108 protein-coding genes and 3 pseudogenes (1 of these 111 only partly in view) are annotated in these 111701 nt (G+C 70.6%); 63 read left to right on the forward strand and 48 right to left on the reverse strand.

Features of this window, described 5'->3' with window-relative positions; genetic code table 11:
• Positions 1 to 39: 39 nt before the first annotated feature.
• From ACZ7L5_RS27355 to polX, 4 genes are all read left to right on the forward strand, one after another.
• On the forward strand, positions 40 to 816 hold the full coding sequence (locus tag ACZ7L5_RS27355; RefSeq protein ID WP_471520186.1) for a class I SAM-dependent methyltransferase: 777 nt from the start codon (positions 40 to 42) through the stop codon (positions 814 to 816).
• Between the two features lie 188 nt (positions 817 to 1004).
• Positions 1005 to 2132 (forward strand): GNAT family N-acetyltransferase, encoded by a 1128-nt coding sequence (locus ACZ7L5_RS27360; RefSeq protein ID WP_471519573.1) that lies wholly within the window; start codon positions 1005 to 1007, stop codon positions 2130 to 2132.
• Between the two features lie 154 nt (positions 2133 to 2286).
• A complete protein-coding gene (locus tag ACZ7L5_RS27365; RefSeq protein ID WP_363031982.1) occupies positions 2287 to 3531 on the forward strand; it encodes a DegT/DnrJ/EryC1/StrS family aminotransferase in 1245 nt (414 codons plus the stop codon).
• 107 nt (positions 3532 to 3638) lie between these two features.
• Complete coding sequence (gene polX, locus ACZ7L5_RS27370; protein ID WP_471519575.1) at positions 3639 to 5375, forward strand: DNA polymerase/3'-5' exonuclease PolX; 1737 nt, start codon at positions 3639 to 3641, stop codon at positions 5373 to 5375.
• 15 nt (positions 5376 to 5390) lie between these two features.
• Here the strand turns inward: polX and ACZ7L5_RS27375 are convergent, their stop codons facing one another.
• Complete coding sequence (locus ACZ7L5_RS27375) at positions 5391 to 6572, reverse strand: flavin-dependent monooxygenase (RefSeq protein ID WP_471519576.1); 1182 nt, start codon at positions 6570 to 6572, stop codon at positions 5391 to 5393.
• A gap of 293 nt (positions 6573 to 6865) precedes the next feature.
• On the opposite strand from ACZ7L5_RS27375, the gene ACZ7L5_RS27380 reads away from it, so the two are divergent.
• From ACZ7L5_RS27380 to ACZ7L5_RS27415, 8 genes are all read left to right on the forward strand, one after another.
• Positions 6866 to 7981 (forward strand): Gfo/Idh/MocA family protein, encoded by a 1116-nt coding sequence (locus ACZ7L5_RS27380; protein ID WP_471519578.1) that lies wholly within the window; start codon positions 6866 to 6868, stop codon positions 7979 to 7981.
• Complete coding sequence (locus ACZ7L5_RS27385) at positions 7978 to 8916, forward strand: DUF6807 domain-containing protein (RefSeq protein WP_471519580.1); 939 nt, start codon at positions 7978 to 7980, stop codon at positions 8914 to 8916. Before ACZ7L5_RS27380 ends, ACZ7L5_RS27385 begins: the two co-directional genes overlap by 4 nt.
• Positions 8910 to 9662, forward strand: a complete 753-nt coding sequence (locus ACZ7L5_RS27390) for a cupin domain-containing protein (protein ID WP_471519582.1) — start codon at positions 8910 to 8912, stop codon at positions 9660 to 9662. Before ACZ7L5_RS27385 ends, ACZ7L5_RS27390 begins: the two co-directional genes overlap by 7 nt.
• Positions 9663 to 9753: 91 nt before the next feature.
• Complete coding sequence (locus ACZ7L5_RS27395) at positions 9754 to 11037, forward strand: ABC transporter substrate-binding protein (RefSeq protein WP_471519583.1); 1284 nt, start codon at positions 9754 to 9756, stop codon at positions 11035 to 11037.
• On the forward strand, positions 11034 to 11978 hold the full coding sequence (locus tag ACZ7L5_RS27400) for a carbohydrate ABC transporter permease (protein ID WP_471519584.1): 945 nt from the start codon (positions 11034 to 11036) through the stop codon (positions 11976 to 11978). The genes ACZ7L5_RS27395 and ACZ7L5_RS27400 overlap by 4 nt, the downstream gene beginning before the upstream one ends.
• A complete protein-coding gene (locus ACZ7L5_RS27405; RefSeq protein WP_471519586.1) occupies positions 11975 to 12841 on the forward strand; it encodes a carbohydrate ABC transporter permease in 867 nt (288 codons plus the stop codon). Before ACZ7L5_RS27400 ends, ACZ7L5_RS27405 begins: the two co-directional genes overlap by 4 nt.
• A gap of 5 nt (positions 12842 to 12846) precedes the next feature.
• The gene (locus tag ACZ7L5_RS27410) at positions 12847 to 13503 is read left to right on the forward strand and encodes a hypothetical protein (RefSeq protein WP_471519587.1); all 657 of its coding nucleotides are present in this window, start codon (positions 12847 to 12849) and stop codon (positions 13501 to 13503) included.
• Between the two features lie 129 nt (positions 13504 to 13632).
• The gene (locus ACZ7L5_RS27415) at positions 13633 to 14085 is read left to right on the forward strand and encodes a phospholipase (RefSeq protein ID WP_471519589.1); all 453 of its coding nucleotides are present in this window, start codon (positions 13633 to 13635) and stop codon (positions 14083 to 14085) included.
• A gap of 70 nt (positions 14086 to 14155) precedes the next feature.
• On the opposite strand, the gene ACZ7L5_RS27420 is transcribed toward ACZ7L5_RS27415, so the two are convergent.
• Positions 14156 to 16411: a heavy metal translocating P-type ATPase gene (locus tag ACZ7L5_RS27420; RefSeq protein ID WP_471519590.1), complete on the reverse strand. Its 2256-nt coding sequence runs from the start codon at positions 16409 to 16411 to the stop codon at positions 14156 to 14158.
• A gap of 67 nt (positions 16412 to 16478) precedes the next feature.
• Positions 16479 to 16694 (reverse strand): heavy-metal-associated domain-containing protein, encoded by a 216-nt coding sequence (locus tag ACZ7L5_RS27425; RefSeq protein ID WP_471519591.1) that lies wholly within the window; start codon positions 16692 to 16694, stop codon positions 16479 to 16481.
• Between the two features lie 194 nt (positions 16695 to 16888).
• On the opposite strand from ACZ7L5_RS27425, the gene ACZ7L5_RS27430 reads away from it, so the two are divergent.
• Positions 16889 to 17851 (forward strand): hypothetical protein, encoded by a 963-nt coding sequence (locus ACZ7L5_RS27430; RefSeq protein ID WP_471519593.1) that lies wholly within the window; start codon positions 16889 to 16891, stop codon positions 17849 to 17851.
• 75 nt (positions 17852 to 17926) lie between these two features.
• Here ACZ7L5_RS27430 and ACZ7L5_RS27435 read toward each other — a convergent pair whose 3' ends face one another.
• From ACZ7L5_RS27435 to ACZ7L5_RS27450, 4 genes are all read right to left on the reverse strand, one after another.
• Positions 17927 to 18148 carry an iron chelate uptake ABC transporter family permease subunit gene (locus ACZ7L5_RS27435; RefSeq protein WP_471519594.1) on the reverse strand — a complete coding sequence of 74 codons (222 nt, stop codon included), beginning with the start codon at positions 18146 to 18148 and terminating at the stop codon, positions 17927 to 17929.
• Positions 18145 to 18639, reverse strand: coding sequence for an iron chelate uptake ABC transporter family permease subunit (locus ACZ7L5_RS27440; RefSeq protein WP_471519595.1), 495 nt, complete (start codon positions 18637 to 18639; stop codon positions 18145 to 18147). Before ACZ7L5_RS27440 ends, ACZ7L5_RS27435 begins: the two co-directional genes overlap by 4 nt.
• 32 nt (positions 18640 to 18671) lie before the next feature.
• Positions 18672 to 20507: a glycoside hydrolase family 15 protein gene (locus tag ACZ7L5_RS27445; RefSeq protein ID WP_471519597.1), complete on the reverse strand. Its 1836-nt coding sequence runs from the start codon at positions 20505 to 20507 to the stop codon at positions 18672 to 18674.
• A 95-nt stretch (positions 20508 to 20602) separates the two neighbouring features.
• Positions 20603 to 21382: a DeoR/GlpR family DNA-binding transcription regulator gene (locus ACZ7L5_RS27450; protein ID WP_328883485.1), complete on the reverse strand. Its 780-nt coding sequence runs from the start codon at positions 21380 to 21382 to the stop codon at positions 20603 to 20605.
• Between the two features lie 144 nt (positions 21383 to 21526).
• Between ACZ7L5_RS27450 and ACZ7L5_RS27455 the strand changes: the two genes are divergently transcribed.
• Positions 21527 to 22408 carry an SIS domain-containing protein gene (locus ACZ7L5_RS27455; protein ID WP_471519598.1) on the forward strand — a complete coding sequence of 294 codons (882 nt, stop codon included), beginning with the start codon at positions 21527 to 21529 and terminating at the stop codon, positions 22406 to 22408.
• Positions 22409 to 22486: 78 nt separating this feature from the next.
• Positions 22487 to 23341, forward strand: a complete 855-nt coding sequence (locus ACZ7L5_RS27460; protein WP_471519599.1) for a class II fructose-bisphosphate aldolase — start codon at positions 22487 to 22489, stop codon at positions 23339 to 23341.
• Positions 23342 to 23443: 102 nt separating this feature from the next.
• On the opposite strand, the gene ACZ7L5_RS27465 is transcribed toward ACZ7L5_RS27460, so the two are convergent.
• Positions 23444 to 24577 carry a methyltransferase gene (locus ACZ7L5_RS27465; protein ID WP_471520188.1) on the reverse strand — a complete coding sequence of 378 codons (1134 nt, stop codon included), beginning with the start codon at positions 24575 to 24577 and terminating at the stop codon, positions 23444 to 23446.
• 90 nt (positions 24578 to 24667) lie between these two features.
• Here ACZ7L5_RS27465 and ACZ7L5_RS27470 point away from each other — a divergent pair, with 90 nt between their 5' ends.
• Both ACZ7L5_RS27470 and ACZ7L5_RS27475 read left to right on the forward strand, forming a co-directional pair.
• Positions 24668 to 25324, forward strand: a complete 657-nt coding sequence (locus tag ACZ7L5_RS27470) for an alpha-ketoglutarate-dependent dioxygenase AlkB family protein (RefSeq protein ID WP_471519601.1) — start codon at positions 24668 to 24670, stop codon at positions 25322 to 25324.
• A 37-nt stretch (positions 25325 to 25361) separates the two neighbouring features.
• Positions 25362 to 26600, forward strand: a complete 1239-nt coding sequence (locus ACZ7L5_RS27475) for an ROK family protein (protein WP_471519602.1) — start codon at positions 25362 to 25364, stop codon at positions 26598 to 26600.
• 50 nt (positions 26601 to 26650) lie between these two features.
• Here ACZ7L5_RS27475 and ACZ7L5_RS27480 read toward each other — a convergent pair whose 3' ends face one another.
• Positions 26651 to 27031: a YybH family protein gene (locus ACZ7L5_RS27480; RefSeq protein WP_471519604.1), complete on the reverse strand. Its 381-nt coding sequence runs from the start codon at positions 27029 to 27031 to the stop codon at positions 26651 to 26653.
• A 120-nt stretch (positions 27032 to 27151) separates the two neighbouring features.
• Here ACZ7L5_RS27480 and ACZ7L5_RS27485 point away from each other — a divergent pair, with 120 nt between their 5' ends.
• Positions 27152 to 27601 (forward strand): RpiB/LacA/LacB family sugar-phosphate isomerase, encoded by a 450-nt coding sequence (locus ACZ7L5_RS27485; RefSeq protein ID WP_328883492.1) that lies wholly within the window; start codon positions 27152 to 27154, stop codon positions 27599 to 27601.
• On the opposite strand, the gene ACZ7L5_RS27490 is transcribed toward ACZ7L5_RS27485, so the two are convergent.
• The 3 genes from ACZ7L5_RS27490 to ACZ7L5_RS27500 are packed head-to-tail and all read right to left on the reverse strand — an operon-like array spanning position 27588 to position 29232.
• Entirely contained in the window at positions 27588 to 28022 is a 435-nt protein-coding gene (locus ACZ7L5_RS27490; protein WP_471519605.1) for a tautomerase family protein, read from the reverse strand. The genes ACZ7L5_RS27485 and ACZ7L5_RS27490 overlap by 14 nt on opposite strands.
• A 46-nt stretch (positions 28023 to 28068) precedes the next feature.
• Positions 28069 to 28641, reverse strand: a complete 573-nt coding sequence (locus ACZ7L5_RS27495; RefSeq protein ID WP_471519607.1) for a DUF4865 family protein — start codon at positions 28639 to 28641, stop codon at positions 28069 to 28071.
• 33 nt (positions 28642 to 28674) lie between these two features.
• Positions 28675 to 29232, reverse strand: a complete 558-nt coding sequence (locus tag ACZ7L5_RS27500; protein ID WP_471519609.1) for a TetR/AcrR family transcriptional regulator — start codon at positions 29230 to 29232, stop codon at positions 28675 to 28677.
• 187 nt (positions 29233 to 29419) lie between these two features.
• On the opposite strand from ACZ7L5_RS27500, the gene ACZ7L5_RS27505 reads away from it, so the two are divergent.
• From ACZ7L5_RS27505 to ACZ7L5_RS27515, 3 genes are read left to right on the forward strand one after another with little or no spacing between them, the layout of a single operon-like run.
• Positions 29420 to 29701 (forward strand): SHOCT domain-containing protein, encoded by a 282-nt coding sequence (locus ACZ7L5_RS27505; protein ID WP_391405085.1) that lies wholly within the window; start codon positions 29420 to 29422, stop codon positions 29699 to 29701.
• Positions 29698 to 30456, forward strand: coding sequence for an ABC transporter ATP-binding protein (locus tag ACZ7L5_RS27510; protein ID WP_471519611.1), 759 nt, complete (start codon positions 29698 to 29700; stop codon positions 30454 to 30456). The genes ACZ7L5_RS27505 and ACZ7L5_RS27510 overlap by 4 nt, the downstream gene beginning before the upstream one ends.
• Positions 30453 to 33014 carry an ABC transporter permease gene (locus ACZ7L5_RS27515; protein ID WP_471519613.1) on the forward strand — a complete coding sequence of 854 codons (2562 nt, stop codon included), beginning with the start codon at positions 30453 to 30455 and terminating at the stop codon, positions 33012 to 33014. The genes ACZ7L5_RS27510 and ACZ7L5_RS27515 overlap by 4 nt, the downstream gene beginning before the upstream one ends.
• A gap of 40 nt (positions 33015 to 33054) precedes the next feature.
• On the opposite strand, the gene ACZ7L5_RS27520 is transcribed toward ACZ7L5_RS27515, so the two are convergent.
• Complete coding sequence (locus ACZ7L5_RS27520; RefSeq protein ID WP_471519615.1) at positions 33055 to 33597, reverse strand: ATP-binding protein; 543 nt, start codon at positions 33595 to 33597, stop codon at positions 33055 to 33057.
• Positions 33598 to 33781: 184 nt separating this feature from the next.
• Positions 33782 to 34105, reverse strand: coding sequence for a hypothetical protein (locus tag ACZ7L5_RS27525; RefSeq protein WP_328883499.1), 324 nt, complete (start codon positions 34103 to 34105; stop codon positions 33782 to 33784).
• A 320-nt stretch (positions 34106 to 34425) separates the two neighbouring features.
• Between ACZ7L5_RS27525 and cds1 the strand changes: the two genes are divergently transcribed.
• Positions 34426 to 35565, forward strand: coding sequence for an L-cysteine desulfhydrase Cds1 (cds1, locus tag ACZ7L5_RS27530; RefSeq protein ID WP_471519617.1), 1140 nt, complete (start codon positions 34426 to 34428; stop codon positions 35563 to 35565).
• A 9-nt stretch (positions 35566 to 35574) separates the two neighbouring features.
• On the opposite strand, the gene ACZ7L5_RS27535 is transcribed toward cds1, so the two are convergent.
• Positions 35575 to 36045, reverse strand: coding sequence for an SRPBCC family protein (locus ACZ7L5_RS27535; RefSeq protein ID WP_467478001.1), 471 nt, complete (start codon positions 36043 to 36045; stop codon positions 35575 to 35577).
• An 89-nt stretch (positions 36046 to 36134) separates the two neighbouring features.
• Positions 36135 to 36962: a DeoR/GlpR family DNA-binding transcription regulator gene (locus ACZ7L5_RS27540; RefSeq protein WP_328883502.1), complete on the reverse strand. Its 828-nt coding sequence runs from the start codon at positions 36960 to 36962 to the stop codon at positions 36135 to 36137.
• A gap of 292 nt (positions 36963 to 37254) precedes the next feature.
• On the opposite strand from ACZ7L5_RS27540, the gene ACZ7L5_RS27545 reads away from it, so the two are divergent.
• A complete protein-coding gene (locus ACZ7L5_RS27545; protein WP_471519619.1) occupies positions 37255 to 39549 on the forward strand; it encodes a hypothetical protein in 2295 nt (764 codons plus the stop codon).
• A gap of 27 nt (positions 39550 to 39576) precedes the next feature.
• On the opposite strand, the gene ACZ7L5_RS27550 is transcribed toward ACZ7L5_RS27545, so the two are convergent.
• The 4 genes from ACZ7L5_RS27550 to ACZ7L5_RS27565 form a co-directional block, all read right to left on the reverse strand.
• Positions 39577 to 42015, reverse strand: a complete 2439-nt coding sequence (locus tag ACZ7L5_RS27550) for a right-handed parallel beta-helix repeat-containing protein (protein WP_471519621.1) — start codon at positions 42013 to 42015, stop codon at positions 39577 to 39579.
• Between the two features lie 109 nt (positions 42016 to 42124).
• Entirely contained in the window at positions 42125 to 42730 is a 606-nt protein-coding gene (locus tag ACZ7L5_RS27555) for an Rv1733c family protein (protein ID WP_471519622.1), read from the reverse strand.
• Positions 42731 to 42908: 178 nt separating this feature from the next.
• Positions 42909 to 43736, reverse strand: coding sequence for an MOSC domain-containing protein (locus tag ACZ7L5_RS27560; RefSeq protein WP_471519624.1), 828 nt, complete (start codon positions 43734 to 43736; stop codon positions 42909 to 42911).
• A 44-nt stretch (positions 43737 to 43780) separates the two neighbouring features.
• Entirely contained in the window at positions 43781 to 44212 is a 432-nt protein-coding gene (locus tag ACZ7L5_RS27565; RefSeq protein WP_471519626.1) for a DUF6643 family protein, read from the reverse strand.
• A gap of 307 nt (positions 44213 to 44519) precedes the next feature.
• On the opposite strand from ACZ7L5_RS27565, the gene ACZ7L5_RS27570 reads away from it, so the two are divergent.
• Entirely contained in the window at positions 44520 to 45812 is a 1293-nt protein-coding gene (locus tag ACZ7L5_RS27570) for a TerD family protein (RefSeq protein ID WP_471519627.1), read from the forward strand.
• 14 nt (positions 45813 to 45826) lie between these two features.
• Here the strand turns inward: ACZ7L5_RS27570 and ACZ7L5_RS27575 are convergent, their stop codons facing one another.
• Entirely contained in the window at positions 45827 to 47020 is a 1194-nt protein-coding gene (locus tag ACZ7L5_RS27575; protein WP_471519629.1) for a glycosyltransferase, read from the reverse strand.
• Between the two features lie 39 nt (positions 47021 to 47059).
• Between ACZ7L5_RS27575 and ACZ7L5_RS27580 the strand changes: the two genes are divergently transcribed.
• Both ACZ7L5_RS27580 and ACZ7L5_RS27585 read left to right on the forward strand, forming a co-directional pair.
• Entirely contained in the window at positions 47060 to 47845 is a 786-nt protein-coding gene (locus ACZ7L5_RS27580) for a glutamate racemase (protein ID WP_471519631.1), read from the forward strand.
• Between the two features lie 105 nt (positions 47846 to 47950).
• Positions 47951 to 48493 (forward strand): hypothetical protein, encoded by a 543-nt coding sequence (locus ACZ7L5_RS27585; protein WP_471519633.1) that lies wholly within the window; start codon positions 47951 to 47953, stop codon positions 48491 to 48493.
• 66 nt (positions 48494 to 48559) lie between these two features.
• Here ACZ7L5_RS27585 and ACZ7L5_RS27590 read toward each other — a convergent pair whose 3' ends face one another.
• Complete coding sequence (locus ACZ7L5_RS27590) at positions 48560 to 49627, reverse strand: O-antigen ligase family protein (RefSeq protein ID WP_471519635.1); 1068 nt, start codon at positions 49625 to 49627, stop codon at positions 48560 to 48562.
• 320 nt (positions 49628 to 49947) lie between these two features.
• On the opposite strand from ACZ7L5_RS27590, the gene lnt reads away from it, so the two are divergent.
• The 4 genes from lnt to ACZ7L5_RS27610 all read left to right on the forward strand — a co-directional run bounded on the left by lnt (position 49948) and on the right by ACZ7L5_RS27610 (position 55139).
• Positions 49948 to 51561 (forward strand): apolipoprotein N-acyltransferase, encoded by a 1614-nt coding sequence (gene lnt, locus ACZ7L5_RS27595; protein WP_471519637.1) that lies wholly within the window; start codon positions 49948 to 49950, stop codon positions 51559 to 51561.
• Between the two features lie 67 nt (positions 51562 to 51628).
• Positions 51629 to 52108, forward strand: coding sequence for an NUDIX hydrolase (locus ACZ7L5_RS27600; protein WP_471519639.1), 480 nt, complete (start codon positions 51629 to 51631; stop codon positions 52106 to 52108).
• 54 nt (positions 52109 to 52162) lie between these two features.
• The gene (locus tag ACZ7L5_RS27605; RefSeq protein ID WP_471519641.1) at positions 52163 to 52972 is read left to right on the forward strand and encodes a 3-hydroxybutyrate dehydrogenase; all 810 of its coding nucleotides are present in this window, start codon (positions 52163 to 52165) and stop codon (positions 52970 to 52972) included.
• A gap of 199 nt (positions 52973 to 53171) precedes the next feature.
• Positions 53172 to 55139, forward strand: a complete 1968-nt coding sequence (locus ACZ7L5_RS27610; protein WP_471519643.1) for a helix-turn-helix domain-containing protein — start codon at positions 53172 to 53174, stop codon at positions 55137 to 55139.
• Positions 55140 to 55194: 55 nt separating this feature from the next.
• Here ACZ7L5_RS27610 and ACZ7L5_RS27615 read toward each other — a convergent pair whose 3' ends face one another.
• The 4 genes from ACZ7L5_RS27615 to ACZ7L5_RS27630 all read right to left on the reverse strand — a co-directional run bounded on the left by ACZ7L5_RS27615 (position 55195) and on the right by ACZ7L5_RS27630 (position 58907).
• Positions 55195 to 56580, reverse strand: coding sequence for an MFS transporter (locus ACZ7L5_RS27615; protein ID WP_471519645.1), 1386 nt, complete (start codon positions 56578 to 56580; stop codon positions 55195 to 55197).
• A complete protein-coding gene (locus tag ACZ7L5_RS27620; protein ID WP_471519647.1) occupies positions 56529 to 56981 on the reverse strand; it encodes an acyl carrier protein in 453 nt (150 codons plus the stop codon). Before ACZ7L5_RS27620 ends, ACZ7L5_RS27615 begins: the two co-directional genes overlap by 52 nt.
• A gap of 218 nt (positions 56982 to 57199) precedes the next feature.
• Complete coding sequence (locus ACZ7L5_RS27625; protein ID WP_471519649.1) at positions 57200 to 58021, reverse strand: SCO6745 family protein; 822 nt, start codon at positions 58019 to 58021, stop codon at positions 57200 to 57202.
• Positions 58022 to 58067: 46 nt separating this feature from the next.
• Positions 58068 to 58907: an alpha/beta fold hydrolase gene (locus ACZ7L5_RS27630; protein WP_471519651.1), complete on the reverse strand. Its 840-nt coding sequence runs from the start codon at positions 58905 to 58907 to the stop codon at positions 58068 to 58070.
• A gap of 307 nt (positions 58908 to 59214) precedes the next feature.
• On the opposite strand from ACZ7L5_RS27630, the gene ACZ7L5_RS27635 reads away from it, so the two are divergent.
• The 9 genes from ACZ7L5_RS27635 to ACZ7L5_RS27675 all read left to right on the forward strand — a co-directional run bounded on the left by ACZ7L5_RS27635 (position 59215) and on the right by ACZ7L5_RS27675 (position 68358).
• Positions 59215 to 60414 (forward strand): acetyl-CoA C-acyltransferase, encoded by a 1200-nt coding sequence (locus tag ACZ7L5_RS27635; protein WP_471519653.1) that lies wholly within the window; start codon positions 59215 to 59217, stop codon positions 60412 to 60414.
• Positions 60415 to 60424: 10 nt separating this feature from the next.
• Positions 60425 to 61054 carry an HAD family hydrolase gene (locus ACZ7L5_RS27640; RefSeq protein WP_471519654.1) on the forward strand — a complete coding sequence of 210 codons (630 nt, stop codon included), beginning with the start codon at positions 60425 to 60427 and terminating at the stop codon, positions 61052 to 61054.
• Positions 61055 to 61191: 137 nt separating this feature from the next.
• Entirely contained in the window at positions 61192 to 62712 is a 1521-nt protein-coding gene (locus tag ACZ7L5_RS27645; protein ID WP_471519656.1) for a class I adenylate-forming enzyme family protein, read from the forward strand.
• Positions 62713 to 62761: 49 nt separating this feature from the next.
• On the forward strand, positions 62762 to 63484 hold the full coding sequence (locus ACZ7L5_RS27650; RefSeq protein WP_471520190.1) for a TetR/AcrR family transcriptional regulator: 723 nt from the start codon (positions 62762 to 62764) through the stop codon (positions 63482 to 63484).
• 249 nt (positions 63485 to 63733) lie between these two features.
• Positions 63734 to 64525, forward strand: a complete 792-nt coding sequence (locus ACZ7L5_RS27655; protein ID WP_471519658.1) for an SDR family oxidoreductase — start codon at positions 63734 to 63736, stop codon at positions 64523 to 64525.
• Positions 64522 to 65334 (forward strand): enoyl-CoA hydratase-related protein, encoded by an 813-nt coding sequence (locus ACZ7L5_RS27660; RefSeq protein ID WP_471519660.1) that lies wholly within the window; start codon positions 64522 to 64524, stop codon positions 65332 to 65334. Before ACZ7L5_RS27655 ends, ACZ7L5_RS27660 begins: the two co-directional genes overlap by 4 nt.
• Positions 65321 to 66547 carry an acyl-CoA dehydrogenase family protein gene (locus tag ACZ7L5_RS27665; protein WP_471519662.1) on the forward strand — a complete coding sequence of 409 codons (1227 nt, stop codon included), beginning with the start codon at positions 65321 to 65323 and terminating at the stop codon, positions 66545 to 66547. Before ACZ7L5_RS27660 ends, ACZ7L5_RS27665 begins: the two co-directional genes overlap by 14 nt.
• A gap of 1 nt (position 66548) precedes the next feature.
• Positions 66549 to 67331, forward strand: coding sequence for an SDR family oxidoreductase (locus tag ACZ7L5_RS27670; protein ID WP_471519664.1), 783 nt, complete (start codon positions 66549 to 66551; stop codon positions 67329 to 67331).
• Positions 67324 to 68358: a phosphotransferase family protein gene (locus ACZ7L5_RS27675; RefSeq protein ID WP_471519666.1), complete on the forward strand. Its 1035-nt coding sequence runs from the start codon at positions 67324 to 67326 to the stop codon at positions 68356 to 68358. The genes ACZ7L5_RS27670 and ACZ7L5_RS27675 overlap by 8 nt, the downstream gene beginning before the upstream one ends.
• A 178-nt stretch (positions 68359 to 68536) precedes the next feature.
• Here the strand turns inward: ACZ7L5_RS27675 and ACZ7L5_RS27680 are convergent, their stop codons facing one another.
• Positions 68537 to 69202 carry a TetR/AcrR family transcriptional regulator gene (locus ACZ7L5_RS27680; RefSeq protein WP_471519667.1) on the reverse strand — a complete coding sequence of 222 codons (666 nt, stop codon included), beginning with the start codon at positions 69200 to 69202 and terminating at the stop codon, positions 68537 to 68539.
• Positions 69199 to 70494, reverse strand: a complete 1296-nt coding sequence (locus tag ACZ7L5_RS27685; RefSeq protein ID WP_471519669.1) for a PucR family transcriptional regulator — start codon at positions 70492 to 70494, stop codon at positions 69199 to 69201. Before ACZ7L5_RS27685 ends, ACZ7L5_RS27680 begins: the two co-directional genes overlap by 4 nt.
• 189 nt (positions 70495 to 70683) lie before the next feature.
• On the opposite strand from ACZ7L5_RS27685, the gene ACZ7L5_RS27690 reads away from it, so the two are divergent.
• The 6 genes from ACZ7L5_RS27690 (at position 70684) to ACZ7L5_RS27715 (ending at position 76823) form a co-directional block, all read left to right on the forward strand.
• A complete protein-coding gene (locus tag ACZ7L5_RS27690; protein WP_467477970.1) occupies positions 70684 to 71442 on the forward strand; it encodes an ABC transporter ATP-binding protein in 759 nt (252 codons plus the stop codon).
• Complete coding sequence (locus ACZ7L5_RS27695; RefSeq protein WP_471519671.1) at positions 71439 to 72248, forward strand: ABC transporter ATP-binding protein; 810 nt, start codon at positions 71439 to 71441, stop codon at positions 72246 to 72248. Before ACZ7L5_RS27690 ends, ACZ7L5_RS27695 begins: the two co-directional genes overlap by 4 nt.
• On the forward strand, positions 72245 to 73135 hold the full coding sequence (locus tag ACZ7L5_RS27700; protein ID WP_328883535.1) for a branched-chain amino acid ABC transporter permease: 891 nt from the start codon (positions 72245 to 72247) through the stop codon (positions 73133 to 73135). The genes ACZ7L5_RS27695 and ACZ7L5_RS27700 overlap by 4 nt, the downstream gene beginning before the upstream one ends.
• Entirely contained in the window at positions 73132 to 74244 is a 1113-nt protein-coding gene (locus ACZ7L5_RS27705) for a branched-chain amino acid ABC transporter permease (RefSeq protein WP_471519673.1), read from the forward strand. Before ACZ7L5_RS27700 ends, ACZ7L5_RS27705 begins: the two co-directional genes overlap by 4 nt.
• 5 nt (positions 74245 to 74249) lie before the next feature.
• Positions 74250 to 75527, forward strand: coding sequence for an ABC transporter substrate-binding protein (locus tag ACZ7L5_RS27710; RefSeq protein WP_471519675.1), 1278 nt, complete (start codon positions 74250 to 74252; stop codon positions 75525 to 75527).
• A 183-nt stretch (positions 75528 to 75710) separates the two neighbouring features.
• Positions 75711 to 76823 carry a catalase family protein gene (locus ACZ7L5_RS27715; protein WP_471519677.1) on the forward strand — a complete coding sequence of 371 codons (1113 nt, stop codon included), beginning with the start codon at positions 75711 to 75713 and terminating at the stop codon, positions 76821 to 76823.
• Positions 76824 to 76899: 76 nt separating this feature from the next.
• Here the strand turns inward: ACZ7L5_RS27715 and ACZ7L5_RS27720 are convergent, their stop codons facing one another.
• A complete protein-coding gene (locus ACZ7L5_RS27720; RefSeq protein ID WP_471519679.1) occupies positions 76900 to 77232 on the reverse strand; it encodes a putative quinol monooxygenase in 333 nt (110 codons plus the stop codon).
• A gap of 222 nt (positions 77233 to 77454) precedes the next feature.
• On the opposite strand from ACZ7L5_RS27720, the pseudogene ACZ7L5_RS27725 reads away from it, so the two are divergent.
• A pseudogene (locus tag ACZ7L5_RS27725) lies at positions 77455 to 77847 on the forward strand (glycine betaine ABC transporter substrate-binding protein); the annotation flags it as partial.
• 70 nt (positions 77848 to 77917) lie between these two features.
• On the opposite strand, the gene ACZ7L5_RS27730 reads toward ACZ7L5_RS27725, so the two are convergent.
• Complete coding sequence (locus ACZ7L5_RS27730; protein WP_471519681.1) at positions 77918 to 79267, reverse strand: FAD-dependent oxidoreductase; 1350 nt, start codon at positions 79265 to 79267, stop codon at positions 77918 to 77920.
• Between the two features lie 48 nt (positions 79268 to 79315).
• Entirely contained in the window at positions 79316 to 80413 is a 1098-nt protein-coding gene (locus tag ACZ7L5_RS27735) for a LacI family DNA-binding transcriptional regulator (protein WP_471519683.1), read from the reverse strand.
• A gap of 367 nt (positions 80414 to 80780) precedes the next feature.
• On the opposite strand from ACZ7L5_RS27735, the gene ACZ7L5_RS27740 reads away from it, so the two are divergent.
• From ACZ7L5_RS27740 to ACZ7L5_RS27775, 8 genes and pseudogenes are all read left to right on the forward strand, one after another.
• Complete coding sequence (locus ACZ7L5_RS27740) at positions 80781 to 81668, forward strand: SDR family oxidoreductase (RefSeq protein ID WP_471519685.1); 888 nt, start codon at positions 80781 to 80783, stop codon at positions 81666 to 81668.
• A gap of 35 nt (positions 81669 to 81703) precedes the next feature.
• Complete coding sequence (locus ACZ7L5_RS27745; protein WP_471519687.1) at positions 81704 to 81958, forward strand: hypervirulence associated TUDOR domain-containing protein; 255 nt, start codon at positions 81704 to 81706, stop codon at positions 81956 to 81958.
• A gap of 178 nt (positions 81959 to 82136) precedes the next feature.
• Positions 82137 to 82286, forward strand: a complete 150-nt coding sequence (locus ACZ7L5_RS27750; protein WP_471520214.1) for a hypothetical protein — start codon at positions 82137 to 82139, stop codon at positions 82284 to 82286.
• A gap of 229 nt (positions 82287 to 82515) precedes the next feature.
• Entirely contained in the window at positions 82516 to 82989 is a 474-nt protein-coding gene (locus ACZ7L5_RS27755) for a hypothetical protein (protein ID WP_471519689.1), read from the forward strand.
• 645 nt (positions 82990 to 83634) lie between these two features.
• A pseudogene (locus ACZ7L5_RS27760) lies at positions 83635 to 83916 on the forward strand (glucoamylase family protein); the annotation flags it as partial.
• A 44-nt stretch (positions 83917 to 83960) separates the two neighbouring features.
• The gene (locus ACZ7L5_RS27765; protein WP_471519691.1) at positions 83961 to 84395 is read left to right on the forward strand and encodes a VOC family protein; all 435 of its coding nucleotides are present in this window, start codon (positions 83961 to 83963) and stop codon (positions 84393 to 84395) included.
• 110 nt (positions 84396 to 84505) lie between these two features.
• The gene (locus tag ACZ7L5_RS27770; RefSeq protein WP_471519693.1) at positions 84506 to 85996 is read left to right on the forward strand and encodes an MFS transporter; all 1491 of its coding nucleotides are present in this window, start codon (positions 84506 to 84508) and stop codon (positions 85994 to 85996) included.
• Positions 85993 to 86577 (forward strand): TetR/AcrR family transcriptional regulator, encoded by a 585-nt coding sequence (locus tag ACZ7L5_RS27775; RefSeq protein WP_471519695.1) that lies wholly within the window; start codon positions 85993 to 85995, stop codon positions 86575 to 86577. Before ACZ7L5_RS27770 ends, ACZ7L5_RS27775 begins: the two co-directional genes overlap by 4 nt.
• Before the next feature lie 12 nt (positions 86578 to 86589).
• On the opposite strand, the gene ACZ7L5_RS27780 is transcribed toward ACZ7L5_RS27775, so the two are convergent.
• Positions 86590 to 87354, reverse strand: coding sequence for a dienelactone hydrolase family protein (locus ACZ7L5_RS27780; protein WP_471519697.1), 765 nt, complete (start codon positions 87352 to 87354; stop codon positions 86590 to 86592).
• 239 nt (positions 87355 to 87593) lie between these two features.
• On the opposite strand from ACZ7L5_RS27780, the gene ACZ7L5_RS27785 reads away from it, so the two are divergent.
• The gene (locus ACZ7L5_RS27785; protein ID WP_471519699.1) at positions 87594 to 88712 is read left to right on the forward strand and encodes an AI-2E family transporter; all 1119 of its coding nucleotides are present in this window, start codon (positions 87594 to 87596) and stop codon (positions 88710 to 88712) included.
• A 100-nt stretch (positions 88713 to 88812) separates the two neighbouring features.
• Here the strand turns inward: ACZ7L5_RS27785 and ACZ7L5_RS27790 are convergent, their stop codons facing one another.
• Together ACZ7L5_RS27790 and ACZ7L5_RS27795 are read right to left on the reverse strand one after the other, a co-directional pair.
• The gene (locus tag ACZ7L5_RS27790) at positions 88813 to 89475 is read right to left on the reverse strand and encodes a pyridoxamine 5'-phosphate oxidase family protein (protein ID WP_471519701.1); all 663 of its coding nucleotides are present in this window, start codon (positions 89473 to 89475) and stop codon (positions 88813 to 88815) included.
• 404 nt (positions 89476 to 89879) lie between these two features.
• Positions 89880 to 90878, reverse strand: coding sequence for an RNA polymerase subunit sigma-70 (locus ACZ7L5_RS27795; RefSeq protein ID WP_471519703.1), 999 nt, complete (start codon positions 90876 to 90878; stop codon positions 89880 to 89882).
• Positions 90879 to 91072: 194 nt separating this feature from the next.
• On the opposite strand from ACZ7L5_RS27795, the gene ACZ7L5_RS27800 reads away from it, so the two are divergent.
• On the forward strand, positions 91073 to 91564 hold the full coding sequence (locus ACZ7L5_RS27800; RefSeq protein WP_471519705.1) for a DUF2975 domain-containing protein: 492 nt from the start codon (positions 91073 to 91075) through the stop codon (positions 91562 to 91564).
• Positions 91564 to 91785 (forward strand): helix-turn-helix domain-containing protein, encoded by a 222-nt coding sequence (locus ACZ7L5_RS27805; protein ID WP_328883559.1) that lies wholly within the window; start codon positions 91564 to 91566, stop codon positions 91783 to 91785. Before ACZ7L5_RS27800 ends, ACZ7L5_RS27805 begins: the two co-directional genes overlap by 1 nt.
• A gap of 58 nt (positions 91786 to 91843) precedes the next feature.
• On the opposite strand, the pseudogene ACZ7L5_RS27810 reads toward ACZ7L5_RS27805, so the two are convergent.
• A pseudogene (locus ACZ7L5_RS27810) lies at positions 91844 to 92653 on the reverse strand (helix-turn-helix transcriptional regulator); the annotation flags it as partial.
• 121 nt (positions 92654 to 92774) lie between these two features.
• Between ACZ7L5_RS27810 and ACZ7L5_RS27815 the strand changes: the two are divergent.
• Positions 92775 to 93461, forward strand: a complete 687-nt coding sequence (locus tag ACZ7L5_RS27815; protein ID WP_471519707.1) for a flavodoxin — start codon at positions 92775 to 92777, stop codon at positions 93459 to 93461.
• A gap of 52 nt (positions 93462 to 93513) precedes the next feature.
• Here ACZ7L5_RS27815 and ACZ7L5_RS27820 read toward each other — a convergent pair whose 3' ends face one another.
• The 4 genes from ACZ7L5_RS27820 to ACZ7L5_RS27835 all read right to left on the reverse strand — a co-directional run bounded on the left by ACZ7L5_RS27820 (position 93514) and on the right by ACZ7L5_RS27835 (position 97687).
• On the reverse strand, positions 93514 to 94287 hold the full coding sequence (locus ACZ7L5_RS27820; protein ID WP_471519709.1) for a DUF6338 family protein: 774 nt from the start codon (positions 94285 to 94287) through the stop codon (positions 93514 to 93516).
• Positions 94277 to 94498 (reverse strand): hypothetical protein, encoded by a 222-nt coding sequence (locus ACZ7L5_RS27825; RefSeq protein WP_471519711.1) that lies wholly within the window; start codon positions 94496 to 94498, stop codon positions 94277 to 94279. Before ACZ7L5_RS27825 ends, ACZ7L5_RS27820 begins: the two co-directional genes overlap by 11 nt.
• Positions 94499 to 94596: 98 nt before the next feature.
• A complete protein-coding gene (locus ACZ7L5_RS27830) occupies positions 94597 to 97092 on the reverse strand; it encodes a CHAT domain-containing protein (protein WP_471519713.1) in 2496 nt (831 codons plus the stop codon).
• A 220-nt stretch (positions 97093 to 97312) separates the two neighbouring features.
• Complete coding sequence (locus tag ACZ7L5_RS27835) at positions 97313 to 97687, reverse strand: hypothetical protein (RefSeq protein ID WP_365067499.1); 375 nt, start codon at positions 97685 to 97687, stop codon at positions 97313 to 97315.
• Between the two features lie 157 nt (positions 97688 to 97844).
• On the opposite strand from ACZ7L5_RS27835, the gene ACZ7L5_RS27840 reads away from it, so the two are divergent.
• The 3 genes from ACZ7L5_RS27840 (at position 97845) to infA (ending at position 100323) form a co-directional block, all read left to right on the forward strand.
• Entirely contained in the window at positions 97845 to 99119 is a 1275-nt protein-coding gene (locus tag ACZ7L5_RS27840; RefSeq protein ID WP_471519715.1) for an NlpC/P60 family protein, read from the forward strand.
• Positions 99120 to 99310: 191 nt separating this feature from the next.
• Positions 99311 to 100102, forward strand: coding sequence for a GNAT family N-acetyltransferase (locus ACZ7L5_RS27845; protein WP_471519717.1), 792 nt, complete (start codon positions 99311 to 99313; stop codon positions 100100 to 100102).
• Positions 100099 to 100323 carry a translation initiation factor IF-1 gene (gene infA / locus ACZ7L5_RS27850; protein ID WP_269637243.1) on the forward strand — a complete coding sequence of 75 codons (225 nt, stop codon included), beginning with the start codon at positions 100099 to 100101 and terminating at the stop codon, positions 100321 to 100323. The genes ACZ7L5_RS27845 and infA overlap by 4 nt, the downstream gene beginning before the upstream one ends.
• Before the next feature lie 142 nt (positions 100324 to 100465).
• Here infA and ACZ7L5_RS27855 read toward each other — a convergent pair whose 3' ends face one another.
• From ACZ7L5_RS27855 to ACZ7L5_RS27870, 4 genes are all read right to left on the reverse strand, one after another.
• Positions 100466 to 100708 (reverse strand): hypothetical protein, encoded by a 243-nt coding sequence (locus ACZ7L5_RS27855; protein WP_471519719.1) that lies wholly within the window; start codon positions 100706 to 100708, stop codon positions 100466 to 100468.
• 93 nt (positions 100709 to 100801) lie between these two features.
• Positions 100802 to 101923: a PP2C family protein-serine/threonine phosphatase gene (locus ACZ7L5_RS27860; protein WP_471520192.1), complete on the reverse strand. Its 1122-nt coding sequence runs from the start codon at positions 101921 to 101923 to the stop codon at positions 100802 to 100804.
• Positions 101924 to 102087: 164 nt separating this feature from the next.
• A complete protein-coding gene (locus ACZ7L5_RS27865) occupies positions 102088 to 102936 on the reverse strand; it encodes an ABC transporter permease (RefSeq protein ID WP_471519721.1) in 849 nt (282 codons plus the stop codon).
• Between the two features lie 50 nt (positions 102937 to 102986).
• Positions 102987 to 104012: an ABC transporter substrate-binding protein gene (locus tag ACZ7L5_RS27870; RefSeq protein WP_471519723.1), complete on the reverse strand. Its 1026-nt coding sequence runs from the start codon at positions 104010 to 104012 to the stop codon at positions 102987 to 102989.
• A gap of 220 nt (positions 104013 to 104232) precedes the next feature.
• Here ACZ7L5_RS27870 and ACZ7L5_RS27875 point away from each other — a divergent pair, with 220 nt between their 5' ends.
• A complete protein-coding gene (locus tag ACZ7L5_RS27875; protein ID WP_328883574.1) occupies positions 104233 to 105018 on the forward strand; it encodes an ABC transporter ATP-binding protein in 786 nt (261 codons plus the stop codon).
• The gene (locus ACZ7L5_RS27880; RefSeq protein WP_471519725.1) at positions 105015 to 105959 is read left to right on the forward strand and encodes an LLM class F420-dependent oxidoreductase; all 945 of its coding nucleotides are present in this window, start codon (positions 105015 to 105017) and stop codon (positions 105957 to 105959) included. Before ACZ7L5_RS27875 ends, ACZ7L5_RS27880 begins: the two co-directional genes overlap by 4 nt.
• A gap of 77 nt (positions 105960 to 106036) precedes the next feature.
• On the opposite strand, the gene ACZ7L5_RS27885 is transcribed toward ACZ7L5_RS27880, so the two are convergent.
• The 5 genes from ACZ7L5_RS27885 to ACZ7L5_RS27905 form a co-directional block, all read right to left on the reverse strand.
• Positions 106037 to 107458, reverse strand: coding sequence for a cellulose binding domain-containing protein (locus ACZ7L5_RS27885; protein WP_471519727.1), 1422 nt, complete (start codon positions 107456 to 107458; stop codon positions 106037 to 106039).
• Positions 107459 to 107505: 47 nt separating this feature from the next.
• Positions 107506 to 109062, reverse strand: coding sequence for a beta-N-acetylhexosaminidase (locus ACZ7L5_RS27890; RefSeq protein WP_471519729.1), 1557 nt, complete (start codon positions 109060 to 109062; stop codon positions 107506 to 107508).
• Positions 109063 to 109104: 42 nt separating this feature from the next.
• Positions 109105 to 109914 carry a carbohydrate ABC transporter permease gene (locus ACZ7L5_RS27895; RefSeq protein WP_471519731.1) on the reverse strand — a complete coding sequence of 270 codons (810 nt, stop codon included), beginning with the start codon at positions 109912 to 109914 and terminating at the stop codon, positions 109105 to 109107.
• A 68-nt stretch (positions 109915 to 109982) separates the two neighbouring features.
• Positions 109983 to 110969, reverse strand: coding sequence for a carbohydrate ABC transporter permease (locus ACZ7L5_RS27900; protein WP_471519733.1), 987 nt, complete (start codon positions 110967 to 110969; stop codon positions 109983 to 109985).
• Between the two features lie 105 nt (positions 110970 to 111074).
• Positions 111075 to 111701, reverse strand: the end of a protein-coding gene (locus ACZ7L5_RS27905) for an extracellular solute-binding protein (protein WP_471519735.1). It continues 642 nt past the right edge of the window; the window shows 627 of its 1269 coding nt (coding positions 643-1269); its start codon lies beyond the right edge, outside the window; the stop codon is at positions 111075 to 111077.

Genomic DNA, 111701 nt, shown 5'->3' on the forward strand with positions numbered 1-111701 from the left:
CGGTGCGGACGGGTGCGGAACGGCGAGGTGCACGACGGGATGGGGCTGAGCCTGGCGACGGCGGAGCGGTGGGTGGAGCGCTGGGAGCGCCAGCAGCAGCGGTACGCCGTCGACCGCGAGGAGCGTTTCACGGTGATCGCCGATGTCGTGGAGCAGGCCGTGACGGGCCGCTCGGACCGGCCGCTGGTCGTCGACCTCGGCTGCGGTCCCGGGTCCTTGGCGGCCCGGCTGGCCCGGCGGCTGCCGGACGCGGACATCGTCGGCGTGGACATGGACCCGCTGCTGCTGGAACTGGCCCGCACCCATCACGCGGACGCGGCCCGCTATGTCGACGCCATGATCGGCGAGGAGGGCTGGACGCACGCCCTGCGCCTCGACCGCCCGCTGGACGCCGCCGTGTCGACCACGGCCCTGCACTACCTCGGCCCGGACGACCTGCACCGCACCTACCGGCAGCTCGCGGCGCTGCTGCGGCCCGGCGGGGTCCTCGTCAACGGCGACCACTTCCCGCACGACGACACCGCGCTCGCCGGACTCGCGGGGTGCGTCGGACACCGCCACGCCGAGCGGGGGGACGCCCTGGCGCACGAGGACTGGGACGCCTGGTGGACGTCAGTCGCCGACGATCCCGAGCTGGCCGACCTCCTCGCCGAACGCCGACGCCGATGCCGACGGTGGCAATCGGCCACCGGAAGCGACAGCGCGGCGCACCTGTCCGTGGCCGCGCACGAACGGCTGCTGCGGCAGGCGGGGTTCGGCCATGTCGGGGCGGTCTGGCAATACGGCGACAGTCACGTCGTCGTCGCGATCCGCTGACCCGGGCCGGCCGACGCTCCCCGGTTACCAAGCACAGCTAAAGGATTCATCAGGCATCTTGACAGCGTGCGTACTGTTTCGCGACGTTTGAGCCTCGCCGCACCGACGTCGGCAGGGTTCGACTTGGGGGGAATGTGGCGAGGCGCCAATAGGCGCTTCTTTGGGGGATTCTGGGGGGAGAGGTCGCCATGCGGTCCACTAGCGCCATCACGATTCACAGACCCGAGGAACTGAACGAATCGCTGCGCCGGGCGTGGCACCGGGCGATGGACGAGTCGCCCGACTACGCCAACCCGTTCCTGGCACCGGAGTTCGCGATCGGGGTCGGCAGATCCCGCGGTGGGGCGCGGGTGGCGGTGCTGCACGAGGACGGGGAGGCCGTCGGCTTCCTGCCCTTCGAGCGCAACGCCTACGGCGTCGGCAAAGCCATCGGCCTGGGCCTCTCCGACTGCCAGGCCTTGGTGCACCGGCCGGGCGTCACCTGGGACACCCGGGAACTTTTGCGGGCCTGCAATCTGTCCGTCTTCGAGTTCGACCACCTCGTCGAGGAGCAGAAGCCCTTCGGCCCCTATGTGACGGGGACGTTCTCCTCTCCCGTGCTCGACCTCAAGCCCGGCGAGGGCAGCTACACCGACTGGCTGCGCGGCGCCTACCCGGGGCTCGCCAAGACGACGCTGAAGAAGGAGCGGCGCCTGGGGCGGAACGTGGGCGAGGTCCGGTTCGTGTACGACGAGCGCGACCCGCGCGTGCTGCGCACCCTCATGCGGTGGAAGTCCGCCCAGTACCGCAGAACGGGGCGGATGGACCGCTTCTCCAAGCCGTGGATAGTCGACTTGGTCGACCACCTCTTCCAGGTCCGCGAGGAGCACTTCACCGGAATCCTGTCCGTCGTGTACGCCGGGGACCGACCGGTCGCGGCGCACTTCGGGCCGAGGTCGCGCACGGTGTTCGCGGCCTGGTTCACCGCCTACGACCCCGAGTTCGGCTACTACTCGCCGGGACTGATGATGCATCTGCGGATGGCCGACGCCGCGGGCCGGGACGGTGTGACGGTCATGGACATGGGGCGCGGCGAGAAGGAGTACAAGGACTGGCTCAAGTCCCGTGAGCTGCGGGTGGCCGAAGGGTTCGCGGTGCGCCCGCACCCGGTGGCGGCGGCACACCGGATGTGGCGCAGACCGGTGCGCGGCCTGAGGAACACGGTCCTGGCCCACCCCGGGCTGCGCGAGCCCGCCGACCGGTTGCTGAAGACCGTCGGCACGCTGCGCACCTCGGTCCTGAGCCACTCGGGGGGAGCGGGAGCCCGCGCCCGCTGAGCGGCGCCCCGACCCTCGTCCTTCGCCGCCTCGGCGTCGCAGCCCTGGCCCTCGCTGCCTCGGAACCCCTGCACGGGGCCCTCACGATGCCCGCGAGCGCACCCCGCCCGTCTCGGGCGGCCCTTCGTCGGACCCTTCCACGGAAGAGGTGACCATGCCGTACGGATCGCGGCTCGCCGCGATGATGACACGGCGCATCGGACGCGAATGCGTCTACACGCCCTCGGCCCGACTCGCCCTCTACCTGGCGCTGCGGCGCTGGTGCCGGCCCGGCGGGCGGGTGTTGATGTCCCCGGTGAACGACGACGTGATCCTCTTCGTCGTCCTCGCCGCCGGACTGCGCCCCGTGCAAGCCCCCGTGTCCCAGTGGGACGGCAACATCGACCCGGCCGCCGTACCGGAGACCACGTGGCGCAACGTGGACGCCGTTCTGACCACCAACCTGTACGGCATGCCGGACCGGGTCGTCGAACTGCGCCGCCGCTGCGACGAGTTGGGGATCCCTCTGATCGAGGACGCGGCGCACGCCATCGGCACGCATGTGGACGGGCAGCCGATCGGCACCTTCGGGCAGGCGGCGGCGTTCAGCCTGTCCAAGCATGTGGCGGGGATGGCCGGCGGTTTCCTCGCCGTCGAGGACGTACGCACCCGAAGGGAACTGGAGCTGCTGCGCGACGACCTGCTGACCCCGCGCCGCCTCCGCCACGACCTGACCACCACCCTGCGCCCACTGGCACGGTCCGCCGTGCGCTCGCTCCATCTGGTGCGCCCGGTCTGGCGCACGATGCAGCGCCTGGGGCTGCTCGAACGCGACGACTTCCGCATGGCCCTGCACGCACCCCGCCTCGCCGGCAGCGCCCGCCATGCGCCGAGCCTCGCCGCGTACGAGCCCTGGGTCCGGGTCGACCTGCACGGCTTCCGATCCCGCCACGGGGCGCTGGTCCGGGGGCAGTTGGAGCTGAGGATGGCGCTGCTGGACGGTGACCTCGCCCGGCGCCGGGCCGGTGTCTCGCTGCTGGCGGGCACCACCTGGGCCACCCCGGCCCTGCGCGAGCGGACGGCACACGACGGCTCTCCGGGACTGTTCCGGGTGCCGCTCCTGGTCCACGACCGCAACGCCCTCGTGACCCGCCTGGTGGACCACGGCGTGGTCGCCGGCTACGTCTACGACCCGCCGCTCGACGACTACGCGGGCGCCGAGTTCGTCGAACCGTCCCCCGACCCCTCGGCCGCGCGCTGGTTCGCGGCCCACACCCTGCCGGCCGACCCCCTCCTGGCCCGCAGGATCTCCGACGCCCTGACGAAGGAGCTGGCGACCCCGGCTCACCCTCCGATCCCGGCCCGGACACCCGAACCCGACACCACCACGACGACTCCACCCACACCCCTGGGCCAGTAGAGAGGCCAGTGGAGAGGCCAGGAGCGGGGTCGGCACAGAGGCAGGGGGAGAACGGGCGGCTCGTCCGGCAGCGCGCCGCCCGGCCCCACCTTGCCTACCCTGGACGTGTGGCTCGGTCGAACGACGAGGTCGCCGCACTGTTCCAGGAGTACGCGGATCTGATCTCCATCACCGGAGGAGACGCGTTCAGGGCACGTGTCTACGAGAAGGCCGCCCGGGCGATCGGGGGCCACCACGCCGACGTGTCCACGCTCGACGTCAAGGCCCTCAAGGAGATCCCCAACGTCGGCAAGTCGATCGCCGAGAAGGTCGTCGAGTACTTCTCCACCGGCAGCGTCTCGGCCGTCGAGGAACTACGGGCGAAGATCCCCGCCGGGGTCCGGCAGCTGACCGCCATCCCCATGCTCGGCCCGAAGAAGGCACTGGTCATCTACCAGGAGCTGGGCATTTCCACGACCGAGGAGCTCGCCGACGCCATCCACGAGGAGCGGCTGCGCGACCTGAAGGGCTTCGGGCCGAAGACCGAGGAGAACATCCTCCACGGCATCGCCCTGCTCCAGTCCGCCGGAGACCGCGTCCTGATCGACGCCGCCATGAGCCTCGCCGAGGACATCGTCGCCGAGATGTCCCAGGTGACCGGCTGCAAACGCTGCTCCTACGCCGGCTCGCTGCGCCGCGTCCGCGAGACGATCGGCGACATCGACATCCTCGTCGCGGCGGGGAAGGCGGAGCCGATCATGCGGGCCTTCACCGAGCTGCCGTACGTCTCGGAGGTGATCGCGCACGGCGCGAAGAAGACGTCGATCCGCACGGACAGGGGCCTCCAGGTCGACCTGCGTGTCGTACCGCCGGACTCCTGGGGCGCGGCGATGCAGTACTTCACCGGGTCGAAGGCCCACAACATCCGCACCCGGGAGATCGCCGTCCGCCAGAAGCTCAAGCTCTCCGAGTACGGGCTCTTCGACACCGAGACCGGCGAGAAGATCGTCTCCGAGACCGAGGAGGACGTGTACGCCCGGCTCGGCCTGCCCTGGATCCCGCCCACCCTGCGTGAGGACCGGGGCGAGATCGAGGCCGGACTGCGCGGCGAGCTGCCCGACCTGATCCAGGAGAAGGACATCCGGGGCGACCTGCACACCCACACCGACCTCACCGACGGGCTCGCCCCGCTGGAGGAGATGGTCGCCGCGGCCGCCGAGCGCGGCTACGCCTACTACGCGGTGACCGACCACGGCCCGGACATGGCCATGCAGCGGATGACCGACGAACGGATCCTGGCCCAGCGCGAACGCGTCCGCGAGCTCGACGGGGAGTATGGCAAGCGGGGCAAACGGTCCGGCATGCGGGTGCTGCACGGCGCCGAGCTGAACATCGGCCCCGACGGCGACGTGGACTGGCCGGAGGAGTTCCTCGCCGGCTTCGACCTGTGCGTGGCCTCGGTGCACTCGCACTTCAACCAGGGGCGCGAGGCGCTGACCCGGCGGATCGTGCGGGCCTGCGAGAACCCGCACGTCCACATCATCGGCCACCCCACCACCCGACTCATCGGCAAGCGCCCCGGCATCGACGTGGACCTCGATGCCGTGTTCGCCGCGTGCGCACGCACCGGCACGGCCATGGAGATCAACTCCCATCCCGACCGGCTGGACCTGCGCGACGAGGACATCCTGCGGGCCAGGCGGCACGGCGTGAAGTTCGCCGTCGACAGCGACGCCCACGCCGTCCCGCATCTGGCCAACCTGCGCTACGGCGTGGGCACGGCCCAGCGCGGCTGGCTCACCGAGGACGACGTGATCAACACCTGGCCGCTGACCCGGCTGCGGCGCTTCCTGAACAAGGGGTGACCCCGCCCCAGGGGCTCACAGAAAGGGCGTGCCCGGGTCGACTCCGGACAGGACCCGGCCGTAGATCTCCAGATTGGTCGCGGGATTCACGAACGCGTGAAGACTCAGTGCGTGCACATCGCGCACCGCCCGCTGGAGCGGCACGTCCCGGTGCAGTGACGACGCCCCGGCCGCGGACCCGAGCAGATCGACAGCCTCCTTGCACAGCCGCGCCACATAGCCGCTCTGCGCCCGGATCCGGGCCCGTTCCTCGGGCGGGTACGGCTCGCCCGACTCGGCCCGCGACTCGATCAGGGCCACGAAGTCGGCGGTCAGCAGCTCGGCGCAGGAGATCTTCATGGCCGCCTCGGCCGCCTGGAGATGGGTGACCGTGGCCTCGTTCTGGCGCTGGTGGAGCGTGTAGGTGATGCCCCGCCGCCGGCTGCGCTCGGTGAACTCCGCCAGGGCGGACCGGGCCAGGCCGAGCGCGTTGGGCGCCGTCCACACGCAGAACAGCAGCAGGACGGGCATCCGGTAGAACGGGTCGTCGGCGTTGGTCTTCGACCCGATCTCGCCCGCCAGCAGCGGCCCGACCGGCAGGACCCGATGGGCCGGTACGAAGACGTCCCGCGCCACGACGCTGTCGCTGCCGGTTCCGGCCAGCCCCGACACGTACCAGTCGTCGAGAACCTCCAGCTCGGCCATCGGTACGGCCGTCCACAGCAGCTCCGGCGGTCCCTCGCCCGACTCGGACTCGACGCGGACCGTCAGCAGGTGCCAGTCGGCGTCGTGGCAGCCGGTGGCGAAGCCCGAGGTGCCGTTGACCAGGTAGCCGCCGTCCGAGCGGACCGCCGTCGCGTCCGGCACGAGGGTGCCGCCGACCTTCGCGTCCGGGTTGGTGAAGATCTCGTCCTGCGCCTCGTCGGGGAAGAGTGCCGCGATGTAGGAGCAGCCGGCCTGGATCACCGTCTTGAACGCCGTCGAGCCGCACGCCGAGGCGATCTCGGCCACCGCGTCGACCTGGGTGCCCAGCCGGCTCTGGTGGCCGCCGTACCGCCGGGGGACGTTCATCCGGTGGATGCCGGCGTCCGTCAGTGCCGCCGCGACCTCGGGGGTGACCCGCCGCTCCTGCTCGGCGCGCAGCGCGTGTTCGCGGACGAGTGGGCGCAGGGCGCGGACGCGGTTGACCAAATCGGTATCGGTGCCGGCTGCTGCCATCGGTGACCTCCCGAGCACGACGAGCCATCACCGTGACGCGGATGGCCGGCACTGTCAACGGGCCCTGTGGAAAGGGGAGTTGAAGCGCGCCGAAGCCCTGGCGGCCCTGTGATCTTCGTTCGTTTGAGCGGCGGTCGACAAGGGGAGCGTGCGGGAGGCGGACGGAGCCGGACGGGTCGGGCTTTGCTCATCTCGCCGCAGAGGGGTTGTCCTTACATTCCGTCCCTGCCTAGGGTCGCCCTCGAAGTGCAAGCGCTTTCTGAGCGGGCTGTCCGCCGTCCGAGGAGAACTGCATGTCCCCAAGCCCCGCCCGCCGCCGCGTCGCGGTGATCGGCACCGGCGCCATCGTCAGCGGCAGCCATCTCCCCGCGCTGAGATCCCACCCCGACCGGGTGGAGCTGGTCGCCGCCGTCGACGTGGACCAGGCCCGGCTGAACGCCTTCCGGGAGCTCGCGGGCGAGGACGTCACCGGGTACACCTCGACCGGCGAGATGCTGGACGCCGTACGCCCCGACCTGGTCCTGATCGGCACGCCGCCGTCGCTGCACCGGGAGCAGACGGTCGCCGCGCTCAAGGCGGGCGCCTGGGTGCTGTGCGAGAAGCCGCTGTGTCTGTCGCTCGCCGAGTACGACGACATCGCGGCGGCCGAGGAGGCGTCGGGAGCGTATGCGTCCGTGGTCTTCCAGCACCGCTACGGCTCCGGCGCCGTGCACGCCCGTGAGCTGATCGCGAGCGGTGAGCTGGGCAACCCGCTGGTCGCGCACTGCCAGACGACCTGGCACCGGGACGCCGCGTACTACGCGGTGCCGTGGCGCGGGCGCTGGGCCACCGAGGGCGGCGGGCCGACGATGGGTCACGGCATCCACCAGTTCGACCTGCTGCTGCACCTGCTCGGTCCGTGGGCGGAGATGCGGGCCATGGCCGCGCGCCTGGTGCACGACACCGAGAGCGAGGACGTCTCGACGGCCCTCGTGCGCTTCGAGAACGGCGCCCTGGCCACCGTCGTCAACAGCGTGCTGTCCCCGCACGAGGTGAGCCGCATCCGCGTCGACTGCGCCGACGGCACGGTCGAGCTCACTCACCTGTACGGCCACCGCAACGAGGACTGGGTCTACACCCCGGCCCCGCACGTCCCCGCCCAGCGCGCCACCGCCTGGCGCACCCCCGCGGCGGACCTGCCCAGCTCCCACACGGCACAGCTCGGCGCCCTCCTCGACGCCTACGACAACGGTGTCCGGCCGCCCGGCAGCGGCCCCGACGCCCGGGCCACCCTCGACTTCGCCGCGGCCCTCTACAAGGCCGCGTTCACGGGAAACCCGGTGCACGCGGGCGAGATCCGGCCCGGCGATCCCTTCTACCCGGCCATGCACGGTGACCACCCCCACTGGGCCCCCAAGGAGCGCGCATGAGCATCCGCGTCACCCACGCACACGGCGACCACATCGCCGTCACGGCCGCGAACGGCACCGAGATCCTGCGGTACGTCTACCGCCCCGATCCGGAGGCGTTCGAGTCCCGCAAGCCCTACGCCCACCCCGTGCGCACCCTGGCCGGGCACACCGTGACCGGCTACCGGCCGAGCGACCACCGCTGGCACAAGGGCCTGCAGATGACGGCGAGCCATCTGTCGGGGCAGAACTTCTGGGGCGGCAACTGCTACGTCCACGGTGAGGGCTATCTGCCGCTGCCCGAGCGGGTCGGCTCCATGCGGCACGACGGGTTCACCGAGTTCACCATCGAGGACGACCGGCTCGCCTTCAGCGAGGAGCTCACCTGGGTCGAGAACGGCGGCGAGGAGTGGGCGCGCGAGGTGCGCGGGCTGACCGTCCACTCGGTGGACGAGGAGTCCGGCGCCTGGACCCTGGACTGGTCGATCCGGCTCACCAACGTCCGTGCCGAGCCCCTGGCGTTCGGCTCGCCCACCACCGCCGGCCGTGAGATGGCCGGCTACACCGGACTCCAGTGGCGCGGCCCCCGGGACTTCACCGGCGGCACAGCCTTCGGCCCCGACCTCGACGGGGGAGCGGGCGCGGACGCGGGCAAGCTGATGGGCACACAGGGCCCGTGGCTCGCGTTCACCACCGAGCACGACGACATCGACGGGCACTCCACGCTCGTCTTCGCGCACGCCCCCGAGAACCTCGACGCGCAGGCCGCGATCCACGAGTCCCACTGGTTCGTGCGCTCCGAGCCGATCCCGACGGTGGCGTTCTCCTGGGCGTTCTTCGAGGAGTTCGAACTGCCGCCGGGGGAGTCCTTCGCCTACCGCTACCGGGTGGTCGTCGCCGACGGAGCCTGGGACCGGGAGCAGGTGGGCTCTCACCTGGAGGGGTTGCCGTGGTGAAGCCGAACCTGCCGCATCCGCTGCCCGGCGCCGTCGGGCTGTCCCACCTCAGCGCCTATGACTGGGAGGCCGCCGACGGTGTCTGCGGCGGCAGCCCTCATCTGCACCTGGTGTGCACGGAGGCGTACGTCGTCACCGGCGGCCGAGGGGCCGTGCAGACGCTGAGCCCGGACGGCTACCGGGACATCCCCCTGGAGCCCGGCTCGGTCACCTGGTTCACGCCGGGGACCGTGCACCGTATGGTCCAGGGCGGCGACCTGCGCATCACGGTGCTGATGCAGAACAGCGGGCTGCCCGAGGCCGGGGACGCGGTGTTCACCTTCCCGCCCGAGGTGCTCGCCGACCCGGAGAAGTACGCCGCCGCGGCGGCCCTTCCGCCCGGCACGGGACCAAAGACGGCGGCTGCCGCGCGTCGCCGCCGGGACCTCGCCGTCGAGGGGTACCTCGCGCTGCGCGAGGCGCTCGTCGCCGGTGACAACGGCCCGTACGCCGAGTTCCAGCGCACCGCCGCCCGGCTCGTGCGCGCCAAGGTGCCGAACTGGCGGGAGCTGTGGCGGGCCGGCGCCCTGGCCACGGCCGAGCGCACCGGCGCCCAGCTCGAAGCGCTGGAGGCGGGCGAGCCGACGTATCTCGCCGACGCGACCGCGTACGAGACCGCGCCCACCAGACTCGGCGGCTTCGGCATGTGCGGGCGCCGCGACGAGTACAACCTGCCCGGGACGACGCTGCCTTACGGCGGCGAGTAGCAGCCGGCGCAACTCAGGCCGGCGGGGAGCAGGCCAAGGGGGGCCGAGGGGGGCCAACAGAAAGCCCGAGGAAAGGAGAGGTGACCTCGGCATGCCCGGACACAGGACAAAGGGGTTCTGCGCGTCGGCCGCCGCACTCGTGCTCTGCGCGATGCCGGTCGGCTGCGGCGGATCCGGAGAGTCGGTCGGCGGCGGCAAGGTGGTGCTGCGCTACACGTGGTGGGGCAACCCCGACCGCGCGGAACGCACCGAGCAGGCCGTCGCCCTGTTCGAGAAACAGCACCCGAACGTCCAGGTGCAGACGTCGTTCTCGGCCTACGACGCCTACAAGCAGAAGCTCGCCACCCAGGCGGCGGGCGGCGACGCCCCGGATGTGATGCAGCTCGACTACCGGCAGATCGACCAGTACGCCTCGGGTGACGTCCTGCTCGACCTCGCTCAGCAGGAGGCCGTACTGCGCACCGGTGAGATCGACGCGGGCCTGCTCGCGACCGGGCGGCTGGACGGCACGCAGTACGCGATCCCGCAGGGCCGCGGCACCGAGACCGTCGCCTATGACGTCAAGGCCTGGAAGGAGTCCGGCGTTCCGCTCCCGGGCGGGAGCTGGACCTGGGGCGAGTGGGCCGACGCCATGCGGGCCCTGACGGAGAAGACCGGCAAACCCGGCGCCACCGACCCCGGGCAGAGCGAGGACTGCTTCGAAGTCTGGCTGCGCGGCCAGGGCAAGTCCCTCTACACCAAGGACGGCGGGCTCGGCTTCACGGCCGGGGACCTGACCCGCTGGTGGACCTTCACCGACGGGCTCCGCCGCGAGGGCGTCGTCTCGCCCGCCGAGCAGACCACCCAGCTCGACGGCTCCGTGGAGAACACCCCGCTGGGGCGCGGCGAGGCCACCTCCGACTCCAACTGGGACGCACCGGCGAGCGGTTTCCTCGCCCTCATACCGAGCGGCGTCGCTCTCGCGCCGATGCCGTCCGGAGAGGACGGCACCCCCGGCCAGTACTTCAAGCCGTCGATGTTCCTCGGGGTCGGCGCCAACACCGCCCATCCGAAGGAGGCGGCGCAGCTCGTCGACTTCCTCATCAACGACGGGAAGGCGGCACAGATCCTCGGTGCCACCCGCGGCATCCCCGTCAACGAGTCCATTCGCAAGGCGATCGAGCCGCAGCTCAAGGACTTCGACCGGACGATCGCCGACTACCAGGCGTTGCTGGAGGGCTCTCTCAAGGACCCCCCGCAGGCCCCGCCCGCGGGCGACAACGCCCTGCAGACCACCTTCCAGCGCGACTACGACCAGGTGTCGTACGAGCGCATGTCGCCGAGCGAGGCGGCCGAGAACTACGTCACCGAGGCGAAGGCGGAGCTGAGGTCATGACCACCACCGACATCTTCGCGCCCGCCGCCGGGAAAGCGCGGGCCACCCCGGTCCCGAAGCGCCGGCCCAGGCGCGAACCACAGGGCCCCGCCTGGGTGTTCCTCTCGCCATGGGTGCTCGGCGCGATCGTCCTGACGCTGCTGCCGATGGCCGTGTCGCTGTACCTGTCCTTCACCGACTACGACCTGTTCAACCCGCCGCGCTGGGTGGGCCTGCGCAACTACGTCCAGATGTTCACCGAGGACCCGCGCTACTGGCGTTCAGTGGTGACCACTCTGACGTACGTCGTCATCGCCGTGCCCCTGCAACTCGCCCTCGCGCTGGGCGTGGCGCTCGCCCTGAAGTCCATGAAACGCGGCAAGGGCTTCTACCGGTCCGCGTTCTACGCCCCGTCACTGCTCGGCGCGTCGATGTCGATCGCCCTCGTCTGGCGCGCGATCTTCAACGACGGCGGCACCGTGGACAACCTGCTCGGCACCGGCGGCTGGGTCAACAAGCCGGGTTGGGCGTTGCTGGCCGTGGCGCTGCTGACGGTGTGGCAGTTCGGGGCGCCGATGGTCATCTTTCTCGCGGGACTCCAGCAGATCCCGGGCGAGCTGTACGAGGCGGCGGCCGTGGACGGCGCCGGGAAGTGGCGGCAGTTCCTGTCCGTCACGGTGCCCATGCTGTCCCCGGTCCTGTTCTTCAACCTCGTGCTGCAGACCATCCAGGCCTTCCAGGTCTTCACGCCCGCGTTCGCGATCGGCGCCGGCAAGGGCGGCCCCGCCGACTCGACCCTCGTCTACACCCTGTACCTCTACGACCGCGGCTTCGTCGCCTCCCACATGGGCTACGCCTCCGCCATGGCCTGGGTGCTGCTGACCGTCATCGGCGCCGTCACCGCGGTGCTGTTCCGCACCTCGCGCTCCTGGGTCTTCTACGCCTCCGAGGGGGACCGATGACCACCACCACAACGCCGGGCGTCCGCAAGCCCGTTGCCTGGGGGCGCATCGCCCTGCACGTCGGCTGCCTGGCCGCGCTGCTGGTCATGCTGTACCCGTTGGCGTGGTTGCTGGCCACCTCGCTCAAGCCCGCCGAGGAGGTCATAGCCAGCCTCAACCTGCTGCCCAGCCACCTGGAGTGGTCCAACTACAAGTCCGCTCTGGACGGCGTGAACGACGTCTCCATCTGGCGGCTGCTGAGCAACTCGCTGCTGATCGCGGGCGGCGCGGTCCTCGGCAACGTGATCAGCTGCTCGCTCGCCGCCTACGCCTTCGCGCGGCTGCGCTTCCGCTTCCGGGGCCCGCTGTTCGCGTTCATGATCGCGACGATCATGCTGCCGCATCACGCGGTGCTGATCCCGCAGTACATCATCTTCAACCAGCTCGGCCTGGTGAACACCTACTGGCCCCTGATCCTGCCGAAGTTCCTCGCCACCGAGGCGTTCTTCGTCTTCCTCATCGTGCAGTTCATGCGCGGACTGCCGCGCGAGCTGGAGGAGGCGGCCCGTATCGACGGCTGCGGCCCGTTCCGCAGCTTCTTCAAGATCGTGCTGCCGCTCACCCGCCCCGCGCTGATCACCACCGCGATCTTCACCTTCATCTGGACGTGGAACGACTTCTTCACCCAGCTCATCTATCTCTTCGACCCCGACAAGTTCACGCTCACGCTCGCCCTGCGGTCGTTCGTGGACGCCTCCAGCACCTCGGCGTTCGGCCCGATGTTCGCGCTGTCCGTCATCGCGCTGCTGCCGATCGTGCTGTTCTTCCTCGCCTTCCAGCGCCTCCTGGTGGAGGGCATGGCCAGCTCCGGACTCAAGGGGTGAGCGGCATGAGTGGACCGAGTGGACCGACTGGGACGCCGCCGCGGGAGGCGGGCGAGGTGTTCGGCCCGCGCATGACCCTGTTCGCCGACGTGCTGAGCGTCGGCCTCGCCACAGCCGTGGCCGGTCTGCCGCTGCTGACGGCGCCCGCGGCGCTGTCGACGGCGTGCGCGGTGCTGCGCGGCGCCCGTGAGGAGCGGCCTGCCACCGCAGGACGGTACTTCGCGCTGCTACGGCGGCGGCTGCGGGCCGGCGACCTTGCGGCGGGCGCCCTGGTGCTCGCGGGAACGCTGCTGCTCGCCGGTGACCTGGCGCTGGCGGGGGCGGGGCTGCCGGGTGCGCCGCTGTTCGTCGTGCCGGCCGGCGCGATCGGTGCGTGCGCCCTCGTGACCGGCCTCAGGGCCTGCGCCCGCCGCGAGTCGCTCACCGACTGGCGTGCGGCCGTGCGCGGGGCGGCCCGGGACTCCGTACAGGACGTGGGTGGCAGCGGCCTGGTGCTGCTCGCGGTGGCGACCGCGGTGCTGTGCGCCTGGATGATGGTGCCGCTCGCGTTCCTGGCCCCGGGGCCGCTCGCCCTGGCGGTCACCGCCGTGGACGTACGGAGGGAGGAGGGTAGGCGCGGGCAGACCGAGGCACGCCGCGCGGAGCGCGAATTCATCCCCTGATCTCCTCGCATGTCCCAGAGTTAACGGGTCATTAGGTCGCTTGCGGTGTAAAAGGACTGTTGGGGTGTCAATCATCTTGTCATGAACCTGTGACCCGACGGGCGGGTCGCAGCCTCATGGAGGTGTGGAATGCACCGCACACTCGCCACAGGTCTCGCAGCCTCAGCCCTCTCCCTCATGGCCGTCGTCGCCACCGCCACGGCCGCGGAAGCCGCCCCCGCCGACAAGCCCCAGGTCCTGGCCAACTGGACCCAGACCAGCGCGTCGAGCTACAACTCCTGGGCCGCCGCCCGCTCCAACCAGTCCGCCTGGTCCGCGTACGGCTTCGACTGGTCCACGGACTACTGCTCCTCCTCGCCGGACAATCCGTTCGGCTTCCCCTTCTCCACGTCCTGCGCCCGGCACGACTTCGGCTACCGCAACTACAAGGCGCTGGGCACGTTCAGCGCCAACAAGGCGCGTGTCGACAGCGCCTTCTACGAGGACCTCAAGCGCGTGTGCGCCGGCTACAGCGGTGCGTCGAAGACCGCCTGCAACAGCACGGCCTGGACCTACTACCAGGCCGTGAAGGCCTTCGGCTGACGAGCCGCTGAGTGACCGCACGGAAAAGGAAGGGGGCGCCGCTTGAGCGGCGCCCCCTTTGCATGACGATTCAGCTCGTGGCCCGGAACGAGCGCAGGCGCAGCGAGTTGCCGACCACGAAGACCGACGAGAAGGCCATGGCCGCTCCGGCGATCATCGGGTTGAGCAGGCCGGCCGCGGCGAGCGGCAGGGCGGCGACGTTGTAGGCGAAGGCCCAGAACAGGTTCGACCGGATGGTGCCGAGCGTCCGGCGGGAGAGCCGGATGGCGTCGGCGGCGGCGCGCAGGTCGCCCCGCACCAGGGTCAGGTCGCCCGCCTCGATCGCGGCGTCCGTACCGGTGCCCATCGCCAGACCCAGGTCGGCCTGGGCGAGCGCGGCCGCGTCGTTGACGCCGTCGCCGACCATCGCGACCGAACGGCCCTCGCCCTGAAGCCGCTTGACGACGTCGGCCTTGTCCTGCGGCAGCACCTCGGCGATGACGTCCTCAGGAGCGATCCCGACCTCGCGGGCCACGGCGTGCGCGACGGCACGGTTGTCGCCCGTCAGCAGAATCGGGGTGAGCCCGAGGCCGCGCAGTCGCCGGATCGCCTCCGCGCTGGTCTCCTTCACCGCGTCGGCGACCTCCAGGACCGCCCGCGCCTCACCGTCCCAGGCGACCGCGATGGCGGTACGGCCGCCCGCCTCGGCCTCGGACTTGGCCCGCCGCAGCTCCTTAGGCAGTTCCATCGCCCAGTCGGCCAGCAGCCGCTCCCGGCCCACCAGGACCGCATGCCCGTCGACGACGCCCTGCACCCCGAGGCCGGGTACGTTCGCGAAGTCCTCCGGCGTGGGCAGCGCACCCAGCTTCCGCAGCGCCCCGTCGGCCACGGCACGGGCGATCGGGTGCTCCGAGGCGTGCTCCAACGCGCCCGCGAGGCGCAGGACTTCGGCCTCGTCGGCGTTGCCCGCGGTGTGCACGGCCAACAGGGTCATCCGGCCGGTCGTCACGGTGCCCGTCTTGTCGAGGACGATCGTGTCGACCTTACGCGTGGATTCCAGTACTTCCGGGCCCTTGATCAGGATCCCGAGCTGCGCGCCGCGTCCGGTGCCCACCATCAACGCGGTCGGCGTGGCAAGACCCAGGGCGCACGGGCAGGCGATGATCAGTACGGCGACCGCGGCGGTGAAGGCGGCGACCGGCTCGGCCCCGTTGCCCAGCCAGAAGCCGAGGGTGGCCAGCGCCAGGGCGATCACGACCGGCACGAACACGGCGGAGATCCGGTCCGCGAGCCGCTGCGCCGCTGCCTTGCCGTTCTGCGCGTCCTCCACCATCCGGGCCATCCGGGCGAGTTGGGTATCGGCACCCACGCGCGTGGCCTCGACGACGAGCCGGCCGCCCGCGTTGATCGTGGCGCCGGTGACCCGGTCGCCCACGGCCACCTCGACCGGCACGGACTCGCCGGTGAGCATCGAGGCGTCCACCGCCGACGAGCCCTCGACGACGGTGCCGTCGGTGGCGATCTTCTCGCCGGGACGCACCAGGAACCGGTCGCCGGCCTTCAACTCCGAGACGGGTATGGTCCGTTCGGCGCCGTTCCCACCCAGGACGGTCACGTCCTTGGCGCCCAGCTCCAGCAGCGCCTTCAGTGCCGCACCCGCCTTGCGCTTGGAGCGGGCCTCGAAATAGCGCCCGGCCAGGATGAAGGCGATGACACCGGCGGCAGCCTCCAGATAGATGTTCCCGGAGCCGTCACTGCGCGCGATGGTCAGCTCGAAGGGGTGCGTCATGCCCGGCTCGCCCGCCGTGCCGAGGAACAGCGCCCACAAGGACCACAGGAACGCGGCCGAGGTACCCACCGAGATCAGCGTGTCCATGGTCGCCGCGCCGTGCCGCAGATTGGTGAACGCCGCCTTGTGGAAGGGCCACCCGGCATACGTCACGACGGGCGCCGCCAGCGTGAGCGACAGCCACTGCCAGTACTCGAACTGCAGGGCCGGGATCATGGCCATCGCGACGACCGGCACCGCGAGCGCCACGGCGGTGACCAACCGTTCCCGAAGCGGCCGCAGTTCATCGGGCCCGTCGCCGCTCCCGGCCTCCTCGGGTGCGGGCGGCGCCGGCTCCTGCGCGGTGTACCCGGTCGCCTCCACGGTGGCGATCAGGTCCTGGACGGACACGTCGTCGCCGTAGCTGACCTTCGCCTTCTCGGTGGCGTAGTTGACGGTGGCGGTCACGCCGTCCATGCGGTTCAGCTTCTTCTCGATGCGCGCCGCGCACGAGGCACAGGTCATGCCGCCGATGGCGAGCTCTACCTCGGTCGTGGGGTCGGACGCGGTGGTGGTCATCCCAGCTCCTCGTGCGGGGTGCGGGCGGAGCCCGGTGCGCCCGGGCCCCAACGATTCGGGGTGCGGGTCAGGCGGCGCGGCCGGTCAGCTCGTAGCCGGCCTCGTCGACGACCTCGGTGATCAGGGCGTCGTCCGGCTCGCCGGGGCTGGTGACGGTGACCTGGCCGGTCGCGAGATCGACACCGACCTCTGTGACGCCGTCCAGCTCGCTGATGACCTTGGTGAGCGTGGCCTTGCAGTGGGCGCAGCTCATACCGGACACGGCGTACGTGGTGGTGGTCATGGGTTCCTGTTCCCTCCGAAGGGGCACCGTCCCGGCGATCCGGGTACGGGGTAGGGGTATCCTTGCCGGTGTCCATGTATACCCCCATGGGGTAGTCGAGGCAAGTGAGGGACCGGGTTGACTTCATACCCCCTAGGGGTATCGTGAAGTGCAGTGAAGGATCATATCGAAGGACCGACCCGCAGGAGACCGCCATGCATGCCGGACTGAGGATCACCGCGTTCGCCGCCGCACTGACCGCGACCTTCGGCACCGCCTACGGTGTGGGCAAGGGCGTCGACCCGGTCGTCGAGGACCCGGCCCCCGCCCGCCACGAGAGCCACAGTGAGGCGCCATCGGCACGGGAGGGCGGCGGGCACGGCGGCGGGCATGAGACGAAGCCGGCCGGCGGGCTGCAGATCTCCGAGGGCGGCTACACCCTCGACCTGCGCACCCCGGGCGTCACGGCCGGACAGCGATCCGACCTGAGCTTCGTCATCCGCGACGACGACGGACGTGCCGTCACCGCCTACCGCCGCGAGCACGAGAAGGAACTCCACCTCATCGTGGCCTCACGCGACCTGGGCACCTACCGCCACCTGCACCCCACCCGCGCCGCCGACGGCACCTGGAGCATCCCCGTCGAGCTGCCCCGCGCGGGCGGCTACCGCGTCTTCGCAGACTTCACCCCGGCGAAGAAGGACGCCGAGAACCTCACCCTCGGCGCGGACCTGGCCGCCGCCGGCTCCTACGAGCCGCAGCCGATGCCGGTGCCGAACACCACGGCGAAGGTCCATGGCTACGAAGTCCGGCTGGACGGCGCCCTGCGCCCGGGCAAGGAGAGCGAGCTGAAGCTGAAGGTCTCTCGGGGCGGCCACCCCGTCACCAACCTCCAGCCCTACCTCGGCGCCTACGGCCACCTGGTGGCCCTGCGCTCGGGCGACCTCGCCTACCTCCACGTCCACCCCAACGGGGAGCCCGGCGACGGCAGGACGAAGCCCGGCCCGGCGATCTCGTTCACGGCGACGGCGCCGAGCAGCGGCGCCTACCGGCTGTTCCTCGACTTCAAGCACGAAGGGGAGGTGCACACGGCGGAGTTCACCGTGCGGGCAGGGGCGACGGCGCCCGCCTCACAGGCGCCCGGGCACGAGGACGGGACCGCGGAGCACGGGCACTGAGCGGCGGGTCGGATCCCCCCGCCCGCGTCTGCCTCCGCAGCAGCAGCCGCAGGTACACCCCGCCGACGACCGCGGTCACCACACCGAGGGCAGTTGCGCCGACTCGTGGATGCGCTGCGAGGCGAAGTCCGCGGCGACCACGAGCAGCGCGCCGGCGCAGGTGGCCGCGAGGAGGTTCGGGCCGGGGGCCCGGGGGAGCCGGCGGGCCGACTGGGGGGCGAGGAGGGCCACGAAGGGGATCGGGCCGGCGGCTGCCGTGGCCACCGCGCAGGCCGCCGTGCCCAGTACGAGGTTCACCAGCCGGGTCCGCTGGACCACACCCCGAGCCCGCCCGCCTCGTCGTCGCCCATTTCCAGGATCCGCATCCTGCTCGCGGCGAGCGCCACCAGCGGCAGCGCGACGAGCAGGCCGAGGGCAGCGGGGCGGACGTCGCACCAACCCCAACCGTTGAGGCTGCCGTTGAGCCACACCATCGCCTGGCCTGCCTGCGTGAAGCGGGCCTTGGCCGGCAAGTAGGCGTTCACACCCTGGAGCAGGGCGCTCACCCCGATGCCGACCAGCACCAGCCGGAACCCGTGGACGCCCTGCCGCCACGCCGGCAGATGCACGAGCACGGCCGTCGCGAGGCATCCGCCCACCGCCCCGAGGCGATCCGGCCGCCGGTGCCGCAGACGAGGATGCCGGTCAGCAGACGGGGGCAGCCTCAGGTCGTTGTACAGGGCGGGCCTGCGTTCCCCGGCGGGCACCGAGTGGATGACGGGCACGCCCGCGGCATGCGCGGCACGCACCCCCCGGGCGCTATTCGCCCGCTGAACTGACCTCAGCCCAGGGCGCGATCCAGGTTGAACGCCGCACTGATCAGGGAGAGATGGGTGAACGCCTGCGGGAAATTGCCCTGTTGCTCGCCCGTGTGGCTGATCTCCTCGGCATACAGGCCCAGATGGTTGGCGTACGTCAGCATCTTCTCGAAGGCCAGCTGCGCCTCGTCGACCCGTCCGGCGCGGACCATGGCCTCGACGTACCAGAACGAGCAGATGGAGAAGGTGCCCTCGTCGCCGCGCAGTCCGTCTGGGCTCGCCTCCGGGTCATAACGGTAGACCAGCGAGTCGGACACCAGGTCCTCGGTGAGGGCGTCGAGTGTGGACAGCCACTTCGGGTCGGTCGGCGCGATGAACTTCGCCATCGGCATCATCAGCACGGACGCGTCCAGTACGTCACTGTCCTCGCACTGGACGAAGGCCCTGCGGGTCTCGGACCAGCACCCGCTCATGATCCGCCGGTAGATCCTGTCCCGGCACTCCTGCCAGCGCGGCAGATCGGCGGGCAGCCCGCGGCGGTTGGCCATGCGGATGCCCCGCTCGATCGCCACCCAGCACATGAGCCGCGAGTACAGGAAGTTCTTGCGTCCGCCGCGGGTCTCCCAGATGCCCTCGTCCGGCTGGTCCCAGTTCTCGCACACCCACTCCACCAGCGCGCACACGTTGTCCCACTGGTCGCTGGAGATGGGCTGCGCCCACTTGTCGTAGAGGTAGATCGAGTCGATCAACGCGCCGTAGATGTCGAGCTGGAGCTGGTCGGAGGCGGCGTTGCCGACACGCACCGGAGCCGAGCCGAGATAGCCCTCCAGGTGGTCGAGTTCACGCTCGGGCAGATCGGTGCGGCCGTCGATGCCGTACATGATCTGCAACGGACCCGTGGGCGAGCCGTCGCCCCGGCTGACGTGATCGGTCAGGAACTTCATGAAGGCCTCGGCCTCGGTCGTGAAGCCCAGCCGCAGCATCGCGTACACGCAGAACGCGGCGTCGCGCACCCACATGTACCGGTAGTCCCAGTTGCGTTCGCCGCCGAGCTGCTCGGGCAGACTCGTCGTAGGCGCGGCCACGATGGCACCGGTGGGCGCGTAGGTGAGCAGCTTCAGGGTGAGCGCGGAGCGGTGCACCATCTCCCGCCAGCGGCCCCGGTACTCGGACGCGGACAGCCAGTTCCGCCAGTAGGCCACCGTGCTGTTGAACTGCCTCTCGGCCTCGGCCCGCGCGCACCGCTTCAGCGCGAGCGCCCCGCTGATCCGGTCCAGCGCCAGCACCGCCGACTCGCCCTGGGAGAGCTTGAATTCGCCGTGCACATCCGGCCCGTCGATCTCCAGCGGCACGGTGGAGGTCAGCCCGACCGAGAGCTCCTCCGACTCGAAGACCGCCACCTCGCCCTCCATGCGGACGGTGTGCTGCCGGGTGCCGTACTCGAAGCGGGGTGCGATGCGCGTACGGAACGGGATCGAGCCGCGTACGCACACCACACGTCGGATCAGCCGGTGCCGCTCGACCTCGGCCACATCGTCGTCGACCGGCATGAAGTCCTGCACTTCGCCGACGCCGTCCTCGGTGAAGAACCTGGTGATCAGGACGTTCGTGTCGGGGAAGTAGAACTGCTTGGTCCGGGCCGGCACGGAGGCCGCCAGCTCGAAGCAGCCGCCCTGCTCGGCGTCCAGGATCGCCGCGAAGACGCTGGGCGCGTCGAAGGCTGGGCAGCAGTACCAGTCGATCGTGCCGTCGATGCCCACGAGGGCCACGCTGCGCAGATCGCCGATCAGGCCGTGATCGGCGATCGGCACGTACCGCGACGCCCCCGGTGTGCCCGTCTCGATCGGAGTAGTGCTCATCGCAGCCTCCCTGGCCTGCCAAGCGCCTCGCTCCCAGCGTAGGTGGTATCGGCCGGAGGTGGGCCGGGCGGCGGGAGCCCGGGGCTGCCCGGGGCTCAGACCGCGACGACCCGCAGGCCCGCCTCCTCGAAGCGGCGCAGGGTCTCCGGATCGGCAGCCGTGTCCGTGACCAGCGTGTTCACCGCTTCGGCCGCGCAGATCCGGGCGAACGCCCGCTGGCCCAGCTTGCTGGAGTCCGCGGCCACGACCACGCGCTCGGCGCGCTCGCACAGCAGCCGGTTGATCGCGGCCTCCGCCTCGTCGTGCGCTGCGGCGCCGTGCGTGACGTCGAAGCCGACGACGCCGAGAACCGCCACGTCGATCGTGATCTGGGACAGCACCCCGTCCGCGAGCGGCCCGATGAGTTCGTACGACTGCGGGCGCGCCACCCCGCCGGTGACCACGATCTTGAACTGGGGGCGTACCGCCAGCTCATTGGCGATGTTGAGCGCGTTGGTGACGACGGTCAGTGCGGGCGACCCGGCCGCGAGGTCGCTGCGCACGGCCAGGGCACGCGCCACCTCGGTCGTCGTCGTACCGCCGGTCAGCCCGACCGCCTCGCCGGGGGCGATGATGTCGGCCACCGCCTTGGCGATGCGCTGCTTCTCGGAGGCGTGCCGGGCCGTCTTGTAGCGCAGCGGCAGCTCGTACGACACTCCGTGTACGACCGCCCCACCCCGTGTCCGCACCAGCATCTGCTGCTCGGCGAGCTGATCGAAGTCGCGGCGGATCGTTGCGGCCGAGACCTCCAGCTCGCCGGCCGCCTCCTCGACGTCCAGCCGGCCCCGCTCCACGAGCAGCTCCAGCAGCGCCTTCCAGCGGGCGTCGCGCGACATCCACCCTCCATTCCTCGATCTCCCGCGACCTTAGCGCACGCTTCTTCCCGTGTTTGCTTGATTATGCTCGAAAGCGGGCGCTATCTTGCAAGAACAATCAGATGACCTAGTGCAAGTTCCATCAGAGGTTCGGAGGATGGCGGCATGACGCATGTCGAGGACGAGCTCAACAGCCAGCCCGAGTGCTGGACCCGCGCCGCGACCGAGGCGCCCGCCCTCGGCGGGGTGCTGCCGACGCCGGGGGAGCGGGTCGCGGTCGTCGGCTGCGGGACGTCGTATTTCATGGCGCAGGCCTTCGCCGCGCTGCGTGAGGGGTCGGGCCGCGGCGAGACGGACGCCTTCGCCGCGTCGGAGTTCCCGCCCGGGCGCTCCTACGACCGTGTCCTCGCCCTCACCCGCTCCGGTACGACCACCGAAGTGCTGGACCTGCTCGGGCGGTTGAAGGGGCGTACGCCGACCGTCGCGATCACCGCCGACCCGGACACGCCCGTCATGGCGGTCGCCGACGAGATCGTGGTCCTGGACTACGCGGACGAACGGTCCGTCGTGCAGACGAGGTTCGCGACCACCGCCTTCACCCTGCTCCGCGCCCACCTCGGCCTGCACACCGACGCGGTCGTGGCCGACGCGCGCGCCGCGCTCGCCGGCGAACTGCCCGAAGGGCTGGTGGAGTGCGGGCAGTTCACCTTCCTCGGCCGTGGCTGGACCGTGGGCCTGGCCAACGAGGCCGGGCTGAAGATGCGCGAGGCGTCGCTGTCGTGGACGGAGGCCTACCCGGCCATGGAGTACCGGCACGGCCCGATCAGCATCACCACCGGCGGCACCGCGACCTGGATGTTCGGCGAGGCGCCCGAAGGGCTGGCCGAGCAGGTGCGTTCCATCGGCGGGCTGTGGATCGAAGGCGGCCTGGACCCCCTCGCCGAACTGGTCCGCGCCCAGCGGCTCGCGGTCGCCGTCGCCGCGGCACGCGGCCTCGACCCGGACCAGCCCCGCCACCTCACCCGCTCGGTGATCCTCGCCCCCTGACCCATCCCTGACGCGCCCACGACACGCTCCCCCCCGGCGTGTCCGACGCTTCCCTTCCGCGCCGAGAAAGGACAGGCCGTGCCCCTCGTGACCACCGGCGAGCTCGTCACCCGCGCCGCCACAGCCCGCTGTGCCGTCGCCGCCTTCAACGTCATCACCCTGGAGCACGTCGAGGCGGTCATCGCCGGTGCGGAGTCGGTGGGTTCACCCGTCGTGCTCCAAGTCAGCGAGAACGCCGTCAAGTTCCGCTACGGACGGCTCCTCCCCCTCGCCCGCGCCGCCGTCGCCGCTGCCGAACGTGCCGCCGTCCCCGTCGCGTTGCACCTCGACCACATCCAGAGCGACGACCTGCTGCGCCAGGCGCCGGACGCGGGCTTCAGCTCCGTGATGTACGACGCGGCACGCCTGCCGTACGCGGACAACCTGGCCGCGACGAAGGCCGCCGCCGACTGGGCGCACGCCCAAGGCCTCTGGATCGAGGCCGAGTTGGGTCGCCTCGGCGGCAAGAACGGCGAGCCGCCCCTCGACGCCCACGCCCCCGGTGCCCGCACCGACCCCGCCGAGGCTCACGCCTTCGTCACGGACTCAGGCGTCGACGCCCTCGCGGTCGCCGTCGGCAGCTCCCACGCCATGACCACCCGCACCGCCACCCTCGACCACGACCTCCTCAAGCGCCTCGCCGCCACCCTGGACGTCCCCCTCGTCCTGCACGGCTCCTCCGGGGTCCCCGACGACGAACTGACCGCGGCGGTCGCGGGCGGCATCGCCAAGGTCAACGTCGGCACGGCCCTCAACATCGCCATGACCGGAGCGATCCGCGAATTCCTCGCCGCCCATCCCGAGGCGGTCGACTCACGCAAGTACCTCAGCGTGGGGCGCGAGGCGATGGTGCGGGCGGTGGCGGACATCATCGGAGTGCTGAGGGCACCCTGACCGACCACCCCTGCAAGGAGACGTTGCTCATCCCGCTCTACGGGCGGGCTGTGCAGACACGCGAACTCAACCGCTACCGCGTCGGGGACGCCGACCGCACCGTCACTTCTTGACGGCCCTCAGCACCACGAACTTCGCGTCACTGGCGACGAGTTGACTGTTGCCGAACAGTCGCCGCAGCTTCACGTGGTAGCCGAGATGCCGGTTGCCGATGACCCACAGCTCACCGCCCGGCCGCAGCACGCGCCGCGCCCCCGTGAACATGCGCCAGGCCGTCGAGTCGGTCATGGCCTGGTGGGAGTGGAACGGCGGATTGTTGAGCACGAGGTCGACGCTCCCCGCCGGCACGCCCGCCAGCCCGTCCCCGACCCGGAACTCCGCGTGCCCCGCGACCCCGTTCGCCTTGTACGTCGCCTCCGCCGAGGCCACCGCCTGGAAGGACTCGTCCACGAACAGCACCTCGGCCTCCGGATTCGCCAGCGCCATCGCCGTACCGACGACACCGTTGCCGCACCCGAGGTCGACCACCCGCCGGCCGCCCTTGCTGTCGGGCAGGTGGCCGAGGAAGAACCGCGTACCGATGTCGAGCCGGTCGGCGCAGAAGACACCCGCGTGATTGACGACCGCGCGTCCCGAGACCGCGCCGATACCGTCGGGGAGCGTGTACGTGTACGGCCACGGGTTGGCGGGCCGCTCCGACGCCGGCTGAGGCGTGCAGAAGATCAGCCGGGCCTTTTTCTCGGCGAGCGAGGTGCGGGTCGGGCCGAGGATCCGCTCGAACAGCTGGAGCGTCGAGGTGTGGATCTCCTTCACCATGCCCGTGCCGACCACCACCGTGCCCTCGTGCACCGCGGGCGCGAGCCGCAGCAGCTGGTCCTCCAGCAGCGCGAGACTCTTGGGCACCCTGACCAGGAGGACGTCGACGCGGTCCGGTGGCGGGTCCTGCGTCGTGAGCAGCCGGACGTCGCCGGGTTCGGCGCCATGGCGGGCGAGGTTGGCCCGGGTCGCCTCCTGGGCAAGGTAGGAGTCCGTGATCTGCACCGGCTGGTGCGCCGCGAGCGCCGTGGCCAGGGCGCCCCAGCGGTCACCCACGACCACGACCGTGCCGGACAGCGGAACGTTCTGTTCGGCCAGATGCCTGAGGAGGTACTCGTCGGAGGCGTCCCAGGCGCGCAGCCTGTCCCGCGGGTCCTCGGGGAATCGGGACAGCGCGAGCTCGCCCCAGGGCGTCGTCATACGGTCGTTCATCGTGCGTCAAGGCTAAGCGACCCCGGCGGTGCCGCTTGCCGATCCGCAGCTCACGGCCGGTGGAGGAGGATGGGAGACATGGACGCCGAGCTGTTCCCCCGCGAGCGCACGGAGGTCGCGCCGGGCGCGGTGCAGATGCCCGGCTGGCTGGACGCGCAGGCCCAGCGCGAGCTGCTGGAGGCCTGCCGCGCGTGGTCGCGCCCGCCGGCCGGCCTGCGCACGGTGCGCACCCCCGGCGGCGGCACGATGACCGCCCGCCAGGTCTGCCTGGGCTGGCACTGGTACCCGTACGCCTACACCCGCACGGTCGTCGACGGCGACGGAGCCCCGGTGAAACCGTTCCCCGGGTGGCTGGGGGAGCTGGGCCGCCGCGCGGTGCGCGACACACTGGGCGCGGACCTGCTCGGCGGGGCGGAAGCGGCGTACGACATCGCCCTGATCAACTTCTACGAAGCCGATGCCCGCATGGGCATGCACCGCGACAGCGACGAGAAGTCGGACGCCCCGGTGGTGTCCCTGAGCCTCGGTGACACTTGCGTCTTCCGCTTCGGGAACACCGAGAACCGGAGCCGGCCGTACACGGACGTCGAGCTGCGCAGCGGCGACCTGTTCGTGTTCGGAGGCCCCTCGCGACTCGCCTACCACGGTGTGCCGAAGGTGCAGGCGGGCACCGCACCGCCGGAGTTGGGGCTGACCGGCCGGTTGAACGTCACGCTCAGAGTGAGTGGCCGGTAGGCCCGCCGGAGCTGCGGATCATGGGAGACTCGCCCTCATGAGCGGCAAGGCGGACCCCCGGACGGCGGGGGAAGGGACCACCTCGAGGACGCGGTTGGACCGGGGGCGCGGCGCGCTCGGACCCGCGTTGGAGCTCGTGCACACCGGACGCGCGCCCACCCGTGCGGTCCTCACCGCCGAGCTCGGCGTGACCCGGGCGACGGCTGGCGCGGTCGCGGCCGAGCTGGAGGCGCTCGGGCTGATCCGGGTCGACGCACGGCCCGGCGCGGCGGCGGGCTCGCAGGGGCGGCCCTCGCACCGGCTGGCGGTCGCCGAGGACGGCCCGGTCGTTCTCGCCGCGCAGGTGCACGCCGACGGGTTCCGGGCGGCGCTGGTCGGCCTGGGCGGCCGTATCGTCGCCACCGCGCCCGGCTGCGAGACCGTGGACGCCGACCCGGCGAAGGTGCTCGGGTCCGTCGTCGAGGCGGGCTCCGACCTGCTGCGCACGACCGGACGGCGCTGCGTCGGCGCGGGTCTCGCCGTACCGTCCGCCGTCGCCGAACCCGACGGCCTGGCCCTGAACCCCCTGCACCTGGCGTGGCCCGTGGGCGCCCCCGTCCGCCGTATCTTCACGGAGTGCGTGCGCGCTGCCGGGATCACGGGACCGGCGTTCACCGGCAACGACATCAACCTCGTCGCGCTCGCCGAGCACCGGCACGGAGCGGGGCGCGGCGCCCGCGACCTGCTGTGCGTGGCCACCGGGCACCGGGGCGTCGGGGGTGCGCTCGTGCTGGACGGCCGTCTGCACACCGGCAGTTCGGGCCTGGCCCTGGAGGTCGGTCACCTCACCGTGAACCCCGAGGGCAGGCCCTGCCACTGCGGCAGCCGCGGGTGCCTCGACGTCGAGGCCGACCCGCTGGCCTTCCTCACGGCCGCCGGCCGCGAGCCCGGCCCCGAGATCTCCCTGCTCCAGCAGGCCAAGGATTTGATCCGCACCCGGTACGACGACCCCACGATCCGCGTCGCCACCGAGGCTCTCATCGACCGCCTCGGCCTGGGTCTCGCCGGCCTGGTCAACATCCTCAACCCCGACCGCATCATCCTCGGCGGCCTCCACGCCACCCTCCTCGACGCCGACCCCGACCGACTGCGCGCCGTCGTCGCCGACCGCAGCCTCTGGGGGCAGAGCGGCAGCGTCCCGATCCTCGCGTGCACCCTCGACCACAACAGCCTGGTCGGCGCGGCCGAGTTGGCCTGGCAGCCGGTCCTGGACGATCCGCTGGGGGCGCTGACCTAGGGCCTGGCCTGGTTCCTCCGTCGCGATGCCGCGGGAACTCGGAACAGGCGCTAGACGAGTCCGCCCGGCGGCAGTCCCAGCTCGCGGCGTGCCGCAGGCGAGTCCGTGCGCACCCGCCACTCGCCGACCAGCCCACCGGTGACGCGGGCGGTCCACAGCGCCGGGCCGGCAAGCTCGGGCCGCGAGCAGAGGGAGTATCCGGACACCGAGACGACCTCGTCCCCCACGGTCAGGTCGGTGAATACGTTCCGGTAGTCCGCGAAGGCCGTGAAGAACGCGCGCCACGCCTCGATGCAGGCCCCTTTTCCGCTGACGGTGTTGCCCGCGGTGTCGATGAAGGTGTGGTCGTCCGACATCAGCGAGGCCAGCTCGGTGAGGTCACGGTCGTTGATCGCGTCGTTGAAGCGCTGGACGACATCCACGGCATCCATCCCGGCCTCCGTTCCCCCAGGTCTCCTGGCGGTCACCTCCATGCTCGGCCGCAGCCGCGACGACCGCACCCCCGGCCCACGGTCGCACACCCGCGGGCGGACCTGGGTACCCTTCGTGACATGCGGATCTCCGTCTCCTCCGACATGGACGAACCCGTGGCCCGCAGTCTCGTGGCCGAGCTGCGCGCCCGTGGCCACGCGGTGGTCACGCACGGGGCGCTGAATCCCGACTCGGACCCCCAGTGGGCCGCCTGCTCCGAAGCGGCCGCCCGCGAGGTCGCCGACGGTACGGCGGACCAGGCGGTCGTATGCTGCTGGACCGGCACGGGCGCGTCGATCGCCGCGAACAAGGTGCCGGGCGTACGGGCCGCCCTGTGCGCGGACGCCTACACGGCGGACGGCGCCCGCCGCTGGAACGACGCCAACGTCCTCGCCCTCAGCCTGCGCCTGACGTCCGAGCCGCTGCTCAAGGAGATCCTCGACGCCTGGTTCGCCGGCGCGGCGAGCGACGACGCCGAGGACCGCGAGAACGTGGCCCGCATCGGCCGCCTGGACGTCAGGGAGCCGTGAAGCTCTCCGAGGTGGGGGAGTCGACTGGGGCGGGGGCATCGGCGTACTGCGCGACTCCCTCGCCGAACGACCAGTTGAGGGGCTCGTTCTCGATGAGGTTGACGAACACGTTGCGAGACTCGGTCCCCGCGTAGGCGTGGGCGAGTTCGGCGATCCGCCGGTACAGCGCCTGCTTCTGGGCGGGAGTCCGGCCGGAGCGCAGAGTGATCGTCACGTACACGATGCCGTCGTCCCGGTGGATGCCGAGATAGCCGTCGTCGTAGCGCAGGGTGCTGCGGGTGCCGTCGTGGCCGACCAGCACCTGGAACCGGTCATCGGGCGGAATCCCGATGGCCTCGACCAGGGCGTCGTGCACGGCACGACCGAGCGCGTCGAGCCGCTCGGGGCCGGCTCCCAGGGCGTCGATGCGGACGAAGGGCATGGGCCGGTTCTCCTTGTCGCTTGTCGCTTGTCGCGTGTCAGCGCAGTCAGGCAGGTGCGTCGAGCGGCAGCCGCCCCGGCACGGACAGGTGCAGCACCTCGTACACGTCGCCGTCGGCCTTGGGCGTGTCGTTCTCCCAGAGGGAGAAATGGATCACCTCCCAACGGCTCGTGTCCACGGCCGCAGCCGCGAGCACTGCACCGTCCCCGTCGGCCAACCTTTCGGTCTCCCGCGACGCCTTCGCCGTCAGGCCCGTCAACTGCACGCCGTCCGGGACCTGTTGACGTCGCAGAACCGCCACCCGCGCACGCGAAGGAGCGGCGCCCTCGTGCGCCAGCACGGTCCACTGACGGACCGACGGCCGTCCGAAGTCGTCTGCGATGCCCTGGAACGGGCCGCCCCAGAGGAAGGCGTTCATGCCCGCGACGGTGTGCCACAGATAGAACGGCGCGTACTCGTTGACCGGTGACCCGTGCACGCCGCGCTCGCGTATCAGGTATGCCTTGAGGCCGAGCCCCTGCCACTCGTCGAGCAGGTGCCCCTTGCTCGCCACACGACGTCGGATGATCTCCATGTCGTAGTCGGCGGGCAGGGTGATCCGGTACTGCATCGCGTGCATCGTGCCGCCTTCCTGGCGCGTCCGGTGCGGTTCCTAGCGGGGTGCAAGAAGGGACAGCAGGCCTCGGACGCCCATGTCGAACGCGGCGGGCGAGCCGGACGCGCGGGCGAGGACATAGCCGCCCTGGACGGTCGCGACGATCGTCGCCGCGATCGCCTCGCCGTCGAGCCCGGGCGCCAACTGGCCCTGCTCCCGGCCCTCCTCGACGATCCCGGCGAGGCGTTCGCGCAGCCAGTCGAGCGTCTCGTCGACGGGCGCCCGCAGTTCGTCGCTCGCGATCACGTCCGGGTCCATCGTGAGCCGCCCGATCGGACAGCCGCGCAGCACCTCGCGCTCACGCCGCAGATAAGCCTCGATGCGCTCGTACGGGGTTCCCGGACCGTCGAGTACTCCCGCGGCGGTAGCCCGCATCTCCTCGGCGGTCCGCCGGATCGCGGCCAGCGCGAGATCCGGCTTTCCCTTGAAGTGGTGGTACATGCTGCCCTGCCCGGCCCCCGCACGCTCCAGGATCGCCTTGGGGCTGGTGCCCACATAGCCGCGCTCCCACAGCAGTTCGCGCGTGGACTCGATCAGTCGGTCGGGGGTGCTCATGCACCTCACTGTACATACTAGTAGTTACAGAAGTCGAGCCCGTCCGGAGCAGCGGAACCGGCCCCGCCTACTCCCCGCGAGGTACGCACACTGCCGCTGGCCGTACGACGACCCGGAGCCCCTCACGGCGCGAGTCTCGAGACATCACCGAAAGACCCGACCGAACCGACCCGGGAGATGACTCGAGATGCAGACCCTGGCACACTTCGCCGACGGCGGCCCCGGCCCGTGGATCCTCCTCTTCCCGCTGATCTGGGCGGCCGTCGTGATCGGTGGCATCACGCTGCTGCGCCGCACCGTGTGGCGCGGACGCCGCGGCCCCGGGCGGCCCGCCCCCGACGACAACTCGCCCATCACCGTGCTCGGCCACCGCTTCGCCTCCGGCGAGATCGACGAGGACGAGTACTGGCGCCGGCTGTCCGTCCTGGACGAGCAGTTCGGCCGTACGGGCAAGGGCGGTGCGGCATGACCGTCACGACCACCACGACAGGCACGCCGACGGCCGCCCGTGTCGTGGACGCCGTGAAGGTGTACGGCACCGGCGACACCAGCGTGAGGGCCCTGGACGGGGTGAGCGTCGACTTCCCGGTCGGCCGCTTCACCGCGATCATGGGGCCCTCGGGCTCCGGCAAGTCCACCCTCATGCACTGCGCGGCCGGCCTCGACACGCTCACCTCGGGCACCGCCCACATCGGCGACACCGAGCTGAGCAGCCTCGACGACCGTCGCCTCACCCTCCTGCGCCGCGACCGTGTCGGCTTCGTCTTCCAGGCCTACAACCTGGTACCGACGCTGACCGTGGCCGAGAACATCACGCTGCCGCTGGATCTCGCGGGCGGCAAGGGCGACCCGGAGTGGATCGACGCGCTCGTCGACGTCGTCGGCCTGCGCGGCCGGCTCCACCACCGGCCCGCCGAGCTCTCCGGCGGCCAGCAGCAACGCGTTGCGGTGGCCCGGGCATTCGCCGGCCGGCCCGATGTCGTGTTCGCCGACGAGCCGACCGGCAACCTCGACTCGCGCTCCGGCGAGGAGGTCCTCGGACTGCTCGGCCGCGCGGCGCGCCAGACGGCCCGCACGGTCGTCATGGTCACCCACGACCCCGTGGCCGCCGCCCACGCCGACGAGGTCGTCTTCCTCGCGGACGGCCGCCTGGTCGACCGCATGGAATCCCCGACCGCCGACAAGGTCCTGGACCGCATGAAAGCCTTCGAGGTGCCGTCATGAACGCCTCCGTCCGCCTCAGCGTGTCCTCCCTGCGTGCCCACAAGCGCCGCTTCGCCGGCACGTTCCTCGCGGTGTTCCTCGGCGTTGCCTTCCTCGCCGGAACCCTCGTCATGGGCGACACCCTGCGGGCCGGCTTCGACACGATGTTCGGCAACGCGACCAGCGGCACGGACGCCGTCGTCCGCAGCGCCGACGCCATCACCACGCCCGGCGAGAGCGAAGGCGTGCGCGAGCCCGTCGACACCGATCTGGTGCGCACCATCGAGCAGGTCCCCGGCGTCGCGGCAGCCGCGCCCAGCATCCAGGGCGCCGGCCAGCTCATCGGCAGGAACGGCGACCCCATCGGCGGGCAGGGCCCGCCCACCCTCGCCGGTAACTGGATCGACGACCCCGAGCTCAACCCGTACCGCCTGGCCGAAGGCCGCGCCCCGCAGAAGTCCGGCGAGGTCGTCGTCAACCGGGGCACCGCCGACCGCGGCGACCTGAGGATCGGCGACACCACGACCCTGCGCACACCCGACCCGGTCGAGGTGACCGTCGTCGGCCTCGCGACCTTCGGCGGCGAGGACGGCATGGCCCAGGTGACCTTCACCGGCATGACCCAGGCCGACGCCGAGAAGTACCTCACCGCCAGCCCCGGCGAAGCGGCGACCATCCAGGTGCGGGCCGGACCGGACGTCAGCCAGCAGGAGCTGGTCGACGAGCTGACGTCCGTGCTGCCCAGCGGCGTCGAGGCCATCACCGGTCAGGAGTCGGCCGAGGAGAACACGGAGATGATCTCCAGCCAGTTCCTGACCATCTTCACCACCTTCCTGCTGGTCTTCTCCGGCGTGGCCCTGCTCGTCGCGACCTTCTCCATCCACAACACCTTCGCGATCGTCGTGGCCCAACGCACCCGCGAGAACGCTCTGTTGCGAGCCCTTGGTGCCTCGCGCCGCCAGGTCACCGCGTCGACCCTCGTCGAGGCGACCGCCGTCGCCGTCACCGCGTCGGTGACCGGCCTGGCGGGCGGCATCGGCATCGCGGCCGGCCTCCAGGCGCTGTTCCCGGCGATCGGATTCCCGTTCCCCGAGGGCGACTTGGTGATCAGCGCGATCTCCATGGCGCTGCCCCTCGCGGTGGGCATCGTGGTATGCCTCGGCTCCGCGCTGCTGCCCGCCGCACGCGCCGGCCGCACCGCGCCGCTGGCCGCCCTGCGCGAGACGGCCGTCGACACCTCCGGCGCCTCCCGTGCCCGCGCCGTCACCGGTCTCGGTCTCATCGCCCTCGCGCTCGGTGTGACGCTCACCGGCGTCCTGGTGTCCCCGTCCATGTGGCTGGCCGCAGCCGGCGCCGTCCTCGCCCTGGGCGCCTTCGTGGTCCTCGGCCCGGTCGCCTCCTCGACGGCCGTACGGATCCTCGGCGGTCCCCTCGACCGACTGCGCGGCGTCACCGGCGGCCTCGCCCGGCGCAACGCCCTGCGCAGCCCGAAGCGTACGGCCGCCACCGCGAGCGCCCTGATGATCGGCGTGGCCGTCGTGTCGCTGTTCACCGTGTTCGGCGCCTCGCTGAAGGCGACCATGGACCAGACCGTGTCCCGGTCGTTCGCGGGCGACGTGGCCGTCAGCACCCCGTCGTTCGGCGCGGGCGGCAGCGGACTGAGCCCGCGCCTCGCCGACGCGGTCCAGCGGCTGCCCGAGGTGGACACGGCCGTCGGACTCGGCCGGGGCGTCGCCGAAGTCGACGGCAAGGGACGGGCGTTGACGGTCACCGACCCGGTCGCCCTGGAGCGCACCTTCGACCTCGGCTCCGTCAGCGGCTCCCTGCGCGACCTAGGCACCGACGGCATCGCCATCACCGAGAAGGAGGCCGACAAGCAGAACCTGACGACCGGCGACAGGGCCCGGCTCACCTTCACCGACGGCCGCCAGGAGACCTTCACGGTCCGAGCGGTCTACGGCCAGTCCGAACTCGCCGGCGACTACGTCGTCACCCGCGACGCCTGGGCCCCGCACCGCACCCAGGACGCCGACACCCTGGTCGCCGTCTCCTTCAAGGACGGCGTGAGCACGGACGAGGGCAAGGCGGCGGTGGAGAGGGTTGCAGACCAGTACGGCAACCCCGACGTGCAGACCCGCGACGAGTACGCGCAGTCCTCGGCCGGCGGCATCGACATGATGCTCACCCTGGTCTACGCACTGCTCGCCCTCGCCGTGCTCATCGCACTCCTCGGCATCGCCAACACCCTCACCCTGGCGATCCACGAGCGCACCCGCGAACTGGGCCTGCTGCGGGCCGTGGGTCAGACCCGCCCCCAACTGCGCGCCATGGTCCGCTGGGAGTCGGTGCTGGTGGCCGCCTTCGGCACAGCCGGGGGCCTCGCCCTCGGCGCCTTCCTCGGCTGGGTCCTGGTCGAGGCCTCCGACGGGGCGAGCGACAGCGCCTTCGCCTTCGCGATGCCGCCGCTCCAACTCGCCCTGGTGGCCCTGGTCGGCATCACGGCCGGAGCCCTGGCAGGGCTGCGCCCCGCACGTCGGGCGGCCCGCCTGGACGTACTACGGGCGATCGCCACCGAGTGACACCGGTGACGACGCCTTCGAAGGTCCCCTCACCGCCCGGTCAGCCGACAACGGCCGACCGGGCGGGAGCATGCTCGGGCCGGCGCAGATCGACCGGCGCCCCGACCTCCGCGAACCGACGCACAGGGTTGTCCGCCGTTCTGCGGTGCGGCGGTCGCGCGGCCGTGGCCCGCGGCGCCACGGCCGTCGGGAGCGTGAACCACACGACCTTCCCAAACTCGCCGTCCGGCCGCACACCCCAGCTCTCGCTGACGGCGGCCACCATCGCGAGCCCGCGACCGCAGGTGGCGAGCGTGTCGGCGGCCCTGACGTCCGCCACGACCGGCAGTCGCGGGTCGTGGTCGCGCACCGAGACCATGAGCCGGTCGAGCAGCAGCTCGATCTCCACGGTGCACATCTTGTCCGGCCGGGCGTGCTGGTGGACGTTGGTCAACAGCTCGGTCACACCGAGCGCGGCGCGGTCTATCAACGCGTCCAGATGCCAGTAGCGCAATTGCGCCGATACGATTCTGCGGACCTGACCGATCCGCGACGGCAGGGCTTGGAGCTCCACCGTGCAGTGCCTGCTTGGGTAACTGATCACGGCTGCGACTCCCCGACTGAAGAGGTCCGGAAGAACACGGAGTACGGATCCAGCAGGGGACTTGAGGAAAACGGCCGCCTGCTGTCGTGGCCGGCGGGCTGGTTCGCAGCGTTATCGCCGGTAAACCCAGAGTGACGTGAGACCAGCGTGACGCAAGGGGTGCGGTACCGCAACTCGCAGTGACTCAGCCCTTACGGCCCGCAGCCTTTCGCACTGCCTCTATGAACCGGCGCGCCGCGGGAGGACCCGCCTCTCCGGGAGCGGGATCGTGATCACCCAGGGTCAGCGAGTAGCGGTTGCCGTTGATGTCGGCCAGCGCCTTGTCGTCCGGCGAGAACCACGGCTTGGACGCCCGTACGGCCTGTACCGGCGCGCTGTCGATCTCGCTGCCGTAGCTGGTGAGCAGTTGCACCCGGCCGTCGCTGATCCGCACCTGCCCGGCCCGGGTCAGCGAGCGCAGCCGCTTCCCGATCCGCACGCCCGTGGCCCTGAACTCAGGTTCCGCCATGCCCCGCCCCCTTGTGCGCGTCGGTGTGCCGGCCGGTCCTGTGCGGGTGCCGGCCCCGGTAGTGATCCAGTGTGCACCCCGTTCGGGATCGTCGTCCCGTCCGGAGCAGTGTGCCCGCGTCCAGCGCCGAGCACCAGTACGCACGTCCCCCTGTTCGCGGTGCTCGGAGCACTCGAGCGAATGCGCCCCCCGGGGCCCGGTGAGGTCACGGCCCAGGGGTGCCTTTGAGGCTCTCAAAGGTGTGTTTATGCAGGTGAGAAGCGTGCGGAAGATGTCTATGCTCGAAGTGACGGCCCCGCGAGTCGCCGTTGTGGCCGAGCATGAGGAGCACCGCCGTGAGCACCCTTCAGCAGACCCCGTCCGGTGTGACCCTCGACGTCGACCAGAGCGACGCTGCCTATCGCACCTGGCTGAAAGAAGCCGTCCGAAAGGTCCAGGCCGACGCCAACCGTTCAGCCGACACCCACTTGCTGCGGTTCCCGTTGCCGGAGCACTGGGGCATCGACCTGTACCTCAAGGACGAGTCGACCCACCCGACGGGCAGCCTCAAGCACCGGCTCGCCCGCTCGCTCTTCCTGTACGGCCTGTGCAATGGCTGGATTCGACCGGGCCGCCCGGTGATCGAGGCGTCCAGCGGCTCGACGGCCGTATCCGAGGCGTACTTCGCGAAGCTGATCGGGGTGCCCTTCATCGCGGTCATGCCGCGCACGACGAGCGCCGAGAAGTGCCGTCTGATCGAGTTCCACGGCGGGCAGTGCCACTTCGTGGACGACTCCCGGAAGATGTACGAGGAGTCCGCCCGCCTCGCGGTGGACACCGGCGGCCACTACATGGACCAGTTCACCTACGCCGAACGGGCCACGGACTGGCGCGGCAACAACAACATCGCCGAATCCATCTTTCGCCAGCTGGAGTTGGAACGGTTCCCGGAGCCCGCCTGGATCGTCGCCACGGCCGGCACCGGCGGCACGTCGGCGACCATCGCCCGGTACGTCCACTACATGCAGCACGACACCCGCATCTGTGTGGCCGACCCGGAGAACTCCTGCTTCTTCGAGGGCTGGACCACCGGCGATCCGGACGTCACCTGCGACTGCGGCTCCCGTATCGAGGGCATCGGCCGGCCGCGCATGGAGCCGAGCTTCGTGCCCGGCGCGATCGACCGGATGATGAAGGTGCCGGACGCGGCGAGCGTCGCCGCCGTACGGGCCCTGGAGCAGTGCATCGGCCGCAAGGCGGGCGGCTCCACCGGCACCGGGCTGTGGAGCGCTCTGAAAATCGTCGCCGAGATGGTGGCCGAGGGCCGGCAGGGGAGCGTGGTGACGCTGCTGTGCGACCCGGGCGACCGGTACCTCGACAAGTACTACTCGGACGCCTGGCTCGCCGGGCAGGGCCTGGACATCGCGCCGTACGCGACGGCCATCGAGCAGCTGCTGCAGACGGGCGTCTGGCCCGAGTGACGGAACTGTCTACGGCGTCAGCCGTTTGTCCAGTGCGGTCACCGCGTCCCGGAACGCCCGGCCGACACCGGGCCGCGCGAGGCCGAAGGCGAAACGGAACGGCGCCGTTCCGTCCACCGCGAACGTCCACTGCACCCGCGTGCCCGTCCCCGCCGGGGCGAGCCGCCACTCCTCGACCATGGCCCGGGCGCCCGGCGTGTTGGTGATGTCGATCCGGTAGGCGTACAACTCGGGGCTCTTCGCCGCGAGGATCGTCTCCTCGAAACGCGTACCGCCCTTGAGGCGTATCTCGCGCCGGGCACCGTCGTCGAGAGGGCGGGCCAGCGTCACCGCGGAGAACCACTCCGTCCAGCCGGACACGTCCTCGGCCAGCGCGCGGTGGACCGTCTCCGGGGGAGCGGTGATCTCCCGCGCGAAGACGTGCCGTACGGGCGCGGTCCCGACGAAGTCGAGACCGACCTCACGCAGCAGATGAGCCATGGACGAAACCCCCTGTGCCGACGCTGGACCGGGCACGCCACCCTAGCTGGCGCTCCGTCAGCTGTCTGCACCGCGGGACATCGCCTGTCTCAGAGATCCGCATCCTCGTCGGGCTCGCCCGCCACGACGAGCCGCAGATGCTCCGCGATCTCGGAGCGCGCCTCGCTCTCGAGACCGGAGTCCGTCACCAGCGTGTCGATCTGCTCCAGCGCGGCGAACGAACTCAGCCCCACCACACCCCACTTGGTGTGGTCGGCGACCACCACGACCCGGCGCGCCGACTGCACCAGACGCCGGTTGGTCTCGGCCTCCGCGAGGTTCGGCGTGGACAGGCCGGCCTCGACCGATATGCCGTGCACCCCGAGGAACAGCATGTCGAAGTGGAGCGCTGCGATCGCCTGGTCGGCCACCGGGCCCACCAGCGAATCGGAGGGAGTGCGAACCCCGCCGGTCAGCACGACCGTGGCCGCGCCCTGCCGGGGGCCCGAGGTGCGCTGCGCGGCGTGGAAGACGTCGGCCACCCGCACCGAGTTCGTGACCACCGTCAGGTCGGGCACGTCCACCAGCTGGTGTGCCAGCGCGTACGTCGTCGTACCGCCCGACAGCGCGATCGCGGTGCCCGGCGCGACCAACTCGGCCGCGGACCGCGCGATGTCCTCCTTGGCCGTCAGCTCCAGACCCGACTTGGCCTCGAAGCCCGGCTCATGGGTGCTGGCCTCGACCACCGGAACCGCGCCGCCGTGCACCTTCTCCAGCACGCCCTGCCGGGCGAGCGCGTCGAGGTCGCGGCGCACCGTCATGTCCGACACGCCGAGCTTGCGGGTCAGCTCGTTGACGCGCACCCCGCCCCGTCGCCGTACCTCGTCCAGGATCAGGGCGCGCCGCTGCTCCGCGAGGAGGTTCTGATTCTCACTCACGTACGCTCCGGTCCTTTCGCCTCAAGCCGTCCGACACGCCCTGCGCACCTGCTCTGATAAGGACATTCTCGTCCCTCCCGGTGCGCGGGACGTCCCATCCTCGCACGGGTCGGTACCGGTCGCGCCACTGACCGTACCGACGCGCGCATGTCACTTCCGCATCTGCCGTTCCCCTGTTCGTCATACGGATCGGGGAGATTCCGTGACGAGAGGTGTAAGGGACCTTCCACGCGGAGATCCTTGTGCCCGCACGGACAGAAGCCGAAGGCTCGTCACGGGGGAAGTGCGAAAAGTGAAACGAGCGCAGGACCGCGCCGCAGCCCTGGAACTCCTGGTCCACGGGGTCGGCGGCACCACACCGCAGGAGATGCTGGACGATCCGCGCACGGTGCGGATCACCGGCGACGGCACGGCCGCCGTGTTCCGGCGCGCCGACGACGTCGACGCCGAGGACCGGCCGGACGACCACCGGGACGGCCCGGTGCCCGAGGCCTACGTCTGGTGCAACCTCACCTCGGGAAACAGCGCACGCGCCCTGTGGCTGCTGTTACTGCCGTTCATGGTGGTCAACCTCGCCCACTGGATGCGCCCCACCACACAGGACCGCCCGCGGACGGTGCGGCTGTACGGCCTGCTCGTCCGGTTCGCCGGGCTGACGCTGACGGTGCTGCTCGTCGCGGCCGCCTGCGAGGTCGCCCTCGACCTCACGGCCTGGCAGTGCGCGGGCACGCGCGCGTGTGCCGACCGGCACAGCTGGCTGGGCTTCCTGTCGCCGCTCGCCTCGGACGGCGGCTGGTGGAGCAGGCCCGGCCGCAGGCTCGCCCTCGCGGCTCTGGTGCCCGCCGCACTGACCGGCCTGCTCTGGTACCTGTCCCGCCGCACCTGGAGCGCATACGAGTCCCAGCAGCCGATGTCCCGTGAACCCGAGCCCGACGAGGAGTCCGGCGGCACCTCCCTGGGCCGCCCCGGCTTCTGGTACGGCCGTCGCCTGGTTGCCCGGCTGCGCGCCGCGCATACCGCCGCCGGCCTGTTGACGGTCGCCGCCGCGGTCGGCGCTGCAGCGGCACGCTTCGACCGCGGGCCCGGCGGACCTGCGCTCCTCGACACCCTGGGATGGCTTCTGGGAGCGGCGATCCTCGCCGGCGCGGCCGTCGTGGTGTGGGTGGTCAGCCGCCGGGGCCGCAGCGAGAACCGCCTCGACCAGGAACTCGACGAGCATCTCGTACGGCGCCTGCCGCTCGCCGCCCTCGTCCTGCTGGTGCTCGCCCTGGTGTACGCCGGGTGGGAACGGCCCGGCTGGCAATCGACGGGCCGCCTCCCGGGCGACCCCACCTTCGGCGCGATCGCCTTCCTCCAGGGCCTGCTCGTGATCGTGCTCGCCGTCGTCGCCCATGTCCTCCACCGCACCCGGCCAGACCCGCGCGCCGCCATGCGCGGCCTCGGCGGGCCGGCCGTGGTCATGCTGGCCTGCGCCCTCGGCGGGGTGATGTCGGGCGGCGTCGCCCAGCGGGTCGCCGACTGGCTGGACGGCACGCGGGCGTCCATCGCAGGCCCGCCGGTCCTGCTGACCTGGCAGGCGTCCGTGATCCCGCCGCTGCTGGTCCTCCTGCTGCTGCTCTGCGGGGGGCTGGCATGGCGGGCCTGGCTGCTGCGCCGCACCGAACTGGGCAGGGTGGAGCTCGACTACGCCGGGGAGCCCCGGGACATCGCACGCACCCGCCGTATCGCGAGCACGCGCGCGATGGCCACACTCACCGACCGCGCCCCCCTCCTCGTCGCCGTCACCTCCACCGCGACCCTGCTCCTGGGCGCCGGAGCCCTGGTCGGTGCGATGACGACCGACGAGACGCCGAGCGAGGCCGCCGACGGGACGTACGCCTTCGTGCACGGCGCAGCCGAGACCGCACAGGCACTGGGCTCCTGGCTGATCGGCCTCGGCTTCATACTGTTCGTCACGTGGGGCCGACGCGCCTACAAGGACGCCTCCGCACGGCGCACCATCGGCATCCTGTGGGACGTCGGCACCTTCTGGCCCCGCGCCGCCCACCCCTTCGCACCGCCCTGCTACGCCGAGCGTGCGGTGCCCGACCTGACCTGGCGGATGGCGACCTGGACGCGCGCCGAGAACGGCCGCCGTCTCGTCATCTCCGGGCACTCCCAGGGCAGCGTGCTTGCGGCCGCGGCGGTCTGGCAGTTGACGCCGGCCGACCGCAAGCGGGTCGCGCTGCTGACCTACGGCTCCCCGCTGGAACGCCTCTACGGCCGTTGGTTCCCGGCCCACTTCGGCTCGGCCGCCCTCGCCTCCCTGCATGCCGAGCTGGACTGCTGGCGCAACCTGTACCGCGACACCGACCCCATCGGCGGCCCCATCCGCCTGCCCGGCAGCTGCACCCCCGAAGTGGACCGCGCGGCTCTCAAGGACCCCTTGGCGTACGGCCGTACGCCCGAACACCCCCTGCCCGCCCCGATCCTCGGCCACGGCGACTACCAGGCGGACCCGGCGTTCGCCGAGGAGCGGGAGCGGCTGCTGGCGCGCCTGAAACCGGAGGTGCCCGCACAGCGGCCGGAGGTCGGTGCCGAGGGCTGATCCGACGGGTCGACGAAGGTGCCGAGGTCAGCCCAGCTCGGGCAGGTCCTCGTCGTACAGCAGCGTGAGGTCGTCCGTGCTCGGCTCGTCGAGCTGGGCGACCCGGCTCGCGTGCCGCTCCACCATCGCCTCGAAGGTCTGGCGTGCCGTGCGACCGTTGCCGAACGCCGGGCCCTTGGGGATCGCCGTGAAGTACTTCAGCAGGGCCTCGCCGAGGCCGGGGCCGAGCCGGTACTCGTGCTCCTCGGCCTGCTGCTCCACGATCCGCAGCAGTTCCTCGGGGCCGTAGTCGCTGAAGGTGATGGTCCGTGAGAAGCGGGACGCCACACCGGGGTTGATCGAAAGGAAGCGCTCCATCTCGGCCGTGTAGCCCGCCACGATGACCACGACCGCGTCCCGGTGGTCCTCCATGAGCTTCACCAGCGTGTCGATGGCCTCCTTGCCGAAGTCCCGGCCCGAGTCCTCCGGCGACAGCGCGTACGCCTCGTCGATGAACAGGACCCCGCCGCGCGCCTTGTCGAAGGCCTCCTGTGTGCGGATCGCCGTGGAGCCGATGTGCTCGCCGACCAGGTCGACGCGGGACACCTCGACCAGATGTCCCTTCTCCAGGACACCCAGGGAGGCGAGGATCTCGCCGTAGAGGCGGGCCACCGTCGTCTTGCCGGTGCCGGGAGAGCCGGTGAAGACCAGGTGGCGCTTGACGGACGCGGCCTTGAGGCCCGCCTCCTGACGGCGCCGGCCCACCTCGATCATGTCGGTGAGGGCGCGCACCTCGCGCTTGACGCTCTCCAGGCCCACCAGCGCGTCCAGTTCACCGAGGACGGCCTTGGACGTCCGGGACGGCTTCTCGGGCTCCGCGGCGGCGATCAGCGGCTCCTGCTCGGTGCTGCGCTGACCGGGGATCGCGCCGAGCAGCCCGGGGGACTGCCGCGCCGTCTGCACGACGGGTTCCGCCGCCGACGGCGGCTGCCTGACGCCCGCGCTCTCGTCGCTGGTGCAGTCCTCCACGTCGGGGCCCGCCCCGGCCGTGTCCGGGCCGCCCTCCGCGAACTCGTACCCGCCCCGCGCGCACCGCTCCGTACGGCACTTCCGCAGCGTCGTGCGGCAGCCGTCGATCACATGGAAGCCGTAGCCGGCGCTGCCCCTCACCCGGCAGTTGAGGAAGGTGCCTCGGCCGCCCGCCGACACGTAGAACCCGGCCTCCGCCGGGGACTCGACCGTGCAGCGCTCAATGGTCGGGTCGGCGCCCTTGGTGACGATCACGCCGGTCTGGGTGCCGTCCACGGTGCAGTTGTTGAGGGTGCCGCCGCTGCCGTGGTCCCGGAACCAGGCGCCGGTCGCCGCGTCCCGGATCCGGCAGTCGTCGAGCTGCGCGGTGGCGCCGTCGCTCACAGACACGGCCGTGTTGCGCACCTGCGACAGGTCGCTGTCCACGACGTCCGCGCGCGAGCCGCGGTCGAGGACGAACAGCGCGTCCGGCACGTCGTGCACCCGGCAGGAGTCCAGCACCGCGGTGGCGCCGTCGCTGACCCACACCGCCGGGTAGTCGCCCGTGCTGTCGAAGATCTCGCACTGGTTGGCGTCCACGCGCGTGCCCGGGTCCCACACCGACAGGCCGTTGCGACCGAACTGACGCACCGTCGTGCGGGTCAGGGTGAGCACGGAGCGGGAGCGCAGGTCGACCGCGTTCTCCGGGATGTCGTGGATACGGCAGTCGGCCAGGGTCAGTACGGCGTCCGTGTCCAGCGTGACACCGTCGGCGGTGGTGCGGTGCACATCGCAGTCGGTGAGGTGGGCGGTGGCCCGTCCGGTGATCTGGACGCCGGAGCCGCGGACCTCGTAGACCTCGCAACCGACGGCCTCCAGAGCGGAGTTCTCACCGGTCGCCGTCAGCCCCGAGCCCGAGGCGTGGTGAACCCGGCAGCGCTCCAGCCGGGGGTGCGCACCACCGCGTACGGCGATGCCGGCCTGGCCGGCCGCGACGACCTCGCACTCCTCGAACACGCCGCCCCCGCCGTCGAGTACGGCGATGCCGATGCCCGCCGGGTTGTCGACGGTGCAGCGGCGCACAGTCGGCCGCGCGCCACCCCGCACCTCGATCCCGGCCGCGGACCGAGTGACGATGCGGACGTCCGACAACTCCGGGGTGCCCTCCTCGACGAGCAGTGCGGGTGCCGCAGCGTCCTGGCCCTCGACGTGCAGGTCCTGAACAACCGCCGAGGCGCGCACGGTCAACGGCACACCGTCCAGAGGCGCGATGCGCACCGAGCCCGGGGAGCCCTCGGGGCCGCGCAGGGTCACCGCCCGCTGGACGACGAGGTTCTCCCGGTAGGTGCCCGGCGCGACGGTGAGGACGTCACCGTCGGTCGCGGCCTCCAGGGCTGCGGCGAGCGATGCGTACTCACCCGTGCGGCGCCGCCACCGCGATGTGCCGGTGTGCGTCACCTGGACCGTGCCCTGTGCCATGGCGTTGATGTGCCCCCACCTCGTAGTACGCGGGTTTTGCTCCCGAAGAGTTCGGCCGGTCCACCGTAGCGTGCGCGCGGGCGGTGGGTTGACCAGAGCGGTAAGGCCGTCAGCTGCCGGTGCCGGTCCGGCCCCAGTCGGGGCCTGCCTTGTCCCAGGCCTGGTCCCAACGCGCGTACCTGGCACGGACCATGCGCCAGACGACCAGCCGTCTGCCGCCCTCGACAAGGCCGATGGCCAGCAGGGCCGAACCGACCCCGGCGAGCACGGCGTGCGTCGCCGCGGTCGCGGAGTCCAGGGGGCGGGCCACCGTGCGGCCCTGTTGGTCCGTCCATATCTTGAACTGGTCGCCGGGCTGTGGGGTGTCGAGGCCGGCCATGACCTGCCCCTGGTGCACGCTGCCGTCCGGTGCGGTCCAGTCGGCCAGCACGCGGGTACGACGGTCCCGTCCGGTGGTGGCCTCGGGGTCGGAGTCCAGCGGGGAGCCCCGCAGCTTGCGGACCACGGTCGCCGTCACCAGATGCCGGGCCGCGCGCTGGTCGCGCACGGACTCCTGAAGGGTGTCCTGGGCGAGGCCGCCGACCAGGGAGCCGACCACGGGCGCGGCGACCAGGATCAGCAGCAGGGCCGCGAGGGCGACCCAGGCCTCGGCCAGATCGGTCGCACGGCACAGCGGATTGTGCCGCCAGCGCCAGAGTCCGCTGATCGCCCGCATGTCCCGCCACCCCTTCCCGCTCCGTGATAGCCCCTCCCGGAGCCGCTCACTCGCGAGCCCGGCGAAGAGAGAGCGAAATCACCTGCCGCCAGGGCTTCTCATGAACTTCTCACGAAATGCCCAACGCACGGGCCCCCGGCCCCGGTTCCCGCATGTCGTCGCGCGCGGGAGATCTTTCTCAGTCGAGGACCGTGACCGGGTCCCCGGCCCGGATCGTGCCTCGCGAGAGGGGCACCAGGTTCTGGCCGAACACCAGCTTGCCGCCCGTCCTGCGGTGCCTGCCCAGGGTGTGCAGGGGCTCCCTGCCGCGGTCCGCGGTGGCCTGGTCGATCGTGGTCACCACGCAGCGTCCGCACTTGTCGGGGACACGGAAGGTGACCTCGCCGATGGCGATGCTCGACCAGTCGTCCTCGGCCCAGGCGGCGGTGCCCGACACGACGACGTTCGGCCGGAAGCGGTTCATGGGCAACGGGCCCTCGGCCGGGTGATCACCTCGGGCCAGGAGGGAGTTGAGGGCGTCGAGGGAGGCGGTCGTAGTGACCAGCAGTGGGTAGGCGTCGGCGAAGCTGACCGTCTCGCCCGGCAGAGCGTACTCAGGGTCGACGGGCCGGCACGTGCCGGGATCGGCCATGTGCACGAGGCGCGCCTCGATGCCGAGATACGTGCTGCACCAGGCGTGCGCGGCCTCGTCCTCGGCGGGGGCCGCTTCGACCTTGTCGCGGAAGATCTCCATCGGCACCGTGCCGGACGCCCTTGGCGCGGGCACGGTCAGCGGGTCCATGCCGGGCGCGGACAAGCGGACACCGCCGCCGGGCAACGGCTCGGCGGCGGCCAGGGCGAGGCGCGGTTGCTGGCGCTGCGTCACGACCTTTCCCCCTGCGTCGATCAGCGCCCAGCGTCGATCTCCGGCCAGCCCCCAGGGCTCCACGACGGCTGTCCGAAGCGTGGTGCCCCGGAACGCCTTGACCGGATGAACGTGGATCGACTGCAGCTGCGCTTGCCCCATGGGGCCATCGTGCCAGGTGGCGACGACAGCCGATGGGGAAGGGGTCAGTAGCCGCGGTACTGCTGGTTGTTGTACGGGTCCTGGTAGGGAGCCGCGGCGGGCCGGGGAGCCGCGGGGCGCATCGCCTCGTAGCCCATACCGCCGGGGGCCACCGGACGAGGCTGCTGCGGCTGCGGACCCGGATAGCCGCGCGGCGCGGCCTGCTGCGGGATGTAGGCGGCGGGCGCCTGCTGCAGCGGCGCGGGCTGCTGCGCATGCGGATAACCGTAGGAGGGCTGGGACGGGGCCGCCGGGAGGGCGGGCAGTGCCGACGGGAGCGCGGGCAGGTGGCTGCCCGGAGCGTCGTACGCGGCGGGGACCCGGATCGGGGCGATCTGCGGGGTGCCCCGCTCGGCCACGAGCGAGTCGTAGATCGGGGTGTCCGGGAAGGAGGCGGAGTAGTAGCCGCCGCCATAGGTGGAGCGGGGGGAGGTCATGGCACATAAGGTAAGCCCACGATGTGCTGGTTGGGGAGACCGATAAGAGGGTTGTTTTATGTGTCCGCAGTGACGCTGGATCCCCAATGCGAGCGAACTTGGCAAAAAGGGACGTCAATCCGCGTTCGGATCGTGTAAATGCCGAGCTCCGGGCGGGTTACCGGCGGTTGACCGGCGATTGACCGGCGGTGTTCATGTGCCCCTCATGGGAGTTCGATGTCGCGGGGAATAGGTTGACCCTGTAAGAAGCCGATGAGCTGCCAGGACGTGCCTGGCACGGTGACCCGTGATGGGGGCGGACATGTCAATGCCGAAAGGATCGAATGTTCCGGTGCCGACGACGGCACTGCGGGTCGAATTGGGCTGGCGCTCCGGACCGGGCGTGCCCGACGCGGACGCCTCGGCTCTGTTGCTGGTCGGCGGAAAAGTCCGCTCCGACGCGGACTTCGTCTTCTACAACCAGCCCGAGCACTCCTCCGGCGCCGTCCGGCACGAGGGCAAGCGGGACGCCGGCGGCCGGGTGACCGACAGCGTGCTGGTCGACCTCGCGCGCGTGGAGCCCGCGATCGAGACCGTCATCCTCGCCGCCTCCGCGGACGGCGGATCGTTCGGCCAGGTCCCGGACCTCTACATCGAGGTCAAGGAGGCCGCCCAGGGCACCTCAGTCGCCCGTTTCGACAGCGCGGGCGCCACCGTTGAAACCGCTTTCGTCCTCGGTGAGTTCTACCGCCGTCAGGGCGCCTGGAAGTTCCGTGCCGTCGGCCAGGGTTACAGCAGCGGCCTCGAGGGCCTGGCCACCGACTACGGCATTACGGTCGACGAACCCCAGAACGCGGCTGCCGCCCCCACGCCGGGAGCCCCGCCGGTCGCGCCCCCGATGACCACGCCCGCACCCCCGCCGCCGGCGATGCAGTCGCCCGCGATGCCGCCGGTCCCCCCGCCCGCGCCCCAGGCTCCGCCGGTCAGCCTGAGCAAGGTGACGCTCACCAAGGCGGCGCCCTCGGTGTCGCTGACCAAGCAGGGCGGCACGTCGGGCGCCATGCGCGTGAACCTCAACTGGGAGGTGCGCAAGCAGTTCTCGGGCTGGGCCGGCAAGCTGGGCCGCCCGGTCGCCATGCACAACGACCTCGACCTCGACCTGTGCGCCCTGTACGAGCTGACCGACGGCAGCAAGGGAGTCATCCAGTCCCTCGGCAACGCCTACGGCGCCCTGCACCAGCCCCCGTACATCCACCTCGACGGCGACGACCGCACCGGCGCCGTGGCCAGCGGCGAGAACCTCACCGTCAACCTCGACCACCAGCGGGCCTTCCGGCGCATCCTGATCTTCGTGACCATCTACCAAGGTGCGCGTTCCTTCGCCGACCTGCACGCCACAGTCACCCTGACACCGCAGCACGGCGCCCCGATCGACTTCTCGCTCGACGAGTGCACGGTCCCCTCGACCGTGTGCGCGCTCGCGCTGATCACCAACACCGGCAGCGACCTGGTCGTGCAGCGTGAGGCCCGCTACCTGGTCCCCGAGCGGGGGGTGAGCCCGCAGCGCACGGTCGACCACGCGTACGCGTGGGGCATGAACTGGACACCGGGTCGCAAGTAGTCAGCCGCAAGCAGTCAGCCCTCGTCGGGCACCGCGTCCGGACGTGTGTAGGTGCGGCCCTTCCAGGCCGCGCCGCGCCCCCGGTAGTGCTGCACCGCGGAATCGACCGTCATCAGGAGATAGAGGAACGCGGTGAACGGCAGCAGGGGAGCGAGCCACAGGGACTGGCGGTAGTAGCGGAGCATCGGCACATACGTCCCCGTCATCACCAGCCACGCAAGGCCGCCGACGACCGCCGTCACCGTGTCCCCGCCCACCGGCCCCGCGACCACGGCCGCGGGCGGCACCAGATAGACCAGCGCGAGCCCGGCGACCGTCCCGGCCAGCAGCAGCGGGTTGTGCCGCAACTGTGCGTACGCACTGCGCGAGACCATGCGCCACAGATCGCGCAGCCGCGGATACGGGCGCACGCTGTCCACCCGCTCCGCCAGCCCCAGCCAGATGTGGCCGCCGCCGCCCTTGACGGCCCGCGCGAGCGCCACGTCGTCGATGACGGCGTGCCGGATGGCGTCGGGAATCCGCGCCCGCTCGGCCGTCTCGGCACTCAGGAGGACGCAGCCGCCCGCCGCGGCCGCCGTCCGCGTCCCCTTCTTACTGATCCGGCGGAACGGATACAGCTGCGCGAAGAAGTACACGAAGGCGGGTACGACCAGCCGCTCCCACAGGCTCTCCACGCGCAGCCTGGCCATCAGCGACACGGCGTCGAAGCCCCCGGTGCGCGCTGCGGCGACCAGCTCCCGCAGGCTGTCGGGCGCATGCTCGATGTCGGCGTCCGTCAGCAGCAGGTACTCGGGGTCACGCGCGCGTGCCAGGCCGATGCCGTGGCGCACCGCCCAGAGCTTGCCGGTCCAGCCGGCCGGCGGTTCGCCGGGGGAGTCCACGGTCAGCGGCAGTCCGCCGTGCCGTCGCGCCAGCTCGCGCGCCAGTTCCCCGGTGCCGTCCGAACTGCCGTCGTCGATCAGGAAGATCTCCGCGTGCCCCGGGTAGTCCTGGGCGAGCAGCGACGGCACAGAGGCCGGAAGGACCGCGGCCTCGTCGCGCGCGGGGACGACGACGCAGACCGACGGCCACCGGTCCGGTTGCGTCCGATGCGGAAGCCTGACATCCGTACGCCAGAAGAAGCCCTGGCAGAGCAGAAGCCACAGCCAGGCGGCGAGTGATCCTGCGGCGGTCCACGCGATGGCGCTCACGCGCGAAGTCTGCCCCACCCCGGGAGCCCGCAAGGGGCCATCGACTATCGTGACCGGGTGAAGATCGCGCTTATGGACTCCGGAATCGGCTTGCTCGCGGCCACCGCCGCAGTACGGCGTCTGCGACCCGACGCCGATCTCGTGCTCTCACTCGACCCGGACGGCATGCCCTGGGGCCCCAGGACTCCTGAAGATCTCACCCGGCGTGCCGTGGCCGTCGCCGACGCCGCCGCCGCGCACCGGCCCGACGTGCTGATCGTCGGCTGCAACACCGCGTCCGTGCACGCGCTGCCCACCCTGCGCGCCCGCCTCGAACCGGGCATTCCGGTCATCGGCACGGTCCCGGCGATCAAGCCGGCCGCGGCCGGCGGCGGCCCCGTCGCGATCTGGGCCACGCCCGCCACCACCGGCAGCCCCTACCAGCGCGGGCTCATCGAGGACTTCGCCGACGGCGTCACCGTCACCGAGGTGCCGTGCTTCGGGCTCGCCGAGGCGGTCGAGCACGCGGACCAGACGGCGATCGACGCCGCCGTCGCCGCGGCCGCCGGGCTGACCCCAGAGGACGTGACGACCGTCGTCCTGGGCTGCACGCACTACGAGCTCGTCTCCGACCGCATCCGCGCCGCCGTCCAACGCTCCGGCTTCCCGCCGCTCGTCCTGCACGGCTCCGCCGGAGCGGTCGCCGCGCAGGCACTGCGCCGACTGGGCGAACAGCCCGCCCCCACGGCTGAAGCGAGCGGCACCCTGACGGTGCTGCTGAGCGGCCGCGAGGGAGCGCTCCCCGAGCCCGCTCTCGCCTACGACGAAGGCCGTCTGCTGCAGGCGATCAGCCCCGCCCGGTAACCGGCGGTCACCAAGCGGACGCCCACGGTCCGCCCTGGCCCGGTCGGCGCAATCACCCTCTGCAGCGCGGTACCAGCAGAGCGAAATCTGAGTAACCTCATAGCCATGAGGGACCACCCCCACGGCAGGAAGCCGCACCCCGATGTCTGGACCGGGCGGGCGACCAACCGGGTCCAATGGCTGCTGGCGCTCGTCGGCGGCGCATGCATGGCGCTCGGGATCGAGCTGGCCATCGATTCGCCGTGGACGGACGGCATCCTCCCGTTGGTCATGGCCGTCGTCGGCTGCATCGCGGCCGGGCTGCTGGTCCTCTTCGGCACTCTGGCGTTCGTGCACGTCGCCCTGAGGGTCGACCAGGAATGCCTCGAAGTGCGCTGCGGCCACATCGGTGTGCCGCGCCGCCGAATCCCCCTGTCCGAGGTCGTGGGCGCGGATTTCGTCCCGCATGTCACGCCGCGCCACTGGGGTGGCTGGGGCTACCGGTGGCGGCCCGAGAAGGGCACCGCGGTCGTCGTACGGCGTGGTGAGGGCCTGGTGCTCCAGCTGTGGGACGGACACACGTTCACGGTCACCGTGGACGACGCGGAGGCAGCCGTACGGGTCATCAGGGACCGGCTGCCGACCCGGACGGCCGACACGGCGCTCTGAGAACATCCCCGCGAACCGGCCCTTGGCGGCCCGGTGTGTCGGCGGACCCCTGTGTCCCGCCCCGGATCATGGGGTCTGCCGCTCGCCACGCGCGCGTGCGTCGATCTCGTGCGGCACCGGCTGCTTGACGATCGGACGTGCAGTCGCCAACCCCGCCAGCAGGCCCGCGCCCACCGACACGGTGGTGAAGCTGAGCGCGTTGCCGACCGCGGCGATCGCCGCCAGCGCCGTCAGGGCCGCGCCCGCGGTGAGCGCGACCGGGGTGGGGCGCGCGGTGCGCCACAGGGCGAACAGCATCCAGCAGAAGCCGGCTGCCAGTAGCAGCACGCCGATGACGCCCTGCTCCGCCGCCTGCTGCAACAGCGCCGAGTGCGGCTTGCCGTCGGACGGCAGCGTCTCGCTCGCCGTCGTACTGAGCTCCCCGAAGCGCCCTGGGCCCGCGCCCAGGACCGGGTCCCGGCTCGCCAGGTGCACGGCGTCGTGCCACAGCTCGATGCGATGCCGGGTGAGCTGACCCTCCAGCCAGGCGGCGAGTCCGTCGGGCGCCACGTTGCTTGCGACGGTCCAGGTCAGGCCGGTGACCGCCGTGGCGCTCAGGGCCAGTCCGGCGATGCCCACGCCGCGATGGCGGATGTGGCCGGCGGCGAGCGAGCACAGCACAACGGCGGAACAGGCGACGAAGCCGGTGGTCGAGCCCAGGACCGCCGCTGTCACCGCGATTCCGGCGGCAAGCATGCGCAGGCCCAGTCGCAGGGCTGGTGCGGAGGCGGTCCAAGCGGCGCAGCACGCGGCGCCGGCGGCGAGAGTCAGTACGGCCGCGGTGGCCCCGGCATGACCCAGCGGGACGTCGATCCGGGGCCCGGGGGAGAGGTGCGGAACGGCCAGAGTCAGGCTCACTCCTGCCAGTGCTCCGGCGCAGGGCGCGGCGACGGGCAGCAGCGCCCCGCCTATCCGGCCGGCGGCATAACCGGCGGACACGGCGAGGATCGCGAGCAGGACACCCTCGGGGCGGCCGTCGTGCACGGCAGCCGAGATCAGCGACCAGGCGGCGCAGGCCCCCAGAACCGCTACACCCGTCGCGTCAGAAACGTTTCGTCTGTCGTCGTCCTCATCCGGACCTGCCGCAGACGTCATCCCCGTGACATCCACCCCGCCCCCCGAACCCGGTCCCCCGACCTGTGACGGGCCCCGGCCGCCCGGACCTGACCGGCCGGTACGACTGAGGCTCCGGCATACCGTAACGGGTGATGGCCGATTTGTGGACGTGTCGTGCAGGAACGATGCGTCACACGAAGAACCGGGGGCAGGCATGCCCTGTGCGCCTCGGTCCGCGTGGGGACGGACCGTGGGCGTCGGCCGGGACCCCGGTGTCCACGCACGCGTGCGCAGGCCCGGGCCCCGCTGCCGTCGGACCGCGCTGTCGGAGCCAAGGTCGGCCGCCGTACACTCCCGGAGTGACCGTCACCGCAACTTCCGTGGGCGAATCGGACCAGTTGGAGCCGCAGATCGCGACCGCCTCGCGCGCGGCACGGCTGGCGCGCCGCCTGGTTCCGGCCCTCGCCGCGGCGCTCTCCGGAGTGCTGCTCTACGTCAGCTTCCCGCCCCGCACTCTGTGGTGGCTGGCCCTGCCGGCCTTCGCCGTCTTCGGCTGGGTGCTGCGCGGCCGCAGCTGGAAGGCGGCCTTCGGCCTCGGCTATCTCTTCGGCCTCGGCTTCCTGCTGCCGCTGCTGGTGTGGACCGGCGTGGAGGTCGGACCCGGGCCATGGCTGGCACTGGTCGTGATCGAGGCGATCTTCGTGGCGCTGGTAGGCGTGGGCATCGCCGCGGTGTCGAAGCTGCCGGGCTGGCCGGTATGGGCGGCGGCGCTGTGGATCGCCGGAGAAGCGGCACGCGCGCGTGCGCCCTTCAACGGCTTCCCCTGGGGCAAGATCGCCTTCGGTCAGGCCGAGGGCGTCTTCCTGCCCCTGGCCGCGGTGGGCGGCACGCCGGTGCTCGGCTTCGCGGTCGTCCTGTGCGGATTCGGCCTGTACGAGGTCGTACGCCTGGCTGTCGAGGCGCGGCGCACGCGCGTCGTACGGCGCTCCACTGCCGCCGTCGCCCTGCTGAGCGTGGCCGTACCGGTGGTGGGCGCGGTGGCCGCACGGCCCCTGGTCAGCGACAAGGCGGAGGACGGTACCGCGACCGTCGCCGTCATCCAGGGCAATGTGCCGCGCGCCGGCTTGGACTTCAACGCCCAGCGGCGGGCCGTACTGGACTACCACGCGCGTGAGACCGAGCGCCTGGCCGCCGAGGTGAAGGCGGGCAAGATCGCCCAGCCCGACTTCGTGCTGTGGCCCGAGAACTCGTCCGACATCGACCCGTTCGCCAACGCCGACGCCCGTGCCGTCATCGACAGGGCCGCCAAGGCGATCGGCGCGCCCATCTCCGTCGGTGGTGTCGTGGAGCGGGACGGCAAGCTGCTCAACGAGCAGATCCTGTGGGACCCGGTCAAGGGGCCCGTCGACAGGTACGACAAGCGGCAGATCCAGCCGTTCGGCGAGTACCTGCCGCTGCGCTCGCTCGTCGGGGCGATCAACGAGAACTGGACCTCGATGGTCCGCCAGGACTTCAGCCGGGGCAGCGAGCCGGGTGTGTTCACCATGGACGGCGCCAAGGTCGGCCTCGTCACCTGCTACGAGGCCGCCTTCGACTGGGCCGTGCGCTCCGAGGTGGTCGACGGCGCCCAGATGATCTCCGTGCCGAGCAACAACGCGACCTTCGACCGCAGCGAGATGACCTACCAGCAGCTCGCCATGTCCCGGGTCCGCGCGGTCGAGCACAGCCGGACCGTCACCGTGCCGGTGACCAGCGGGGTCAGCGCGATCATCATGCCGGACGGGACGATCACGCAGCGCACGGGCATGTTCGTGCCCGACTCGCTTGTCCAGGAGGTGCCGCTGCGCTCCACGGAGACGCCCGCCACGCGGCTCGGCATCCTCCCGGAGATCGCGTTGCTGCTGGTCGCCGCGGGCGGTGTCGGCTGGGCGATCGGCGCCGGCATGCGCGCGCGACGCGCCGGCGACGCGTAGCGGTAGGCCGATCGCATGCCCCGGAACTCGCCGGGGGCGCCGTTACCGGCCCATTAGGGTCGTGACCATGGCTACTCCTGACTTCATTCGTACGATCCGCGCTTCGGCCGGCCATCAGCTGCTGTGGCTTCCGGGCGTCAGCGCCGTCGTCTTCGACGAGCAGGGAAGGGTCCTGCTGGGGCAGCGCGCCGACAACGGCAAGTGGACGGTGGTCAACGGCATCCCGGACCCGGGAGAGCAGCCCGCCGTTGCCGCCGCTCGGGAGGTGTACGAGGAGACGGGTGTCCGATGCGTCGTCGAGCGGGTCGTCCTCATCCGGACCGGGAGTGAGGTCACCTATCCCAACGGCGACAGGTGCCAGTTCATGGACGTCACCTTCCGCTGCCGGGCCGTCGGTGGGGTGGCGCGCGTGAACGACGACGAGTCCCTGGAGGTGGGATGGTTCGAGGTGGACGCGTTGCCCGCGATGGATGAAGGTCAACTGTTCCGGATCAAGCAGGCACAGTGCGATGAACCCACGTGGTTCGAGCCCATGACCTCGGACTGAAGTATGGTCTGCGGCCATATGTGGTCAAGTGAGGGCGCTGCCTAGGGTCGAGCCATGACCCCGCCCAGCACTCCTCCCGCTCAAGGCTCGTCGTCGCCATCTCCGCTCGACCTCGGCGGCCGCACCGCCCTTGTCACCGGCGCCGCGGGCGGCATCGGCCGCGCCTGTGCGCTACGGCTCGCCGGCGCCGGGGCCAAGGTGAGAGCGGTCGACCGGGATGCCGCGGGGCTGGAGGAGCTCGCGGAGCGGAGCCGGGGCCTCGCGGGCGCCGTCGAACCGCACGTCCTGGACCTCACCGACCTGGACGCCGCCGAACACGCCGCCGCAGGCACCGACGTCCTCGTCAACAACGCCGGGTTGCAGCTGGTGCGCCCCATCGAGGAGTTCCCGCCGGACGTCTTCCACACGGTGCTCACCGTCATGCTGGAGGCACCGTTCCGGCTGATTCGTGGTGCATTGCCCCACATGTACGGGCAGGGCTGGGGCCGCATCGTCAATGTGTCCTCTGTCCATGGGCTGCGCGCCTCGGCCTTCAAGTCGGCCTATGTGGCCGCCAAGCATGGTCTGGAGGGACTCTCCAAGACCGCCGCCCTGGAGGGCGCACCCCACGGCGTCACCTCCAACTGTGTGAACCCCGCCTATGTGCGCACCCCGCTGGTGGAGCAGCAGCTCGCCGACCAGGCCGAGGCGCACGGGATTCCCGAGGAACGGGTGCTGTCCGAGGTGCTGTTGCAGGACAGCGCGGTCAAGCGGCTCATCGAACCGGAGGAGGTCGCCGAGGCCGTTGCGTATCTGTGCAGCCCACAGGCGTCCTTCGTGACCGGCACGTCGCTCGTGCTCGACGGTGGCTGGACAGCGCACTGATCGGTCGGGCTGATCGGTCGGGTCGATCGGGCACGGTGATCGGACGGGCTGAGGTCGGGCACGGTGATCGGATGGGCTGAGATGGGGCGTGGTGAACGGCCGTGCAGGTCGGTCGTACTGGTGGTCGGCCGGTGCCGGTGGAGCTCCGAGTTATCCACAGGGCTGACGAGGTGGCGGTGCGATGAGTAATCCTGTCGGCATGTCCCGCGATCACGTGCAGCCCGCCGAGCGTTCCGCCGCCGATGACGGAGCGCCCCTGAGCAGCGCCGAGGCGGTCCCGAGCAGTGCCGAGGCGCCGTTCCTCGAATTGCTGGCCCGGGGCGCGTCCGCCGACGCCTACGAGCAGCCGGTGCTGCTCGCCCGCGCCGAGGGCAGAGCCACCGAGCAGATCGCCGCGCTCGAACAGGCCAAGCTGCTCGCCCTGCGTGTGCGCTCCGAACTGGAAGGGCGACGCAGGCGAGAAGCCGAACTGTCGGCCCTCTTCGAGACGGCCCATGACCTGGCCGGGCTCCGGGACCTGGACGCCGTACTGCAGGCGATCGTGCAACGTGCCCGGTCGCTGCTCGGCACGGACGTCGCCTACCTCAGCCTGAACGACCCGGCCAAGGGCGACACCTATATGCGGGTGACCGAGGGCTCGGTCGCCGCCCGCTTCCAGCAACTGCGGCTCGGCATGGGGGAGGGCCTCGGCGGCCTGGTCGCACAGACCGCCCGCCCGTATGTCACCGACGACTACTTCAAGGACGAGCGCTTCCAGCACACCCTCGCCATCGACTCCGGCGTGCGGGACGAGGGACTGGTCGCCATTCTGGGAGTGCCGCTGATGCTGGGACACCATGTGATCGGCGTCCTCTTCGCCGCGGACCGGCGCGCCCGGGTCTTCGAGCGGGAGCAGATCGCGCTGCTCGGCTCCTTCGCCGCCCTCGCCGCGGCCGCCATCGACACCGCGAACCTGCTCACCGAGACCCGCTCGGCCCTCGCCGACCTGGAGCGGGCCAACGAGATCATCCGTGATCGCAGCGGAGTCATCGAACGAGCCTCGGACGTGCACGACCGGCTCGCCGAACTCGTACTGCGCGGCGGCGGTGTGCACGACGTGGCCGCCGCCGTCTCCGAAGTCCTCGACGGCACGGTCGAGTTCAAGGAGGCCACCGCCGCACCGGCCAGGGCGCTGGAGGTCTCCCGCGTCGAAGGCCACGCGGTACGACACGAAGCCGACTGGATCGCCGCCGTGGCCGCGGGCGGTGAACTCCTCGGCGCGCTGGTCCTGCGCGGCCACCCGGGCCTCGACCCCGTCGACCAGCGCACTCTGGAACGGGCAGCGATGGTCACCTCCCTTCTGCTGCTCGCCCGGCGATCCGCCGCCGAGGCCGAACAGCGGGTCCGGGGCGAGCTGTTGGACGACCTGCTCGACGCCCGCGACCGCGACCCTCGTCTGCTGCGCGAGCGCGCGGCGCGGCTGGCCGCCGACCTCGATGCCACCCACGTCGTCCTCGCCGCCCGCCTCGAAGCCACCGTGGCCGACGCCGACCAGGAGGCAGCCGCCCGCAGACGCCTGTGGTCCGCCGCGTCCCACCTCGCCGCGACCCGGCACGGTCTGGCCGCCGCCCGCGACGGCGGCACGGTCCTGCTGCTCCCCCTCGAAGCATCGGACACGGCCACCGCGCTGGCCCGCCGCGCCGCCCGCCATCTCGGCACGGCCGTCCACGAGGCGGTCACGGTCGGTGCCTCGGCCCCGGTCGAGAACCTGGTCGCCCACCCCGACGCGGTGACCGCCGCCTACGAGGAAGGCCGGCGCTGCCTGGACGCCCTGCGGCTGCTCGGCCGCTGTGGGGACGGTGCCGCCGCCGAGGACTTCGGGTTCGTGGGGCTGCTCCTGGCCGGCGACCGCGACATCGCCGGCTTCGTGGACCGCACGATCGGCAAGGTCGTCGCCTACGACGACCGCCGCGGCACCGACCTGCTGCGCACCCTCGACGCGTACTTCGCCTGCGGGATGAGCCCGGCCCGCACCAAGGACGAGCTGCACGTCCACGTGAACACGGTCGCCCAGCGCCTGGAACGCGTCGGTCGCCTCCTCGGCGGCGACTGGCAGAGCCCCGCCCGCGCCCTGGAGGTACAACTGGCCCTGCGCCTGCACCGGTTGTCCACACCGGCGCAGCGCTGACCCCCGCACGCGCAGGCGTACGGGGGCCAGTTCCCGGGCCAACGTCCGTGGTGCTTCAGACGGTGTGCGCGTCCGCCGGCCGGGCCTCCGCAGGCTCCGCGTCGTCCGCGGGCTCGATGTCGGCCAGATCGCGGTGGCGGGTCTCCTTGGCCAGCCCGACCGCGATCACCGTGAGGACGGCAGCGGCGATGACGTACAAGGCGATCGGGGTGGAGTTGCCGTAGTCGGCCAGCAGGGCGGTGGCGATCAGCGGTGCGGGGGCGCCCGCCGCGACCGAGGCGAACTGCGCGCCGATCGAGGCACCGGAGTAGCGCATCCGGGTCGCGAACATCTCGGAGAAGAAGGCGGCCTGGGGCGCGTACATGGCGCCGTGCAGGACCAGCCCCACGGTCACGGCGAGGATCAGGTTGCCGAAGCTGCCGGTGTCGATGAGCGAGAAGAACGGGAACATCCACAGCCCGACGCCGACCGCGCCGAGCAGGTAGACGGGGCGCCGGCCGATCCGGTCCGACAACGCACCCCAGGCCGGAATGACGGCGAAGTGCACGGCGGAGGCGATGAGTACGGCGTTGAGGGCGGTCTGCTTGGAGATGCCGGCCGAGGTGGTGGCGTAGACGAGGATGAAGGCGGTGATGACGTAGTAGCTGATGTTCTCCGCCATACGCGCACCCATCGCCACGAGCACATCACGCCAGTGGTGCCGCAGTACGGAGACCAGCGGGAGCTTCTCGGCCGTGTCCGCATGTGCGACCTTGCGTGCCTCCGCCTGTGCCAACGCCTGCTTGAAGACCGGCGATTCATCGACAGACAGACGAATCCACAAACCGACGATCACCAGCACACCGGAGAGCAGGAAGGGGATCCGCCAGCCCCAGCTCACGAAGGCGCTGTCCGACAGCACGGCAGTCAGCAGCGACAGCACGCCGGTCGCCAGCAACTGGCCTGCGGGAGCTCCGGTTTGTGGCCACGAGGCCCAGAAGCCACGCCGCCGCGCGTCCCCGTGCTCGGACACCAGCAGCACGGCCCCGCCCCACTCACCACCGAGCGCGAAGCCCTGCACCAGGCGCAGCACGGTCAGCAGCACGGGCGCGGCGGTGCCGATGGTCGCGTGCGTCGGCAACAGCCCGATCGCGAAGGTCGCCCCACCCATCAGCAACAGACTCAACACCAGCAGCTTCTTACGGCCGAGCCGGTCACCGTAGTGCCCGAACACCAGCGCACCCAGCGGCCGGGCCGCGAATCCGACGGCGTACGTAAGGAAGGACAGCAGCGTGCCGACGAGCGGATCGGAGTCCGGGAAGAACAGCTTGTTGAAGACGAGGGCGGCGGCTGAGCCGTAGAGGAAGAAGTCGTACCACTCGATGGTGGTGCCGATGAGGCTGGCGGCGACTATGCGCTTGAGGTTCCCGGGTGGTGGGGGAGCGGTTGTTGCGGAGGCCATGTTCGCCACTTCCTCGTGTGCGGTGGGGACGGGTAGGTATTCGCACACCGTAGAAACGTGCAGGTCAGGCGCACATGTGGTGGGGCAACATAGTTCGGCGCCTGGCTATGCATCAGACCACCATGCCTGCTCGCGGAGCGATGGCTCAGCGGCTCACGGACGGGCGAACATCGGTACCGGCCGGACACCTCTTCGCCCGTTACGCGACGGCGCGCGACTCCCGTGCCGTCCGCCGGCGACCGGATAGTCGGTGCGGAGAAGAACGTGGCGCCGGGCAACAACACGTTCAGTTTCCTCCTCACCGCCGCCATCAGACCTACGGCCCGGAGAGAGTCCCCGCCCAGTTCGAAGAAGTCGTCCAGGACAGAGAGCGAGGGCCGACACCCGACCAGGCGTGGCACAGGGTAGGAAGACCTAGGTCAGGCGCACATGTGGTGGGCCGACTACTTCTTCCTACCTGGAGTGTGCGGGCAACGCCCATGCCCGCCCTGCGCAACGGGCTCCGAGGGGCAGACGATCCCGCGTCATGGTACGTCGGCTGTCGCGGACACGGCCTTCTCCCAGGGTATGGCCGCTGGTTCCAGCGGATGAAGCAGGAGGCGGAGGGATGAGGGCCCGGTCAGCCGAGTTTGAGCAGGCCGGCTTCGACGACGGCGCGGCCGAAGGGACTGGCGAGTTCGGCGAGACGCTCACAGTCCGCCTCACCCAGAACGGCGTAGGCGGGGAGGGCCAGGCGGTCGGTGCGGTCCTCGATGTGCCGGCGCAGGCGTGCGCCTTCCGGGCTGAGGGAGTCGCCGTCGAGGAGACCTCGCGTGCGTAGGCGCTCCTGGGTGCCGGCCCACTCCTCCTCGGGCCATGCACGACTCGCCTTGAGGAAGTCGACGGGAACCTCACCGGTCGCGGCGTGCAGAACCAGGGCCTCCAGGCCTGAGACGCCCTCGCTCAGCAGGCACGCGACATGGCCGTCTCCACGGAACTCCCGGAGCAGTGTCTGAGCATGCCACAGCTGCAGTACCGGCTCCTGCGGCCAGGGCAGTGCGGCATGCGCGGCGAACAGCGGGCGGCCCTGCGCGTGTTCGCGGGCCGCCTCAGCAGCCCGGCGGGTCAGCACCAGCACCTCGTCGAAGTTGGGCAACTCGTGGATTCCCGCCCGTCGCAGGGCTTCGCCGGCCGCGGCGTACCGCGCGTCCAGCACCTGCTGCGGCGTAGTTGCGTCCCAGGCCCCATCGACCGCCCGCCGTACGACGTCGGGGTTGAAGTTGTAGAAGGTCGATATGACCAGCTCGGCGGATGCGCGGCCGAACGCGGCGCTCCTGGAGGTGAAGTACCCGGCGCGAGCGCTCAGGCCGAGGTCCGCGTACCGTAGCCTCCCCTCGGGGACGAAGTAGATCATTGCGTGGACGGGCTCGAGGCGGCGCCAGGCCGCGCGCGCAGTCTCCATGGGTCACCTCTCCGGAGAGTCGACGAACGGGAAATTCGCTGTGGGTTCAGTACTCGCCGTGCGCTTGCAGGTGTTCGAGCAGTAGCCGGCTCAGCGTTTCGGGCGCCTCCTCGGGGATCCAGTGGCTGACGCCCTGGAGGTTCTCGAACCGGTACGGCCCGTTGACCCATCGCTCGGTCTCCTGCGCGGCTGCCGGGCCGAACGCGCTGTCCTCCGTGCTCCAGACGTACAGCGTGGGCAGGTTGATGACGTCGATCGCGCCATCGGGGCGGCCGGCCCGGTACCAGTTCAGCGCCGCGGTGAGAGCGCCCGGCTGGGAGAGGTGGCGCACGTAGGCGTCCGCACTGTCTTGCGGGACCTTTCCGGCGTAGACATCCCGAAGCTCTTGGGCACCGTGGGCGAGCATGCGCTCCTCGGTCGCGGGTGTGTCGCGCCAGTCGATCATGTACTGGGAGCGTTTGCGCTGATCCTGGTCGGTGCGCAGGGCCGTGGCCAGAGCGCCGGGGTGCGGGGTCGAGACAACCGTCAGGGTGCGTACGCGGTCGGGGTGGGCGTGCGCGGTCCACGAGGCCACCGCGCCTCCCCAGTCATGGCCGACCAGGTCGAACGCCGCCCAGCCCAGTTCCTCACTGATCGCGACCACATCGTCTACGAGAAGGCCCATGCGATAGTCCTCGGGCCGTTCGGGGCGGGCGCCGGGGGAGTACCCACGCTGGTCGGGTGCCACCACCCGGTAGCCGTGCGCGGCCAAGGCCTCGATCTGCCGTCGCCACACCAGACCCGTCTGCGGAAAGCCGTGCAGCAGCAGCACCGGGCGGCCATCGGGCGGTCCCGCCGCGATCGCATCGAACAGACCCGCACCCGTGGAGATGCTCAGCTGGGACACGGCCCACCTCTCTGTACCGATATCTATACCGACTGGTCGGTACCTTCCCGGCGCGGGGGCGGGCTGTCAAGACCGAGGCATGGTTGAACCTGACGCCGAATTCAACTATAACCGGTCGGAAGGCCGACCCCTGGCCCCTGCGGCCATGGCGTGTCCAGTCGGTCAAGGAGTCGGTCAATGAGCCCTCTCCCCGCCGCAGTTGGCGTGCGGCGGCACCCTTTACCGGCAATCGAGCCCGGCTCGCGGCGTTCGAAGGTCCGGCCGGAGGGCCCGGACGAACCGGACCGACAGGAAACAGCGAGGCGACATGAGGGAAGCAGTCATCGTTTCGACAGCACGGACGCCGATCGGCAAGGCGTACCGCGGCGCGTTCAACGACACCCAGGCGCAGGAACTTGCCGCCCATGCCCTTTCGCACGCGGTGCAGCGCGCCGGGCTCGAGGGAGGTGAGGTCGAGGATGTGGTCTTCGGCTGTGCCGTGCAGCAGGGGTCCTCGGGTTTCAACGTCGCGCGGCAGGCCGCTGTGCGTGCCGGACTTCCGGCCATCGTGTCGGGGATGACGATCGACCGGCAGTGCTCGTCGGGTCTGATGGCCATGGCGACGGCTGCCAAGCAGATAGTCGCGGACGGAATGCAGGTCGCTGTCGGCGGCGGTGTCGAGTCGATCTCCTTGGTGCAGAACGACCACATGAACACCCACCGCATGGCGGATCCCTGGCTGGTCGAGCACGCGCCGGACATCTACCTGCCGATGCTGCACACGGCGGAGATCGTCGCAGAGCGCTACGGCGTGAGCCGGGAACGCCAGGACGAGTTCGCGCTGCTGTCACAGATGCGCACCGCTGCCGCGCAGGACGCCGGCCGGTTCGACCAGGAGATCGTCGCGCTCGACAGCGTCAAGAAGGTCCTGGACAAGCAGTCCGGGGAGGTGCGGGACGAGACCGTGACCCTGACCCGGGACGAGGGCAACCGCGCGTCGACGACGTTCGAGGGCTTGGCCGGGTTGGCGCCCGTGCTGCCGGACGGTCAGGTGAGCGGGCATTCCAGCGTCACGGCGGGCAACTCCTCGCAGTTGTCGGACGGGGCCTCGGCGTCGGTGCTGATGGAGGCGAAGGAGGCCGAGCGCCGAGGACTGGAACCGCTGGGCGTCTACCGGGGTATGACCGTTGCCGGTTGCGGGCCGGACGAGATGGGCATCGGGCCGGTGTTCGCCATTCCGAAGCTGCTGAAGCAGCACGACCTCACCATCGACGACATCGGCCTGTGGGAACTCAATGAGGCGTTCGCTTCCCAGGCGTTGTACTGCCGCGACGAACTGCACATCGACCCGGAGCGGTTCAACGTCGATGGCGGCGCCATCTCGGTCGGTCATCCATACGGAATGACCGGTGCCCGACTGGTGGGGCATGCCCTCATCGAGGGCAAGCGCCGAGGTGTCCGGTATGTGGTGATATCGATGTGCGTCGGCGGCGGAATGGGCGCAGCCGGACTGTTCGAGGTTGCCTGAGGTGTCGACCGTGACGGACAAGGCGCGAACCGCGGTCCTCGTGGACTTCGGCGGGGTCATCACCTCCAGTGTGCTGCGGGCCTTCACCGACTTCGGCGCCTCGCTCGGCGGCGACCCGCGCCTGCCGCTTGACCTCCTCGGCAGGGACGAGGCATCACGCACCCTGCTTGCCGACCACGAGTGCGGCCGTATCGACGCCGAAGCCTTCGAGCGAGGATTCGCCGCACGGCTCCGTGCGCACGGCGCCGACGTGGTGGCCGAAGGGCTCACGGCCCGTATGCAGGCGGCGATGTCGATCGACCAGGACATGCTCGCGCTGCTCGGTGATCTCCGAGCCGCCGGCCGTCCCGTCGCGCTCGTGTCCAATTCCTTCGGTAACGGAACCTACGACGGGGTCGAACTCGCCGCTGTCGCCGACGTGATCGTCATCTCCGCCGAGGTCGGGATCCGCAAGCCCTCCCGGCGGATCTACGCGATCGCATGTGAACGCCTCGGCATGGACCCCGAGGAGGCGGTCATGATCGACGATCTGCAGCAGAACCTCGACGGAGCGGCGCGGATCGGAATCGAGGGCGTACTGCACACCAGCGCCGCCGACACCCGTCGCCAACTCGCCGAACGCTTCGGGATCACCACCTGACGATCCACCGAGCGGGCGCAGTGAGGTCGGTCATCCGGCCGCACCGCCCGAGGACTTGATGCCGAAGCCGGGCCAAGTCAACCCATCGGAGAGGTGCGAGCCGCACCATCACCTGCTCTCGTCCCGGAAGGCACCCCATGACCAGCGTCTTCGATCCTGTGTGCCGCCACGCGGCCGCAACTCCCGACAACATCGCACTGCGCGGCGCCACGGATCAGTGGACCTACCTTCGGCTGCGGGACGCGAGTAAGCGGTACGCGGGCGCCCTGGTCGCCGCAGGCCTGTCCCCGGGGGACCGGGTGCTGCTCGCGGTGCCGTCGGTGCCCGAGTTCGTGGTGGCCTACCTCGGGATTCAGGCCGCGGGTTGTGTCGTGGTGCCGGTCAACACGATGTCCACCCGGGCCGAGGCCGAGTACGTTCTCGGCGACGCCGGATGCTCATTGGCGATTCGATGGCACGCCCTCGGCCCCGCTGTCGCGGAGGCGGCCGCGGCGCTCTCAAAGCCCTCATGGACGTTGTCCCCGGGCGCGTCGGCCGCCGCTGCTCCTGTCGGTGTCGTCGATCGGCACCGCGACGAGACCGCGGCCATCCTGTACACCTCGGGAACCACGGGGCGGCCGAAGGGGGCCCAACTCACTGTCGGGAACCTGCTGTCCGCCGGGGAGATCGGCGCCGAGTGCAGTCGTGCCTCGAGCGCCGACCGTACCGGCACCGGACTCCCGCTGTTCCATGTGTTCGGCCAGGCATCGGTCATGATGGCGACCTTGACCGTGGGCGGCTCGATGTCGTTGCTGGCCCGATTCGACCCGGTGTCGATGCTGGACATGCTGCGCCGCGACCGCCTCACCATCGTGGCCGGCGTGCCGACCATGTGGAACGCGCTGCTGCACGCGGCGGGTGATGCGAGCCCGGCGGACTTCGCCGGGCTCCGTGTCGCCGTCTCCGGCGGCGCGTCGCTTCCCGGGGAGATCGCCCGGGCCTTCGAGGCCCGCTTCGGCTGCACGATCCTCGAAGGGTATGGGCTCACCGAGACCACTGCGTTCGGCACCTTCAACGACCTCGACCGCGGAGGCAGGACGGGGTACACCGGCAGGGCAGTGCCGCGGATGCAGGTTCAGGTGCGCGACGACGACGGCAACGAGTGCCCGCCGGGCGGCGTCGGCGAGGTGCACATCAAGGGACCCACGGTGATGCGGGGTTACTGGAACCGCCCCGCGGACACCGCCGCGGCCATCTCCGACGGCTGGTTCCGGACCGGTGACCTCGGTGAAACCGACACAGACGGGGACCTGCGCATCGTCGACCGTCTCAAGGACCTGATCATCCGCGGTGGTTACAACGTCTATCCCGGCGAGGTCGAGGAAGTTCTCTACGAGCATCCGGACATCGTCGAGGCAGCCGTGATCGGCGTTCCCGACGAGCACTACGGCGAGGAGGTCGCCGCGCTCATCGCGGCCCGTCCCGGTTCCGAGCTCGGTGCCGCCGAGGTGTCGGCATGGGCACGAGAGCGGCTGTCCGCCTACAAGATCCCGCGTATCGTCCGGTTCGTCGACGCGCTGCCCAAGGGCCCGACCGGGAAGATTCTCAAGCGGTCCATCGACCGTACCGTTCTGACCCGTGACGTGCCGAACGTCGATATCGCCGCCGGCCGTCACTGAGCGTTTCGACCTTACGGATTGTGACGCCCCGACCTTACGGATTGTGAGCATGGTGTCGGATTCAAGTACAGTTTCCGGGATGGACACCACTGCTCCCGAGGAGACCGACGGCGACGAAGCGCCACCCATGGCGCCCCTCTCGCACCTTCGCGAGCCGCCCACGACGAAGCGCGGAGCTCGGACGCGGGCCGCACTGGTGAAGGCCGCACGGAAGGTGTTCGAACGGGACGGCTACCTCGACACCCGCCTGACCGACATCACCAAAGAAGCCCAGTGCGCGGCGGGATCCTTCTACACCTACTTCGCCAACAAGGAGGAGGTGCTCGCCGCCGTCCTCCTGGAGGCGCAGGAGGACATGATGCACCCCGGCATGCGCCGGGTGCAGGGTACCGACGATCCCTATGCGGTACTCGAGGCGAGCAATCGCGCGTACCTCGAGGCATACAAACGGAACGCGAAGCTGATGGGCCTGCTCGAGCAGGTCGCCCAAGTGGAGCCGGAGTTCCGTGAGTTCCGAAGCCGGCGCGCCGACGCGTTCATCCGCCGCAATGCCCGCGGCATCGCCGACCTGCAGGCGCGGGGTGCAGCAGACCGTGAGGTCGATCCGATGATGGCCTCCCGTGCGCTGTCGGGCATGGTCAGCGTCATGGCCTACAACGCCTTCGTGATCGGCGGACGCCAAGAAGAAGGTACGCCGTCGGACTTCGAGGAGCTCGTCTCCACGGTCACCCGGCTCTGGGCGAACGCTCTCCGCTTCCCCGGCCACCGCTGATCCGGCGGCTGGACCACCTGCCTCACAGCACCCGGCACCGCCGGGTGCTTCTCCTTTTCTCGCCTCCTCCGCAGGGGCCGTTCAGATGGTTCTCCTTGGCGCGGCGCCGCCTGCTCTATTGAACTTGACGTCGGATTCAAGTATACAGTTCAGTAGAACACGGCCCCACGATCTCCGGGCCGGCCCCCGGCCTCGCACGCCCCGCCACCGAGAGGGTTCGCTGTGAACGTTGCACAAAGAGTCGCCGTCGTGACCGGTGGTGGCGCAGGCATCGGCAGTGCGCTGGTCGCACGGCTCGCTCGCGCAGGCGCCCGGGTCGTCGTCGCGGATCTCGACGCGGACAGCGCGCGGGCGGTGTCGGAGAGCGTCAACGCCGACCATCCGGGAAGCACCGTCAGCGCCGGCGCGGACGCGTCGGACACCGAGCAGATCCAGCAGTTGGTCGACCTGGCTGAGAGCACGTTCGGCCCGGTCGACCTCTACTTCGCCAACGCGGGCATCGCCGGGGCGCCCGGTCTCGACGCGAGCGAGCAGGACTGGGACCACTCGATCGACGTGAATCTACGAGCCCACATCCGTGCGGCAAAGCTGCTGGTACCGCGGTGGCTGGAGCGCGGTGAGGGCTACTTCGTGAGCACGGCCTCGGCAGCCGGATTGCTCACCCAGATCGGCTCCGCCACGTACGCCGTCACCAAGCACGCGGCCGTCGCCTTCGCCGAATGGCTGAGCGTCACCTACGGCGATCGCGGGGTCCGGGTCAGCTGTCTGTGCCCGATGGGGGTGAACACCAAGCTGCTGTCTGCCGGGGAGGAATCCGGGGACGCGCTGGGAAGAGCCGCGACGCGGGCCGTCACCTCCGCCGGTGACGTCCTGGAGCCGGCCGAAGTCGCCGACGCCGTCCTGGCCGCAATCGACGACGAGCGCTTTCTCGTCCTGCCGCACGAAGACGTGCTTGAGATGTACCGGCACAAGGGCTCGGACTACGACCGGTGGCTGCGCGGAATGCGTCGGTACCAGAGCTCCCTGCTGGCGCAGGCATGACCGGCGCGCCGGGCGAGCTCGTCCTCGCCGAACACCGAGAACCTGTGCTGGTGCTCACCTTCAACCGGCCCGCCAAGCTGAACGCCTGGACCGACGAACTCGAGGACCGCTATTTCGCGCTGCTCGACGCCGCCGAGGACGACCCTGACGTACGTGCCGTCGTGGTCACCGGCGCGGGCCGCGGATTCTGCGCCGGAGCCGACCTGCAACTGCTGCGGGCGGCCGGCGAGGTCGCCGAGGCGGACAGGGCACGGCGCCGTCCGCGGGACGTTCCGCGAACCCTGCGCAAGCCCCTGATCGGAGCGATCAACGGGGTGGCCGCCGGCCTTGGCATGGTGGAGGCGCTCTACTGCGACATCCGTTTCGGCTCGCCCTCGGCCCGGTTCACCACGGCATTCGCGCAACGCGGGCTGATCGCCGAGTACGGGATCTCCTGGCTGTTGCCCCGGCTGGTGGGGCACAGCCGGGCGGCGGACCTGTTGCTGTCGAGTCGCATGGTGGATGCCGAGGAGGCATTCCGGGTCGGACTCCTCGACCACCTGGTCCCCACCGCCGACGTGGTGGATGCCGCTGTCGCGTACGCCGCCGACCTGGCGAGGCGCTGCTCCCCGGCATCCATGGCCGTCATCAAGAGCCAACTGAGCAACGACGCGCACGGCACCTACGCCGATTCCGTGAGCCGGGCGGAAGACCTCATGCTCCAGGCCTTCCGCGGCTCCGACGTCGTCGAAGGCGTGGCCAGTCACCTGGACAAGCGCCCGCCCACCTTTCCCTCCCTACCCGTCAGGAGTTCGGATGTCCCTGTTTGAGATGTCGGACCGCGCCAAGAAGTACCAGGCGGATCTGCTCGAGTTCATGGATGCACGCGTCTACCCCGCCGAGGCGGTGTACGACGAGCAGATGCGCGCGTCGGGTGACCCGCACTTCCAGCCGCCGGTCATCGAGGAGCTCAAGGCCGAGGCGCGCAGGCGTGGACTGTGGAATCTGTTCCACCCGCACCCGGACTGGGGCCCCGGGCTGACCAACCTCGAGTACGCGCCGCTGGCGGAGATCATGGGCCGCAGCCACATCGCCTCCGAGGCCTGCAACTGCAACGCGCCCGACACCGGCAACATGGAGGTGCTCACGCTCTTCGGCAGCGACGAGCACAAGGAGAAGTACCTCAAGCCCCTGCTCGACGGAACGATGGCTTCGGCCTTCGCGATGACCGAGCCGCGTGTCGCCAGCTCCGACGCCACCAACATCGAGCTGCGGATGGAGCGTGACGGCGACGAGTACGTGCTCAACGGCCGCAAATGGTTCGCCTCGAACGCGATGCACAAGAACTGCAAGGTGCTCATCGTGATGGGCAAGACCGACCCCACGGCGGCCCCACATCGCCAGCAGTCGATGATGGTCGTTCCGATCGACGCCCCCGGGGTCACTGTGGTCAGGAACCTCCCGGTCTTCGGGTACGCGGATCGCGAGGGCCATGCGGAGATCATCTTCGAGGATGTCCGGGTGCCGGCCAAGGACGTGCTCAAGGGCGAGGGCGAGGGTTTCGCGATCAGCCAGGCCCGGCTCGGGCCCGGTCGTATCCACCACTGCATGCGGGCCATCGGCGCGGCCGAGAGGGCGCTGGAACTGATGTGCCGGCGTGCACAGTCACGGGTGACCTTCGGCAGTCCGGTCGCCGAACGGTCCAACATCCAGGACTGGATCGCGGAAGCGCGTATCGACATCGAGATGATCCGCCTGCTCACGCTCAAGGCCGCCTATCTCATGGACACGGTCGGGAACAAGGAAGCGCGCACCGAGATCGCGGCCATCAAGGTGGCCGCCCCCGACATCGCGTTGAAGATCGTCGACCGCGCGATTCAGGTGCACGGGGGAGCCGGAGTGACCGACGACTTCCCCTTGGCGATGATGTACGCGCATCTGCGGACGTTGCGGCTCGCGGACGGTCCCGACGAGGTTCACAAGCGGGCCATCGCCAAGCAGGAACTGCGGCAGTACCGCGACGCGACGGCGGCGGTGAACTGACGTGACAGGACTCGATCTCACCGGTCGCACCGCCGTCGTCACCGGGGCCTCACGCGGTATCGGGCTGGCGGTCGCCCAGGCCATCGCCGCGGCCGGCGGAAACGTCGTCCTCACCTCCCGGTCCCAGGAAGCGGCGGACGCCGCCGCGGCCCAGGTCAAGGGCACGGCGGTGGGTATCGGTGCGCATGCGGTCGACGAAGAGGCGGCCCAGCGCTGTGTGGATCTGACGCTGGAGCGCTTCGGCAGCCTGGACATCCTCGTCAACAACGCGGGGACCAACCCGGCGTTCGGGCCGGTCATCGACCAGGACCACGGTCGGTTCGCGAAGACCTTCGACGTGAACCTGTGGGCGCCCGTCCTGTGGACGGGTCTGGCCACGCGGGCCTGGATGGGGGAGCACGGCGGCGCGGTCGTCAACACCGCGTCGGTGGGCGGCTTGGCCTCCGAGGCGAACATCGGGTTGTACAACGCCTCGAAGGCCGCCCTGATCCATCTCACCAGGCAACTGGCCATGGAACTCTCGCCGAAGGTCCGCGTCAACGCCGTGGCACCGGGTGTGGTGCGCACGAAGCTGGCCGAGGCTCTGTGGAAGGAGCACGAGCAGGCGGTATCCGCCTCGGTGGCGCTGGGCCGCATAGGGGAGCCTGCCGACATCGCCTCCGCGGTCGCCTTCCTCGTCTCGGACGCCGCGAGTTGGATCACCGGCGAGACCATGGTGATCGACGGGGGGCAACTGCTCGGTGACGCGCTCTCGTTCAGGCAGGGAGCCGGCGTCGGTGTCTAGCGCGGACGTTCTCGGAATCGACGCCGGGGCGGTGGGCCGCTGGTTCGCCACCCTCGGCGTCGACTTCGCCGGGCCCATGGCCTTCGAGCGGATCGGGCTGGGCCAGTCGAATCTGACGTATCTCGTACAGGACCAGGACGGCCGCAGATGGGTGCTGCGGCGCCCGCCACTGGGTCGACTGCTGGCCTCGGCGCACGACGTGGCCCGCGAGGCGCGGATTCTGAGGGCCCTGGAGAGCACCGCCGTCCCGACCCCGCGAGTGCTTGGGCTGACCGATGATCCCGTCGTGACCGATGTCCCGCTGCTGCTCATGGAGTTCGTGGACGGCGAGGTCGTCGACACGATGTCGATCGCGCGGTCGTTGACGCCCGAGCGCCGCCGGGCGATCGGGATGTCGTTGCCGCGGACGCTGGCGAAGATCCACGCGGTCGATCTCGAGGCGGCCGGGCTGACCGGTCTGGCCAGCCACAAGCCGTATGCGCAGCGTCAGCTCAAGCGGTGGTCGGCCCAGTGGGAGAGGTCCAGGACCCGCGAGCTGCCCGTCCTGGAGGACCTCACCCGGCGACTCGTCGCGGCTGTGCCGGAGCAGTGCGAACTGACGCTCGTGCACGGGGACTTCCATCTGCGCAACGTCATCACCTCCTACGACAGCGGGGAGGTGAGCGCGGTGCTCGACTGGGAGCTGTCGACACTGGGAGACCCGTTGGCGGACATGGGCAGCCTCCTGGCCTACTGGCCGGCCAGGAGTGAGAACACCTTGAGCGACTTCGTCGCGACGGCTCTCGACGGCTTCCCGTCCCGCGACGAACTCGTGGCGGCCTACTCGGCGGCGTCGGGGCGCGACCTGACGGCGTTGGGCTACTGGCACGCGATGGGACTGTGGAAGGTGGCGATCATCGGGGAGGGCGTCATGCGCCGCGCTATGGACGAACCGCGGAACAAGGCCGCGTCCGGGACCCCGACCGCTGCGCGCATCGACGCACTGGTGGCGAAGGCCCACGAAGTCGCGGACATGGCAGGCATCTGACCACCCGTACGCCGGACCCGGCGTGGGCGCGGGCCCCCGCCGCCGCGCCCGGAGCGCCGGCCCTGGCCCAGCAGCCGGTGCCCGGTGTCCGGGATTCGGTGGCCGGGATTCGGCTGTCGTCGGGCTGTGGCCTCGTCCCGCCGCCCGCCGCCCGCCGCCCGCCGCGCTCAGGGCGTTTTCAGCCAGTCGGTGCCGTCAGATGGATCAGGATGCCGCACACCTCGTCCACGATCTCCAGGGCCTCCGTCTCGTCCCCGCAGTCGCCCAGCTCGCGTGCCGCACCGCCGATCACCGTGGTCAGCACTCTCACCCGAACCCGGCCGGCACGTCGCTTCTCGTCCACCTCCAGGAGCCGGGCGTTGCGCCGTACCCACGCGCGGTCCCACTGGCGGCGCAGGGCGTCGAACCCCGCGGGTCCGTCGTCCTCCGCGATGAGTCTGCCGAGCCGCCGGTTGTCCCAGGCACCCTCCAGGTACGCCCTGGCCCCCGCCACGAAGAGGGCGATGGGGTCGTCCACGCCACGGCCTCGCTCGGCGGTCAGCGTGGCTGCGGTCAGGCGCTCCTGTTCCTCCCGGAACTCCTCCCAAAGGGCGAGGTAAAGCCCTCGCTTTCCGCCGTAGTGCTGGAAGAGGCTGCCCACCGGGATGCCGGCGCGCGCCGCGATCTCGGCGAGACCGGCGTCGGCGTAACCGCGCTCGGTGAACACCTCCAGCGCTGCGTCGAGAAGCGCACTGCGGACCGTTCGGTGCTCCCCGGTGACTGCCTCCGGCCGGTCCATTCCGTCCTGCCCGTCCGCCGGCTGACGCAGCGCCTCGGTCCCGGCAGACTCCACGATGCGGCTCACCGGCAATCCCCACCTTCCCCGGCCCCGTCGCGGATGGCGAGGGCGACCAGCAGTTCCAGGAGGTCGGCGATCCGGCGCGGATTGCGCCCGGTGCGTTCCTCGATCCGGCGCAATCGGTAGTGCGCCGTGTTGTGGTGCACCCGCAGCCGGTCGGCGGCCAGCCGCAGGTTGAGGTCGGCCTCCGCGAAGGCCCGTATGGTGGCCGCCAGCGTGTCGCCACGTCCGCGGTCCTCCTCCAGCAGCGCACGCACGCGGGGATCGACCAGCTGTCGGGCGAGGTCGTCGGCGCGCAGCGCCAGGTAGTCGAACGGGGACAGCCGCGGCAGTGCCGCCACCCCGCCCCCGCTCGGCACGAGGTCGAGGGCCGCCCGTGCCTCCTCGTAGGCGCGCGGCAGTTCGCCGGCGCCCTGGGCGACCGTGCTGATGCCCATGGACAGCATGGTTCCCTCTCGCGCGAGCCGTTGCTGTACCGCCTCGAAGTGGGCGCAGATGTCCTCCGCGTCCATGCCGGTGCGGACCACGGGCACGGCCACCACCTCGCCGTGGCGTACGACGACCAGGGTCCGGCCGGCCCAGGGACCGGCAACGCCGATGGACGCGCTGGTCGCGTAGCCCTGCTCGGCCGAGGTGAGGTCGCCGGTGCGGGTGTCGCCGACGCACACCGCCACGACCGCCATCATCGGCGAGTGCGGTCCGATGCCGTACGCCTGCGCCGCGGCGAGCAGCGGACCGCGCGCCGGTGCCGCGCCGGCCAGGAGCTGGTCCAGGAGATCCCGGCGCTCCCGGTCCGCGTCGGCGACCACATGCTGCTGGTACTCGACATAGGCCTGCGCGGCATGGGTGCTGGCGTAGTCGACGTACCGCATCAGCGGTGTGACGAGGGACAGCGCGGCCTGCTGCGCCTCGGCGGACGTGCCCGCGCAGTCCAGCAGCTCGTCCCACAACACCTGCCGGCCCACCCGGAAGGCACTGATCCAGTCCTCCAGGGCGAACCCCGCGCGTGCTCTGCGCATGGCTGCCGCGCGGCTGAAGACCAGGTCTTCGGGGGCGATGTCCTGGTCGCCGGCCAGCGCCGCCAGCTGCATCCGGTAGTGCGTGAGGACCTGGTCCCGTACGTCGTCGAAGAACCGCTCGTCCTGGAGCGCGTACGACGGGATCTCCGTGCGCATCACCGCGACGGCGGTCTTCGCCACGTCTTCGAGCCGGTCGTGGACGGTGTGCAGGAGCCGGTGCCGCTCCCGGCTGAGGGGTTCGGAGAGTGCGGGGGCGCCCAGGGCGGGTCCGCGAGGCATGGCGCCGATCGTCGCTGGCGTACTCGTGTCCCGTCAACAGGCCCGGCGGGCGAGTTGTCGGGGGCATTGGGCGTGGCGCACAAGTCGGTGGCCGCGAAGTTGGGTGCTCGCACCCAATGTGCGCTCGGAACGCCCCCACCTACTGTGACGCTCGCCCACCCCCCCAGCACCTCGGAAGGGGCGTCACACATGCTCGCGGTCGACGGTATCAGCGTGCGCTTCGGCGGGATCACGGCACTGGACGGTGTCGCGTTCACCGTCGAGCCGGGCACCGCCGTGGGGCTCATCGGACCGAACGGAGCCGGCAAGACCACCTTGTTCAACTGCCTCACCAGGCGCTGCACCCCTGATGCGGGGACGGTCCGGTTCGAGGACGAGGACCTGCTCGCCCTCCCACCGCACTCCGTGGCCGGGCGCGGCATTGCCCGCACCTTCCAGAATCTGGGTCTGTTCCCACGGCTCACGGTCCGGGAAAACGTCATGGTCGGCTCCCACAGCCGGGGGCATACGGGACACTTCGCCGCGGCGCTCCGGCTGCCCCGCGTCCGGCGGGAGGAGAGGGAACTGCGTGACCAGGCAGACGACTTGCTACGGCGTCTAGGTCTGGCGGATGTCGCCGACCACCCCGCCTCCGGGCTGCCGTTCGGCACGCTCAAACGCGTCGAACTCGCCCGGGCGCTCGCCGTACGGCCCCGGCTGCTGTTGCTCGACGAACCCGTCAACGGGCTCAGCCACGGCGAGGTCGACCAATTCGCGGATCTGGTCCGGTCGGTGCGCGAGGACTTCGACCTGACGCTCGTGGTGGTCGAACACCACATGGGGTTCGTGATGGGCCTGTGCGACAAGGTCGTGTGTCTCGACTTCGGGCGCAAGATCGCCGAGGGCTCGCCGAAGGAGATCCAGCGCGACCCTGCGGTCATCGAGGCGTACCTGGGGGTGGCGGCATGACGGAATCCACCACCGACAGCACCGAGGCCGGGCAGTCGCATGCGGAACCGGACTTCCTGAAGGTGTCGGGCCTGCATGCCGGATACGGCCAGGCCCGCGTGCTCCAGGGGCTCGACTTCTCCGTCGCACGCGGCGAGGTGTGCGCGGTCCTCGGGCCCAATGGCGCGGGCAAGACAACCACTCTGCGGGCCCTGTGCGGCATGGTCCGCGGACGCGGCTCGGTGACGCTGAACGGTACGGAGCTGCTGGGTCGCTCGCCCGAGCAGACCGCGCGGCTGGGCGTTGCGCACGTACCTGAGGGCCGGGGCACCTTCAACGACCTGACCGTCGAGGAGAACCTGCGCATCGGCGCCCACTTGCGCACCGGCCGATGGAAGCGGGGCCGTGCCGAGCGCGCAGGCGTGGCGGCCGACATGGAGCGCATCTACGGCTACTTCCCCAAGCTGCGCCAGCGGTCCCACCAGGCCGCCGGCAGCCTCAGCGGCGGCGAGCAGCAGATGCTCGCCATCGGCAGGGCGCTGATGCTTCGGCCCTCACTGCTGCTCCTGGACGAACCGTCGCTGGGGCTTGCGCCGCTGGTCACTCGCGAGCTGTTCGAGATCGTCCGTGCCGTCAACGAGGAGGAACGCACCACTGTGGTCGTCGTCGAGCAGAACGCCCAACTCGCGCTGGATGTGGCGCACCGGGCACACGTACTGGAGGCAGGCCGCCTGGTGCTGTCCGGGCCGTCCCGGGAGATCCGCGAGGACGGGCAGGTCGCCGAGGTGTACCTCGGTGTCTCCGTCCGCGCCGGAAAGGACGGGTGAGCGCCGTGACCGAACTGCTCCAGCAAGTGGTGGAAGGAGTCGGCTCCGGCGCCGTCTATGCCAGCCTGGCGCTGGCCCTGGTGCTGATCCACCGGTTCACCGGGATCGTCAACTTCGCTCAGGGTGAGCTCGCCATGATCTCCACCTATGTGGCGTGGCAACTCGTGGCGTCCGGGATGTCGTTCTGGCTGGCGCTGCCGGTGACCCTGGCGGTGTCCTTCGCCGGCGGCATGCTGGTCGAACGGATCGTCATCCGCCCGGTGCAGAACGCGCCCGAGCTGACGATGGTCATCGTGACGGTCGGTCTGTTCATCTTCGTCAACGCGATGGCCGGTCTGATCTGGTCGTTCACCGTGAAGGACTTCCCACAGCCGTTCCCCGACGGCGGGATCGACCTGGCCGGGGTGCGCCTGGACTGGTCGAGCCTCGGCATCATCGCGGTCGTGGCCGTCGTGATGGGCCTGCTTTACCTGCTGTTCCAGCACACCTCCGTCGGTCTGGTGATGCGGGCGGTCGCGTGCAACCCCGCCTCCGCCCGGCTGTCGGGCATCCGAGTGGGCCGCGTGCTGATGCTCGGGTGGGGGCTGGCCGCGACAGTCGGTGCGGTGTCGGGCGTGCTCGTCGCCCCGCTGCTGTTCCTCGAACCCAACATGATGGGCGGCGTGCTGATCTACGCGTTCGCCGCGGCCACCCTCGGGGGCTTCGACAGCCCGGTCGGTGCGGTCGTCGGCGGCCTGGTCGTGGGCGTGGCAGAGACGCTGGCCGGGGCCTACGTCGACGTGATCGGTGCCGATCTGAAGGTGGGCGTACCCCTGCTGATCATCCTGGCGGTGCTGCTGGTGCGGCCCCAGGGCCTCTTCGGACGGGCGGCGGTGGAGCGCGTATGAGCACGATCACCGCAACACCGGGCACCGACCGCGCCCGCCGACTGCGGGCCGCGCTCACCGTGCTGCTCGCCGCGGGCGTCGCCGTCGGCGCACCGTTCTACTTCGCCCCGTTCCAGGTCTTCCAACTGACCATGGTGCTGCTGTACGCCGTGGCGCTGGCCGGCCTGAACCTGCTGGTCGGATTCGGCGGGCAGATCTCCCTCGGGCACGGCGCGTTCTTCGCGGCAGGGGCCTACACGGCAGCGGTCATGCTCGACCGCTACGACACCGGCCACGTGGCCACGCTGCCGGCCGCCGCCGTCGGATGCTTCCTGCTCGGCCTCGGTTTCGGCGTGCCCGCCCTGCGGCTGCGGGGGCTGTACCTGGCCCTGGTCACGCTCGCCTTCGCGGTGTTCCTGCCACCGCTGCTCAAGCGGCTCGAACCGGTGACGGGCGGCTCCATGGGTTTGACCGTGGACAAGCTGGAACCACCCGCGTGGAGCGGGCTGGCCGAGGACCAGTGGACGTACTTCGTCGTCCTCGCCGTCACCGCGGTGGCTCTGCTGCTCGCCCGTAACCTGCTGCGGTCCCGGGTCGGTCGGGCCCTGCTCGCGGTGCGGGACAACGAGAGCGCCGCGGAGGTCATGGGCGTACGGCTGTCGCTCCACAAGACCCTCGCTTTCGCGTGGAGCGCGATGTTCGCGGGCGTCTCGGGATGCGTCTACACCTGGGTGATCGGCTTCGTCTCGCCCGACTCGTTCAGCTTCGTGCTGTCCATCACGCTGCTGGCCGGCCTGGTGGTCGGAGGGCTCGCCTCACTGTACGGACCACTGCTGGGCGCGGCCTTCGTGATGTACGTGCCGAGCGTGGCCCAGGACATCAGCGAGGCGGCACCCGGCGTGGTGTTCGGCCTGCTGATCATCGCGGTGATGTTCGTGGCGCCGACCGGACTGGCCGGTCTGGCGGGGCGTGTCCGGGGCGCCGCCGCCAGTCGGCTCACCAGCACCACCAACCCTGTCGCCGGTGACCGGAAGGCCGACTCCGAACCCTCCTCGCCCACCGCCCCGGCGGATCCCGCACCTGTCGATGCCGAACCCGTGGGCGCACCGCCCCGCACCGAAAGGGACTGAATCACATGCGCAAGACGACCACTCTGCGGGCGGCCGCGGCCGCGTCCGCCGCCCTGCTCCTCGCCACCGCCTGCACCGGCCAGCGCGGGCAGGACGGCAAGGACGCCGCCGCCGACGGCGCGTGCCAGGGCCAGCAGACCACCGGCATCACCGACAAGACCATCAAGCTGGGCGGCATCTACCCACTGTCGGGACCCGCCTCCGCGTACGGCACGATCAGCAAAGGCGTGAGCGCCTACTTCAAGCACGTCAACGCCGATGGCGGCATCGACGGCCGCACGGTGGAGTTCACCGTCCGCGACGACGGCTACCAGCCGCCCAAGGCCGTCGAGGAAGCCCGCAGACTCGTCGAGCAGGAGAAGGTCTTCGCCGTCTTCCAGACCCTGGGCACCCCGTCCACCGCCGCCGTCTGGGACTACCTCAACAAGCGGAAGGTGCCCCAGCCCTTCGTCGCCACCGGCGCCTCCGTCTGGGGTACGGACGGCAACCACCCGTGGACCACCGGCTGGCAGCCCAACTACATCGCCGAGGCGCGGGTGTACGCCAAATACCTCAAGGAGGAGAAGCCGAAGGCCAAGGTCGCCGTCCTCTATCAGAACGACGACTTCGGCAAGGATCTGCTCGGCGGGTTCGAGGCGGCCCTCGCCGACAGCGGCATCAAGGTGGTCGCCGAGGAGAGCTACGAGGTCACCGACCCCTCCGTCTCCGCACAGATGACAAGCCTCGCGCGGTCCGAGGCGGATGTACTGCTCAACGTCACCACGCCGAAGTTCGGCAGCCAGGCACTCGCCGCCGATGCCAAGAACACCAAGTGGAACCCGCTGCACATCGTGAACAACGTGTCCTCGTCAGCCACCGTGCTCAAGCCTGTCGGGTTCAAGAACGTCCAGGGCGTCGTCTCCGCGACCTACTTCAAGGACCCCGCCGACCCGCAGTGGGCCGACGACGCGGAAATGAAGACGTACCAGGACGCGCTGCGCGAGTACGCGCCCGGCTCCGACCCGGCCAACCAGTTCAACGCCTACGGCTGGGCCGCCGCCTCCAGCCTGCACAAGGCCCTGGACGCGATGAAGTGCCCGACCAGGGAGGGGATGCGGGACACCGTGCGCAACCTCAAGGACGTCAAGGTGGACATGCTGCTGCCCGGTGTCACCCTCTCCACGGGGCCCGAAGACGCCTTCCCGATCGAGACGATGCAGCTGATGCGGTTCGGGGGCGAGCGCTGGCAGCTGTTCGGTGAGCCGGTGGACACCCGTAAGGAGTTCGGCCCGCTGGCGAAGTGAGCCGGCGGGGGCGGCCCCGGGCGATGCCCTGCCCCTGGGAACCGCCCCCGCCGAGTTCGACGGTGGCGCGCCGGTCCTTCCGTGCCATCGGCGTGTGATTCATCACAGCAGGTTATGTTGTGCACAATTTAATTGCTGGCTACATTTTGGGGATCAGCGGCACTGTCACAGAGAGGCAGCACCATGGATCCCGTCCGCTATGAGGACTACCGCCCCGCCGAACGCCCGGGCTATCAAGCAGAGTTGGACGCAGTGGTCGCACAGGTGGCGCAGCGCACCGGCGCCTCGGTCGAGCGCGAGGCCGTCGGCCGTGCCGTCCGTACCGCCCACGGAAAGACGTACGGCCTCCTCAAGGCCACCGTCACGGTCGGTGACAACCGCGGCTTCCACGCCCAGGGCATCTTCGCCCGGCCCACCGTGTACGACGCCGTCGTCCGGTACTCCAACGGCCTGGGGCACCAGCGTCCCGACCACCAGCTGGGCGCGGCGTGCGGGATGGGCATCAAGCTGTTCGGCGTCCCCGGCCGGTCACTGCTGGCCGATGAACCGGACACCGGCACCTTCGACCTCAACCTGATCAACAATGACGTCTTCTTCGCGAACACCGCGTACGACTACATGGTCATCGAGGAGCTGTTCGCGGAGCTGCCCGAAGGCCTGGCGAACCCCGCCCGCCGCAAGACCTGGATGGCGGATTTCCTGACGCGCCGGGGCACGCTCACGGATCCCGCCGGCTGGCTGTGGGACGAACTGTTCGCCATGCTCTCGTTCACCACCGTCCCGCGCAGGAACCTGCTGTCGTACACCTACAACAGCATGGGTGCCTTCCGGTACGGCGACCACATCGCCAAGATCCGCACCGTGCCGACGCCCGAGTCCCAGGCCGCCCTCACGCACCAGATCGTGGACGTGCGCGCGGACAACGAGGCGTTCCGCCGCACGCTGGTTGCCGAGACCGCGGAGCGCGGCCATTCCTTCGAGCTCCAGGTGCAGCTCAACACCGATGTGGCTCGCATGCCGGTGGACAACACCTCCGTGAAGTGGCCTGAAGAGTCGTCCCCCTGGGTGGCCGTCGCCCGTGTGGACCTCCCGCGTCAGGACATCGGCGGGGAGGACAACGTGGCGGCCGCCGACGCCACGTCGATCACGCCGTGGCGCTCCCGGGAGGAGCACCGGCCCATCGGCGAGATCCAGCGGGTGCGGCAGGAGGTGTATCGGCGCTCGTCCATCGAGCGGCACCGCATCAATGGACAACAGCGGCGCGAACCGGTCAGCAGCGCGCAACTGCTCGGTTGAGCCGGTACCGCCGCCCTCGTCGGTGCTGTGGGCCGGGCGGCGAACTCCTCCGTCAGCTCAATGTGGCTGAACCGCCCTACCCCTGCTCGGGCACGGCCATCTCGCCCAGCAGCGACCAGTCCTCCTGCGGAATGCTCGCGTTCACGATGCGGGGTGTCTCGAGCAAATGGGGCGGCAACGTCTGCTGCGCGGCCCTGAAGTGCGCCGACTGCACGTGCGCAGCGCCTGCTTCGTCATCGCGGAAGGCCTCGACCAGGACGTACTCCGTGGGGTCGGCCACACTTCTCGACCAGTCGAACCAGAGGCAGCCGGGCTCCCGGCGCGTGGCTTCGGTGAAGTCGGCGGTGATGTCCGGCCACCGGTCGGCATGCTCGGGGCGGACTCGGAACTTGGCGGTGATGAAGATCATCAGCCTTCGTGTCTCCTTGGACGTACGACGTTTCGGTCGGTGCCCGCAGTGGCGTGGCGGCCATGCCGGCCCGCCGAACGAGCAGTCGCCGGCCCATCCCCTGCGATCAGTGGGGGCGTTGCGACAAGATCGTACGACGTGAGCCGCGCATGGGCAGGGCGTCCGGCCCGCGTCCGCCGGTCATTCTCCCGAATGACCGTCCGCGACAACCGGCCGATGCAGGTGTACGCGGGCAGCGAGACCGCCCTGATCCAGGCCTTCCGGGACGCCGAGAAGAACAAGAAGTGGGTGATCGGCTACTTCCACGAGCCACAGTGGCTGTTCTCGGAGGTGCCGCTGGTCCACATCGATCTGCCCAAGCACACGGCGGGCTGCGACACCGATCCCGCCAAGATCCCCTGCGACTACCCGGTGTTCGACCTCGACAAGATCGTCAGCACCCGCTTCGCGAAATCCGGCAGCCCGGCCTACGACCTGGTGAAGAACCTCACCTGGACCAGCGACGACCAGAACACCGTCGCCAGGTACATCGCGCTCGACAAGATGACACCGCGGGTGGCCGCGGAGAAATGGGTCGCGGCACACGCCGACAAGGTGAAGGCCTGGCGCGGGTAGCGCCGTGCGGGCGGGTCCCCGAGCCGATCACGCCGCGACCGGTCACAGACCGCCGAGTTTGCCGGCCGCGTCACGGACGGAGTCGAGCGCGTCCACAACGGCGTTGCGCCGCCTCGCGCCCGCCGCACGGTCCGCCGGGACCAGCCGCGCGGCGGCCTGCACGGCGTAGACGTCCGGGTCGCCGAAGGCGGTTCGCGGGTGCTCTCCCGTCTCCGCGCCGTGTGCCGTGACCTCCTTGACCGCCTGGAGCACGACTGCCCGGTCCACGCCCGGCTGCATGGCCAGCCGTACCTGGAAACGCGCCATCCACTTCTCGCGGTCCTTCTCCGCCGCCGCGTCCGTCGTCCGGTCCTTCTTCGCCACGTGCTCTCCAGGGTGATCTACAGCCGTCTGTCGTGGAGTTGGACGTCGAGACACCGAAGCAGGTTGCGTGAGCGAAAGAGCAACTGTTGGACAGCCGGCTCAGCCCCGGGCCACCGCGATGGCTCCCGCGAGCCGCTCTCCCGCCTCGTAGATTATGTACGGGACGCCGCCGTCGGTGCCGAAGGAAGGCGCCGCGGCGCGCCCGTTCTCCGGAGCCGCGCAGCGCGAGTTGTAGAAGACGCCGAGGTGGGTGCGCTTGCTGAAGTCGTTGCCGACTTCGGTCATCATGATGTCGCCGCCGCTCGCCTTGTCCTTGTTGTAGACGACGTAGGTGCTGTTGTTCCGGTGCAGGAGGTGCGGACCGCCGACATTGGTCGATCGTGTGGTCCTCGCCCTCGTGGTGGGAGAGCGCGAAGCAGACCGTGATGCCCTGCTGGTTGTCGGGCTGGGCCTCGTCAGGGGCGTGCGGCTCGTCGAACTCGGCGCGCGCCTCGGCCCCGTTCGCGTGCTCGACGCCCGCGAGGTGGAGGAGTTCGCCGGTCTCGGTGGCGTCCAGGACGTAGCGCGCGGTGAGGGTGCGACGCGTCCCGTCACGCAGATTTTGCAGGGTCACCGCCCGTACGACATCGTTGTCGGCGTCGGCCTCGGCACAGACCGGCCGGTGCTCGGTGAGTACGGTCAGCCGGCCGGCCGCACGGTGGGGCGCGAGCATGCCCTCCAGGACGGCGAGGGCGACCCCGGGTTCGTGGCAGAGCTTGCTGACGCGGCCCGCTCCCGGGTTGAGCTCGGTGAGCGCCAGCGCCTCGGCCCGCAGCGGGTACCAGTGGCGGTAGTACCGCCGGATCTCCTCGCGCAGCCGCCGGTACGTGGCGGTCGTGCCGAACTGCTCCACCCACGGGTGCTCGTCGGGCGGTACGGCCTGGCTGGTGAGCTGGCCGCCGATCCAGTCCGTCTCCTCGGTCAGCACGACGCTGCGTCCCGCCCGGCAGGCGGCGAGTGCGGCGGCCACGCCACCGAGGCCGCCGCCCACGACGAGGATGTCTGCTTCGGATATCACGCTTCTCCTTGCTGCCGGTTCAGGTTCACAGAGGGCTGGGGCCGGTGCTCAGGGCCGGGCAGGCGGCGGTCCGGTCGTCGGACCGGGGCGGAAGGCACAGCCGACGAGCGGCTCGCGCGCCTCCTCGCCCGCGACGAGCGCGGCCAGCAGACGTACGGCCGCGGCGCCCAACTGCGGCCGGGGAATGTCGAATCCGGTCGGTACGGGCTCGCTCGCCAGATCGGAGGGCGGGCTGCCCAGCAGGGCGAGGGACGCCTCGGCCGGGCAGTCGAGGTCCGCCTCACGCACGGCGGAGAGCAGGCCTCGCCAGGCGGCCCCGGTGTCGGTCTCCTCCGCGACGAAGGCCGTCACGCCCTCGTCGGCCCAGGCACGCAGCCGTTCTGGCGTGAGCTCCCGCTGCGGATCAGCGGACCGGAAGACGGACGCGGGCCCGGCGGGCAGGCCTGCCGCCTCCAGCCCCTCCAGGAAGCCGCGCTGACGGTCCGTCGAAGCGGGCGCGTCGTCGTCCTCGCGGACGAGGACGATCCGTCGATGCCCCAACTCGGCCAGATGGCCCACGACGTCACGGGTGGCTCGGACATAGTCCGCGCCCACCCAGGCCACGCCCTCCAACTCATCGCGGCGGCCCAGATGTACGACCGGGAAACCGTCCTCGACCAGCCGCTTGAGCTCCGCCCGGGGTGTATGCCGACCGACGAACAGACAGCCGTCCGCGAGCCGGACCCGGCTCAGAGCTTCGGGACCCGTGGCCCCCGCGCCACCCGTGCTCGACCCGGTGAACAGCACCAGGTCGTAACCGAGTGCCGCCGCCTCGCGCTCCACGCCGACCAGGAAGGGGTAGTACGAGTGCTGCACATCGGTGGGGAACGTGGCGGTGAAGCTGAAGACGCCGAGGAGGTTGTTGCGCGCGGCGGCCAGCCGCCGGGCGGCCGGATCGGGCACGTAGCCGAGACTGCGGGCCGCTTCCAGGACCCGTTGGCGGGTCTCCTCGGAGATGAGGCGTCCCTTCCCGTCCGGCTTCGGCGAGAGCACCAGGGACACGGTCGCCTGCGAGACCCCTGCGAGCCGAGCCACCTCGGCCTGCCGGGGTCGTGACGTACGTCCGGCCGGAGCGGGGGTACGTCCGGGGCGTTTCCTGGGTTCCACGGTGGCTGCCTATTAATGCGTATTACCTAATGCGCATTAACGAGGTTGCACCTACCCGCCCAGCCGGTCAAGGCCCGGGGGAGAAGTGGTGCGGGCGACCTCTGCACGATCGGGATCAGCGGGGCTGGTTGGACGCCTGACGCGCGGGCACTCGGGGCGCGGGCGAGCGCGGTGCGCCGTGCACGCCGCAGCCCGGGGTGAGCCCGGCCGAGGACAGGCGCTGAACGTGGCGGACCGGAAGCAGGGCCGCCCGTGTCCGGCCCCGCACATCCGCCGGCACACAGCAGAACTGACCGCATCCGAAATCCACCCCGTCAGGAAGAGGCCCGACAAGGCCGCCACCCGAGTCGGTAGAAAGGGGTAGCCCGTGCGCAGCAGGAGCAGCCCGCTCGCCGGCCGTACGGTCGCCGTCACGGGCGCCGCCCGCGGTCTGGGCGCGGCGCTGTGCCGCGAGATCTCCCGGCGCGGCGCCCGAGTGGCGCTGCTCGGCCACGAGAAGGCCGCCCTTGAGACGGTGGCGGAGTCCCTGCCGGGCCCCGCGCTGGCCGTCGAGGTCGACGTCACCGACCTCGTCGCCCTGGTTGCCGCGGCCCACACGGTGCGGGCCCGACTGGGGCGCCCCTCCGCCGTGGTGGCGAACGCGGGTATCTCCGAGGGCGGTCCGTTCCTCGCCTCGGACCCGGCGGCCTGGCGGCGTGTCATCGACGTCAACCTCACCGGCAGCGCCCACACCGCCCGCGCGTTCCTGCCGGACCTCTTCGACACAGCGGGGTACTTCCTCCAGATCGCCTCGCTGGCGTCGATCGGCGCCGTCCCTCTGATGAGCTCCTACTGCGCCTCCAAGGCGGGGGCGGAGGCCCTTGCGCACGCCCTGCAGACGGAGGTGGCGCACCGAGGGGTCGCTGTGGGCATCGCGTATCTCAACTGGACGGACACCGACATGATCCGCGACGCCGACCAGTACGCCGCCCTGCGTGAACTGCGCGCCCACATGCCCCCGCCGGTTAGCCGGGTACACGACGTGGAGACGGTCGCCGCGCGCCTGGTGAGGGGCCTGGAACGCCGCCGTACGGCCGTGTACGCCCCTCCATGGCTGCGTCTGACCCAGCCGGTGCGAGCGGCGCTGCCACCCGTCGTGCTGCGCGTGTCGCGCCGCCGGCTACCCCGTATGGAGGCCGCGCAGCCCGTCGAGTACACCGGGCCACTCGGCGCTGGTGGCCTGGCCGACCAGGCGGCGTTCCGGCGCGATCCGTGACGTCACGACCGGCACCGAGGAAGCGAGGGAACACCATGGCGAAGAAGGCGAAGAAGGCGAAGGGGACGAGCGGCGGGGGCAAGGGCAAGCAGCTCACCCAGGGCGACGAGGTCACCTGGAACAGCCACGGCAGCACCACGGAAGGCACCGTCGAGCGGAGGATCACCCGACGCACCGAGGCCGCCGGCCGCACCGTGGACGCCTCGCCCGAGGATCCGCAGTACGAGGTGCGCAGCGCCCGCTCCGGCAGGTCGGCGGTGCACAAGCCGTCCGCACTGCGCAAGAAGTGAGCGGCTGACCACGCGGACGTCGCCGTGCCACCTCGAACCGGCAGACGGCGTCGGCCCATGCAGAGGATCCGAGCTCATCGCTCGGCGGCAGGGGTGAGACCACGCGGCCGGGGTAACCGCGTTCGTACGTAGGCCCTGTTGCAAGGGCGTTGTAGTCGACCGTCTCAGGAGGACAGCCGTGCCAGGCATGTTGGACAAGATCAAGCAGTTCAGCAGGAGTCCGCAGGGGCGACGTGCCGTGGAGGAGGTACGCCGGGCCTCTCGCGACCCGCGGCGCCGGGCCCAGGCCCAGCGGCTGCTCGGCAAACTGAGGGGGCGGCGCTACTGAAGCGCCCGGTGTGCTTCTCTCGGCGACCGGGCGGCGCGCCGACGGCAGTTCGCTGAAGGGCGCGGGTCGTGTCGGCGCCTTCGGTGCGTCGAGCGGTCCGCACGAGTGCCGCGCGAGCCATTGGGGCGCATTGTCAGTGGCAGGCGCAACAATGCGGTCCAGCAAGATCGACATTGGGTCCGGAACGAGGCGCGCGCTGTCCGTCCTCCACCCTGGAAAGGCCGTACAGATGCCCCTCGCGACCTCCCGCGCCTCGTATTCCGTCGCGGACGCCGACTCCGCGGCCAACACGGTTCATCCTGGGCGCCGCGGCGAACGCGACCGCGACCGTGCCGGGCGGGCGGCCCGAACGGACCTGGCCTGCCTGAGCGCACCCCTCCAACTGCACCCGCCCAGATCCGCGGTGGCGCTCGACCCCCTCGCATCCGAGGTGCTGCGCATCGTGGCCGACTCCCGCACACCCGTCTTCGTGACCGTCCACGAGGGCGGACGAACGCGCTACGGCTACTGGCGCCCGGTCGACGCCGCCGCAGGTAGAGGCGGCTGCTACGTCGCCCTGCCCACCGATGTGTGCGAAAAGCTGCGCTCCGGCGGACGCATCGAACTGGGCGAGCCCGTCTCCGATCCGGCCAAGACCACCTACCGGATCAGGCCCGCCCGTACTCGGGTGAGGACGGGACGCCACGAAGGCAGCGCGGCGTGACCGGCTGAAGCCGTCGCACTGCGAGGCCAGGGCTTGGGGACCCGAGTCCTGGTACCCCCTCGTGGTACGGCTGTCCCTGTAGGTCTCCTCCTTGCCGACCGCGATCACGGTGTCGTCGTGCCGCAGTACGGGGCGCAGCTCGATCGTCGCGGTGGAGGAGGCCAAATCATTCCGTCGACGTCCACCACGCTCGACTGGCGCTGCTCGGTGAGCGGTACCGCGGTCGGATCCGGGGAGCTGTCCCGACCCGAAACGACCGGTCCGCTTCCAGGAGTCGTCGGAGCTCCGCGTTCACCATGCGGGTGGGCCGTGCACGTCGTAGGGGATTCCACGCGTCCATGGCGCGCGTGCGTTCAAGGGTCGCGACCGTGGCGCCGCAGATCAGAGGGGAGCCCTGGTATGTCAGGGCCGCCGTCGGCCACATGGCACCGGGGAGCCGGTTCGCCATCGACGTCCAGGCGCAGCTGCCGTCACGTGACGTCCACGGGGCGGGCGAGTGGACGAATGCGGGGGTGCCGTCGGGCGAGGCCGGGGGCGGCGGATCCTGTCGGTATCCGACCGTGATCACCTGTCGTCGAGGGAGAAGGCATCAACGAGCCCAAGGTGATCGCTGTCATGGCGGTGCCGCGAAGGCCGGCGACCAGGAACTTCCTCGCTCTTCCCCACGCGCCCACCGAGGCCGTCGCCAACCTCCGTGGCCTCGACCGCGCCTTCGGTACCTACGACGACCGCTACGGCCTCCGCGACTCGGTCGACGTCACCACCGGCCGCGTCAGCGACTTCGTCCTCGCCCTCGACCAGGGCATGATCACGGCGGCCCCGGCCCCGGCCCCGGCCCCGGCCCAGCATCTGCGGCCCGGCCTGCTCCAAGCCCCCTTCCGAACGGGCGGCTTCACCGGCTGGGTGCGGCCCTTGCTGCGCAACTAGCGGTTCTCGATCTGAGTTGAGAATCTCCCTGCTATCGTGCGCCGATGTCATCGATCAAGCAGTTCCAAGTCACCTTTGACTGCGCGGAACCCGAGCGAGTCGCTCGCTTTTGGTGCGAGGTACTGGGGTACGTCCTGCCGAAGCCGCCGGAGGAGTTCGCCACTTGGGACGATTACAACCACTCGCTGGCTCCTGAGGATCGGGGTGCATGGGCCGCCTGCATTGATCCCTCCGGTGTCGGCCCGCGACTGTTCTTTCAGCGCGTTCCCGAAGGGAAGGTCGTCAAGAATCGGGTTCATCTCGACGTGCGGGTCGGCACCGGACTGGTGGGTGAAGAGCGCCTCGCCGCGCTTGAGGCCGAGTGCGCACGCCTGATCCCGCTCGGCGCGGTACGCGTGCAGCTACTGCCCGCCGACGACGAGAACGAGTCGTGCATCGCGATGCAGGACCTCGAGGGCAACGAGTTCTGTATCGACTGAGCACCCTCCCGAGTCGGCGGGATTACCGGCTTGGGTGAATGGCTATTCACCAGCTATGGTGAATAGCCATTCACCCGCCGCCTCGCCAGGCGCTGCCCGCTGGAGTGCCAATGGACCGGACCGCCGCGATACGCAAGCCGCCTTGCGTGAGCACCCTCCGAGACCGGCTCACCGTGCCGGTGCTCGCGTTCGGCGGCATCCTCATGGCCGTCATGCAGACCGTGGTCGTGCCCCTGCTGCCCGACCTGCCCCGGCTGACCGGCGCCTCGGCGGGCACGGTCTCGTGGATGGTCACGGCCACTCTGCTGTCCGGCGCGGTCCTCACCCCGGTGCTGGGTCGGGCCGGCGACATGTACGGCAAGCGGCGGGTCCTGATGTCGGCTCTGGGGCTGATGACCCTGGGCTCGGTCGTGTGCGCCCTGACCTCCGACATCGGAGTGCTGATCGCCGCACGGACGCTGTCAGGAGCGGCCGCCGCGGTCGTCCCGTTGTCCATCAGCATCCTGCGCGACGAGCTGCCGCCGGAGCGCCGGGGATCGGCCGTGGCGCTGATGAGCGCCACCGTCGGCACCGGCGCCGCGCTGGGCCTGCCGCTGGCAGCCGTGATCGTGCAGTACGCGAACTGGCACACCATGTTCTGGGTGACCAGCGCCCTCGGCGTGGCGGGTGTGACGCTGGTCTGGTGGGCGGTACGGGAATCGCCGGTGCGACAGCCGGGCCGGTTCGACCTCTCCGGCACGCTGGGCCTGGCCGGCGGTCTGGTGTGTCTGCTGCTGGGGGTGTCCCAGGGCGGGCAGTGGGGCTGGGGCAGCGCACGGGTCGTAGGCCTGTTCGTCGGAGCCGTCGTCGTGCTCGCCCTGTGGTGCAGGCAGCAGATGCGAACGAAGAAGCCGCTGGTGGACCTGCGGCTGGTGGCCGAGCCCAGGGTCGGCCTGTCTCATGTGGCCGCCCTGCTTGCCGGATTCGCGTTCTACGCCAACACCCTCGTCACCGCCCAGCTGGTGCAGGCCCCCACGGCCACCGGGTACGGACTGGGTCTGTCCATCGTCGCCACCGGCCTGTGTCTGCTGCCCAGCGGTGTCGTCATGCTCCTGCTGTCGCCCGTCTCCGCCCGGATCTCCGCCGCACGCGGGCCGCGTGTCACGCTCGCGCTCGGGGCCGCGGTGATCGCCGTCGGCTACGCGGTCCGTATCGCCGACAGCCGCGACCTGTGGATGATCATCACGGGAGCCACGATCGTCGCCACCGGGACCACCCTCGCCTACTCGGCCCTGCCCACGCTCATCCTGCGAGCCGTGCCTGCCGAGCAGACCGCATCCGCCAACGGCGTCAACGTCCTGATGCGGACGATCGGCCAGGCCGGCTCCAGCGCGGCCGTGGCCGCCGTCCTCGTGCACCACACCGGTTCGGTCGGTGGAGCGCCGGTGCCCACCCTGCACGGCTACCAGGTGGCGTTCGCGATAGCGGGCGTGGTCGCCCTCGGAGCCGCGGCCGCGGCGCTGTGCATCCCCGGCGACCCCGCACAGGCGGTCACGGAAGGGCCGGAGCAGTCCGGCGACAGCCCCCGGGGCGCGCGCGACGGGGCGATGGAGGGAGCATGACTGCCGTGAGCACTCCACCCGTCACGCCCGGACCGGCCCGCAGGGACGCCGAGTCGACCAGGGCGGCCATCCTCCGGGCGGCCCGCTTTCTGCTGGCCCGGCACGCCCACGCCGACATCACGCTCAAGGCTGTCGCCGACCGCGCCGGGGTGAGCCCGCCGCTGATCCTGAAGTACTTCGGCAACAAGGACACGCTGTTCGCCCAAGTCATGTCCTTCGAGGCCGACGCCGACGCTCTGCTGGCCGCACCACTCCCGGAACTCGGCCCGCACATGGTCCGGCACGTGCTGGTCAGCCAGTCCGAGCAGGGCGCCGACCCGCTGCTGCGGATCGTGTTCGCGCCCCTGCACGGCGAGCAGGGCGACATCCTGCGCGCCAACTTCCGCACCCAGGTCACCGACCGCATCACCGCCCGCCTCACCGGCCCCGACGCGGGCCTGCGCGCCGAACTGGCCGTGGCCACCCTGCTGGGTCTGGGCGTGATGTACGGCATCGCCCGCGGCACCGAGATGCGAGCGAGCACGGTCGACGCCTTGGTCGACCGGTACGCGCCGGCGGTGCAGGCGTATCTCACGCCCTGAGTGCTTTTCCCATCAGTCCATGGCAGTGGCTCCCCGGGCGGTGAGGGTCCGATCGAGGAGGGGCAGCAGCCGGTCCCAATGGCGCTGCAGCGCACCGGGGTTGAAGGCGTCGGTGTCGGACATGGTGAAGCCGTGGACGGTGCCGGGGTAGATCTCGGAGGTGTAGTCGATGCCCGCGGCGTCCAGGGCCCGGTTGAGCTCGCCGAGCGCCTCGGGAGTCAAGTCGGTCTCGGCGTGGCCGAGGTGGACCTTGGCGGTGAGCGTCGAGAGGAGACGACGCAGGCTGTCGGGCCCGTCGGCACCCACGGGGCCGTGGAATCCGGCGACGGCGGCCACCTGGTCAGGGTGGGCAGCGGCGGTGCGCATCGCCAGGAGGCCGCCTATGCAGTAGCCGGTCACCGCGACCGGTCCGGCAGCCACCTCGGGCTGGGCGGTGAGGAACCTGAGACAGGCATCCGCGTCGCTCAGGACACGTTCGGCGGTGTGCGCCTCGATCAGAGGCATCAGCTGGGCGAAGACCGCGGGCCGGGCCTCTTCTCCGATGAACTCGGGAAGCTCGATCACCGGCGCCGGCCCGTTCCGGTAGAAGAAGTTGGGGACCAGCACGTAGTACCCGTGCCCGGCCAGTGCGCAGGCCATCTCCCGCACCACGGGCCGGATGCCGAAGCCGTCCGCGTACATCAGCACCCCTGGGTGCTGCTCGCCACGGTCGGGGCAGGCGGCGAAAGCGTCGGCCCGGCCGTCCGCGGTGGGAATGTGCAACATCTTGGTGAGCATGAGTTCTCCTGTCGTGGTCGACGTGTCGAATGGGGTTCAACACGACAGGAGGCGGAGCCCGCGCAGCAGCGCCGGATCCCCGATCCAACAGCGGGCCGGCACCGGCCCGTACGGCGCTCAGGGGAGCGCCGGGTCACCAATCCGTGTGTGGCGCGATGCCGTCCCGGTAGTCATCGCCCACAACGTAGCCCACGGGACAGAGGCGATGCCAGTGACGGGAGTGCCAATAGTGTGACCGCATGCCTGACATGTTGAGTTCCGGGAGAACCCGCGCCGCGCTTGCCACCTCCGCGCGCGTATCGGTCGAGTTGCTGTTGGTGTTCGCGACGGTCGCGGTGGCCCTGTGGGGTCTCGCCCGCATGTGGTCGGTCGTGTGGCCGGTGATCATTGCGCTGTTCCTCACCACACTGACCTGGCCGATGACTCGTGCGCTGCGGCGGCGTGGGTGGCCCCCGGCGCTGGCCGCGTTGCTGGTGACCCTGCTCTTCCTCCTGGCCATCCTCGGCATCGTGGCGCTGATCGCGGTTCCGGTGGCGTCTCAGTCGGGCGAGTTGAGCGACGGTGTGGTCGAGGGCATCAAGAAGATGCGCGAGTGGGCCGCGGGGCCACCGCTGAACATCGGCGACGACCAGATCACGACTGCCCTGGACACCGCGGCGGCCCGGGTCCAAGGCAGCGTCGGCAGCTTGGTCAACACCGTCGCAACGGGAGTGGCCACCACGCTGAGCGGCTTGGTCACGGCCATCCTGGCGGTCTTCCTGATGTTCTTCTTCCTCAAGGACGGCCCGCGATTCCTGCCCTGGCTCGCCCGCCAGTTGCCCGGACGACTCGCCAAGGACGTTCCGGTCCTGGCCGAGCGAGCCTGGGACACCTTGGGCGCGTTCATGCGGTCTCAGGCACTCGTCGGCCTGCTCGACGCCGCCTTCATCGGCCTCGGCCTGTGGATTCTGGACGTACCGCTGGTGCTGCCGCTGACGGTGCTGACCTTCGTCTCGGCGTTCGTGCCCATCGTGGGCGCGGTGTTCGCCGGTTTCGTCGCGTGTCTCATCGCGCTGGTGTCGAACGGTCTTACGGACGCCCTGATCGTGCTGGCGATCATCCTCGTGGTGCAGCAACTTGAGGGCAACGTGTTCCAGCCCATGATCCAGAGCCGTGGTCTCGGCCTGCACGGCGCGGTGATTCTGCTGGCGGTGACGTTGGGTGGCAGTCTGGCCGGCATCGTGGGCAGCCTTCTTGCCGTGCCCCTCACTGCACTGATCGCGGTGATCTGGAACTACCTGCGGGAGCAGCTCGCCGACCCGCCGCAGGAGCCGGAGGCCGACAAGTCGCGGACCGGTGTCGCCGTCCCGGAAGTGTGACACCGACCTGGCAGCGACCCCTTGCCCGGTTCAACGCCGAACCCCCGCAGCGGGCCCGGTGGCCCCGACCGCCCTACGCGCGTACCGGATCCGCCACCGGTCAGCCCCTGCCCGGCAGAGATCCGGTGCGAGTTCTCGCAGTCTGCTCGCCCTCATGCGGCGGGGCCTGGTGCTCGGCGCCGAGGACGAAGTAATCGGCGTCCTTCGGCCGCTGGGCCCCCGGGCGTGGACGGGGCGCCGGCACGAGATGGGGGATGTGCTTGGAGCAGTGCACATACGCCTCCTCGACCGTGATGTGCACCCAGAATTCGGGCCTGCGTCCAGGAGCGGTGTCCACAGGAAGCTGGGGGTAGGCCCGCCGCTGCTCGTCGTCCCGGTGGAGCCGAGCTCCGCCGTTGACGTGCAGGCCGATGTGGTCGTGTGCGAAGTCGACGAAGAGCAGGCCGACATGCGGGTTCTCGGTGATGTTCCCCGCACTGGCGAGGACACCGTTCCCACGGTACTCGGGGTAGGTGAGAGTGCCGTCGTCCAGCACGGTGACGAAACCCGGGGGACCGGCACGGAAGGTGACGTCGCAGGCTCCGCCGGCGTCCGACGTGGACAGGAACGCCATGGTCTGGCGACCTATGAAGTCAGCCATCTGTGGTGTCAGACGGGCCTGCACCTGACGGTCGTAGAAGGTGGCGGCCTGGTCGGCCGTGCCGAGAACATTCTGCAGGCGGCGCTCGCCGACGGAACCGGTAAACTCGTGGGTGTGGTTCACGGAACGCGCTGCCTTCCTCTTGCCTGCAACTGGGTGTGGCGCCACGGCACTCTAACGCTGGGTGGAGCGCGCTGTCGTGGTGGGCCCAGGTATCCGACTGCGCAGGCGGTGCGGTCGACACTGCGCAGGCGGTGCGGTCGACGAGGAGCGCGACCGTCGGGGTGCGTTGGGGAAGAACAAACGGGCGGGGCGGCGTCTTGGCCGCCCCACCCTGGCCCCCTGGCTTCCGAGTAAGGCATGGTCGCGTTGCTGCGCACTGGCTGATCAGGTCGTGAGCCAGAAGCGAGATGGCCGGCGCCGAGACAGGCGGCCATCTCGCAGGCGGCGACGAGGAGTTCGGCGTGCGCTCGCGTATGCCCTTGCGTCGCGCCCGCCGCTGCGCAGCGCCAGCGTCCACACCGGGACTACTCCGTGCCGTCCGCCGGCAGGCGCTCCGGCAGTCCGAGCCGGGGGAACTGGTCGTCGTGGAAGGTGATGATCTCGGTGATCGCCCCGCCGGTGACGCGCAGGACGTCGATCGTCAGCGGCAGGTACGTACCCTCCTGCTTCTGCCAGAGGTAGAAGGCGACGGCGGGCTGCCGGTTCACCGAGGTGTGGACGGCGCGCAGGCCCTTCATGCCCTCGAAGCCGCTCTCGATCCAGTCGTGCACCACCGCGTCGCGGCCGACGTACAGGCCCGGCGTGGGCGGCATCGAGCAGCGGACGTCGTCCCGCAGCATGGCGGCGAGCCCGCTGACATCCGTGGCCAGGCTGGCGTCGGTGTAACGGCGCACCAACTCGCGCGTCCCGCTGTCCTCCTCGCCGCCGGTCCAGTCCTGCCGCTCGGCGGGCAGGTGCTCCCGCATGCCGGCGCGGGCCCGCTGCAGCGCGCTGTTCACGGAGTTGACGGAGTCCCCGAGGGCCTCCGCGACGTCCTTCGCCGGCCAGCCGAGCACGTCCCGCAGAATCAGCACGGCCCGCGGGCGCGGCGCGAGGTGCTGGACTGCCACCAGGTACGCCAGCTCGATCGTCTCCCGCGCGACGGCGATGGTTTCCGGCTCGTCCGCTTCGCCCGCGGGCAGCTCGTCGAGCAGCCGGTCCGGGTAGGGCTGCAGCCACAGCACCTCGCCGCCGGTCGCGGGCTCCGGGCGGCGCTTGGCCAGCAGGTCCAGGCAGGCATTGGTGGCGATCCGGTACAGCCAGGCCCGGAACGTCGACCGCCCCTCGAAGGTCTCCCGCCGCCGCCAGGCACGGAGGAACGTCTCCTGCACGGTGTCCTCCGCGTCCTCGAACGACCCGAGCATCCGGTAGCAGTGCACATGCAGCTCCCGCCGGTGCCGCTCCGCCAGCCCCGAGAACGCCGGCTCGTCCACCTCGCCCAGACCGCTCACGCCCATCTCCTCCAGCCGCGTGTCCGCACTCATCACCGTCATCCTTCCGCCTCGTCGTGTCCCGTCGTAGGTGTGACGGATGCGGGCGCGACAACTCATCACCAGGGTCCGTCGGCATGGCCGACGGCATGGCTGATCCAGCGCCGTATCCGCTGGCTCAGCTCTTGCTTAATCTATCGAAACTCGATAGATTCCCATCGCAACTCGATGGAAGGATGGACGGCCCCATGGGAAAGCTGGCAGTGCGTGCGCTTCGCGCCGTGCTCGTGGTGGTGCTCGTCGGCACCGTGTTCGTGCAGGCGTTGATGGTGTGGACGTTGGTCAGTGGGAACGACCCGGAGGACGGGTCGCTCCCCCTGACCCCGCTGCGCGTGATCACGATCCTGGGCATGGTGTCGGCCCAGGTCGCTGTGGTCGGCGTATGGCGGCTGGTGACGATGGTGCGACGCGGAACAGTGTTCTCCCATGCCGCCTTCCGGTACGTGGACGCCGTGATCGGCGCGATCGTGGCGGCTGCCCTCCTGTGGTTCGCGGTCACGGGCATCAATGCGCCGGGTCAGCGGGACGACCCCGGCGTCACCGTCATCATGGGCGGGATCGGCCTGGCCATCCTGGGGGTCGCGCTCATCGTGCTCGTGCTGCGGATGCTGCTCGCCCAGGCCGTCGCGCGCGATGTCGAAGCGGCGCAGATGCAGGCCGAGTTGGACGAGGTGATCTGATGCCGATCGTCGTCGACATCGACGTGATGCTGGCCAAGCGGAAGATGTCCGTGGGGGACCTCGCGGACCGCGTAGGGATCACGCCCGCCAATCTGGCGGTACTCAAGAACGGTCGCGCCAAGGCGGTGCGTTTCGCGACGCTCGCCGCACTCTGCGACGTACTCGCGTGCCAGCCGGGCGACCTGTTGCGCTGGGAGGCCGAGGACGCCGCAGGCGGATGACGTGCCCCGCGTGGGTGTGACAACGCCGGCCCTACCGGTCTCACAAGGGAGCACCGGCTTACAGCTGCTGACCGGTGCTCTTGGGCGAGGGCGACGGGTGTTGCGCCGGTTGCGGTGCGGTCATGTCGAGAAGGAGGAGAGCGTCGTGGTCGGGGCTGCCGGGGTCGGCGGTGTACACGCCGATGCGCTGGCCGGGGGTGCCTTCGACGTGCGGTGACTGCGAGGTGAGGGTGACCGGGCCGACCAGCGGGTGTCGGAAGGTCTTCTGTGCGGGCTTGCGCCCGGTCACTTCGTAGCGTTCCCACAGGCCCGCGAAGTCCGCGCTCTTGAGGAGGAGTTCGCCGACGAGGTTGGTCAGGTCCGGGGCGTCGGACGCGGTGCCGGCTGTGGCGCGCAGGCGTGCGACGCATGCGGTGATCTGTCGGTCCCAGTCGGTGAACAGGTCCCGGGCCGCGGGGTGGAGGAAGAGGTAGCGGGCGAGGTTGCGGTGCTTGGCGGGCCAGTCGTCCAGCCCGGCGTAGAGAGCGAGGCCGCCGGGGTTCCAGGCCAGCATGTCCATGCTGCGGCTGATGACGTAGGCCGGGTTCGGGCGCAGTGACTCCAGCAGCAGCTTGAGGTGGGGGCGCACCGTGCGGCTCGGGGCGGGAGGCGGCTCCGGGGCGTAGCGGGCGGCTCGGGCGGCGAGCTCGCGCAGGTGCTGATGCTCCTGGTCGTCCATGCGCAGGGCGCGGGCCAGCGCGTCGAGGACGGAGGGGCTGGGGCGGGTCTCCTTGCCGCGTTCCAGGCGCACGTAGTAGTCGATGCTGATGCCGGCGAGGGTGGCCAGCTCCTCGCGGCGCAGCCCGGGGGTGCGGCGGATGCCGGCGCCGCTTCCAGCTCACGGATGAGCAGATGACACGGATCTCCACCCTGGACACCGGCAGCTCACTGTTCTTCGACCACCGCGATCCGGAGGTCGTCACCTGGCTCGCCAAGCGCCGCCTCGACGCATGACCGCCACCCCACGACGACGCGCCTTCCTGCGGGCCACCTTGATGACCGGTCTCGGCGCTGTGACCGGAGCCCAACTCACCGGCTGCTCCTCGCCTGCGGGGCAGGGGAGCCGGCGTCAGACGGCGTCCCCGAGGCCCTCCACGACGACCCCGGGCAGGGGGAAGGTGTTGCTGGCCTACTTCTCGCGTCCGGGCGAGAACTACTACCACGGTGGACGCACCATCCTGAAGGTCGGCAATACCGAGGTCCTGGCGCGCATGATCAGCAGTCTCATACCGTGCGACGTACACCGTATCGAGGCTGCCGACCCATACCCGTGGGACTACGACGAGACCGTCCGCCGCAACGTGCGCGAACAGGACGATGACGCGCGCCCGGCCATCAAGGGCCGGTTGCCCTCCCTCGACGGCTACGACACCGTTCTCCTCGGCAGCCCCATCTGGAACGTCCGGGCACCCATGATCATGACCACGTTCTGCGAACAGCTCGACTTCCGCGGCAGGACCGTCGCCCCGTTCACCACGCACGCCATGAGCGGCCTCGGCACGACCGCACGCGACTACGCGCGCTCCTGCCTCGGCGCGACGATCGCCCCGGGCCTGGCAGTGCGCGGCGAAGAAGTCGCCGACGCCGATACCGACATCCGGACCTGGCTTCGCGAGCGCGGGCTCGTCGGCTCATGACGAACATCCGCCGTGGGCGGCGGCCCGGAGCTGATGCGGCGAGGCGGACTCTCTACGTCGTGCCTCCCGAAGCGGGCGCCGCGCTGTTGCCCGGCGGGGGCGCCGCCCCTCCGCCCGGCGGGGATGCTGCCCCTCCCGCCGGTGGGGGCACGATCGCGGTGCCGGGCGCCGGCTGAGTCACCGGCTGTGGTGGGTAGCTGATGTGCACCACGCGCACGAGCGCACCCGGCACGAAGACGCACACCGCCTTCGAGCGGGTGCGGGGCACGTCATCCGGCCCGGTCCAGGCGATCGGCTGCTGGAGCACGAGATCGCGCCGGGCCGGGTCGGGGTCGGTCGAAACGTAGCGCACATATCCTTCCACCAGGCGCCCGTCGGACAGTTCGACGGCAACGAAGGGCTTCCGCCGGTCCGCTCCCGCCCGGTCCGTGAGGGCGTACACGGCCACCGTGCCGTCCCGCAGCCCCGCGCCCGTGCGCTTGGACGACGTCCGTCCCGCGTACACCCCGGCCAGCGTACTGAGCACCATGCTCAGCGCCATGGTCACCAGCGCGGCACCGATCCACGACCAGGGGCGGTCCCGGAAGTCGGCCGGCGCCCCGTGCAGGGCGTCGACCGGCACCAGGAAGGTGACCAGTTCCCCGGCCAGCAGCGTCAGCAGCAGTCCGGCGGTGGTCGCCAACGCACCTACGCTGAACAGCTGGACGACCTCGATGGTCGACGACCGGGTGTCCTGTGGACGGTAGCGGCGCAGTGCCTGGTGGAACGCGAAGCCCGGCGTCATCGCGGCGAGGAGGATCACCGCGGCGATGACGCTACTGGGCACGAGGCTGCCCCTGCGCGCCGGGGTCCGGAGGCTGGGCGGGCGGCGCGCTGGTCACGGCGGGCGGCAGTTCGAGGTCGGGTTCGTCGATCAGGTCCTCCACGACGAAATGCCGGTCGTCAAAGCCGAACTCGTCCTCCCAGTCCTCGCTGCCGGACCCACCGGTCCCGTCAGGCCCGGATCCGTACGAGGGTGTGTGGTGCTCGGTCGCCATGGGGAGTGCGTCCTTCCTGTGCAGGTGCGCTGTTGACATGCGGTGTCGGTCGTGTTCCAGTCCGATGAGCGTCGTCGTCACGTCCGATGGGCGTCTCTTCAAGTCAGGTGAGGGTCCTCGAACGTCGTGGTGATGCTGACGAGCCCCGCCCACAGTCGCGGCGGCACCGTGCCGACTTCCGCGCGGTACTGACGCTGGGCGGTGCGCAGGGCCGTCGAGGGCGGGACGCCCTGTGCGAGAAGCCGGTAGAGGATGGCCAGGATGCGGGCGGTGGGGTGGCTGTGCCGAGGGTTCTTCGCCCTCCCGTCCGGCAGCGGAAAGATCCCACCGATGACCGTCTCGGCACCGCGGCACAGGGCGACCGTGGGAATGCCGAGCGGGTCGGTGCCGCGGCGCTCGTCGAGCTCGGCGGACAGGCAGGCGTTGATGAGCAGGGTCCGCGGGAAACGCAGGGTGAGCATGCGGGCCGCCGACAGCTGAGTACGCCGGTCCAGGCGAAGCGCGTGGGCCAGTCCGGGGCTGTCGTTGCCGTGTACGGAGGCAGCGCCGACCGAGAAACCGGCGCCGTCCGGACCGAGCACCGTCAGCAGTTCTGCGGCGGTGCGGGCATGGACGACCTCGGTGCCGTAAGCGGCGTCGAGAGCGTTCCGTTCGAGGTCCAGGCCCTCGGCGTTGACACCGGCGAGATAGGCGAATGCACGGTTCTTGACGGCGCCGGTCGCTCGCTCGTCGCTGTCTGCGGCCGCGCTGTCCGCGAGTGACAGGCTGGGCAGCATGGCCAGGACCGCACGGTCGAGCACGTAGCCTTCGGGATCGTCCGGTTCGACACTGAGCGCGGCCCACGGCACCCGCCACAGGCGTGAGTCGGGTTCGATCAGCAACTTCGGCACCGCGCCTGCGGGGTTGGTGTTGCGCAGCAGGTCCACCAGGCCGCTGGGCAGCAGGAGCTGGGCGAGGGTGGCCCACGGGGTGGTGTCGCGAGCGGTCAGATGGCGGCAGCGTGGTGTCGTGCGCCAATCGGGGGCTTCCGCGCGGACTCCCTCCGTTTCGCCGGCTGCGCTGTCCGGCACGATCTGGGCGGGCGTCGGAAGCGCCGGGCCCTGGCGCAGGTCTTGGAGCCCGGTGACCTCGCCGAGCAGGATCCCCGCGGCGCCCTCGACCGGGTGGAGGAACGGATGCTGTATGCCGTCCGGGTCCGTCCACAGCCCGGCGATGCGGTTCGTCCGGCCGTTGCCGACGAGCCGAAGTTGCAGCACATGGCTGCTCCAACGCTGCGCGTACGCGCGCGGGTCGCCAGTCCGTCCCTCGTCGCCTGCGCTCAGCGCCCACCGAAACCGTAGGGAAACCAGCGTCTCCAGTCGTTCGTACGCCCGCGCCACCTCTTGCTGCCCAGCGCGCGGAGGCGAGGCCGGCGCATGAACTTCGGCGGCTCGCGCCGCCTCCGGTGGCGTCGTGCCCTCGGCGCCGGCCAGCGTGCTCAGCAGCCCGACGATCTCGGACATGCCTTCCTGCTCGATGTCGTCAGGCGTCCGCAGGATCAGTTCGCCGCGGAGCATGCGGCGCAGGGCGGTCCGGTTGCCGAGTTCCAGTAGCAACGCGAAGGCCGCCAGGGCCTGTTGGTCGCCGTTCAAGTGCAGGCTGTGGGCGGTGGCGTACGCCGCGAACTCGTGCTCGCTGTAGAGGTCGACGTAGAACGTCTGCGCATCGCGCCAGCCCCAGCCGGCGCGTAGTTCGGCGACGCCGCGCATCATTGCCAGGTAAGCGGCCAGGGCCTCCTGGTCGTTGCCGTGTGCGTGCGCGACCAGGGCGGTGGAGATCAGGTGGCGGACGCGTTGGGGCAGGGCGCAGTCGTCGTGCCCCAGGACTCGTGCCGCCTCGGCTGTCCATCGGGCGGCGTCGTCGGTGCGGTTCTCCGCCAGGGCCAGGATGGCGAGCATGTCGCACGCGATCGCGTGCTGCGGTCTGCAGCGCCACTTGGCGGCAAACTTCCGTGCGGCCGTGGCGTGTTCGATGGCGCGGGGGATGTCGTCGGCGTCGAGGGCGATGTTGGTGAGGTAGAGCTCCACGCGGACCCGGCTGAGCCGGTACATGAATCCCCCGCCGACCTCCAAAGCCTGTGTCAGGGTGCGGTGGGCGTCGTCGTTCCGGCCCAACGTGAGCTGGATCCTGCCGAGTTTCTCCAGCGCCTCGGACCACGTGGAGCGGTTCGTGCCCTGCTCGTGGTGGCGGACCGCGGTGACGGCCTCCTGTTCGGCGGTGGGCAGGTCGCCCTGCGCCACCGCGATGTCGCTGCGCAGCATGGCCACGTTCGCGGCAATCAGCGGCAGCCGCTCCGTGGCCGGATGCGCGGCGACGGAGTCGATCAGTTCCACGGCGGCGGCAAGATCTCCGGCCTCGCCCAGTTCCATCGCCCGCTGCAGCCGATCGGTCAACGGCTTCAGGTGGACGGCCTCGCGGCGGACCTCCTTGACGCCGACCATCGGCCCCTGCCGGCCGTGCCTCACCGCGAACACGACGACGACCACGACCAAGAACACGACCGGCGGATACCACGAACCACCCATGACGGCGCGGGAGACGAGGTACGAGAACACAGCTGCCCCGACAAATCCCTTCCACGAGAGGCGAGTCGGCACCTTCTCGGCGGATTTCTCTTGTCCCCTGCCAACTTGTGTCACGACGCCCCCCGGCCTTCACCCCACGGCCTGCCCCACGGCCTGCCTGTGCTGGTAGGACGCTGAGCTTACGGACAGAGAGCGACGAGAGTGACGGAATCAGTAAATGTGACCAACTGGCTGCATTCGAACACGGACCTTAGTTGTAATGCGGCCTCAGATGGAGCGAGTTGATGGGCGACAGGTCCCGGTACTCACCGTGTCCCGCCGCGATCGAGGACGTGCAGTCGTTCGCGTTGTAGCTGAGGCACAGCTCGACAACCGCGCCGTCGTACTGGTTGTTCAACACCCAGTGGTTTCCGTACTGGTTGCTCAGGTTGTGCGCGCCATAGGTCCAGTAGATGTGGCTCGGCGACACGGCCGGGTTCTGGTTCTGCGGGTAGACACAGACCGCGCCGTACGGGCAACCAGCCCAGTCGGAGGCCGGCGCGGCCTGAGCGGTACCCGTGGTGAGCAGGGCCGCGGTGACGGTCGCGAAGGCCAGCGCGGCGGCGCGCCTCAGCATGTTGCGCATGTGGATTTCTGCCTCTCCTGTTGAGCGTTGGGCGTATGCCCGATCGCTGGAACCGTATGGAGGGGGCAGGCGGGTCGCATCCTGACAGATGACAGGGACCGGAGGGTCGGTGGAGTCCCTACGTTCGCGGGAGACCACCGAGCCCAGGGGGAGTCCTGTGATCAACAGAGTTCGCAAGATCCGGGGTCGCCGGGTGCGACTCTTCATGGCCGCGCTCGTGGCCGTGATGAGTCTCGGCCTGCCGGCCGTCTCGGCCACTCCGGCGGCCGCCGCCCCGGGGTGCGCGCCGCTCCAGTCCGGTGCGAGCGCGGCAGCGCGGGCGGCCGTCGAGGTCGCGTGCCGGTACGTCGGTCAGCAGTACGCCTGGGGTGGCGGCCACGCACAGGGCGTGCCCGGTCCGAGTCAGGGCCAGGTCGACCCCACGGACACCGACTCGTACGCGGACCCGACACTGTGGAGCTTCGACTGCATCGGACTGGTGCGCTGGGCCTGGTACAAGGCGACCGGCCGGGACCTCATCACCGAGCGCACGACGCAGGCGACCTTCGCGGCACCGGGGTACGCACACACCAAGTTCCTGAAGTCGCAGGGGTCGGGCGTTCTGCTGCCCGGCGACATCATGTACTTCGGGCGTGAGGGCTTCGGCCCGACGCACGTCGCGCTCTACCTCGGCAACGGCAAGATGGTCGAGGCACCGCAGTCGGGCATGAAGATCCAGGTCAACGACATCAGTGCCCGCTGGGATCGCTACCAGGGCGCGTTCCGCCCGCACGCCGACGTCACGCCGGTGGTCTGGTCCTGGGACGGCCGCGGCTCCTTCCACAAGACCTGGGGCCGGCCCAACCTGCGGCAGAACTCGAACACGGGCAGCGGCATCAACTTCACCAACGGCAACGGAATCTCCGTGAAGGTGCGGGTGCTGTGCCAGCGGGTGGGCGAGCGGGCCACGGTCGACGGCATGGTGAACAACGTCTGGTCGTTCCTGCCGGACTACCACAGCTGGATCAGCAACCTGTTCGTACAGGGGCCGGCCGTGCTCAAGGATGTGCCGTCCTGCGGTGACTACCCGGAGATCGGCGGCACCATGGCCGGCGCGGAGAACAACACGTCCTGCGGCGACGGTACGGAGCCCACCTCTGCGGGCGCCTGGACGGCCAAGTCGACCACCGTCTTCGGCCGCACCGTGGAGCTGCGCTACAGCAGCACCACCCAGTGCGCCTGGGGTCGCATCATCGGCGGCACGGTCGGCGACGAGATCTGGGTCGACCGCAGCGCCGACGGGGGCGAGACCTGGGACTCGATGCTCGGCTTCACCACCATCACCTCGGGCAACGACGCGTACACCACCCAGTGGAACGACGCCGGCCTCGTCATGCGGGCCTGCGGCACCAACGGCCCGGGCGGCGGCATCGAATGCACCGGCTGGTTCTGACCCGGAAAAGGATTTGAGCGAGGAGGCGCCCCGTCGCTAATTTCGTGGCGGACCGTGAAGTCGTCGTATGGAGGTGAGACCCGTGAACACAGTCACCCATGGGTGCTCCCTCAACCCGCAACGGTCCGGCGGCTGACGTTCGGTGTCGCCAGGAGCGCCTGAGATCGAGGCATTCCTGGAGGGATACGCCGATGAACACAAAGCCTTTCACATCTGGCCCGAACGAGACCGCGGTGGTGATCACGCGCGTAGCGGACCGGCAATGGCATGCACTGGATGACGACCTGGTGGTCGGTCGCGGGCATGCGGTGCACCGGCCCGACGGGCGCTTGTTCGTCAGCATCGACGCCTGGCACCACGCCACCTTCGACCGGCTGGCCGAAGCGATGCTGGCGGAACTGCCCGCGCCGCTGTACACGGTGGTCGACGAAGCCGACGTCGAGCTGACAGCCGGCTGGCGGCGTGCCGGGTTCACGATCCGGCGCCGCGAGTGGGAGTACGTCGTGCCGGCCGACCCGCGCGACACCGGGCTCGAAGCAGTCCTGCCGCCTTCGGGCCTCACGATCGTGCCCGCCGGTCAGGCCGACGAGAGTCTGCTGCGGGCGGTGGACCGCGCGATCCGTGACGAAGTCGAGGCGACCGTCGGGTGGCAGTCGATGCCTGCGGAGGTGATTCCCCGCCCCGTAGGTGACACCATCGTCGACCCGTCGAAATACGCGGTGGCCGCGGCGCCGGACCGCTACCTGGGTCTGATCCGGGTGGTGACGGCGAACCGGCCGCGCATCGGGCTGATCGCGGTCCGGGCCGGCGAACGGCGCCGTGGCATCGCTCGGGCGCTGCTGGCCCACGCGCTGGGGACGCTGCACCGGTCCGGGTACGCCGAGGCCTGGACCGAGGTCCACGAGTCCAACCAAGCAGCCTCGGCGCTGTTCGAGGGCATCGGCGCCCGCCCGATGAGCAGCAACCTGGAGCTGGTGCGATGACGAAGAACAAGAACGTCATCGAAGTCGAGGGCAAGGTCGTCGAGTGCCTGCGCAGCGCCATGTTCACCGTGGAGCTCGACAACGGCCACCAGGTGCTCGCGCACATCAGCGGGAAGATCCGCAAGAACTACATCAAGATCGTGCTGGAGGACCGGGTGCTGGTGGAGCTGCCGCCGTACGACCTGACGCGCGGCCGGATCGTGTTCCGGTACCGGAACTAGAGGCGGTCGGCGCCTTCAGCGGTAGCTGATTTCGGGGCCCCGGTGACAGCGTGTCCGTGACCGGGGCCCCGATGATGGCTGTGCCTCGTGGCTCATGCCGCGCGGGACTCGCTCCCGGCGCAGCGGTCGCGCCGTGCCGGCGTCACTGCGGGCCGGGCGAGGCCAGGTTGTCCACCAGCATCGCCAGAGCCGACTTCGGGACGGTTCCGTCCGTGTCGCTGTCGGTCTGCCTCCAGGCTGGGCTCGAGTCCGTGAAACTTGAGCCCTTGGTGTCGTTGACCCCCTGGAAGATGCCGAAGTCGATGGGCCCGTCGTCGGCCGAGGCGGGGAGGGCGGCTGTGAGGAGAGCTGCTCCTGCGAGCACGGCGGCAGTGATGATCTTCATGCCGGACTCAACGACGAGGCCGGCGTCAGGATCTTCTGTCCCGCCCTATTGGCGGAGCGTTCGGGCACGGGGTCCGCCGGCGAATCCGCATCCTCAGGAGTGCCGCGGCATGCGCTCGATCGCCACCATGGCGGCATCGTCTCCCAGATGTCCGCCGACGTGCCGCATCAGGTCCCTGCACAGGTGGGCCAGGAGAGCGTCGGGACTAGGGTCGGCCTTGCCGTCCACCCGTTCCGTGAGCGGGTAGAAGGCGCCCTCGCGGTTGCGGGCCTCGATGACGCCGTCCGTGTAGAGCAGGACGATGTCGCCGTGCTCGAAAGCGAACTGCTCTTCGGCCAGCTCGGTTTCCACGAAATCGGTGAGGCCCAGGGGTGGTGCCGGGTCGCGTACTTCGAGGGGACTGACGTGCCCGCCCCGCAGCAGCAGAGGCGGTGGGTGGCCGCAGTTGATCAGGCGAAGGACCGGCTCGTCGTCCGGGATGTCCAGCGCGGCGGCCGTGATGAACGCCTCGCCGCGATCCTCGGTCGCGGCGTCCAGCGCAGCCGGGTCGTCCAGGTCCGATGAGACGGTTCCCTCGAGGAAGGCCATGAGTGCCGGAAGATCGGCCTGCCTGTGGGCCGCGCCCCGGAAAGCGCCGAGCAGGAGGGCGGCATCCCCGACGGCTTCCAGCCCCTTGCCCCTGACATCGCCGATGACGATCCGGGTCCCGTGCGCCGTACGAGCGGCGGCATACAGATCGCCGCCGATCTGCGCCTCGGATTCGGCGGCCAGGTAGACCGACGCGATCCGCAACGAGCCGACACGCTGGGGAAGCGGCTTGAGCACCAGCTCTTGCGCGGCCGTCGCAACCGACCGCAGCTGACTGACTTCCTTTTCATGGCGCTCGCGCCGGGCGGCGAAGGAGGTCGCAAACGCTGACATCAGGATCAGAATGATCAGCTGAGAGGAGTGGTTCAGATCGGCGAGGGTCGTACGCACCACCGCCACCACGGCCTGGGCCGCTACGGCGATCGCGCCGACGCATGCGGTCGTACGTGGACCGGCGAACGACGCCGTGACGGCGGGCGCGGCCACCAGGAACGGCCCGAGGTGGACGCTGGGCGGAGCCAGGATGTCGACCACCGTGACGATCACGATCATCATGATCGGCACCGCCAGCAGCAACTGAGGTGGCTCCTGTGGCCAACGATGATCTTTGAGGCGTCGCGGAACCATACATTCTGGATACACCCCGCCGCGCCCCGGCGCCCGCACCGACGCCGCCACAGCCCTGATCGCCGCCCCGGGGCACCCGCTGTCGAGGACATGCCAACGACGGGGGACGGCCGTGCGCGGCAGGGGGGAACGACATGTTGCCAAGAACGAGCACCGCGACCACGTCAGCCGCGCGAGGTGGTTTCCCTGACCCAGGGCAGCGCGAACCGTTCCAACAACAGCAGAGCGAAGTAGAGCAGGATGCTCGTCAGCCCGATCAGGATGATCGCTGCCCAGGCGGTGGCGGTGTCGCCGACCCCGCCTGCCTGCACGATCAGAAAGCCCAGCCCGCTCTCACCGGCCTGGAACTCGCCGATGACGGCGCCGATGGCGGCGAGCGGCATGGCCACCTTCAGCCCGACGAAGATCTGCGGCAGTGCGGCGGGCAACCGCACCTTCCGGAACGCCTGCCAGCGGGAGGCGTCCAGTGAGCGCGCCAACTCGGCCAGGTCCGCGGGGGTCGACGTGAGGCCGGTCGCGGTGGACAGCACGATCGGGAAGAAGCAGAGCAGGAAGACCATGGTCAGGACCGGCTTCTGCCCCCAGCCGAGCGCCCCCACCAGCAGCGGCCCGAGCGCGATCTTCGGAACCGCGTTGACGGCGACCAGCAGCGGCGTGAACATTCGCTCCAGTACCCGCGAGCCCGCCAGTGACAGTCCGATCAGAACCCCGCAGGCGCTGGAGAGAACGAACCCGACGACGGTCTCCACCGTGGTGTCGCCGGTGTGCTCCAGGAACAGGCCCGGGGCTGCGGTGAACGCCGAGAGCACGGCACCCGGCGGAGGCAGCACGGCCGGGTGGATCACCTCCAGCGCCGACGTGAGCAGCCACCACACGCCGAGCGCGACCAGCAGTCCGGCCAACGGCAGCAGTACGGCGCCGATGCCGGTTCCGCGCTGCCGTCCCGGTCCCACTCGCGGCACCGGCTGCGGGCGAGCCGCCGGGGCGGGCGACGGCTTCGAGAGGTCGGTCATCCCACCCACTCCCCGTCCTCTCTCTCCGTCCTGCTCCCCGCGCGACGCGATCAACCCTTCGGTACGAGGTCGAAGTCGATGATCTGATCAGGGGTCATCCCCTTCGGCAGCGCGCCCGCGTCCTTCAGGATCGCGATGCTCCTCGCGACGCGTGCGGAGTTCAGCGTCCCGATCGCCGTGCCGGCACCGTCCGGCTTGACGTACTCGGCCATCAACTCCAACTCGGCGGCCGCGGCGGCCGGGTTCGTGGCGTCCACGTTCCGCTTCAGGATCTCGGAGGCCTCCTTCGTGTGGGCGAGGCTGTACTCCAAACCCTTGAGCAGCGCATTGCTGAACCGCTTCACCATCTCCGGGTCCCGCTCGGCGATCTTCGTGGACGTGATCAGCACGTTCCCGTAGAGATCGGGGGTCACGTCGCTGTACGGCAGCAGGACGGCCTTCTTCTTCGTCACCGTCTCGATGGTCGGCTGACCCACCACGAACTGGCCGATGCCGTCCACCGAACCGCCGGCGAGCGTGCCCATCAGCGTCTGTGCCTCGCCATTGACCCAGGTCACCTTGTCGGCGTCCACTCCGGCCAGTCGGGCGTACGTCGGGAAGAGGTTGCGTACGACGGAGCCGGGCGTGTCGGCCAGCCGCTTGCCCTCGAGGTCCTTCGGTGCGGCGATGCCGTTGCCCTCGGTGGTGGCGATGGCGGCCATGGTGTGCTGCTGGATGGCGGCCACCGCGACGAAGTCCTGCGCCTGGCCACTGCCCATGTGCAGCAGACCGCCCGTGAGGTCGATGGGGCCGAACTGCGCCTGCCCGCCCACCACGGCCGGGATGATGCCGCCGGTGCCCTGGCCGGGCTTGATGTCCACGTCGAAGCCGGCCTCTTCGAAGTACCCCTTGTCCTGTGCGACCCAGGCGTACGCGTCCCGGCCGAAGTTGCCGAACGACGTCAGATAGGTGACCTTCTTGAGCGCCTTGTCGCCGTCACCGTTGCCTGCGTCGGAATCCGAGCCGCCACACCCCGAGACCAGTGCCAGCGCTGTGGCCAGGGCCGTCGCCGCGACCGTACGGGCGAACCTGTTCATGCGCACAGTGTTGTCCTTTCCGACCGCCGACTGTGGCGAGGGCATGACACTCGATGCGGGCAACAGCCTACGAGGGCCCGGCAGTTGTGGGCCAGGTGTGCGGCACTGGTGATACAGAGACAGGAGGACTGGTACCGCTGAGGGGCCAGCCCCGGGTAGCCTGACCGGGCGTCACAAACCGGCCGCCGCGACGATCGCCAGTGGATGGGGAGACCGCCGGATGATCAGACTCACCGGTGTGTCCCGGAGCTTCACCAGCCGGTCCGGTTCGACGGTGGCGCTCCAGGACATCGGCCTGCACATCGCCGAGGGCGAGTTCGTGGCGGTGGTGGGCCGGTCCGGGTGCGGCAAGTCCACACTGCTCAGGCTGATCGCAGGGCTGCTGCCGGTCACCGAGGGCGAGATCACGATCGGCGGCGAACAGGTCGAGGGAGCCAGGCGGGATGTCGCCATGCTGTTCCAGCGGCCGGCCCTGCTGCCCTGGCGTTCCGTCCTCGACAACGTCCTGCTGCCCGTGGAGATCTTCGGCTGGCGCAAGTCCGAGCACCGCGACCGGGCGTACCGGCTGCTGGAGACGGCCGGACTGAGCGGCTTCGAGAAGCACCGGCCGCACGAGCTGTCCGGCGGTATGCAGCAGCGCGTCGCACTGTGCCGGTCGCTGATGGGTGAGCCCCGGGTGCTGCTCATGGACGAGCCGTTCTCCGCACTCGACGCGCTGACCCGCGCGGACCTCGCGGTGGAACTGCAACGCATCCACATCGAGAACGCATCCACCGTCGTCTTCGTCACCCACTCGATAGACGAGGCCGTGCTGCTCGCCGACCGCGTGGTCGTGCTCAGCCCGCGCCCGGGCCGGATCCGCAGGACCGTCGACATCGCCATTCCCCGGCCGAGGACACTGGGCCGGACGGCGCACCTGGACGAAGTGGCCCGCTGCACCGCCGATCTGCACGAGCTGCTGATGGAACGGGACATATCCACGTCGCTCGAAACGGAGGGGCGATGACCGCGCGGATCTGCGTCTTCACCGAGCCGCACCGCGGCGCCGACTACGACGATCAGCTGCGCTTCGCGCAACTCGTCGAAGCCTGCGGGTTCGAGGGGTTCTTCCGGGCCGATCACTACCAGGCCATGGGCGCCGATCCCGGGCTGCCCGGCCCCACCGACGCCTGGCTCACGCTGGGCGCGCTCGCCCGGGAGACCTCCCGGATCCGGCTGGGCACCCTGGTCACCTCGGCCACCTTCCGGCTGCCGGGCCCGCTGGCCGTGACGGTGGCGCAGGTGGACCGGATGAGCGGGGGACGGGTCGAGCTGGGCCTCGGCGCCGGTTGGTACGAACGCGAGCACACCTCGTACGGCATCCCGTTCCCGCCCGCCCCGGAGCGCTTCGACCGGCTGGAGGAGCAGCTGGCCGTGATCACCGGCCTGTGGCGGACGCCGGTCGGCGAGCACTTCAGCCACCACGGTGATCACTACCGACTGCTCGACGCGCCCGCCCTGCCGAAGCCCGTACAGGTCCCCGCGCCGCCGATCATCGTTGGGGGCCGCGGGCCCAAGCGCACCCCGCTGCTGGCCGCTCGGTATGCCGACGAGTTCAACATGCCCTTCAAGTCGGTGGCCGAGACTGCCCGGGCCTACCGACGAGTCGCCGAGGCATGCGAACGGACCGGCCGGGCCGCCGCCGGTCGGCCGCCGCTGGTGCTCTCGACCGGCGTCGTGGTCGCGATCGGCCGCACCGCCGCAGAGGCGCAACGGCGTGCCGCCCCTCTGCACCTCAAGAGCGCCCTGCCGCCGGAGGACCCGGTGATCGGATCCCCGGCCCAACTCGTGGACCGGCTGGGCGAGTTCGCCGCCATCGGCGCCGACCGTTTCCATCTCCGACTGATCGACTTCACCGACCTCGACCACCTGGAACTCATCGCCGGCGAGGTGCTTCCGCAGCTGTAGCACGTGAGTGCCGAGGCAGGCAGCAGGGCTCCGGCCCTCGGTCAGACCCCCTGAGCCCCGCTGCCCACAGAAGTGGCCTAACTGTTGGGGACGGTGTCCTCGAACGTGGTGCCGGCCGTGCGGTAGGCGCTGATCTTGGCCGTGACCTCAGCAGGGCTCAGGACCTGGTCCTTGACGTGCAGGACGTAGTCGACCTGTTCGTCGTAGGAACGCGGAGTCGTGCTGGTCTGGCCCGCGAGGTCGATCAGCCACTGGTTGAAGTTGATGGACATGGGGCGCTCGGGCAGGTAGGCGGCGTCGTGCGTGCCGAAGAGCCGGCCGTCGGCGTAGTACTTGATGGTGCTGTCGTCGATCGTGAGCACCAGGTCGTGCCAGCCCGCCCAGCTCTGCCGGGACTCGGTGTGCTGGTTGACGGCCTGCCAGGGATCGGGGTTGTAGGTCTCCCAGGACGTCGTGTACAGGATGTTGGCCGGCTCGCCCCAGCCGCCGTTGGGCAGATACTCGAAGTCGTACTCCGCGTAGTCGTCGGCCATGGGCGCCTTGAGGTCGTTGATGGTGAAGAACGTCTGGACGAGGCGGTCACCGTCCGGTCCTGACACGGGCGCGTCGGAGAACTTGACCCGGGCCGCGTAGGTGCCGTTCTTGAACTTCATGGTCTTGGTGAGGACTTCGGTCTGTTTGGTGCTCTCGGGTGTTCCCGCGGTCGAGGTCCGCAGATTCATCACCGAGTTGCCGCCGGAACTGGCGAAGGTGACGTTCTCCGGGGACCACGTGGCACCGGGCACGCCGGGCCCGCCGGAGTTCGAGCGAACACTCCAGCCGTTCGCCGAGATCCTCGGGTCGCCGGAGCCGCTGTAGTTGAAGTCGTCGAACAGGCTCTGTCCGCCTGCCGGAGGGTCCGTGGGCGGGTCGGTCGGCTCGTTGCCCTCGGGGGCGGTGCCCCACACCGTGCTGCCGGACACCTGGGCGGTGATCTTCGTCCAGTCCGCGTACGACGACCGGGAAGCGCTGAAGGAGTAGTCGTCGCTCTGGTTGAGGGGCTGCCAGTCGGCCCGGTGGAAGCGCAGTTGCATGTCCCCGGTGTCGGCGCCCGGAGCGAGGGTGCCCGCCCCCGCGGTGAAGCCGATGTCCACGTAACGGTCGGCCGTGGCCGTGGGGTTGGCCAGGGTGCCGAGGGTGCCGGTGATGTTGGCGCAGCCCTTGACCGCCCAGGAGCAGGCGAAACGGTAGGCGGCGGCGGCCGAATCGGCCTTGAAGTAGTAGCGCACCTTGACGGTGCTGAGCGGGAGGGCGCTGTCGCCGGTGTTCCTGACCTTGAGCCAGGGTTCGGCCTGGTCCGCCGTGGCGCCCGTGGCGCTGGTCCGGTACTGGACCGTCACGTCGTCCGCCGCGGCGCTCGCGGTGCCGGTCAGGGCGGTGAGACCGGCGGTGCCCATGGCCATGGACACCGCGGCGGCTGCGGCGACGCGCAGCCTGTTCGGCGTGGTTCGGGACTTCATGCTGAATCCTTCCGGGACGGGATGTGGGGTTCGTCGTGCTCGGGGGATCAGGGCTGTGCTGTGGTGCGGCTTCCGGGATGGCGGCTGACGCCGAGGGCGTCCAGGCGCGGAGTGTGCCGGGCCAGACGGGAGCGGAACTCCTCCCACGGGGTGGGACCGCTCCAGGCACGGTCCGCCAGAGCGCACAGGCGCGGATACGTGAGGTACTCCAGGTGGGCGGGCGTCTCGGCGTACTCGGTCCACAGCTGCGCCTGGCTGCCCAGGATTCGGGCGGCGGCTTCGGGCGCGGCACCCTCGGGGACGGGATCGTGCGCGTGTACGTCCCTCAGCGCCACGACGGCTCCCGGCTGCGCCGGCAACTCCTGGGTTCCGCCGCTCTGCGGATAGTCGAAGTAGGTGGCGCGGTAATGGGCGTTGATCACGTCGTGGCCGCGCCCGGCTGCGGTCACGGCATGTGCGGGGTCGCGCCAGGCCATCACGGTGAAGTCGTCGGACAACTCGGTGCCGGACTCGGCCCAGCCGACCGGCCGGCGTCCGTTCCGGGCCAGGAACGCTCCGACGCGGCCCAGGAACCACCCGTGCAGTGCGGCCGGACCGCTCAGTCTCGCGGCGAGGGCGCGCGCCCTGGCTTCCTGGCTCTGCTCCCATTCGGTGGTGGGGCACTCGTCGCCACCGATGTGGATGTAGGGGGAGGGGAAGACGTCCATGACCTCCTCCAGCACGGTGCGGCAGAAGTCGAAGACCTCCTCATGGACCCCGAGGACGGTGTCGCAGACACCCCACCTGGTCCACACGTCCAGGACCCGGTCGGGACGGTTGCCCAGGTGCGGATACGCGGCCAGGGCGGCACGGACGTGGCCGGGCATCTCGATCTCGGGCATCACGGTGATGCCTCGGGCAGCCGCGTACTGCACCAGGCCGGCCAACTCGGCGCGGGTGTAGGCGCCGCCGTGCGGCACACCGTCGTGGTCGTCGCTGCCGGCACTGGTCATGGACTGGGCACGATGGGAGCCGATCTCGGTGAGCTTGGGGTAGGCCGCGACCGGCATCCGCCACCCCTGGTCGTCGGTCAGATGCAGATGAAAGACATTGATCTTGTGCAGGGCGAGGAGATCGACGTAACGGCGCAGGTAGGACGCCGGCTGGAAGTGGCGGGCCACGTCGAGCATCGCTCCGCGCCAGCGGTGCAGGGGGATGTCCGTGATCTCCACACAGGGCAGTGACCATCGCACACCGCGCTGCGGCGAAGCCGCCAAGGCCTGCGGGGGCAGGAGCTGACGGATCGTCTGCACTCCGCGCAGCAGACCGGTGGTGTGTGCGGCGCGCAGCAGTACGGAGTGAGGTCCGACCGTCAGGCCGTATCCCTCGCGGCCGAGTCCGGTCAGGGCCGGGTCGAGGGCCAGGACTACGGCGGCGTCCTCGGCGGAGCGCAACGGCAGGCCGGTGGCAGGGGCGAGCAGGGTGCGCAGCAGCTGGGCGGCGGGTTCGGCACCGCTGCTGATGCGCAGGCAAGTATCGGGGCCGAAGGTGAAGTGGCCGGCTCTGGCATGCGCCTTGGTGGGGTGGGGGAGCAGGGAGAAGGCCACGGGCGGGGGTGCGGGCACAGCTGTCTCCGGGGGTCGGGTGCGGGACTGGGCAGGGGAGCGTCAGCCCTTGACGGCGCCGGCGGCGAAGCCGGCCGTCACATGGCGTTGGAGCAGCAGGAACACGGCCAGCGCGGGGAGGGCGAAGAGCGTGGAGGCGGCCATGGTGGCGCCCCAGTCCGTGCCGAAGACGTTCTGGAAGGAGGACAGCCAGACGGGCAGGGTGCGGCTGTCCTGGTGCTTGATGATCAGGAAGTTGGCGTAGGTGAACTCGTTCCAGGCGGTGATGTAGCCGAACAGCGAAGTGGCCATCAGCCCGGGAGCGAGCAGGGGGAAGGCGATGTGGCGAAAGGCCCTCAGCCGCGTGCAGCCGTCCACCTGTGCCGCCTCCTCCAGCTCCGGTGGGATGGCGGCGATGAACCCGCGCAGCACCACGATGGTGAACGGCAGCGTCATCATGAAGTAGACCAGCGTCAGGGTGGGCAGCCGGTCGAGCATGCCGGTGTCGCGGGAGATGATGTACACCGGGATGATCAGCGCCTCCCACGGCGCCATCTGCGCGATGAACACCATCAGCATGAACTGCCGTCTGCCGCGCCAGCGCATGCGCGCCACGGCGAACGACGCGCCCAGGGCGACAAGTAGGGAGAGCAGGACGGCGCCCAGGGTCACGAGGATGCTGTTGCGCCAGAACAGTCCGAAGCCGTCGGCGTCGACAGCGGCACGGAAGTGGTCGAGCGTCCAGGTCCGGGGCAGCAGTCGGGGACTGTCGGACTGGATGTCCCGGTTGGGCTTGAACGCGGTCGCGACCATCCAGTACACGGGGAAGAGACAGACCACGACGATCACTGCGGCGGCGATGTGCAAGGGCATGCGCCGAAGCCGAAGCGGAAACCGAAGCCGGGGGCGCGCCGTGCTGCTGGTGACGCCTCGCGGGGTGCTCATAGGGCCTCGCCCTCCTGGCGGAACATCTGGCGGAAGTAGAAGACGAGCACGCCGGCCAGCATCAGCACGGTGACCATCGAGGCGGCCGAACCGAGGTCGTAGCGCTGACTCGACAGAGCGGCCTGCACGGCGTAGACGGGCAGGATGGTGGTGGCGTCGCCTGGGCCGCCGTTGGTCATCACCCAGATCTGTACGAACGCCTTGAAGGTCCAGATGACCTCCAGCGAGAACACCAGCATGAAGATCGGCCGGATCATGGGAAACGTGATGGCGCGGAAGATACGCCGTGCCGAGGCGCCGTCGATGCGTGCCGACTCGTACAACTCCGTCGGCACGGTGACCAGGGCCGAGTACAGGGTGATGGCCGCGAACGGCACCGACTGCCAGACGATCAGCGCGACCAGGATCGTGAAGGCGGCCGTGCCGTGGGCGAACCAGGGGTACCGGTCGAACGACGTGAATTCCAGTTGTCGCAAGGCCCAGTTGGCGATGCCGAACTCCGAGTGGAACAGCCACTGGAAGACCGTCGTGGCGGCGATCACCGGCATGGCCCAGGTCAGCACGAGCGCGCTGAGTACGGTGACACGGCCCACCCGGCCCAGCCGCTCGATCACCAGGGCGACCAGGGTGGCGAGCAGCATGATCAGGGTGACGTTGACGGCCATGAAGAGAAACGTGCGGCGCACCACCTGCCAGAAGTGGGCGTCCGTGAGCAGGGTCTCGTAGTTCCGCAGGCCCACGAACCGGGCGTCGCCTTGGATGAGTTGACGCAGGTGGAAGTCCTGGAGCGATATCAGCACCGTGCGGACCAGGGGGTACGCGAGCAGATACAGCATGCCCAGGATCGCGGGGGCGACGAGCAGATAGGGCCAGGCTCCGCTCCCGACGGGCCCGCGCCTGCCCCCGCGGTCCGGGCGGGCGGAGCCGCCTGTCGGTCGGGGGAGCGAGGTGGGTGGCGCGCCGGCTTCACGGGCGACCGTCACGATGTCCTCTCCTCTCGGGGTGCGGCTCGCTCTGTGCGACTCGCGCTGTGGCGGCGGGTCCAGGGGGACGGGCGGCGGTTCGAACGCGGCGGCGCCGACGACGACTCAGGATCCGGTTGCCATCGCCGCAGTGATCGACGCGGATGCCTTCGCAGCCTCGGCCCGGGTATCGCCGCCGGTGAGTACGGCGGTCATGTAGTCCTTGATGGGGTTCTTCGCCTCGACGGCGGCCCAGCCGGGGGTGTTGGGTGTCGCCCGGCCGACGGCGGCGCCCACGGCCATCGCGGAGGCGCCCGGGTCGGCGGCGACCGCATCGGCCAGGGTCGTCTTGTTGGGTACGTAGCTCATGGCTGAGGCGAGCTTGCGCTGCCAGGCGTCACCGGTGAGTTCCTTGACGAACGTGAAGGCGGCGTCCTGCTTGCCCGATGCCGCCGGGATGACGAGGTCGGAACCGCCGATGAACACCGAACCGGGCCGTTCGGCCGTCTTGCCGGGGATCGGGAAGAAACCGAGCCTGCCCTTGAGTTCGGGATTGTTCGAGAGGACGACGTTGGCCCCGCCGGGCGTCGAAATGATCTGCGCCACCTGCCCCTTGGCCATGACCTCGGCCTGCGGGGGCTCTGCCTCGTCGGAGTCCTTGGGGCCCTTGCCGAGCGCTTGCAGCTGCTCGTAGAAGTTCATGCCACGTACGGCCTCAGGACTGTCGAGCGCGCCTTTCCAGGTGTCGCCGGA

The organism is Streptomyces sp. NPDC107528, from assembly GCF_055639295.1.

Coding starts and splice junctions, on each gene's coding strand:
- ACZ7L5_RS27610 (WP_471519643.1), top strand. CDS start 53,172: ATGTCCCGCGATCACGTGCAGCCCGCCGAGCGTTCCGCCGCCGATGAC.
- ACZ7L5_RS27570 (WP_471519627.1), top strand. CDS start 44,520: ATGCCGAAAGGATCGAATGTTCCGGTGCCGACGACGGCACTGCGGGTC.
- ACZ7L5_RS27470 (WP_471519601.1), top strand. CDS start 24,668: ATGGACGCCGAGCTGTTCCCCCGCGAGCGCACGGAGGTCGCGCCGGGC.
- ACZ7L5_RS27495 (WP_471519607.1), bottom strand. CDS start 28,641: ATGCACGCGATGCAGTACCGGATCACCCTGCCCGCCGACTACGACATG.
- ACZ7L5_RS27775 (WP_471519695.1), top strand. CDS start 85,993: ATGACTGCCGTGAGCACTCCACCCGTCACGCCCGGACCGGCCCGCAGG.
- ACZ7L5_RS27650 (WP_471520190.1), top strand. CDS start 62,762: ATGGTGTCGGATTCAAGTACAGTTTCCGGGATGGACACCACTGCTCCC.
- ACZ7L5_RS27355 (WP_471520186.1), top strand. CDS start 40: ATGGGGCTGAGCCTGGCGACGGCGGAGCGGTGGGTGGAGCGCTGGGAG.
- ACZ7L5_RS27585 (WP_471519633.1), top strand. CDS start 47,951: ATGAGGGACCACCCCCACGGCAGGAAGCCGCACCCCGATGTCTGGACC.
- ACZ7L5_RS27605 (WP_471519641.1), top strand. CDS start 52,163: ATGACCCCGCCCAGCACTCCTCCCGCTCAAGGCTCGTCGTCGCCATCT.
- ACZ7L5_RS27825 (WP_471519711.1), bottom strand. CDS start 94,498: ATGGCGACCGAGCACCACACACCCTCGTACGGATCCGGGCCTGACGGG.
- ACZ7L5_RS27865 (WP_471519721.1), bottom strand. CDS start 102,936: ATGACCGACCTCTCGAAGCCGTCGCCCGCCCCGGCGGCTCGCCCGCAG.
- ACZ7L5_RS27600 (WP_471519639.1), top strand. CDS start 51,629: ATGGCTACTCCTGACTTCATTCGTACGATCCGCGCTTCGGCCGGCCAT.
- ACZ7L5_RS27815 (WP_471519707.1), top strand. CDS start 92,775: ATGACCGCCACCCCACGACGACGCGCCTTCCTGCGGGCCACCTTGATG.
- ACZ7L5_RS27665 (WP_471519662.1), top strand. CDS start 65,321: ATGTCCCTGTTTGAGATGTCGGACCGCGCCAAGAAGTACCAGGCGGAT.
- ACZ7L5_RS27505 (WP_391405085.1), top strand. CDS start 29,420: ATGCAGACCCTGGCACACTTCGCCGACGGCGGCCCCGGCCCGTGGATC.
- ACZ7L5_RS27685 (WP_471519669.1), bottom strand. CDS start 70,494: ATGCCTCGCGGACCCGCCCTGGGCGCCCCCGCACTCTCCGAACCCCTC.
- ACZ7L5_RS27615 (WP_471519645.1), bottom strand. CDS start 56,580: ATGGCCTCCGCAACAACCGCTCCCCCACCACCCGGGAACCTCAAGCGC.
- ACZ7L5_RS27410 (WP_471519587.1), top strand. CDS start 12,847: ATGAGTGGACCGAGTGGACCGACTGGGACGCCGCCGCGGGAGGCGGGC.
- ACZ7L5_RS27560 (WP_471519624.1), bottom strand. CDS start 43,736: ATGGGGCAAGCGCAGCTGCAGTCGATCCACGTTCATCCGGTCAAGGCG.
- ACZ7L5_RS27765 (WP_471519691.1), top strand. CDS start 83,961: ATGTCATCGATCAAGCAGTTCCAAGTCACCTTTGACTGCGCGGAACCC.
- ACZ7L5_RS27500 (WP_471519609.1), bottom strand. CDS start 29,232: ATGAGCACCCCCGACCGACTGATCGAGTCCACGCGCGAACTGCTGTGG.
- ACZ7L5_RS27555 (WP_471519622.1), bottom strand. CDS start 42,730: ATGCGGGCGATCAGCGGACTCTGGCGCTGGCGGCACAATCCGCTGTGC.
- ACZ7L5_RS27425 (WP_471519591.1), bottom strand. CDS start 16,694: ATGACCACCACCACGTACGCCGTGTCCGGTATGAGCTGCGCCCACTGC.
- ACZ7L5_RS27885 (WP_471519727.1), bottom strand. CDS start 107,458: ATGAAGTCCCGAACCACGCCGAACAGGCTGCGCGTCGCCGCAGCCGCC.
- ACZ7L5_RS27550 (WP_471519621.1), bottom strand. CDS start 42,015: ATGGCACAGGGCACGGTCCAGGTGACGCACACCGGCACATCGCGGTGG.
- ACZ7L5_RS27870 (WP_471519723.1), bottom strand. CDS start 104,012: ATGAACAGGTTCGCCCGTACGGTCGCGGCGACGGCCCTGGCCACAGCG.
- ACZ7L5_RS27805 (WP_328883559.1), top strand. CDS start 91,564: ATGCCGATCGTCGTCGACATCGACGTGATGCTGGCCAAGCGGAAGATG.
- ACZ7L5_RS27880 (WP_471519725.1), top strand. CDS start 105,015: ATGACCGCGCGGATCTGCGTCTTCACCGAGCCGCACCGCGGCGCCGAC.
- ACZ7L5_RS27690 (WP_467477970.1), top strand. CDS start 70,684: ATGCTCGCGGTCGACGGTATCAGCGTGCGCTTCGGCGGGATCACGGCA.
- cds1 (WP_471519617.1), top strand. CDS start 34,426: ATGAGGAGCACCGCCGTGAGCACCCTTCAGCAGACCCCGTCCGGTGTG.
- ACZ7L5_RS27795 (WP_471519703.1), bottom strand. CDS start 90,878: ATGAGTGCGGACACGCGGCTGGAGGAGATGGGCGTGAGCGGTCTGGGC.
- ACZ7L5_RS27485 (WP_328883492.1), top strand. CDS start 27,152: ATGCGGATCTCCGTCTCCTCCGACATGGACGAACCCGTGGCCCGCAGT.
- ACZ7L5_RS27405 (WP_471519586.1), top strand. CDS start 11,975: ATGACCACCACCACAACGCCGGGCGTCCGCAAGCCCGTTGCCTGGGGG.
- ACZ7L5_RS27785 (WP_471519699.1), top strand. CDS start 87,594: ATGCCTGACATGTTGAGTTCCGGGAGAACCCGCGCCGCGCTTGCCACC.
- ACZ7L5_RS27660 (WP_471519660.1), top strand. CDS start 64,522: ATGACCGGCGCGCCGGGCGAGCTCGTCCTCGCCGAACACCGAGAACCT.
- ACZ7L5_RS27375 (WP_471519576.1), bottom strand. CDS start 6,572: ATGGCAGCAGCCGGCACCGATACCGATTTGGTCAACCGCGTCCGCGCC.
- ACZ7L5_RS27625 (WP_471519649.1), bottom strand. CDS start 58,021: ATGGAGACTGCGCGCGCGGCCTGGCGCCGCCTCGAGCCCGTCCACGCA.
- ACZ7L5_RS27450 (WP_328883485.1), bottom strand. CDS start 21,382: ATGTCGCGCGACGCCCGCTGGAAGGCGCTGCTGGAGCTGCTCGTGGAG.
- ACZ7L5_RS27365 (WP_363031982.1), top strand. CDS start 2,287: ATGCCGTACGGATCGCGGCTCGCCGCGATGATGACACGGCGCATCGGA.
- ACZ7L5_RS27420 (WP_471519590.1), bottom strand. CDS start 16,411: ATGACCACCACCGCGTCCGACCCCACGACCGAGGTAGAGCTCGCCATC.
- ACZ7L5_RS27525 (WP_328883499.1), bottom strand. CDS start 34,105: ATGGCGGAACCTGAGTTCAGGGCCACGGGCGTGCGGATCGGGAAGCGG.
- ACZ7L5_RS27455 (WP_471519598.1), top strand. CDS start 21,527: ATGACGCATGTCGAGGACGAGCTCAACAGCCAGCCCGAGTGCTGGACC.
- ACZ7L5_RS27635 (WP_471519653.1), top strand. CDS start 59,215: ATGAGGGAAGCAGTCATCGTTTCGACAGCACGGACGCCGATCGGCAAG.
- ACZ7L5_RS27515 (WP_471519613.1), top strand. CDS start 30,453: ATGAACGCCTCCGTCCGCCTCAGCGTGTCCTCCCTGCGTGCCCACAAG.
- ACZ7L5_RS27860 (WP_471520192.1), bottom strand. CDS start 101,923: ATGGTTCCGCGACGCCTCAAAGATCATCGTTGGCCACAGGAGCCACCT.
- ACZ7L5_RS27770 (WP_471519693.1), top strand. CDS start 84,506: ATGGACCGGACCGCCGCGATACGCAAGCCGCCTTGCGTGAGCACCCTC.
- ACZ7L5_RS27845 (WP_471519717.1), top strand. CDS start 99,311: ATGAACACAAAGCCTTTCACATCTGGCCCGAACGAGACCGCGGTGGTG.
- ACZ7L5_RS27360 (WP_471519573.1), top strand. CDS start 1,005: ATGCGGTCCACTAGCGCCATCACGATTCACAGACCCGAGGAACTGAAC.
- ACZ7L5_RS27510 (WP_471519611.1), top strand. CDS start 29,698: ATGACCGTCACGACCACCACGACAGGCACGCCGACGGCCGCCCGTGTC.
- ACZ7L5_RS27705 (WP_471519673.1), top strand. CDS start 73,132: ATGAGCACGATCACCGCAACACCGGGCACCGACCGCGCCCGCCGACTG.
- ACZ7L5_RS27490 (WP_471519605.1), bottom strand. CDS start 28,022: ATGCCCTTCGTCCGCATCGACGCCCTGGGAGCCGGCCCCGAGCGGCTC.
- ACZ7L5_RS27590 (WP_471519635.1), bottom strand. CDS start 49,627: ATGACGTCTGCGGCAGGTCCGGATGAGGACGACGACAGACGAAACGTT.
- ACZ7L5_RS27415 (WP_471519589.1), top strand. CDS start 13,633: ATGCACCGCACACTCGCCACAGGTCTCGCAGCCTCAGCCCTCTCCCTC.
- ACZ7L5_RS27400 (WP_471519584.1), top strand. CDS start 11,034: ATGACCACCACCGACATCTTCGCGCCCGCCGCCGGGAAAGCGCGGGCC.
- ACZ7L5_RS27465 (WP_471520188.1), bottom strand. CDS start 24,577: ATGACGACGCCCTGGGGCGAGCTCGCGCTGTCCCGATTCCCCGAGGAC.
- ACZ7L5_RS27720 (WP_471519679.1), bottom strand. CDS start 77,232: ATGATCTTCATCACCGCCAAGTTCCGAGTCCGCCCCGAGCATGCCGAC.
- ACZ7L5_RS27875 (WP_328883574.1), top strand. CDS start 104,233: ATGATCAGACTCACCGGTGTGTCCCGGAGCTTCACCAGCCGGTCCGGT.
- ACZ7L5_RS27395 (WP_471519583.1), top strand. CDS start 9,754: ATGCCCGGACACAGGACAAAGGGGTTCTGCGCGTCGGCCGCCGCACTC.
- ACZ7L5_RS27895 (WP_471519731.1), bottom strand. CDS start 109,914: ATGCCCTTGCACATCGCCGCCGCAGTGATCGTCGTGGTCTGTCTCTTC.
- ACZ7L5_RS27475 (WP_471519602.1), top strand. CDS start 25,362: ATGAGCGGCAAGGCGGACCCCCGGACGGCGGGGGAAGGGACCACCTCG.
- ACZ7L5_RS27385 (WP_471519580.1), top strand. CDS start 7,978: ATGAGCATCCGCGTCACCCACGCACACGGCGACCACATCGCCGTCACG.
- ACZ7L5_RS27755 (WP_471519689.1), top strand. CDS start 82,516: ATGCCCCTCGCGACCTCCCGCGCCTCGTATTCCGTCGCGGACGCCGAC.
- infA (WP_269637243.1), top strand. CDS start 100,099: ATGACGAAGAACAAGAACGTCATCGAAGTCGAGGGCAAGGTCGTCGAG.
- ACZ7L5_RS27535 (WP_467478001.1), bottom strand. CDS start 36,045: ATGGCTCATCTGCTGCGTGAGGTCGGTCTCGACTTCGTCGGGACCGCG.
- ACZ7L5_RS27800 (WP_471519705.1), top strand. CDS start 91,073: ATGGGAAAGCTGGCAGTGCGTGCGCTTCGCGCCGTGCTCGTGGTGGTG.
- ACZ7L5_RS27695 (WP_471519671.1), top strand. CDS start 71,439: ATGACGGAATCCACCACCGACAGCACCGAGGCCGGGCAGTCGCATGCG.
- ACZ7L5_RS27445 (WP_471519597.1), bottom strand. CDS start 20,507: ATGAGCACTACTCCGATCGAGACGGGCACACCGGGGGCGTCGCGGTAC.
- ACZ7L5_RS27835 (WP_365067499.1), bottom strand. CDS start 97,687: ATGCGCAACATGCTGAGGCGCGCCGCCGCGCTGGCCTTCGCGACCGTC.
- ACZ7L5_RS27780 (WP_471519697.1), bottom strand. CDS start 87,354: ATGCTCACCAAGATGTTGCACATTCCCACCGCGGACGGCCGGGCCGAC.
- ACZ7L5_RS27710 (WP_471519675.1), top strand. CDS start 74,250: ATGCGCAAGACGACCACTCTGCGGGCGGCCGCGGCCGCGTCCGCCGCC.
- ACZ7L5_RS27715 (WP_471519677.1), top strand. CDS start 75,711: ATGGATCCCGTCCGCTATGAGGACTACCGCCCCGCCGAACGCCCGGGC.
- ACZ7L5_RS27745 (WP_471519687.1), top strand. CDS start 81,704: ATGGCGAAGAAGGCGAAGAAGGCGAAGGGGACGAGCGGCGGGGGCAAG.
- ACZ7L5_RS27565 (WP_471519626.1), bottom strand. CDS start 44,212: ATGACCTCCCCCCGCTCCACCTATGGCGGCGGCTACTACTCCGCCTCC.
- ACZ7L5_RS27645 (WP_471519656.1), top strand. CDS start 61,192: ATGACCAGCGTCTTCGATCCTGTGTGCCGCCACGCGGCCGCAACTCCC.
- ACZ7L5_RS27480 (WP_471519604.1), bottom strand. CDS start 27,031: ATGGATGCCGTGGATGTCGTCCAGCGCTTCAACGACGCGATCAACGAC.
- ACZ7L5_RS27430 (WP_471519593.1), top strand. CDS start 16,889: ATGCATGCCGGACTGAGGATCACCGCGTTCGCCGCCGCACTGACCGCG.
- ACZ7L5_RS27855 (WP_471519719.1), bottom strand. CDS start 100,708: ATGAAGATCATCACTGCCGCCGTGCTCGCAGGAGCAGCTCTCCTCACA.
- ACZ7L5_RS27380 (WP_471519578.1), top strand. CDS start 6,866: ATGTCCCCAAGCCCCGCCCGCCGCCGCGTCGCGGTGATCGGCACCGGC.